The organism is Sulfurimonas marina (assembly GCF_014905095.1).
In the GTDB taxonomy this organism is placed as follows: domain Bacteria; phylum Campylobacterota; class Campylobacteria; order Campylobacterales; family Sulfurimonadaceae; genus Sulfurimonas; species Sulfurimonas marina.
In genome coordinates this window covers 115,344-230,686 of record NZ_CP041165.1, presented here as the reverse complement: position 1 = coordinate 230,686, position 115,343 = coordinate 115,344, and the positions used below count along the sequence as shown (strand labels likewise).

Sequence of the window (115,343 nt, the reverse complement as noted above, 5' to 3'; positions counted from 1 at the left end):
TAGATTATGTAATGCTCAGACCAAAGAAAGGATTTGTCATTGCATAATTTAACTAAGAAATCGATCTATCTCTTATTTATGTCTGTTTATATACTTAGTAAGTATTGGTGACAATTCACTGTGTAAACTCTCATCAAAACTTTGCATCTCTAGAGTTAATTCATCAGCTAAACTGTTAGCCTCTTTCATCGCCTCATCTAGTCCTAAAATAGTTACGAAACTATTTTTATTTTCATCGTTATTTGTAAGTTTTCCAGCCTCTTCAGAACTTTGTGTCACATCTAAAATATCATCTTGAATCTGAAACAGTAATCCAAGTTTGATACCAAACTCATAAAGTTTTTCAGATAGCTCTTCATCTCCACAAATAATTGCACCCATCTTCATTGAAGCTGCAATCAGTTTTGCCGTTTTATTTGTATGAAGTGTTTTTATATCCTCAATCTGTAACGGTTTGTTTTCAAAATAGCAATCGATCGCTTGTCCAAGTACCATTCCGTTTAAACCACCGTTGCTTGAAAGCTCACGAATTAGTTTTACTTTCATTGCATCGCTAAAAGGGGCATCACTAAGTACTTCAAATGAGTAAGTATTAAGTGCATCACCCACCAAAATAGCAGTTACTTCATCATAGACCATATGCAGTGTCGGCTTACCGCGACGAAGCGGAGAGTCATCCATAGCCGGAAGATCATCATGAATCAATGAGTAAGTATGCAATAGTTCAATCGCATAAGCAGCATGTCTTGCACTCTCCAGCATCAACGGATTTAAAGCTTTTACAACACCAAGAAGAAGCGCCGGACGAAAACGCTTTCCACCAGCTTTTAACATCTCTTGTAAAGCATCTTCATATACGGGATGGATCGATGCTGATATCGGTAAGTTGTCTAGTAAGAAAGCTTCAAATTTTTGCATATGAAATTATATAATTTACCTACTTAATATTTACAAAAAATTGGAAATTATTTCTCTCAAAAAGTAAAGAGGAGAAATCTTTAAAATTTTCTATATACTCTCTAAGTTCATCTTGGTTTTTTACTCTTACACCGTTTACCTGAACAAGACGATCACCAAGCTTCATGCCGTAATCTTTAAAGTACTGGTTAAGACCTACTATATGGAGTTTTTTATTAAAAAATATCCCTCGAAACTCCAGGAAGGTATCGCTAATCTCTCCCCCACCGGTTCTTTTGTTTGCTACAACATTAAAAGTATGAACTTTCCCATCTCTTTTAATCTTGATAGTATGCTTTGAACCCACTTTGCTAAAGAGTATCTTTCTCATCAAGCCTGCCGATGAATAAACTTTTTTTCCGTCAAACGCCAAGATACAGTCCCCACGTTTAAGTGGATTGTTTTTCAGATAAGGGTTACTCGCAATAACTTTTATGCACTTTCCTGCATCTTGAACACGTATCCCGATATCTCCATAGTCGGCTGATTTAGCATTAATAAATCTATTTAGATAATATTTGTCTATAAAACCATCAGGTGTGAGTATCCCCTCTAATGCACAACATGAACTTGTGATAAGTGCAGGGGTTTTTATCTTTGCACTGTAAGTTCCTAAGGTGTTGAGTCCAACCTGTTCTTTAAGAACTTTCCCCTCTTTAAAAGTTTTGTTTGTAACTGCTGCACTGCCAAGCTGCAAGCGCATATTGATATCAAAAGGGTACTTAAAGTGTTTTTTGTCTTTAATAATATAGAGGTTTAAAAAAGGATCGTGTTTTAAAATTTTAGCATTAGGAATTTTTTTGGAATATACAAGTCGTTTATCACCCTTGATCGGGATAGAAAGAGAATCATTTTGGATTGTTTTTGAATCTTTGGTTTTTGCTACACACGAGAAGTAACCATCTTTACAAGCGTAAAGGTTTAATAATAGAAGGCTTAGTAAAATAAATAGGCGAAAAAGCACCTATTTACTCCCACCAAACGGATTCATACCACCCAACATGCCCATAGCACTTTGTTGTTGGTTTTGTTGAACCATTTTATTGGCATCATTGATTGCACCAATAAGAAGAATCTGTAAAGAGTCTTTATCACTTAAAAGTTCATCATCGATGTTTAAGTCTATAACCTCTCCGTTACCGTTAAGAGTAAGTTCTACCATACCCCCGCCCGATTTTACAGAGAAAGTTTTTTTTGCCAGTTCATCTTTAAGACTTTGCGCTTGTTGCTCAAAACCTTTTAGCATTTCACTTAAATCACCCATATTGCCGAACATTATATACTCTCTACAACTTCGTCGATATTATTTTCATCATTGAGTAAAACTACTCTTGGCTTATAAGTTTCAAGCTCTTTTTCATCATAAGTAGCATAAGCAACGATGATCACTTTATCACCTTTATGCACTTTTCTTGCAGCTGCACCATTTAAACAGATGTCACGTTTTCCACGCTCACCTAAAATGATGTAAGTTGAAAATCTTTCACCGTTGTTGATGTTTAAGATCTCAACTTTTTGTCCAACTCTCATCTTTGAAGCTTCTAAAAGCTCTTCATCGATCGTAATTGAACCCACATAGTTTAAGTTCGCATCTGTAACAGTAGCACGATGAATTTTGCTGTAAAGCATTTCAATTTGCATCTATTTACATTCCCATTTGTTTTTTCATATCGGCAGGAGAGATTGGCTCATCCCACATCTCTTTATCGATTACATACTCTTCAACAACGTTTCCGCCTAAGATATGTTCTTCAATAATTCTATCGATTTTTTCTTTAGTTAATCCTGCATACATTGTATGACCCGGTTCTACTAACATAACAGGACCCATTTGACATCTGTTCATACAAGATGTTCTGATTGGTTGAACTGTACCCATTACACCTTGTTTCATTAAACTTTGTGCTAGATACTGGAAAAGGTCTTGAGTTTGAGGTGTTACACATGATGGCTTTGGCATACCTGGAGGAGCTGACTGCTCACATTTGAAGATATAAAAAGCTGGTTGAGGGATACCCATAAAGTCATTCCTTAATTTTTTTTTGAAATTATAGCAAAATTCTTGGAACTTTATTCTAAGAGGCATAAATAAATTTGGTTTTTTAAGCTTGTTTGTAAGTTTTTAGATATAATTCAACACAATTAACTACGCAGGAAAGATTAAAATTGAAAAAACTTTTACTATTTTTTACACTACTTTCTACACTCTACGGTGAGGCAAAAATTTATGTAGGTGCAAATGCCGCTTACCAATATGAAATTTTTACTACAACTAAGAAAAAAGCTTTTAACACGACTGAGAATATCAACTTAAAAATCGGATATGGTGATATCAATGCCTATGCAGTAGAGTTCTCAATCGATTATGCTAAAAACGATTCAAATATTCTCTCTCCTAATGACGGTGATAAATACGGCTTTAACGTTGAGCTGCTAAAAGCATTTGATTTTGATCTATTCTTTAACCCTTTTGTTAAAGTGGGTATAGGTGCAGGTTCAATGGATGTTGAGAGAACTTTGCAAACAAGCGTTACATATGGTTCTTTTAACTTCGGCGGAGGGGTGTTTATCCCAATGAGTGAACATGTTGATTTTGAGATAGGTTACCTCTATAAATCAATTACATATGAAAAATTCAATCTTTTAGATGAATTGCAAGAGATAAGTTCAGACCAACAAAACAGCTATATCGGCGTTAACTTTAGATTTTAGGAAATACAGTCATGAAAAAAACTTTATATAGCTCTTTACTTCTTTCTCTTCTTTTTTTAGGCTGTAAAGAGACAACAACAGCACCTGTAATTACAGATATTGATTCGATCAGTATCGATGCCGGTGTTTCACAAATATATTCTGCCAACAATGCTGTAACACTTTCAGCTACGGTACTTCACACGGATGGCTCAAACGGTGATGCAACAGATACGGTTACTTGGATCAGTTCTGATTCTTCAATCGTTGTTGCAAATGGAAGTTCTATCAGCGGTGGATACAAAAACGGCGGTGATGTAAATATTACTATCTCATACAGAGACTTTGAAGACACGCTCACTGTAAACTCTGTAAAACTTGTTGATTTTAATATTTCAGAAAAAAATGGTGCAGATGTTAATGCTACTGGTGATTATGAGTTTCAGGCAAATGCTACTTATGAAGACAACACTACTGGAATCATTTACAACAATATAGTTTGGGATATGAATAACAGTGCTACCTATACAACTGTTGATGGAGTTACTACAATAACTTTAATAGCAGGAACGACGGAAATTAACGCTACGGTATTTCCTGATGACAACGAAACAAATATTACAAGAAGCGTAAGTTATACTATAAACTAAGAGAGTCTTTAGATATTTAAAAGCTCTCTCACCACTTCTCTATCATCAAACGGAAGTTTTTGATCATAGATGATTTGGTAACTCTCATCCCCTTTTCCAAGGATTACGACCACTTCATCTTCCTCTTGCATATCTAAAGCCATCTCAATAGCTTTTTTACGATTTAACTCAACCGTTACATTTGATTTGTCTTCTATCCCGGAAAGGATATCTTCTACAATAGATTCAGGCTCTTCAAAACGTGGATTATCAGTTGTTACAATAATCTTTTTAGCCAAGTTAGATGCAACACGACCCATCATCGGTCTTTTACTTCTGTCACGATCTCCACCTGCACCAAACACTACAATAAGTTCTTTTTCTTTAAGAGCATTAAGCACTTGTGCCATACCGTCTGGAGTATGAGCAAAATCTACAATGACATTAGGGAGTTCACAAACTTGTTCCATTCTCCCGCTCACACCTGCAAAATTATCAACTACATCTGCTATCTCTTCAAGTTTTTTACCCGTTAGCAAGTGTGCTGCCGAGATAGCTGCCATAAGATTATAAAGGTTAAAAAAGCCGTGTAGTGAAGCTGTAAAAGGAACTATCTCTTGAAAGTGCTGAATAATTCCGCTGCTTCCTTCATTTAAAGAGTATGCCATAAGCTTATAAGTTGCAGGGTTCTCTATACCGTATGTATAGGTATTTTTAAAGTTGAACTTTGCTCTCTCTTCATCTTTGTTGATAAGTTTTTTCCCTTCATCTTGGAAAAAGCTATTCTTTACGTGTATATACTCTTCAAGCGTTTTATGATAGTCAAGATGATCTTGCGTAATGTTTGTAAGAATTTTTAACTCAAAATTCAAACCCTCTATACGTTTTTGCACAATTGCATGAGAGCTCACTTCCATAATAAAAAAATCACATCCCATGTCACGTGCTTGATAGATATGTTTGTAAGTATTTAACACGGAAGGTGTAGTAAGTGTTTTACCTTCTATAACTTCATCGTTAATAAAAAGCCCGCGTGTACCTTGCATACCAACTTTGTATCCGAGATCAAGTAAAAAAGAGTACAGGGCACTTGCCGTTGTAGTTTTTCCATTTGTCCCCGTAATACCAATGATTTTAATATCATTTACACCAAAAGCATCTGCTATATCTTCAACTTTTATGATTGAATGCGCACCGTTATCTTTTGCATTTTGAAGATATTTTTCATTTTGTGTCGTTAAAACGAAAGCTGTCTCAGAATCACACTCTTGAGAATTTTCAGTTACATATTTATAGTCGTGGTCTGGTAAAGCTATTTTCAAGAATTTTTTCCCTTACCTTTAGCTAGCTTTTTAAGTAGTTTTCTAAGAAGCTTGTCACTTGGATAAACACTCAAAGCATTTTCTAAATAGCTTAATGCCATATCTGCAAAATCGTGTTCAATCAGTTTTTCTAAAAAGTCTATAAAATCATCTCTGTCACTAATTATCACTCGTGTTGAAAACATAATGTTTTCGAAGATCTCTTTAAAATCACCACCTTCATCTAAAAGTTTTTGAAAGTCACTGTAAAGGATCCCGTCTTCATATTCTAAACGTTCACGTAAAGGCTGAGCAAACACTTGTCCAAGCTGTTCGATTGTACCATCCATGTTTTTCAGGATTTCACTCATAATCGCATCAGCTTCCTCTTTGTCTTCCTCTTTTAGTATCTCATAATAATCAAATAAAGCCTCAGCTCCACCCTCCCCGCTCATAGCCATTTCAGACAAAATAACGCCATTATAAGCCTCTTTAGAGTTTGGAAAGTTTTGTAGAACTTCAGCGAATTTTTCTAATGCTACTTTATAGTCCTCTTTAGAAAAACTCTCTTTAGCCTGATCTAATATTTTATGTTTACTAATATTGCCCATTCTTGTTTAAATCCTTATAGATTGTCGATATCATTCTCCATTCCAAAAGGTACGTTTACTACACATAACTCTGGATGGATATCCATTCTTAATTGACGTTCAACTCCATACTTTAAAGTTGTTCCGCTTGAAGAACAACCTACACAAGCACCTTTTAATTGAACATATACATTCCCATTTTTTACTGTAATAAAATCGATATCACCGCCATCTAACGCTAAAGAAGGTCTTACCTTGTCTATAACGGCTTTTACCGGCTCCATCAGTTCTTCATCTGTAAATGGAATCATTTTCATCCTTCTATTATTTTATAATCATAAAATATGATAAAATCACTTAACAAGTGCTAAAAATATCTGTTTAGCTACTCTTTTAAAGCAAGAACTTCCGCGACGTAACTCGGTTTTCTCATCCCTACAAGAATATAATCTATAGAGTCCTGATTCTGCAAAAATTCGAATGCACACTCTTGCAGTTTTTTATCACAATCTTCAAGTAGATTTTTCAACTGAATCCTTGTAGCTTTTGAGCATTCATAAGCTACCATATCTCTATATGATACTAAAAACCTGTCAATATAAGCAAGAAGTGTTTCTATTACCTCTTTATCAAGCTTTTCAATAGTTTTTTTAATATGGGGAATTATTTGAGAGTTTACGAACATATCGTAATCACCTATCCAACCATATTTATGTTTATTCTCATCCATCTGCTCAATCAAGTTAAAAAGTGGTTTTAATGCCTCTGTATCACATACTTCAAGCAGTTCATTCAGGTTATGATAATAATCTAACGGTTCATCATAATCAGCCAGTCTAAACATTAACGAGTCTTTAAAAGCATTTAGTGGACGGTTAACAAGCACTCTTAGACCGTTTTCTTTTGCCCAAGTTGCACATTTCAAGCCCTCTTGCTCTAACAGATTGATAGGAAGCTGTAGCGTTGTAAAACTATGTTGTTCACTACCCGCTTCAATGGCAGCATTTTTTGCCAATGTTAGTAAATCTGTATATGGTAAAAAATCATCTGCATTTTCAGGTTTTGAAAAAGAGTTTGAACTGATCCCGTATGAGCCAATAGTGCCGTTTTGAACTTCTTTCTCTAATGCTACAAACACTTTATAGATACGTTGATACATCTGATCAAGTATCTCTTCTTTCTGAAGACCTTTTTTCAAACCGTCATATAAAAAATACTCCGGATTATGAAGCAGATAGCAATCTATTTTATTTAGCTGCAGTCTCTCTAATGAACGTTTTAGTTGATCTTGCATAAATGACGGGGAGATCGAATGATAGCACTCAGGGCTATACTCTACAACCTCTTCAAAAGGATTCTCCTTATGAAGCATCATATTCGTCCCCTGAATATATCCAAACTTACTTACAATCTCTACATCTCTATACTCTTGTTCTATGCTATTTAATGCTTTTGCGATCGCACGTTCCGCACCGCCGTCTGTATAGTTTGAGGATGTATCGATAAGTTTGATTCCCGAATACAATGCTTCTTTTAAAGCTTCAATATGTAAAGGGTTTAGATCGGTAACTCTATAAGTTCCAAATGCGAAACTACTCATTTATAAGTCCTTAGTATAAGTATTTTAGAATGTGGAAGTTTTTGTGTAATGAAAGATAAAATAAAAGTGTAAAAGTCCACGCTGAGAAAACTCAGCGTTAAACTTAGCTAATTAAACAAGCTCGATGAAAGCCATTGGTGTAGCATCACCACGACGAATACGAGTTCTAGTGATTCTTGTATAACCACCAGCACGCTCAACGTATTTAGGAGCTACTTCGTTTACTAATTTTTTTGTAGCTTCTTTGTTTTGTAAAGTAGCGAATACAGCTCTATGTGCATTGCTATCACCTTTACCAGCTACAGTGATTAGTTTTTCAACGTAAGAACGAAGTTCTTTTGCTTTAACAGCAGTAGTTTCAATCTTACCATGTTCAATTAATGAAATACTTAGATTTTGTAAAAGTGCTTTACGGTGAGCACTTGTACGTCCAAGTTTACGATATCCATGACGATGTCTCATATCTTCTTCCTCTTTTCTTTAAGCAGACTACTTAGCAGTTGCTTCTATTTTCTTTTTTAATGCAGTAACTACATCATCAGCTAAATCAGCACCAACTGTGAAACCAAACTCTTGAACTTTTTCTACGATCTCATCGTAAGATTTTTTACCAAGATTTTTAACATTTTTAAGGTCATTTGTACTCATAAGTACAATCTCACCTATTAATCTAATACTTGAGCGATCAAGGCAGTTAAAACTACGAGCACTTAAACCTAAACTATCGATGTTAGTCATTAGTTTTTTAAGGTCCGGTGACTCTTCAACTCTCTCAATTGTTGTTGGAGCTTTAATACTAATTTCTGAGTTAAATACAGCAAGTTGAGCATACATAACCTCTAAAGAGTTTCTAAATGCATCAACAGGAGAGATTTGACCATCAGTTTTGATGTTCATTACAACTCTCTCAAAATTAGGATTGTCTTCTACAAGTACATGCTGGATATCATATGTTGCACTTCTAACAGGAGTGAAATATGCATCTAAAGCGATATAACCTTCAGCTAAATCATCAGAAGTGTCTTCACTAGCAACATACCCGATACCTTGAGCAATTTTGATGTTGAAGTTAAGTGTAGAGTCTTCATTTAAAGTTGCTAAATGTGCCTCTGGCGTTACAACTTCAACTTCATCATTACTAAGATCAGCACCAGTAATAGTACATGGACCTGTGAAGCTGTAGTTAATCTCAGCTTCTGTTGCTTCATTGTTAAGTTTGAAACGAATCTCTTTAAGATTTAAAATAAAATCAGAGATATCTTCAAGCATACCACGAACTGAATCAAATTCGTGTTTAGCACCTTCAATTTTAATAGCAACAGGAGCATAACCAACTGAGCTGCTTAATAGAAAACGGCGAAGTGGATGAGCTAAAGAGATAGCATATCCAGTTTCAAAAGGATATGCTATGATATTTGCTTCATTCTCACTAATTTGTTCTACCTCAAACTCTTGAGGAGCAAGTGGAGTAGTTTTAATCTTTTTCATGTCTTTTACGCCTTTTTTATTAATTATTATTTCGAGTAAAGCTCAACGATTAAACGCTCTTCTACAGGAATAACAACTTCTTCACGCTCTGGTAAACGAGTAAAAATACCGAATACTTTATCAGCATCGATGTCTACCCATGGAGCAAGACCTGTTTGGTTTGTTAGTTCGATAGCTCTTTGAATCTGAGCATTTTGTTTGCTTGATTCACGAACTTCAATCTTTTGACCTGGTTTAACACGGTATGAAGGGATATCAAGTTTTTTACCGTCAACTAAAATGTGACCGTGAGTAACTAACTGACGTGCAAATCTACGAGTAGATGCAAATCCCATTCTGTATACTAGGTTATCAAGTCTTTGCTCGATTAAAGTAATAAGGTTTGTACCTGTATTACCCTCTCTTCTTTTAGCTTCTGCGAATAATGCACGGAATTGTTTTTCAGATACACCATACATGAATTTAGCTTTTTGTTTCTCGTTTAGTTGTAAACCATACTCAGAAACTTTTTTACGACGTTGACCGTGTTGACCTGGACCGTAAGGACGTTTATCTAAAGCAGATTTTCCTGCTAAACGACGCTCACCTTTAAGGTTTAGGCTAACACCAAATCTTCTTTCGATTTTTTCTACTGGACCTCTATATCTTGCCATTTGTTAACCTCCTTAAACTCTACGACGCTTAGGCGCACGACAACCGTTGTGTGGTAATGGAGTTACATCTTTCATGAATGTAACACGGATACCTTCGATTGCACCTACAGACTTAACTGCAGTTTCACGACCAGAACCTGGACCTTGTACTCTAATACCTAGTTCTTTAATACCATGCACTTGCGCTTTTTCAACAGCAGCTTCAACAGCAGCTTGAGCAGCAAATGGAGTAGATTTTTTAGAACCTTTGAAACCAAGGCTACCAGCAGAACTCCACGCAATCATATTTCCCATCTCATCAGTAATAGTTACTAATGTATTATTGAAAGATGCAGAAATGTGGATAATACCACGTGATACGTTTTTCTTTACAACTTTTTTTCTAACAGCTTTTCTTTTTGCCATACTTTAAATCCTTACGCTGCGCCAACAGTTTTCTTTTTACCCTTACGAGTACGAGCATTAGTCTTAGTTTTTTGACCACGACATGGAAGACCACGACGGTGACGAAGACCTCTATATGAACCTAAATCCATAAGTGCTTTAATATCCATAGCAACTTTTTTACGTAAATCACCTTCAACCATATGGTTTTCACGGATCTCTTTAGTAATTGCAGCTACTTCATCCTCATTAAGTTCGAAAACTCTTTTGTTATAATCAATACCTGTCGCATCTAAGATAAGGCGAGAAGTATGTAAACCGATACCGTAGATGTATGTTAGACCATACTCTACACGTTTTTTCTTAGGTAAATCAACACCAGAAATACGAGCCATGGTTATCCTTGTCTCTGTTTATGTTTAGGGTTTTTGCAGATTACTCTAACAATCCCTTTTCTCTTGATAACTTTACAGTCATCACACATTTTCTTTACTGAAGCACGTACTTTCATTGAAAGTCTCCTCAAATTTATATCTTTGACTGTTTTTAGGCGAAGCCTTTTTTTGCTTGCCAATACTTTTATATATACCATATATAGTGTAGATAAAAATACTCTAGCTTTTGTAAAACAGTAAAGTGGATGGGAATTATACAGAAGATAAGGTTAAAATTTTATTAAGGTTAGATTATACCTTTAGATCAACCTCACTTATTACACCGGCTGAACCATTTTCTCTCAAGAAAATTGAACTTTTTGCAAGGTTACCCTCATCAAATTCAAAAGGTGTTGTAATATTTTGAAGATATAATGCCCCGATCCCTACATCTTGTAAAGAGTAAAAGTTTTCATTTCCGTTTTCATCTTTTGTCCATATACTCAGTTTATCAAAAACGGCATCATTTTCATCTATCCAGTTATTGTTATCACTATCATATTGACGCAGGTCTGTAAATCCATCCCCTGAATTTGGACCAAATAGTTCACTTCCATCATTCACAATGCCATCACTGTTTTTATCAAGTGTTAAAAATCCGCTGCCGCTTCCGACAAACGAAAATTCTTCATCTTTTCCGTCACGATCAAGATCTAAACTTGTTTTCGTGTTTGAAAACTCTACAGCACCGTCTTGAAACTGAATTACTAATGGATCAATCAAAGCATCGCCTGCTTTAAAAGACACAGATTCATGTTTCACACTACTCTGCTGCATAGAAAAAGAGAGCTTAAAATCAATTTTTCTTCCATCTTCCAAGACAACATTTCCCTGTGAAGCGAACTGTAATTTCTGTGAACTCACCTCAGTTTTTTCATAACTGTAATCAATTCCCCAACCTGCCTTTTGACTGGCTTGTGGCTGTGAACTGTTTTGCTCCTCTGGACGAAAAAGAGCTATTTTAATCTTTTTACCCGTTAATATCTCTAACGCTAAAATAATTTTTTTCAACTGTGGGTCTAATGATTCTAAATCATCTTCTCTTTTATCGACAGAGAGCTCTTTATATTTTTTAGAAAGTTGGACTTTGTCATCTCTTCTCTCTTGTGGATCTCTAGAACCAATCCATTGTTCTAAACGTTCAGATTCATATGTAAGAGAATTTTTACTATAATTAGCTCCCATCCCGATATCACTCGATGCAATTTTCATGACAACTCCTTTTGTCAAATTTATCTCAAACTATATCGGCAAATTTCACTTTTTTTCAAATGGATCTATTCCCATAGTACACTCACACCATACTCTTGATCAAGTATTATTGTTTTTGTATAGTTTATTTTTTTCCCGTACTTTTTACTTACAAATTCCACTTCAAGCTCTTGTTCAGCAAGGAGTTCCCGTACCTCTTTATAACTAAGCCATTTTCCATACTTTGCCAAAGAGTTTTGCCATATACGAAAATTACAACTAGCATCTTCTCGTAGTTCAAACATCTCACCGTCTTCAGTTTTCCAATGAGCATTTGAGCAGGCATAGAGTTTTACTTTTTTCCCTCGTACCTCTTTATCTCTTACTTCTATTTCACCGTTATCACAATAAGGACACTTTCCTAAAACCATTTTACGATCCAAATAATTTTTCTATAATTATAAGTTAGCTCTTTACATATCGAATAAAATATTGCAAATTGTCAGCCTTTTGTTAACAAAATGTTATTCCCGGGTAATAAAGCTCAAGTAAGATTTTAAAAAATTCAAAAAGGTTCCATTATGAAATTTGTCTTCTTTGTTTTTCTTTCTTTATTTTTTCAAGTCTCTTTATTTGGTGTAGAAGAGTCACAACAAGCGATCCAAAAATACAGAGCTATATCAAGTATAGGTAACAGTATTACTAAGAGGGGACAGTATTTAGAGTATGATACTTTTAAAAGTTCTCTTACAAATTTACATGCCGATATAAACAATCTCGATATAGATAAAGACTCAAAAAACAAAATCAAAGAAAATATTAATAGCTACAGTACGATCATAGCAGCCCTCTATAAAAAAATGAACTCTAATCATCCGCAAATCAATCAACATTACCAAGAATCACTTGATGGCTTGATAGGCTTTAACAAACTAATTCATTCTACCGGTTATGCACCTTTGCTAGATGCATGGGATAAACTGACAAAAACAAAACACAAATATCTCAAAAAGCCAAGTAAAAAACTTGCTAAAAAATTTCAAACACATTTTCAAGAGGTGAAACTTGTTTTAGAAGATCTATGTCTGGATGAGGAGCTTGAAGATCCGATGATGGCATACCTTTTTATCTATCAACAATACTTTAATGAACTTGATGCTTCATACAAAAGTGTAGAGTATACAAATGTAAGAAAACTAAAACATCTCTCTTACCAGGTTAAATCACAACTCACATTAATTATTAACTAATAAAAGTTTGATCATTTTGAATATCTTTTGTTAGAATATCAGAATGCAAAAAGAATCACATGAGATAGAGCTACTCGATAACTTAAATAAAAGCTTTGAAGATGAATTTTACAAGTATGCATCCTCTTTAGAATTTAAAAAAGGGGAAAATGTTTTTCATCCAGATGATCTTTTAAAAGATTTTTACATAGTTGTCGATGGCAGAATTAAAACATATCAGATAAATTTTGAAAACTCGAAAGAGCAGACTATATTTATATATAGACGTGGAGATATGTTTGATGTGATTTCCTTACTTGATAATCAAGTCCATGACGTAATGTATGAGATTTTAGAAGATTGTAAAGTGTTAAAACTTCCAATTGAGCGGGTAAGATACTGGCTTGAAAACGATCCCACATTCGGTAAAAACTTCTTTCCTTATCTTGCTGCTCAGATGCGTCATACTGAAGAGCTGACTACCGATATTGCTCTTTATAGTACACAAGATCGTCTCATAAACCTTTTAGTAGACAATATCAACCCTGAAAAACATTTCAAATACCAACTTCTTCAAAATCTTTCAAATTCCGAGATCGCAAAACTTTTAGGGACTGTCAGACACGTGATTGAGCGCTCTTTAAAACAACTCAAAGCTGACAATATTATAGAAACAAGCAGAAAAAACATTAAGATCAAGAGTCTCCAAAAACTGCTTGAGAAAACTTCACAGCTGCTATTGAAATAATCAACTATTTACTTCAGGTTAAAAAATAGCTTATAAAATTATTCCTCTAAGGGGATATTCCCAAACAAACTTAAGGAGTAAAGTATGAAACGTATAATTGAGACATTGGCTTTTAGCTCAATCTTAGCAAGTGTTGCATTTGCAGGTACCGTATTTATCAATGACCCTTATGAAGATGAATTTGAAAAAATGGGTAAATATATGAATTCATTAGTAGAATCCCATATGAATGCCTCCGCCATAGGAAACTACAACTATCCAAGAACAAATGTTCAGGATAAGAAAGATGAGATAGTGATAGAGTTCGATCTAGCCGGAGTTGATAAAAAAGATATACAACTCTCACTTGATGAACAAAATATCCTTAAACTCTCAGGAAAAAAAGAACACAAGGTCGAAGAGAAAAAAGAGAATGGTAAATATATAAGACGTGAGATCTATTACGGCTCTTTCCAAAAAGCTATTCAACTTCCTGAGAATATTATTCAGAGCAGTTTAGAAACAAATTATGAAAACGGGATTCTGACAATCACAATTAAGAAAAAAGAGTTGAAAAAACCAAAAGTAAAAATAATCCCTATAAACTAGCTAAGTTTTTTAGGATAAAATTCGCTTTATGAATAGCTATGAAGAGAAATTTAATAAAGCGATACAAAATACATTTTTTTCCAAACTCAGTGACGGGGATCAACAGTTTATACAAAACAAAGCGTATGAGCTGAAATTCTCTCATCAAGAGCTTAAGCAGATCATAGATATTGCAAGAGATCTTGAGTTATGGAATGAGGGAAATATACAAGATATTTTCCCCGATCATGAACAAAAGAAAGTTGTTTTCTCCAGACTGAAAAGAGCATATGAAACACTCCGAGACAAACCGAATTCATATGAGAACTTTACACTCAAAAATATTCCGCAAGAACAGAAGTTCACCTTCACTTCAAAACCAAAAGAGGGGTTTGGACTAGGACTTTGTCCCGTTGCAAGTGAAAAAACAAGATGTTGTAACCTCTTAACACTTGATGCAGTCGAATCTTGCGGTTTTGATTGTTCTTACTGCTCAATACAGAGTTTTTACAACCAAAATAATGTAACGTTTGATTCCAACTTTCACGAAAAGCTTAAAAATCTAAACCTCGATCCAAATAAAACGTACCATATCGGAACAGGTCAAAGTTCCGATTCTTTAATGTGGGGGAACCGTGAAGGACTTTTAGACTCTCTTTTTGAGTTTGCTAGAAACAATCCAAACGTGATCTTAGAGTTTAAAACAAAGTCCGACAACATCTCTTACTTTTTAGAAAATGATGTACCGAAAAATATCTTATGTACATGGAGTTTAAATACCCAAACTATTATAGATAATGAAGAACACCTTACGGCTTCTCTTGAAAAAAGGATCAACGCCGCGAGAAAAGTAGCTGACAAAGGTGTAAAAGTCGGTTTTCACTTCCATCCGATTGTGGAATATGTAGGATATCTTGGTGAATATGAGGAGGTGTATAAAAAGCTTTTAGAAACATTCACTCCTAAAGAGGTCGCACTTGTCAGTTTTGGGACATTAACGTTTATCAAACCTGTAATCAAACAACTCCGTTCACGTGACTTTAGAACAAAGATAACTCAAATTCCTCACGAAGATGCAAGTGGGAAAACATCTTATCCATATGAAACAAAAGTAGAAATGTTTAAACATGCATATGAAAGTTTCGCACCTTGGCAAAGCGGAGAAGATAAAGTATTTTTCTATCTTTGTATGGAACCGCATGAACTATGGAAAGATACGTTTGGTTATCAATACTCTACAAATAATGATTTTGAGCACGCTATGTTAGGGGCCTATTGCAAAAAAGTTGGGCAAGACTACCTTATCTAAGATACTTTGAGGTAACCCAACTGCTTTTTATCAACCATAATATCTAGCACTTTGCAAAGTGCCTCTTTTTTTGACTCAGCATAGCACTTGATCGTATTGGTCGGATTGTTATTATTTATCCCTCCATACTCTCTTTGAATCAGATAGTCTCCAAAGAGCGTCTGATACACATTAATTTTATAATAGTATATCTTTTCATTTGAGTTTTTTAATAATAACATCGCCTTCACTTTTCTTTATATAGAATTCTAAAAACTTATATTAGCAATAAATATTCCCAGTATACATCAATATATCTTGATGTATTAAAACAAACTTGATATACTTTCCAAAAAAATTATAAGGCTCACAATGTTGCTCGCTGCATCTATCTTTTTAATAACACTCATCTTTATCATTTGGCAGCCAAAAGGTTTACAGATAGGTACTACTGCTATAATCGGTGCTATCGTAGCTTTACTACTAGGCGTAGTCTCTTTTGACGATGTAAAAGTTGTTTTTGATATTATCTGGGATGCTACTTTAGCATTCATAGGTATTATCATTCTTTCAATGGTACTTGATGAGATTGGATTTTTTGAGTGGGCTGCACTGAAGATGGCAAAACTCTCAAACGGTAGCGGGACAAAGATATTCTTTTACTCGATCATACTTGGAGCAATAGTCTCAGCTCTTTTTGCCAACGATGGAGCTGCACTAATCCTGACTCCTATTCTTTTAGCAAAAATGAGAATCCTGCAACTAAATGCTAAAACGATTTTAGCCTTCTTACTTGCAGGAGGATTTATTAGTGATAGTGCATCACTCCCTTTTGTGTTTTCAAATCTTACAAATATCGTAACAGCCAACTATTTTGACATAGGATTTAAAGAGTATATGCTTCATATGGCCGTGCCGTATCTTGTAAGTGTTGTTGTCTCTATGGCAGTTTTATATATTATTCTCAGAAAAGATATTCCAAAAACTGTGGACATCGATCTTTTGAAAAACCCTGATGATGTATTAAAGAGTAAAACTCTCTTTCAATTTAGCTGGTTCTTTTTAGCACTGTTACTTGCAGGATATTTTATTGGAGATAGTTACAACATTCCAGTATCTGTTTTTGCCCTTGGAGGAGGAGTAATTTTCTTAATTATTGCAAGTGCCATGAAAACTGTAGAACCAAAGCATATCATCAAAGAAGCACCGTGGCAGGTTGTTTGGTTTTCACTTGGACTTTATGTAGTAGTCTACGGTTTAAAAAATCAGGGACTTACAGCTGAAATAGCAGAAGTTCTTACTTACTTAAATACACAATCGCAATTTCTTGCGGTTGTAGGAACAGGTTTTTTATCTGCATTTTTATCTGCTATTATGAACAATATGCCGACAATTATGGTGATGGATATTGCCTTAGAGGGTATTAAAAACGATGCGATGATCTATGCAAATATTATCGGTTGTAATTTGGGGCCGAAAATGACACCTTTTGGTTCTTTAGCGACATTACTGTGGTTACACTCTCTAGAGAAAAAAGGAGTTCAAATAAGCTTCTGGTCTTATTCAAAATTCGGACTTATTGTCACTCCTCCGGTACTCTTCTTAGTCCTTGTTTCTATGCTTCCTCTACCATAGCTTCTGTGAGTCTAAAGAGTTTTTCACTTGCTTCTTCCATCTGTTGGAAATCGCTTAAGATCTTCTCTTTTTTCTCTATACATTCATCTAAATTATTATTTTTTAAACACTCTAGAGATTCTTTTATTTTGTTATGTATAATTTCATGAGGTTCGAGTGCAAGTTTATAACTTTGCGTATGACCGTAAAGTTTTTTCCCTTCCGTTTCATACCATTTTGTAAAACGGCAACTATGTTGATCAGTAGAGCCGGACACAACTTTCCCTGCCGAAAAAGAAGCATAAGCATTTGTTTTAAAAAGTACATGATCAATCATAACCAGGTTCATAAATATGCGCCCGTCAATCTGTTGGATCAGTTTTTCAGATTCTGTATTTGAATCACGCAGTTCAGTCATACTCTGACTAAATTTTACGATCATCTCATGGAACTCTTCCATCACGACTCTCATGCTTTCTGAACTTTCACTCATCTCACGGCTCTCTTGTTGCAGTACCTGAACCGTTGTTTTTATTTCAGCAGTTGCTTTTTGCGTTCGCTCAGCCAGTTTTCTTACTTCATCGGCTACAACTGCAAAACCACGGCCGTGTTCACCTGCACGGGCAGCTTCAATCGCAGCATTGAGTGCAAGCAGGTTAGTCTGATCCGAAATATCGCTAATAAGGTCAACCACTTCAGTAATCTCTTTTGCACGACTCTCCAACATCTCTGTTGATGTCACATTCACATCGATAAGCTGATTTAAACCATCTAATTTCGTTCCTACATTCTCTGCATCTTCGACGCGCTCAATACTCATCTGTGTTGAATTCATAATACTTTGAGAGATAACTTCTAAATATTTTGCATTTGCGCTGAAACTCTCTTGTAAAGACTCTAGCTGTACATTATTTTTGTTGATAAGGCTGAGTTGTGAGTTTAGTTCGGCTCGTTGCTGCATCTTATAGGTTTGTTCCATAACCTTTGCACTTTCATTAACGTGATTTCCACCAAATTCAAGAGCAGAACTAAGTCCTTGTGTATTGAACTTTCTAAAAAATTCATTTTCACTCGCATAATTTACAGAAGTTTTCATCTCTCTCATAAATGTTTCAAACTGATCAAGGATGTTATTAAGCTGTTTTGCGATTCTTCCTATTCTCCCTTTGGCAGTAATATTTGTAATACGTTGCTCAAAGTTTCCGTTAGCTGTTGAATCTAAAACTACAAAAATTTTATCCATCTCTTGTTGTAAGACTTTAATATTGAGGTGTATTAAAACAATTACAAAACATGCGAATAAAAACATAATAATGTTTAATATAGAAAAGTTATCCAGTATAAAGGTATCATATAAAAAGCTTAATCCATATGCACCCATTCCTAAATATATAAGTAAATTAATTCTAGAGAGATAAGATAAATCTGTCATACCTGCCTCCATTCTCCGCTATTACGGCATCTAAAATTTTCTGTGATGCACTTACACCTCCACTTTTCTCCGCTTGATATAAACGTTCATAAAGTGGGATAATTACATCCAGTGCTTTGTTAGTAGGCTTTCTTCTTACAGAATAAAATCCTACAATATTTTGATTTGCATCATAAGATGGGGTGACGTTGGCCAGTACCCAATAATGATCGCCGTTTTTAGCACGATTCATTACATATGCATTAATCTCTTTTCCTTGCTGAACTGTTTCCCATAATAATTTAAAAATTACTCTCGGCATTTTTGGATGTCTAATAATATTGTGAGGGGAGTTTAATAACTCTTGTTCAGTATAACCTGCCAGTTTCAGGAACAATTCATTTCCGTAAAGAATTTTTCCTTGTGTATCTGTTTTTGAAACTATCAATTCATCATCTTGAAACATTAACTCTGCCATGACGTTTCCTTTATACTTACTATATTTAAATATAGTAGTTGAATATTATCACATACTCTTATTTTTAAAGAGTTGGATATGATTAAATTTTAACCTATTAAATATATATGTAAATTCTGTTCCTTTTGAACTAAAACAGAATAAAAAAGATATAATTCTAAAAAAAGACGGAAAAACCATTATGAAACTAAACTCACACTTAGAACTCGGAAAACTCAACACACTTCGCGCAGACAGGCTTACACCGCATGGTATATTTTTAATGGCGGAAGATGGAAAAGATGTTTTGCTACCACAATCTTACGTTACAGATGAGATGAAAGAAGACTCTTTAATAGAAGTATTTCTCTATACAGACTCTGAAGACAGACTAATAGCTACAACTTTGCAACCAAAAGTGATGCTTGATCAATTTGCACTTTTAGAAGTTGTAGACAGAGCAAAATTCGGTGCATTTTTAGACTGGGGACTTCCAAAAGACCTATTATGTCCAAGCAAGCTGCAAAAAACACCTTTCATTGTAGGAGAAAAAAGATTTGTAAAAGTTGTTTATGACGAAAAAACACACAGACTTGTAGCTTCTGAAAAACTAGGTGACTTTTTTGATACAAGACCAAAAGGGCTCAAACCAAATCAGGAAGTGACTGTTATCCCTATACAAAAAACTCCTCTTGGTTATAAATGTATTGTAAATGATCGTTATGAGGGTTTAATCTATCACAATGAAATTTTTGAAAATATTGTAATAGGCGAGAATAAAACAGGGTATATAAAAACTGTTCGAAAAGATGGAAAGCTTGATCTTAAACTAAGAGCTAGCGGTTCTAAAGGTAACAATTCTACAGCTGATAAAGTATATGAACTTCTTAAAGAAAATGGTGGTATCATGCCTTATAACTATAAAAGCGATGCTGAACTAATCAAAGATGTATTTGCTATGAGTAAAAAAGAGTTTAAACGTACACTGACAAAACTTCAAGAAGATAACAAAATTGAAGTAAAAGATACAGGTATTTATCTAAAATCGTAAAGGTTTGTAAATGACACAAGAGATTGATCAAGCTACTCGTGGTGGTGACTTACTTATTTGGGGTGCTGTTTTTACTATACTCATTATAGTTGTAGGTTTTCTTGCATGGATTGATCGTAATAATGAAAGATAACAACTCCCAAAGGAGTTTTTGTAAAGAGTATATCTACCAAGTGAATCAATCTTAGAGGATATACATGGAGAATCGTAAGTAAGATTATATATCTAAATTGTTACAATTGTGTTAATGAATATCAAATATAGGATATGATGTATGAAAAAATGTAATTCACTACAAGAAGTTAGGGATGAGATCGATGTTCTCGATCAGCAATTAATAGAACTTATTTCACAGAGAAGTCATCTTATTCGTCAAGCCGCGGCATTTAAAGATACGATCGAAGATGTAAAAGCAGAAGATCGTATAGATGATGTAATGCAACGTGCACGAAACAAAGCAATCTCTTTAGGAATCAATCCTAATATGATTAGTGATCTGTTTAAAGTAATGATCGATGAAATGGTAGAAACTGAGATAGCTGAGTTTAGAAACTCTGGAAAGTTTTAAGATAAGTAGTAGCCTGAAGCTACTATCTTATTTGTATCTATAAGTGATACGGCCTTTATCAAGTGAGTAGGGAGTAAGTTCTAACTTCACTTTGTCACCTGGAAGTATTTTGATGTAGTGCATACGCATTTTACCGGCAATATGACATAAAATAATATGTCCATTTTCTAGTTCAACACGAAATGTTGCGTTTGGCAATGCTTCAACAATCTTGCCATCAACTTCAATAACATCTGCTTTAGCCATTTTTAGTCCTTTAAAGTTTTTAACTCTTACGCAAGAGATAATATTTCAGCTTTACCGCCAACAACTGCGACAGTATGCTCATAGTGTGAACCGCGTAAACCGTCGGCACTAACAACATCCCAACCATTATCTAAGATGATAGGCTTACCATCTTTTTGACAGATCATAGGCTCAATACAAAAAACCATTCCATTTTTTATCTTAGGACCCGCTTTTGGGTTACCACCTTCAAGATAATTTGGAATTTCAGGTTCTTCATGAGGTTTTTTCCCTATACCGTGACCACAAAAATTTCTAAGCGGTACAAAACCTCTTTCAATGATAAATTGCTCCATCATATAAGAAAGTTCTTTAAATCTCATACCCTCTTTGATATTTTCAATACCATAATATAGTGTATCTTTTGCACAAGCGATTAACTCTTCATCTTGTTTTGATATTTCACCAACACCAACACTGATAGCTGCATCACCAAACCAACCTTCAAGTTCTGTTCCTATATCGTAACCGATAACATCACCTTCTTGAAGTTTATAATCGTTTGGAATTCCGTGAATGATCACTTCATTTAAAGATGTACATACTGCATTTGGGAATCCGTATAGGCCTTTAAAAGATGGTTTAGCACCTTGACTTCTGATATAATCTTCAGCCATAGCATCTAACTCTTTTAGACTCATACCAACTTTTGTGTTTTCGCGAAGAAGGTCAAGAGTTGCGCCAACAATTTTGTTGGCAGCTCTTAATTTTTCAATCTCTTGTGGTTTTCTAAGTGCAATAGCCATTTTTATAGACCAGTTGCACTTAAAGTTTCATACTTGCTCATATAGATCTGAGCCTCAATTTTTCTCATTGTGTCAAGAGCAACTTGAACAACGATTAAAACAGCAGTACCACCAAAGAAGAATGGAACCCCCATACCTTTTATAATCATAAACGGAAGTGTAGCCACTAAACCAAGGTATAGAGAACCCGTTACAGTCAATCTACTTGCAGTTTCATTTAAAAACTCTTTTGTCGCTTCACCTGTACGAATACCTGGGATAAATCCACCTTGACGTTTTAGATTATCTGAAATGTCTTTTGCGTTAAATGTAATTGATGCATAAAAGAATGCAAAGAAAATTACAAATACAAAAGTTAAAAAGTTAAAGAAGTATCCATTTGGATTTAAAAAGTCCGCTATCGCTTGAACCGTAGGATTTGTACTGCTTGAAAGTACAGTCATAGGGAACATTAAAATTGCTGAAGCAAAGATAACAGGGATAACACCAGATAGGTTAACTTTAATAGGGATATAGTTCATAACACGTTTATTTTGGTTTTGCATCATAGTTTTTTTCGCATATGTGATTGGAACACGACGCTCACCAAGTTCAACGTAAATAATAATAGCAACAGTTGCAAAAATAAGAGCTAAGATAGCAATTACCGTTAAGAAACTCATAGCACCTGTATTTACCATAGTTACTGTTTGACCTATAGCACTTGGAATTGCTGAAACGATACCAGCAAAAATGATTAATGATATACCGTTACCGATACCACTTTGAGTTATTTGCTCACCAATCCACATAAGAAGCATAGTACCCGCTAACATAGAAACAGCAGATAAAATAACAAATGTAGTGTGATCAGCTAAGATAGCACTATTTCCATTTGGACCTGTTAAGCTTTGTAGTCCAACGCTTACACCAACAGCTTGAATAATTGTAATAACTATAGTTGCATAACGGATTATTTGCATATATTTAACCATTCCATCACGCTCTTTTTTCATTTGCCCGAGAGTTGGGAATGTAGCAGCAAGAAGCTCCATGATAATTGAAGCAGTGATATAAGGCATAATACCAAGTGAAATGATAGATAATCTTTCAACGGCATTACCGCTAAACATGTTAAATAAACCTAATGCGTCTGATTGATGTGAGTCGAAGAATGAAGCGATAACAGCAGTATCTACACCTGGAACTGGCACGTATGCCAGCAGGCGGTAGATAAACAAAAATCCAATAGTAATAAGTATCTTATTAACTAGATTTTTATTCACGACTAGTTACCTGTAGTTGTAACGTTTTCGTCTTTAATTTTCGATGCTAAATCTTTTGCAGATGCACCTACTAGTTTAACTTTGTTTACAGAGTTAGACATTTTGTGAACACCACGGATTGACTCCATTGTGATCTCAGCAAGCTCTGCAACAGCTTTGATTTTTTCAACGTTTATTACGTATGGTTTTTCTATTTTAGAAGTAAAACCGATTTTTGGTAAACGTTTTGCAAGTGGTTGTTGACCACCCTCAAAGTTTCTTTTTCTTTTGTAACCAGTACGAGATTTTTGACCTTTTTGACCACGAGTCGAAGTCTTACCCATACCTGAACCTTGACCACGTCCCACTCTCTTACGAGAATGAGTTGATCCCTCTGCAGGAGTTAAGTTTTCAATACCCATCTTCTTATCCTTTTAATCTACTAAGTGCTTCGATAGTAGCACGTACTAGTGTGTTTGGATTGTTTGAACCGATAGATTTTGTAAGGATATCTTGAATCCCTGCAAGCTCTAGAACTGGACGAGTTGCCCCACCAGCGATAACACCAGTACCTTCAGATGCTGGTTTTAGTAAAACGCGAGAAGCGTTGAACTTGTGTTCAATATCGTGAGCGATAGTAGTACCTTTGATACTAACAGTAGTTAAGTTTTTGAAAGCGTCATCAACAGCTTTTTTAATAGCGTCTGGAACCTCTTTAGCTTTTCCAACACCGAAACCTACAGTACCATTTTTATCACCAACAACGATTAAAGCAGTGAAACGGAAACGTCTACCACCTTTAACAACCTTAGTAACACGGCCAATATTTACAATTGATTCTTCAAAATCATCTCTATTGATTTCCATCATAGCCCCTAAAACTTAATTTCGTTAGCACGAAGTGCTTCACCAAACGCAGCAATTACGCCGTGATATTGGTAACCATTACGATCAAATACGATGCTAGTTAAACCAGCTTCTTTAAGCTTTCCAGCGAAAGCTTCAGCAGTAGCTGTTGCACCTTCTTTGTTAGCTTTTTGTGAAATCGCTTTTGAGTTTAATGCACATAGAGTAGTTCCAGTTGCATCATCAATTGCTTGTACACTTAGGTAACGATTTGATTTAAATACAGAAACACGAGGAAGTGTAGCACTACCAGATATTTTTGCACGGATACGACGTTTACGTTTTAAACGATTTGCCAATTTGCTTTTTAATACTTTAGCGTTCATCTATCTTCCTCCCTTATTTCTTAGCAGTTTTACCGGCTTTACGCACGATATGCTCATCCATGTATTTAACACCTTTACCTTTGTACGGTTCAGGTGGACGGAAACTTCTAATCTCAGCTGCAACTTGACCAAGTGTTTGCTTGTCGTGAGATTTTAAAATGATCACGTTTTTCTCAACAGCAGCTTCAATACCTTCCGGTAAGTCGTAGTTGATGTCGTGAGAGAAACCAAGTTGTAAGTTAAGAACTTTACCTTGAACAGCAGCTCTATAACCAACACCGTTGATCTCAAGTTTTTTCTCATAACCAGTAGTTAAACCAGTAACAATGTTTTGAGCTAATGCTCTAAAAGTTCCCCAGAAAGCTCTATGCTCACGAGATTCAGATAAGTTTTTGAAAGTTAAAGTGTTTCCTTCAATTTCAAAAGTAACGTAACCTTTAGTGTCTAAATCAACACTTTTGTTACCTTTAGCAAAAGTTATAACATTACCATTTGCGCTAACTTTAATATCAGCTGCAAACTCTACAGGATTTTTTCCAATTCTTGACATGCTATTCCTCCTACCAAACTGTACACATAACTTCGCCACCAATACCAAGCTCGTAAGCTTTATCGTTTGGTAGAACGCCACGTGAAGTACTAACTATAATAGTACCGTAACCATTTTTAAAACGTTTAATTTCATCTTTACCTTTGTAGATACGACGACCTGGTTTAGATACACGTTTTAATTCATTGATCACATTTTTTTCGTTATCATCATATTTTAATGCAACTTTGATAGTCTTTTTCACACCATCTTCGATTACATTAGCAGACTCTAGATAACCTTTTTCAACTAAGATATTTGCTACAGCTTCAACACTTTTAGAGTGAACTAAAGTAGTAGTAGCTAATCTTCTCATTCCAGCATTACGGATACGAGTTAACGCATCAGATACTAAATCATTAATTGCCATTTTTTTTCCTTGACTTTTGTGTAATTAGCAGTAAAAACTGCTAAAAACTAATAATTAGAAGTTTCCGGCTTACCAGCTAGACTTTCTAACACCTGGGATCATTCCCTCGTTTGCCATTTTTCTAAAACAGATACGGCAGATACCGAAATCACGAATTACAGAGTGTGGACGACCACAAATCTGACATCTTGTATATGCACGTACTGCATATTTTGGAGTACGTTTCGCTTTAGCGATCATAGACTTCTTTGCCATTAGTTGCTTCCTCCCTTAGTAAAAGGCATACCCATTTTTTCTAATAGAGTATATGCTGCCTTATCATCTTTCGCAGTTGTAACTACAGTGATGTTCATACCATGGATTTGCATGATAGAATCATAACTGATTTCTGGGAAGATAAGTTGCTCTTGAAGACCGAAGTTATAGTTACCACGACCGTCAAAACCATTTCTTGGAACACCACGGAAGTCTTTCACACGAGGAAGTGCGATAGATACAAGGCGATCGAAGAAGTTATACATATTTTCACCACGAAGTGTTACACGAACACCTACTGGCATACCTTCACGAACTTTGAAACCTGCAACAGATTTCTTAGCGATTACAGTAGAAGCTTTTTGACCAGCGATAGTTGTAATAGTATCTTCAATGTTTTGAATAAGTTTGTTATCTTTCATAGCAAAACCAGCACCAACAGAGATAACTACTTTCTCTAATGCAGGAATATCCATAACATTTTTAATATCTAACGCAGATTGTAACTCTGGTTTTAAAGCTAAATATTTTTCTTTTAAACGAGCCATCTAATTATGCCTCCACTTTACGTACATTTGAAACATCGATAGGCATCTCTTTATTGATATGACCACCTTTAGTGTTTTCTTCAGTTGGTTTAACAGCTTTTTTAGCTATTTTACAACCCTCTACGATTACTTTGTTTTTCTTTGGTAGAACAGCTAAAACTGTAGCTTTTTTACCTTTGTCATCACCAGCGATAATCTCTACAGTATCGCCTTTTTTGAAATTAAATTTTGCCATTAAACAACCTCCGGAGCAAGAGATACGATTTTCATAAATCCAGCATAACGTACTTCACGACCAATTGGTCCGAAGATACGAGTACCGATAGGCTCTCTCTTGTCATCAAGTATAACAGCTGCATTGTCATCAAAACGAATTAATGAACCGTTTTCTCTTTGAACTTCTTTATGAGTTCTAACGATAACAGCTTTTACAACTTTACCTTTTTTAACTTTAGCAGTTGGAATCGCTTTTTTAACAGAAGCAACGATAACGTCACCTACTGTTGCATAACGACGCTTAGAACCACCAAGAACCTTAATACACATAATCTCTTTTGCACCTGTGTTATCAGCTACGTTTAAACGAGTAAAACCTTGAATCATTACTACGCTCCTTTAACTACTGACTTAAGTCTAAAAGATTTTGTTTTAGAAAGTGGACGACATTCGATAGCTACTACCTCGTCTCCAACTTTTGCCTCATTACGCTCATCATGTACTAGGTACTTTTTGAAACGTTTTACAACTTTGTGGTAACGAGGATGCATTACACGGCGTTCAACTACGATTGTAATAGTTTTCTCACCAGCAATTTTTACAACATTACCTTGAATTTCACGTTTATGTGTCATCGCTCGTCCCCTACTTTGCTACTGCAGTTAATGCAGTGTTGATTCTTGCAATATCTTTTTTAGCAGTTTTTAATTCGCTGCTGTTTTGTAATTGCATCATTTTTTGTTTAATTTTTAGAGTAAACAGCTCAGTTTTCTTCTCTTTAAGCATTGCTTGAAGTTCAGCTGCACTTTTACCTGCTAAATCAGAATATTTCATTGCTCATCTCCGCAGTAACAATTTTTGTTTTGAATGGAAGTTTGTGCATTGCTAAAGTTAAAGCTTCACGAGCTAAATCGTGAGGTACACCACCCATTTCAAAGATTATACGACCTGGTTTAATGTTCATTACCCATTGGTCAACTGGACCTTTACCCTTACCCATACGAACTTCTAAAGGACGTTTTGTTAAAGGTTTAGCAGGGAATACACGAATCCAAATCTTACCATTTCTTTTAATGTGACGCGTAGCAGAGATACGAGCCGATTCAATTTGACGAGAATTGATACGACCAGCTTCTACAGCTTTAAAACCGATGTCACCAAAAGCTAATTTGTAACCTGAACGAGCGTAACCACGGTTACGACCTTTCATTACTTTACGATATTTTGTTCTTTTTGGCATTAACATGATCTATTCCGCCTTTTCACTATTTTCACGACGTGGTTTTCTTCCGCGACGCTCTTTTTTCTCTTCTTTAGCTTCTGCAGGGATACCTTTAGTTAGTACCTCACCTTTGAAGATCCATACTTTAATACCGATGATACCGTATGTAGTATGAGCTTCTGCGAAACCATAGTCGATTTTTGCACGAAGTGTATGAAGAGGAACACGACCCTCTAAGTACCACTCAGTTCTTGCCATCTCAGCACCACCAAGACGTCCAGAAACAGAAACTTTGATACCTTTAGCACCACTTCTTTGTGCACCTTGCATAACTTTTTTCATAGCTCTACGGAATGCAACACGACGCTCTAATTGAGTAGCTACGTTCTCTGCAACTAATTGTGCAGAAGCTTGAGCTTTTTTCTCTTCTTTGATGTTTACAGAAACAGCTTTACCGATAAGGTTTTGAAGAGAAGTTTTAAGTTTCTCAATATCAGCACCTTTTTTCCCGATAATAATACCAGGACGAGCAGCAATGATAGTTACACGTAATCTTTTTACAGTTCTTTCAATGATGATGTTAGAAACACCAGCATAGTAAAGTTCTTTCTTTAAATATGTTCTAATCTTGTGATCTTCACCTAAATTTGCTGCAGCAGATTCAAACTTAGGAAACCAACGGCTTTCCCAGTTACGGTTGATACCAAGACGTAAACCAATAGGATTAACTTTTTGACCCATACTATTTACCCTCTACTTCTACTAAGATATGTGCTGTTGGTTTTCTGATACCTGAAGCCATACCACGAGCACGTGGACGGAAACGTTTAAGTACTGGACCATTGTCAACACGACAAGATGTGATAACACAATCTTCTGCTTCGTTACCGCTGTTAGCTACTGCTGATGCAATAACTTTAGAGATAATTTTTGCAGCTTTGTTTGGAGTAAATTCTAAAGCAGCCATTGCTTCTTCAGCATTCATACCTTGAACCTCTCTAGCAATTAGACGAGATTTAATTGGTGATACACGGATAAATTTTAATAATGCTCTAGCCATGATTACCCCTTCTTCTGAACAGAGCCCTTGTGGCCCTTAAATGTACGAGTTGGTGCGAATTCACCAAGTTTATAACCAATGTGGTTCTCTGTTACATATACAGGAACAAATTGGCGACCATTATGAACATTTAATGTTAAACCGATCATATCAGGAAGAACTACTGATCTTCTTGACCAAGTTTTAATAGGTTTTTTGTCTCCGCTTGCTTTAGCAGCTTCAACTTTTTTCATTAAATGGTCATCTACGAATGGACCTTTTTTAACTGAACGAGCCATTAACCTACCCTTTTTGCATTTGGTTTACGACGAGTGATGATTAATTTATCACTTGCTTTTTTACGACGAGTTTTAGCACCCTTCGTTGGTTTACCCCAAGGAGTAACTGGATGACGACCTGAATTCGTTTTACCTTCACCACCACCATGCGGGTGATCAATTGGGTTCATTGCAGAACCACGAGTTTGAGGACGGATACCCATATGACGAGTACGACCAGCTTTAGCTAATACGATGTTTGAGTACTCTTCGTTACCAACTACACCAACAGTTGCCATACATTCACCAAGAACAAGTCTCATTTCAGATGAAGGCATACGTAAAGAAACATACTTACCGTCACGACCCATAATTTGAGCAGAAGTTCCAGCTGAACGTACCATTTGTCCACCTTTTCCAACTTTTAACTCAACGTTGTGTACAGTTGTACCAACAGGGATGTTTTTAAGTTTCATTGCATTACCAGGTTTAACGTCTAAACCAGATTCAGCTGCTGAAATTTTATCACCTACATTTAAACCTTTTGGTTGTAGGATGTATCTTTTTTCACCGTCTGCATAAGTTACAAGAGCGATACGACAGTTTCTGTACGGATCGTACTCGATAGCGCTTACTGTACCTTCGATGTTCATTTTATTTCTTTTGAAATCAATGATACGGTAAAGTTTTTTAGCACCCGCTTGTTTATGACGAGATGTAATACGTCCGTTATTGTTACGACCAGAGTGAGTAGGTAACTTAACTAATAATGAACGAACACTAGCTTTTGCTGTAATGTCTGAATTATCTACGTTCGTATAAAAACGACGAGATGGAGTTATCGGTCTATAAGTTTTAATTGCCATCTTATACCGCCAAACTTTCTATTTGTGCACCTTCTGGTAAAGTAACATAGAACTTTTTGAAGTCGTTTTGTTTACCTTGTACACCACGGAATCTTTTAACTTTTCCGCTTTGATTTAAAGAGTTAATTTTTGAAGGAATGATTCCGAAATACTCTCTAAACACCTCTTTAAGACCAGTTTTAGTCATACGTGGTGAAGTTTGAACAACAATTACACCATCTTCTTGTAGACCAAGAGTCTTCTCTGTATATAGTATAGATTTAATATCTGTAATATCTGCCATTACTTAGCCTCACTTACAAGATTTTCCCATACAGCTTTTTCTATCACGATTGAACGATAGTTTGCAGCTAAGTATGCGTTTAACTCATTAGACTCAATTACATAAGTAGATTGAATATTTTCAAATGCTAAGTATGTTTTTTCATCTAAAATTGATTTTACAAATAAAGTATCTCTTTGGTTAAGAGCTTTGAACATTGCGTTTGCATCTTTAGTTTTACCAGATGCTACTTCAATGTTATCTACTACAAAAAGAGTACCATTTTGAGCATGCTCATTTAAAGCAAAGTTTAAAGCAAGTTTCTTTTGCTTTTTGTTTACTTTTAAATCGTAGTTACGGTTGTTTTGAGGACCAAATGCCTTACCACCACCTACGAATACAGGAGAACGACGAGAACCAGCACGAGCACGTCCGCCACCCTTTTGAGCCCATGGCTTTTTACCACCACCACTTACATCACTTCTACCTTTTGCGATTGCAGTATTTGCACGCATAGCAGCTTGAGCTGATTTTACATAAAGGTATAGGTTATGAGGATTGATTCCAGAGAAAGACTCTGGTAATGCGATCTCAGATGCTTTTTCCATTTTTTCATTTAAAACGATTGCTGCACTCATTATTTAGCTACCTTTACACGACCTAAAGTACCGTTAGCTCCACTTACTGAACCTAAAACCGCAATGATTTTGTTTTCAGCATCGAAAGAAACGATCTCATTTTTTACACTATTTTGTGTATTTCCGTATTGTCCAGGCATTTTCTTACCTTTCATAACACGACCTGGCCATTCAGCATTACCGATAGAACCTGTTCTACGACCAAATCTATGACCGTGAGATGCAGGACCACCACCGAAATTCCAACGCTTCATACCACCTTGAAAACCGCGACCTTTAGTAGTAAAAGTTGATTTTACAGTTGTTGCTTCTGCTAATGGAGCTAGATCTAAATCACCAGCTTCAGTATTTGCAACTTCTAAAGTAACAAAACGGTTAAATTCAGATGAAAGGTTAAATTTCTTCTGTTGACCTTCAATTGCTTTATTCATTTTTTTGCCGCTAGCGTAAGCCACTAGTGCTTTACCATCGTTTACATCACATACTTTTGCATCTAGAACTCTTAAAAGAGTAACAGGTTTTGCAGGAACTGTGATAGTACGGCTCATACCGATTTTTTCAACAATATATTCCACTTGTTACTCCTTATTTGTCCATAGAGCGAACTTCAACGTCCACTTCCGGTGCTAAGTCTAGTTTCATTAATGAATCAACAGTCTCTGGCGTAGCAGATACGATATCGATCATTCTAGCATGCATACGAATTTCAAATTGCTCACGAGATTTTTTGTTAACGTGAACAGACTTTAAAACTGTATATTTACGAATTTTTGTTGGTAAAGGTATTGGACCACGGATTACCGCACCAGTACGCTTAACAGCCTCTACGATTGACGCTACAGATCTATCAAGTACACGATGATCGTAAGCTTTCAATTTCAAACGAATTTTTTCCATAATTTTCCTTCTAAAGAACTCGTTAGCTCGATGGCTAACCATTTAAGGGAGCAGAATTATACTCAAATTAGTTCTATAATTCAAGGATTTTGGGGCTAAAAAATGAAAAATAAAGAAATTTATTTCCTTTTAATAAGGAAGTGATAAAATTATGTTATCAAAATTTTGGATAAAAATATGGAAATTTTACTTGAAGAGTTTTATAAAATTGATTTGCACCTTGATAAATATCATGACAGGAAGGTACAGATCGATGAAAGATCGTATCAAATTAACGGGATTACAAAGAGTGGAAAAACACAACTTGTAAAGTCTTATCTACTCTCTCATAAAAAAAGCAGCTATCTTTATATAGACTGTGATGATATCAGAATAGATGTAGAGGTACTCAATAGTTCACTCAATAAATTTTGTCAGGATAACAGGATAGACATTCTTGTTTTTGATAACTATAAAGAGGAGTTCAATTTTCCAAATGTTTCCCAGCTTCTTATAACATCAGAAAAAAAACTTCCTATTCCCGAGTTAGATGCATTAAGTCTGTATCCTTTAGATTATGAAGAGTTTCTAGCATATGAACATAAATACGACTCATCAGCACTAAATCACTTCTTCCAACTCGGAGGACTTGCCGTGATGCATAAAATATACAGTGATGAGAGAAATATCTACCTGCAAAAAGTTTTTCAAAATGCTTTAGATGATATTGAGTTTGACATTCTCGTACTGTGTGCCAAGTTTAATTCACAAAAGCTCTCTGCTTTTACGATCTATGAAAGGTTAAAAGCAAAAAGAAAAATCTCAAAAGACAAACTTTATAAATCGTTTGAAAGTCTGGTAGAAAAACAATATATCCATCTTCTGGAGAAGTTTAACCATACGAGAGCGACAAAAAAAGTCTATCTCTGCGACACATCTTTAAAATCAGCCCTTAGCTTGGAGAAAAACTTCGGGCGTTTATTTGAGAACATGGTTTATCTTGAACTGCTCAAACAGGATAAAGAGCTCTTTTACGATGATGATCTGGAATTTTATCTTCCCCAAGACGATGAGATTATTTTGTGTAAACCCTTCGCGGACGAGAGAAAGGTATTTAAAAAGCTAGAGAGTTTAGAGGCGTTTATCTTTACCTATTCCATTAGAAAGATAACGGTAGTTACAATGAATAAAGAGGGCTCTCTCTCCCATCCCCTTTCTAAAGTAAACATTGTCCCTTTTGATGTATGGGCGATTGGCGACTAGGAGTTAAAAGCCTCACGAAACGCTTTTGCTCCATCTTTACTTGATTCTATCTCATCATTACAATGTTTGAACGAAAAACGTAATTTGCTTTGTTCTATCGTTGTGATGTTTTTAATCTCATCTACGTTTATCAGGTAAGAGCGGTGTATACGGAAAAAATTATACCCTGCAAGTTTTTTCTGAATATCTGAGATCTTTTCACCAAGATAAGAAAATCCGCTTGCCGATCGGATAGTCACCTCGGAAAGGTCCGCTTTAATATAGTAAATCTCTTCAGGCTTTAGCAAAAGATAGTTCTCCCCTGTTTTACTCATAAACACTGTACGCTCTGTTGTAGCTAAACTTTTTACGCGTTCTATATTTGACTTCAGCTGCTCAATACTAAAAGGTTTGACAAGGTAACCTACCGCTCCTATATCGTAAGCTTTTAACGCATGCTCATCATAGGCACTTTGATAAATGATAGCAATGTTTTGATTCATGTATTTGAGTTCATATCCAAGTTCCAAACCATTTGTTTTTGGCATATTTATATCTAAAAAAACTAAGTCAAAAGCCACTTCGCTACAAAGCTTGAGGGCATCTTCTGCATTATCTACATCACTTATATCTTCATACCCCAGAGTATTTAACATACGAAGTAAACGTTTACGTGCCAACTCTTCATCGTCAACTATTAATATTTTCATCACATTGTCCTATATATATTTCAAACTGGTTTTTTGCAGGGTCTGAGATAACAATATCCCCTTTGCATAACAGCTCCAATCTCTGTTTTAGATTATTAAGCCCCACTCCAAAACTACTTTGAGATATTTTAATCCCATCATTTGAGACCACTATCTTTTTTCTTTGAATATTAAAAGAGATAAAGATATGTAAATCTTGTCTATCGTATCCATGTTTGATCGCATTCTCTACAAGCAGTTGCAGAGAAAACTTTGGAACACTCCACGAAGGGATTTCGTTTTCTATATTTAAAAACAGCTGGTTTGAAAAACGTATATTTTCAAGTTCAAGATAACTCTTCACATTTTTGAGTTCATCTTCTAACGAGATAAGCGCTTTTTCATCCATACTGTTTCTCAAAAATGAGGAGATCTTTAAGATTGCTTCCTCTGCTTTATCTTTATCCTGATGGATAAGCTCTGCTATAGAGTTTAAAGCATTAAACATAAAATGGGGATTGAGTTGTCTCTCAAGCGATCTAAGGCGGCTTTGCATATACTCATAATCTCTTTGTTCTTTTTGATTTCTGATGTTAACAAAACTGTAGATTATCACTCCCATTATATATGTTAATATTCCAACGATCACTGATACTGAAAAAAACTTCTGCATAACTATTGCCAAAAGTTCTACTCCTAAAACCTTAGCAAGAAACACTCCGCTTAAAAAACCAAAAAAACCGCTCAAAAAAGAGAAGATTGCCGCTACTATATTCCAATAACTGCTTTTCAAAGAAGGTAATACTTTCGTGTTCATAAAAGTTATCAGCACCAATGAATATAAAGTTATACAAAACCCGAGTATCCCTCCAAATAAAATACCGCCGATGTAACTTTGATCAAGCAGGGTATATCCAAGCATTGAAAGCAGTGATGAAAACACTACACCCATCACAAGGATCAAAAGCCAGTCTTTAGGCTTTATTTTAAGTTTATACATCTAAAAGCCTTGCCAGATTTTTAACCCCCATCATAACACCGGGCCACCCTTGTGCTGCAAATGTAGTATCACCCACCTGATATAATCCCTCTATATGTGTGTCATTCGCCGGAAGTTTTACTAAAAAGTTTTTCATAGTTATAGGATTACCCCCAACCTGTTCTCTGTTTATATATCGTTTAAAAGTAAGCGGTGTAGCACTAAAGAGATCAACCACCTCATCTTTACTGAGTTTAAAAGTCTGTATAATCTCTTGTGCTATCTCCCCTTGCAACTTCTCTTTTTTACTTTGATACTGATCATACCATATACGATAATTTGTATGTGTAGATGCTGTTATGCTAACATATCCATCTTTAAAGTCATCACTAAATGAGATAAATACAGAGTTTGAAATAGCATGGGTAAAACATTTCTCTTTTATTATCTGATAATGGTAGTCAAACTTTTTATCTGTTTTGAGTGTGATATAAACAACAAATGTCCCTTGATGATTGTCTAGTTTTTTATAGCGTTCAAACTCCTCTTTATATCTTTTCTTGCTAAAGAGTTGATCGCTTTGATACACTGTTGAGTTTAGGATCACTTTTTTAGCATAAAATTTTTCTTGAGCAGTTTCAAGCTCAAAATAGTTTCCAATTTTATCTATATTGAGCACTTGAGTATTTTTAAAAACAGACTCTACATTTTTAGTTAAATCTTCAAAAAGCTTTTTAAACCCTCCTGCTACATGATGGTTCTTGTTAAACGTATATGCCAAAGCAACTGCAGCGGTAAAAAAACTGATCTCTTTCAACTTCGCCTGCGCAACAATAAGTACCTGTGCTTCTAAAAATTCTTTATACTCCTGCTCAACTTCTCCATAACACCGTTTTATAAAATCCTCCCCGCTGATAAAGAGATATTTTCTAAACTTTATAACAAATGGAAGAAACGAGAACAAAGAGAACAGTTTTGCAATAATGTTTTTGTTGGAGTAGTAGTACCCTTTGAGTTGATAGAACTCTTGATTGATCCTATACACTAGATTCCAAAACTGCTCATGCTTTTGGGACGGATAGTTTTTTTGAAGCTCTCTTACAAACTTTGAAAGCTCCCTGTAGCGCTTTGTAATTTTCCCTTTGTGGATCACCTCCATCGAAAGTTCAGACTCTTTGAGATTTGGATCTAAACCTATCTCGTCAAACACCTCTTTTACAACATGCCCATCCTCATACCCTGCCAAGGTTGTCGCTCCCGTGTTATACCAATACCCCTTGTGTTTAAAAGAGGAACTGCACCCTCCAAGGTTAGTATCTTTTTCAAAAAGAGCAACTCTGTACCCTTTCTTACTTAAAAGTGAAGCTATGGAACTTCCACCTGCACCCGATCCCACTACGGCAAAATCAAACATCACTTCTCTTTTAAATTCTCGTAAATATTGGTAATACACTTCACAAACTCAGGATGATTATTTGGTGCTTTAGCAACTCTATACTCATCAAATCCAAGTTCATCTGCAATCTCTTTATACTCAACATCAAGTTCAAACTCTGTTTCGGAGTTGTCAATTGTAAATGCAATAGGATAGATAATCACCTTTTTCTTTTGCAATGTTTTTAACTTCTCATCAAGATAAGGTTTAATCCATTCCATAGGTCCCAGCCTTGATTGATACGCCAAGTGTGTTTTATAAAAATGTATATCATTAGCCACTAAAGCTTTTCTTGCATGATACACATTGCGTTTTATATGCTCTTGGTAACTATCCCCTTTTTCAATAATTTTCTTAGGAAGTCCATGAGCCGAGAATACCAATTCATATTCTGTAGGGTCCTCCCCGTTTAGTGATTCTTGAATCCTCTCAACAATAGCATTGTTATAGTATGGATCGTTATAATAAGCATCTACTTTTTTAAGATTGACCTTTATCTTGTTTCTTTTAAGTTCTGCCTCTAAATCATCGTAACTCGATAAGGTCGTAGTGGATGAAAAGTGTGGGTACAATGGAATTGCATAGATATTCTCTACACCTTTTAACTCTTGTAAAACATCTTTTGCAAAGGGTGGAGTATAACGCATCACCATATGGATCGAAGCATCCTTTATACTGTTATGCAAGTCAGAGATAAGTTTATGTGTATATTTAACAATAGGTGACTTTCCACCTAAAGCTTTGTAGTTCTCTCTTGCTTCACCCTTTCTTTTAAAAGTGATAAGCTTTGCAATAAGATAACGGATAGGTTTAGGAGCGGAAATAATCCTTTTGTCATTAAACATATTATTTAAAAAAACTTCAACCTCATCAAGGTTATTTGGACCACCCATATTTAAAAGTAAGATTGCATTTTTCATAAAATCCCCGTTTTTGTTTTAATTTTATGATCTAATGCAATCTGTTTGTATGGCTTTTTTGTCGGTTTATCCTAAATGATGCTGCAGGCTCGACTCTATAGTCGGGTATTTAAACTCATATCCATTTTCCAATAAAGCTTTAGGGTATATCTCTTTAGAGCCGGTAAAGACAGTTGCAGCCTCGCCATAAAGTATTTTCAGTACAAACTCAGGCAGAGGAATGAGCGTAGGTCTGTGTAATACGGCACCAAGTGCTTTTGTATACTCATAATTTGAAACTGGATGGGGAGCGGTAAGATTGAAAGTACCTGTAAGTTTTTTCTCGCAAAGATACTCATATACACCTACCAGATCGTCTATGTCAATCCAGCTCATCACCGTCGTACCGTCACCTACCACTCCAGCAATGCCGAGTTTAAAAGGAGTCAGCATCTGCTTTAACGCTCCCCCGTCTTCTCCGATTACGATTCCAAAACGCACTATAGCTGTTGGTTTGTTACACGCCAAAGCGCTCTGCTCCCATAACTTTGTTAGAGCGCCTAAAAAGTCATCTGCATATTCTTTATAACTTTCATCATATACACCCCCGTCCGGATATGCACCGATCGCCGATGTAGATATAAAGTAACGCACATCACTCTCGTTGATCGCACTTACCAAAGTTTTAGTGGTCTCCACCCTGCTGTTTATAAGCACTTTTTTATACTCAGAATTCCACCTTTTAATGATGGGGGCACCTGCGAGATTTATAACAACATCTACCCCTTGAAGCTTCTCTAAGATCTGCTCTTTAGTGTCATCTCTATGAATATGTACATTCTCTTTAAAAGTTTTTTGCAAATGTGAACCTATAAATCCACTTGCTCCGGTGATTGCTACTTTCATAACGCACCTCCTATGTTTTCATATACTATTATACTATCAAGTTACTTTGTACCCTTTTTTTGTCAGTTAATTTTTAAATGACTCTACCGCCTTTTTAACAGCCTCTTTGTGAACTACCATCGGTTTAGGATAGTTTGGGATATCTTTACTTAAAAGATACGCTTCATCGTGAAGATATTTTGAGGGCAGCTCTTTTAACTCCGGCATATATTTTTTTATGTATAGCCCCTCTTTATCAAACTTTTTACTTTGAAGGTAAGGATTGAAAACTCTAAAATAGGGTTGCGGGTCAACACCCGTCCCTGCACTCCACTGCCACGACAACACATTACTTGCCTTATCATAATCAAGAAGGTGCTTTGCAAAAAAAGCCTCCCCAAACTGCCAAGGCAAAAGCAGATCTTTTGTAAAAAACGAAGCTACAATCATCCGTACTCGATTGTGCATATATCCGGTTTCCAAAAGTTCCCTAAGCCCTGCATCTACAATCGGTACACCCGTTTTTGCCTTGATAAACTTTTCATATTTTTCTTGATCATACACACCGTTAAAAGTATACTTGAAATTGTGTGTTTCGAGTGATGGAAAATGAAATAACAGATATCCGTAAAACTCTCTAAAAACAAGTTCCCTAATAAACTCTAAACTCTCTTTCATATTGCATAACTCTCTAAATATCTCCCGTACCCCGACAGTTCCGAAACGGAGATCGACGCTCAAGTGTGAAGTGGCATCACGCATCATAAAATCACGTTCTGTTTTATATAAAGGCAGCTTCTGTTTCAGTTTTTCCAGTTTTTCATAGGGGGAGAGGATTGCAACATCCTTTTTTACAAACCCCATCTCTTCTAGCGATACCTGCTTATCATATTCTGCATCAAGCAGTTTCATATCTCCAATCTTTGTACAGGAGAGTTCTTTCAAAGGGAGCTGTTTTAGCACCTCTTTAAAAAACGGTGTAAAAACCAAGTATGGAGTGCCGTCTTTTTTAAGCACCTCGTTTGGTTTGAACAGATAGGTCTCGTTTAGATAACGAAAATGGAGCTTATGGGATATCTCTCTATCTCTTTGTTTTGCATAGGTATCATAATCACCAGAAGCGATAACTTCGTCAAAATCGTACTCTTGCAACAACCTCTCAAAAACATTTTGAGGTGTATCGTAAAAAATTTTTAGATCCAGTCCTAGCTTTTGCAGATCGCGTTTTAACTTCATTACATAAAAATAGATAAATGAAACTCTCTTATCCTCTTTATCTAAATGCTGAAGAATGTTTTTATCAAAGATAAATATAGGAAGCACTTCCCCGTCAAATGACAATATTTTATTGTCCTTTACGCGGAGATCCCTTCTAAACCAAAGTATACGCTTCATCATTTCCCGCTTTTTATGTCACTTCTCAGTGCCAACTCTTTTGGATATGGTTCTAAAAACTTTTGCTCTAACAAATAGTTTACCCCATATTTTGTTGCATAGAGCTTGAGCGTTAAAATCGGAGTGATCACTGGAATAATCTTATTTGCATAATCACTGATCTGCTCATGCAAAAGGGTTTTCTCCTCTCGAGTGAGAAACTTTTTAACAAAACCCGCCATATGTTCAAGTACATTTCTTGTTTTTTTAATACTACTTTTTAAAGAGATCGTTTTTTTAAAGTTTATCTCATACTCCGACAACACCTCTTCAAAACTTTTTTTCTCTTCATTGGCAACAATACGTCCCAGTTTTCTATACAAAACATCATCTTTAGATGAAAGCAAAAATTTAAACTCTTGATGAAACTTTACAAGAGCCTTCATATCTGCATCTTGTTTAAAATCTTTAAAGGCACGATAAGCATAGACCTGCATTATAAAGTTTTCTCTTAACCAGGGATCGTTGAGTCTTCCCTCCTCTTCAATCGGAAAATATTGAAACTCCTCTTTACACATCTTTGCAAAAACACCATCATCTTTACCGTTTGCAAAACCGTTTTGAAGATACACTTTCGAGCTTCCAAGCCCGCACGTCGGAGATTTTGATTTTAGTATGATCGCATCTACCTTATGGTTTTTAATCTTATCAAGCTCTTTTTGAGAATGCTCTTTCAAGGTTTTTGTCAAATTAATACCTGTTTTATTTGATATAGTATGGAGTTGTTTGTCTATCTCCACCATACGAATCGATTCTCTTGGACTGCTAAAAGCAATATGTTCAGGACAAAAAGAAACAAAAGAGGCAAATCTGCTTAATTCATCTACTATAAAGTCAAACTTTTTGTGTCCACCGTCAAAACGGACTTTGTCACCGAGTAGACACCCAGAAACTGCTATCTTCATGATATTTTCCTTTATAACTTTAGAGATAATTAGTCTGGATCAGTACTTGCATACTTTTTCCTACTATTTTTATAACTCTATCAAGTAATAAAGTTATTTTGTAGTCTTTATTTGTCAGCTTATTTATAACGCATTTAAAAGTAATCTATGTTAGAATTACTAAAATTTACACTAGGGTATTGAAATAATGTTTTTTTCTAATAACAATCATGATACAAAAAGAGTTCAGAAGCTCGAAGAGAGAATAGCTGCACTTGAGAGTGAACTCAGTTTTTACAAAGAGATCGCAAACTTTTCACAGGATGAAATTGTTGTTGCACTCAATAACAATGAAGAGTATATATTTGAAAACAGTAATGCCTCTAGTAATATTCAAGAGCATGCTGAGTTAGCACAAGAACTCCGTAAAAACACTGATATTATAGAGCTTAACGATTGTACAGGAAAAGTAGTATCTAAAGAGATGCAAAGTACAAATGCTACTCTTTATGTGATCAAAAAAACAGATATGCGAGATACTCGTGACAGTAACATTCTCTCTTTACACCAAAATGCAATTACTACTGCCTTGCTAGATACCCAAAAGACATTTTCACTGATGCTTGAAGAGTTAAAAGTTATGAAAAGTGAATCTGTAGAGATTGCAGATGAATCAAAAGAGGGCTTGTCGTTAATCATACAGTCCTCTTCCGATATGGATCTTTTAACACAGCATATGGAGGACAACCTTAGCGGGATGAACTCACTCAATGAAAGGAGTAAAGAGATCTCTAGTGTTATTACACTTATTCAAGATATTGCCGATCAGACGAACCTTCTTGCTCTTAATGCTGCGATTGAAGCAGCTCGTGCCGGTGAGCACGGTCGTGGTTTTGCCGTAGTTGCAGATGAAGTAAGAAAACTAGCTGAAAAGACAGCTACTGCAACTAAAGATATCTCACTAGTTGTAAAAGCGATGCAACAAGAGACTCATCAGGCTGAAACAAGTACAAATGAAGTAAATACTATTGTAGTTAATACAAAAGATAACATTGCGAACTTAAATAAAAAGATAAAATCTTTCCAAGAGAATGCTTCTCGCAACCAGTTTGAAGTGGAACACTTAAGTGATAAAATCTTTACATCTCTGGCAAAAATCGATCACGTGATCTATAAACACAATGTATATGCCCTTATTTTTGGAGAGGAAAATACATTCAAATCGGTAACTCATAAAGAGTGTCGTCTTGGAAAATGGTATTCAGAGGGGATAGGAAAAGAGAACTTCTCAAAAATGCCTTCATATGTTAAACTTGACCAGCCTCATGCTATTGTCCATCAAGAGGCAAATTTACTTGCAGATGAGTGTGGCGGCGATAAGGTTGTATGTTCTAAAGAGATCATTGAACAGCGTATTAATGCCATTGAAGATGCTAGTAAAGATGTATTTAAATATTTAGATGAACTAGTTGAGCAGCGTGCAAAAGAGATGATGCACTTAGCAACAAAAGAATTATTTAATTAAGGAAAACATGATGGAAGAATCAAAAAAAAATGTTGTAATCATTGATGATGAAAATGAGATATTATCGATGTTGGAGAGATTCTTAACACGCAGCGGAAACTATAAAGTAAGAACTTTCAATAATCCTCTTACTGCTATTTCTTCTCTTCCTAAAGATACGGATATCATACTACTTGATATTATGATGCCACAGATGAGCGGTATAGATGCTCTTCCTAAACTTTTGGAAAAAACTCCGGATGCAAAAGTGCTGATGATGACTGCTTACTCTACACTGGATAAAGTACTCAATTCACACAGACATGGTGCAACTGACTATATCATGAAACCTTTTCCGTCATTAGAAGCTTTAGGGAAAAAGATTGAAGAGGTTTTAAAAAAATAACCTATGAACTTAGAAGAGGTATCGATACTCCTGGTTGAAGATGAAGACAGCTCAAGAGAGATGCTTAAACACTTTCTTGAACAACTTGATTTTGCCGAAGTATATACAGCTAAAGACGGTAAAGAAGGGTATGAATGTTTTTTAAACTATCAACCTGATCTGATTTTAACAGACTTAAGCATGCCTTTTATGGATGGTCTTGCTATGTCTGAGAAGATAAAATCTATCACTTCACATGTCCCTATTCTCCTAATCACTACCCGCTTTGAAAAAGAGATTACTGAAAGAGCTGTTGATATCGGAATAGAGGGTTATCTCTTTAAACCTATCAGCTTCGATCGTCTTGAAAAACTTCTGTACAAATATGCACATAGAGTTTTACTCGAACGTAGCCTTACAAATAAAATGAAGCTCTTAAATGAGTACAAACGTGCCATAGATGTAAGTTCTGCTGTTACAAAAACAGATACCAACGGTGTCATCACCTATGTCAATGATGCCTTTTGCAAGATGTTAGGTTATACAAGAGAAGAGCTTGTAGGGCATAAACACAATCTGGTAAAACACCCCGATACTCCAGCAGGTACATATAAAGAGTTATGGGAAACAATCACACAGAAAAAAGTTTGGAAAGGGAGAATAAAAAACCGTAAGAAAAACGGTAAAACCTCCTATGAATATTCAATCATCGTACCTATTCTCAATGAGGATAATGAGATCGTAGAGTTTATAGCACTCCGTCAAGATATTACAGATCTCTTCTATCAAGAGGAGTACCTAAAACGCCGTATCCAAGAAGAGGTAAATAAAAATCTTTTGGAAACAAAATTCTCCACTATCGGTAGAATGGCAGCGGGGATCACTCACGAGATCAACACACCCTTAACATATATTCGGGGAAACCTAGAGATGATGATCCAAGATATTCAAAGTATCGATAATGAAGTGAAACAAAAAGAGTATCTTCTTGAAGACAGTAAAACACTTCTTGAAGGGGTTCACCGTATTGCCAGTATAGTAGAATCTATGAGGGAGATGGCTTCACAAAAACAAGAAGTACCCCAGCCTACAAATGTATATTCCTCTTTAATTACTGCACTAACACTCGCTTACAATAAAGCAAAGCAGATCTCTGAGATACATATACAAAATGAGATCTTTAAAATCGGTATGGATAAAGAGAAATTCAAATATATCGCAAATGTTCAAAAACAGAGAATTGAACAGGTTTTAGTGATTATTATCAACAATGCCCTTGACTCACTTAAAAAGGTTGACGACTTTAGCAAAAGACTATTAGAGATAACGATAGAGAGAGAAAACGAGTTTATCGTTGTTCGAATTCAGGACAATGGAGGGGGTATCGATGAAAAAATATTACCTAAAATCTTCGATCCTTTTGAAAGTAATAAGGAGGAAGGCGGCATGGGAATCGGTCTTAATGTAGCAAAACGGATCATAGACGATCATAACGGAAAAATAATCCCTACAAATCATGAAAACGGGGCACTTTTTGAAGTTTATTTACCTAATGAAGGGACACCATTAGTATGCTCTGTGGAATAGATGAAGCAGGTCGCGGCTGTATTGCCGGAGATCTTGTTGTTGCAGCTTGTATTTTTAAAAATGATATAGTCATACCCGAGGGTTTGAACGATTCAAAAAAGATCAGTGAAAAAAGAAGATATGAACTTTTTGAAGTTGTTAAAGATGCAACTAAACACCATATCGTGATCAAGTCTTCTGAAGAGATCGATGAAAAAGGGATCTCTTCATGTATGCAAGAAGCACTACAAGAGATAAAAGCAACTCTAAAAGCAACAGAATATCTGTTTGACGGAAATACTACTTTTGGTATTAAAGATCTAAAAACAATGGTAAAAGCGGATGGGAAAATTCCTGAAGTAAGTGCCGCATCTATCCTTGCAAAAGTAACCCACGATCGCAATATCATCTCTGATGCAAAAAAGTACCCTCTTTACCAGTTTGAAAAACATAAAGGGTACGGAACTGCATCACATGTAGCACTTATTAAAGAGCATGGTTATTCCCCAATACATAGAAGAAGTTTTAAGATAAAAGCACTTGAGCCTACATTGTTTGATATTGTTTAAGATATAACTTTTTTTTATAAATTAACACCGAAAAGACACTTTTAAGCTTTTCTTTATATTTATAGATATAGAATCATTTCTAGTCAAAAAAAATACAAAATAACTGCAGGGAGTTATTATGGATGAATATATATTGAGAAGCGATGATTTTTTAGTCTCCCAAACAAATGAGAAAGGGATTATTCTTTTTGCTAACGATGACTTTTGTAAAGTTGCCGGATATTCATTAGATGAGCTTGTTGGACAGCCTCACAGTATAGTGAGACATGATGATATGCCAAGATCTGCATTTGAAGATCTCTGGAATACCGTTAAAGCAAATCAAGTATGGCATGGGTATGTAAAAAACCGTACCAAAAGCGGTGGGTTTTATTGGGTCTATGCAACTGTTTATCCACTTTATGACGAGATTCAAAAAATAAGAACATATCTCTCTTGCAGACGTAAACCCTCTCCTGAAGAGATTACACAAGCTGAGCAGCTTTATCGTACATTTGTGTAATGAGGTTTTATATGACAAACGTGCAGAAAAACATTCTTATCTCTTTTTTCTTTCTCCTTATATTTTTTTCGTTTTACTTAAGCGATTCAATCCTTATCTATAGTGTTATAACTTTAATTACTTATCTTCTAGTGCTCTTTTTGTTTAAAAACACCTCCTCTGCGGCAAATGCGGAGATACAAAAAAAACATTTAGAGCTTATTGAGATGATGAATTTTAAAAGAAATCAGCTTAACCACAATGAAAATGCAGCAAACGAAGTGGAAGAGAGTTTTAACCAGATCATTCACAGTTGTCAACAAGCTACACTAGAAGATACAAAAGTTGCAGGCGAGATGGTACTCATTGCCGATAAAGTTGCAAAAGGACATTTTTCTTGCCGTATCTCTGCCGATACAAAAACACCCCATGTACATGTACTAAGAAACAGTTTGAATAAAATGCTGGATAACTCAGAAGAGAACCTTGATAATGCGATCAACACGCTCAAAGAGTTTTCTAACGGTCAGTTTAATGCCAGAAGTAAAGTGCAAGTGGAAGCAAAAATGGCAGAACTGCTAAACAACATCAACTCTCTTGGTGAAGCACTAAGTAGTATGCAACAACAAAATGAAGATTCCAATAAACAGATTAGAGAATCTTCGCAGGCATTAAACTCTACGATCGAAGAGATAACAAATACAACAATCGTAGATTTCAAAAAGATGATCACAGATATTGTTGAGCAGATTCATAATATTTCAGACAAAGAAAACGATATGGTACATAAACTCCAAACACTTGTTGAAAATGCAAATGAAACAAAAATTATTTTAGAGACCATAGGGGATATTGCCGATCAAACAAATTTACTGGCGTTAAATGCTGCCATAGAAGCTGCTCGTGCGGGTGATCACGGTCGTGGCTTTGCCGTCGTAGCTGATGAAGTACGAAAACTTGCAGAGCGCACACAGGCAAGTCTGGCTGAGACATCAACCACTACAAACCTCCTTATTCAATCGATTGCCGAAAGTTCCGAATCATTAAATAAAAATGCTAAACATGTTAATAAAATTTCCGATGATGTTAAAGATGTTAGCAGTAAAATGGATGAGATCATTGAAACACTGAATAGTTTAACAAATTAAGCATATTTATTATAAATTTATAAATTGCTATATTATTGCTTCGTTTATATTCTACAATAATATAAAATACTTATTGTAAAAGGATACACAATGTTACTAATAGAGATATTTACAGATTATATCCGTAATAAAAAAGATTTACGAGAGTATGTAGAGCGTAGAAAAGATATCAATGAACGCGGTGAATTCAATGATACTAAACTTATCCAAATTCAGGAAAATCTTGAACGGTTAAAAAGTGAAAACCCTGAAATTTACAATAAAATGTATGAAGTGTTAGAAGAGATTATTCAACAGGACAAAGGACAATTTGTCGATTACTCTTTAGACTTTGCGAGAGAGATACTAAAAATGTTTAAAAACCAATCGTTAGAAAGTATCTATGAAGAGTACAAAGATACTTTAAAACATAAGTATCAAACACTTAATTAGTCAAAAAGCAGAGTAAACTCAGTACTTAATTATAGAATCATTTACATCTGCCACTGTAGGTGTTACTTTACTACCATATTCCCAGTACCAAAATCTTGGTGCAGTTGACTTATCTCCATCTCTACATATGATTTCATACTTGTTATCTGTAGTTCTTGCTGCATTCGATGGAAATTGAGTACTTGAAGTTGCATTTGCATCAACACATTTAGTCAAATCAACTATAAAAGTACTGAAACTTGAAGGAAAAATTATATCTGCACTTGTAATATTGTAAGTTCCATCTTTAACACTCCCCTCTTTTCCATCTTCAACAGATACATTCCATTTCACTGGACCAACTGTTCGATTAAGTGTTCCAACAAACCCATTAATTACAGTTTCCTTAGCTTGTTTACTGACACTTAAGAATGTTGGTAAAGCAACTGCTGAAAGAATACCAACAATAATAATCACAAAAATTAACTCTAATATATTAAAAGCAGCTCTTTTCATATAAACTCCTGTGATAAGCTTTTATCCTGTATATCTAAATTATTTCTAAAACTAACTTTACTTTTTATTAACACAAAATGTTATAGAACATATTTTTACTACATAAATATAAATTTATACTATAGATAATCTAAAAGACTGCAACAGATCTGCAACACTAAGTCGACATACTTCTACCTATAATTTTTTTTAATAGCAAGGAAAGTAACGTGGCAGGGAAAGAACTGACATTTAGTGAAGATGAGTTCATTGTTTCAAAAACAGATACCAAAGGACGCATAACCTATGGAAATGATCTCTTTGTAAAAATGAGCGGTTATTCAGAAGAAGAGCTTTTAGGTAAACCGCATAATATCCTAAGACATCCACAGATGCCCGCAGTAATATTTGAATATTTATGGAAAAACATTCAACAAAAAAAAGAGGTTTTTGCTTATGTCATTAACCAAACAAAAGAGAAAGATTTTTATTGGGTTTTTGCACATGTTACGGCTAGTATAGATGAACACGATACTATCATAGGCTACCACTCAGCGCGCAGAAGCCCAAAAAAAGCTTCTTTGGAATTTATAAAGCCTCTTTATAAAAAACTCCTAATAGCCGAAAAGTCCGGGGGTTTAGAGAGTTCAAGAAAAGTATTGCAAACATTGTTAAAAGAGAAAGGAGTTTCGTATGAAGAATTTATCTTCTCTTTCTAAAATTCAATATTTAAATATTGTCTCAATTGCTATTTTTTCACTGACACTTTTATATGCAATTATTTCTAACGGCTTTCATTGGATAGAGCTTTTTAATATTTTGAACTTTCTCATTGCATGGGTTATTTTTACCAATATTAGAAAAACAAAAAAAGTGGTTGAAAACGTATCTGCAATGATGCAAGAGGTGGAACTTGGAAAGCTAGAATCGCGTCTTACCTCTATTGATGCAAAAGGAGAACTTAAAGCCTTATGTACAAGTTCAAATAATATGCTTGATCAGCTTGAGGTATATATGCGTGATACTTTTGCGGTAATTGATGCCCTCTCAGAAGATAAATACTACCGTTTAGTCCAAACTTACGGACTCAAAGGATTATATAAAAAATCGGCTGAGAAGATTAATGCAAGTACAGCAAAAATGAAAGAGAATCATGATGCTCTGGAATATTCACAAATAGATGCGAATCTATCCGAAATCGGTCGTTCAACTGGCGGTTTGGATGTGATTCAAAAAAGTCTATCAAACTCATTAGAAGAACTCTCATACATCACCGATATATCTAAAGAAACGGCATATAAATCGAGTCAAACAGTTGAAGGTCTTAACAAAGTCACTCAAAACTTAAGTGAACTAACAGAACTTGTAAATACATCTAACGATGCCATCAATGCACTCGGTGTTCGTGCCAACGATATCAATTCTGTTGTTAATCTTATTAAAGATATTGCTGAACAAACGAACCTTTTAGCCCTAAATGCTGCTATAGAAGCAGCACGGGCAGGAGAACATGGGAGAGGTTTTGCAGTCGTAGCCGATAATGTAAGAAAACTTGCAGAAAAAACACAGGCAGCTACTACAGAGATCTCTGTCGCTATTGGTGTACTGCAACAAGAAACAGCATCTATTTGCGATTATTCAGAATCTATGAGCGAACTCTCAATAGGGTCAAATACAATGATCCAAGATTTTACAAAGTCTATCTATAGTTTTAACGATGATGCAAACCGAACAGCGGAACTTGTTTTAAGTATTGAAAAATCCTCTTTTGTAACTCTTGCAAAGATTGATCATATTCTGTTCAAAGATAAAGCATACAACTCTATTTATCAGAGAAAGATACTTGATGAGTTTACGGACCACCATAATTGTCGTCTAGGAGTTTGGTATGAACGTGGAAAAGGAAAAGAACAGCTGGGAATGACTCAGGCTTACAAGCATCTGCCTCAACCGCATCAAAAAGTACATGATTCAGCAACATATGCAATGAAACTTTTTGATAATAAAGAGGAAAATCTTCTTAAACATGAGGAAGTACTGCTCCAAACTTTTGAGGAGATGGAGGATGCTTCAAATCAGCTCTTTCACATGATGGATGATATGCTTCATGAAGCGATTTCAAAAACATATAAGAAATACTAACTAAGTAACAAAAATAATTGCAACAAACTTGCCACACTACTATGCGATAATTTTCTGCTGAGAAGGGAGGTTGATTTATGAAAGAGTTATCATTACATCTATGTAGAAGTGTCGTTGCATCTGCATATACAGGTCAAACTTTTGTTATAATCGATTCTACTCCTACATTCTATACTTATGATAAAAATGCACTTTTTGAATCTCATTCAAAACTGCAGGGGTTTGCAACCTATATCAATAGGTACAGCCACAATATCACTCTGTCACATGATGGTGCTTATGCACTTTTGTGTGATACAAAAAAGAATAGAATACTTCTCATTGATATGCAAAATAAAAAACTCAAAGCAAATATTCCCTATTCAAAAGCACCAAATTTTGCACTCTTTAATCAAACATCGGAGTATTTTATCATCTCTAACAGTGTTGGCAATATCACTATTTACAATACAGATACATTAGCTGTTATGGCACAACTAAATATTCCTGATGAATTACGCACTGTTACGTTTTCTGATGATGATTCAAAAATTGCCATAGCTGCACACAATAAAAAAGTGTATATTTTCTCTGTAGAGACCCAAAAACTTTTAGAAACAATTACATTTGATGAGATAGTAGAGGTCTTGAGTTTTTCGAAAGAAAATACAACCTTACTTACATTTTCACGTAAAGGGAATGTTACACTCTACTCTCTCGTACACAAAAAAATGTATAGTGCAGCTCCCCGCTCACAGTGGCCTAGTACTTTGGCCCACACACAGAACAAGGAGGTTGTACTTGTCGGGACAAGAGGTTCCCAGATAGATATATATACAACTTCACGAGGGAATAAACTCGGTACACTTCATTTTGACTACTGGGGCGTTACTTCTATATATGCAACTAACGAGTGTGTATTAGTAGGTTTTTCAGACGGCAACTGCATAATACTCAATATACAAGAGGAGATTCAAAAGGCTCAACAAGCTCTTGACGAAAATCGGATTGGGATACTGGCTGAACTTTGTTATATGTACCCTCTTCTTTTTATCAATCCAGAAGTTTGTGCCTTAATTAATGAGAAATATAAAGAGATATTCTCTTTTAAAGCTCAGAGTGATGAGCAGGCACTGGGGTATGATGCCCTTATCTCTTTTATTATTGAAAACGATACGAAAAAACAGGAACTTCTAACATTTATATATCAATCAAATGAGATTGTCTCCTTTATGCAAGAGGTTGAATGCGGTAATTTTGACGGAGCATGTGAAAATACCTATAAGTTTCCGGTACTCAGACAACTGCGAGAATTTAGCGAGTTTCGTACGATTTGCCATCGTAACGTTAGTGAAGAGATAGAACTTTTAGAAAAAGATCCAAATAAGTTTACTACTTACAGAGAAGAAAAAACACATAATTGTACAGCTTGTATTTATAAAATATTGACCAATGAAGAGACTTTAAAACGAGTATATGTTGATTTTAAAAAAGCAGTACAGGCAAAAAATTATACCACTATGTTAGATTTGGCAACTAAGTTTCCGTCCTTTAAACAAACACGTCTTTACCGACGTGTAATGAGTTACGGAGAGGCCCTTATTGACAAGATCTTACTGATGATGCAAAGTGATCATATTGAAGAGGCTACAAAATATGCGGTGATGCTTTCAAAAATTAAACCGTTTGAAAAGACAGGCTTAGATTTTAAAGAGCAGATTACCCATTTTATGACTCTTGAACAAGCATCAAAGAAAGATGATGTTTTAAAAGTATTTGATCTTGCCGAAAAAAATCCTGCATTTCGAACAACAAAAGCGTTCCAGCAACAACTGCAAAACTACCAGAATAAATATAGCTTGGCAAAAGTTCAAGCGCTTAAAGGTGATGTTGCTGCATGCAAAATAATTTTAGGGGACTATTTTAAAGTAGAACATTTTAAAGAAAAAAATCTGGATATTTTAAAGATTGCTCTTCTTCATGAAATCAAACATTTCTCACCGAAAGAATCTGAAAAAAAGTTTTTAGACAAATACCATGAATATTTTGGTTGGGATGAAATGTATGATCAAGTTTGCACTTTTTTACAACATACCGCAAACACAATAAAGAAACTGACTCCTGTAGAAACTGAGTATAAAGAACTACAAACACTCATTGAGGGAGAAAAAGTTAAAAACAAAGTAATTAAAAAAAAGGAAAACAAAAGTGAAATGTGACCAACAGGTACATATAAGAACAAAAAACTTAAAAGAGAAAGGCAAAGAGATAGATATTTTAGTTGTAGAGGATGACGAAGTTTTATTGTCACAACTTGTAAACCTGTTAAAAAAGTTTTTTAACAGAGTAGATATTGCCTCTAACGGGATAGAAGCACTTAACCGTATTTCGGAAAGAGATTATGATTTGATTATAACTGATTTGGTTATGCCGCTTTTAGATGGTTTTTCACTAATAGAAAACATAAGAAAAGAGGATTCTGAGCAGCTTATTTTAGTTCTTTCCGGATATTCAGACAATGAAAATCTTTTACAGCTTATTAATATGGGAATTGACGGCTTCTTACCCAAACCTGTTAACATAGATGTTGTGATGGAAAAACTCCATAAAACGACTGAAATAATCTACAATCGTAAAGCATTAAAACACTATATGAAGATGCTTGAAGAGAGTCATGCAGAACTACTTCAAAGAGATTCTGAGCTTGAGGAGACACTCAATGAGATGAATCAGCTTAAACTGGAAGTGAAAGAGCAAAACTGCACTGAAGATATAGCGAAGGAGCTTATGAGTGCAGAAGATTTTGCAAAGCTTTATATTCATGAGATCTCCTATTTGAATGAAGAATTTGAAATACTTGAAGAGCATTTTAATACATTTTTACTCCAAGAGCATAAAAGTATTAATAGTGAAAGTATAGGTACTATTGTTCATCTGCTGCAACAATACTGCAAACACCTTGAACCGTATGGAGAATTTGCTTATCTGCAGGCTGAACTTTGCTCTTTAGCAGGAGAACTGGCAGAGCTGAGTGCATCTTTAAACATTGAGTTTTCTATCTCCTCTTTTGTCCTGCTTTTTGATCATTTAGAGCAATTAAGAAAGGGTGTTTTTGTATCTCAAAGTTTCCATGATATTCATAAATTGGACAAAGCATTTATCAAAGTTCTTGAAGATATATCCAATGAGATTAGTTCTTCATTGGAACTTGTAGATAGTTTGGTTTCGTAAAGTAAGAGGACAAAATGAAGTACCCTAAATTTTATGAGAACTTTGATCTTTTTTATGAAGAGAATAAAGATAATGATGCTCAGATAGTTCTTTTTCTCGCCGAGGGAAGCTCCCATGAAATTAAGAAGCTTCAAGTTACAAAGCTTTCGATATACGGAGCAGTTTTTCCTGAAATCATTTTTGAGAATATACATTACAAAACAGGGATACTTGCTATTAGTTTAAAAGATAAAACACAAATAACAATAGTTGCTGCCATGCAAAGAGCATCGTATAATGTTTTAAAAAGCTCTAATAACTCTTATCCCTTGTTTATGGATGGTTTTTCAAAGTATATCAACTCTTTTTTAGAAAAGTTTTTTGTTGCAATGGATCATAATGTCACTATTTTTGGAGGGGGTAAAGGACGCCTTACCTTAAATCAAAAACAAACTATTTTTGACATAGTAAAAAAATACCCACTCGGTATTGAAACTTATCACAATGAAAATGATCTTCTATTAGTAGGATGTATTGAAGAAAATACTATTGTTTATCTTTTAAAAGATGAAGAAACACCTCTTATTGAAACACCACAAGATACTCTTGATAAGCCAAGAGAATTTTTTATTATTGATTATATTTCAAGAGTGTTATTTTTAGAAGATCATTTTACTAAGAGACTACATTCTATCAAGAAGATGAGTGATGCTCATACCCTTTGTCGTCTTTTGAGTTTAGGTGAACTTACAAACAATTCAAACCGCTATATTGAACTATGCAATCAAACTAATATGATGGAGAACAATATATAATGAAAGAACTCTCCATTGCATATGAATGTATTAACTCTATAGGGAACTCTCTTAATCTTGAGGAGATGCTTGAAGATATTATAGGAACTTTTGTTAACCAAACCAGTGCTATAGGCGGCAAATATATCAATCTAAATCCTGCATACTCTAAAAATATCATTCACATTGGCAGTGACTTTCCTGTACCTCTAAAACTTTTAAGCAAAAAAGATAGTTTTATGATTCATACACTTGATAACTCAAGTAAACTACTTGATCTATTTATTCACGACGGCCATTTTCTGTTCGCTTTTAATCAAAACAATGACATTGAGGCTCTTGGAGAGATGTTTGTGAACTTTAGTACAAAGATTACCAATGCAATTGAAGCGTGTTACAATGTAGAAAAGGTCCAAAAGCTCAATCAAAATCTTAAAGCACAAATCTCTGAAGAAAAAAACAAAAATGCTTTTAACGAAAAATTAATCATCTCTCAGTCCCGTATGGCAATTATGGGTGAGATGATCGGAATGATCGCACACCAATGGAGACAACCTATCACTATCATAGGGATGGTGACCAATAATATGGTTATAGATTTGCATCTTGATAATTTTGATAAAGAAAGAGCTATTAAAGAGCTTGAAGCTGTCGATAAACAAGTACACTACCTCTCACGCACTATTGATGACTTCAGAAACTTTTTTAAACCAAATAAACTTGCCCAGACAATTAGTTTTGAAACAATTTGCAATGAACTAAAAACGATGTTAGGGAAAAGTTTCGAAACACACAATATTGAGCTTATTTTCGAAGGGGAAAAAAATATTCAAGTCACCACTTTTAAAAATGAGCTTATTCAAGTTCTTTTAAATGTTCTTACTAATGCTAAAGATGCATTTTCCGGAAACATAACAGATAATGCCTTTATAAAGGTAACTGTAAAACAGTTAGCAAGAGGTGATGTGAGTATTTTCGTTCACGATAATGCCGGTGGGATTTCTCCCGATATTATCAATAAAATTTTCGATCCGTATTTTAGTACAAAACATGAAAAAAACGGGACAGGATTAGGTTTATATATGTCAGCGATGATATTAGAGAAACATCTTGGAGGGAGCATACTTGTATCTAGTGATATGCAAGAAAGCATATTTCATATCCGTTTTAGATCTATAGAGGAGAAAAAAAGTGTCTATTAATACAGTACCTTTAGCAGAAGCAGTTATACGTCTTCAAAAAGAAGCGAAGGGTTTAAGTGTCTTATATGTGGAAGATGATCTTAATATCCAAAAAGCATATATAAACTTTTTAGAACGCTTTTTTGAAAATATAGAATATTGTAATAATGGACTAGAAGGTGTAGAGGCTGCAACGAAAAAAAAGTTTGATCTTATTATTAGCGATATAGAGATGCCCTACCTCAACGGTATTGAAATGGTACAGAAAATTAAACAAGTTTTTCCTACACAAAAGGTGATACTCGTTTCGGCACATAAAGATTCTGAAGTTTTACATCAGTCAATATCACTACAGGTAGACGGTTATCTTTTTAAACCCCTCGATCGTGCTGTTGCTATAGATCTGCTTTATAAAATTGTTTCAATAATAAATACAGAGAATGAAAACAGAAAATATAAAGAGTGCTTAGAGAAGATTGTAGAGGAGAAAACACAAGAGCTCATCTCCTCTTTTACCATTGATAAAGTAACACAGTTTTACTCTTTAGCGAAACTGCAACAGGAAGATTTTGATACTATGAACAGAGCACTTGCTATTGTAAAGGTAAGAAAATTTAAAAGTATTAATGATTTTTACGGCTATGCTTCAGGCGATTTTATACTGCAGCAGATAGCTCAGTTTTTACGTACAGAACTTCAAGAAAAATATAGAGAGTATGAGATAGAGTTCTACCGTGTTTCAGGCTCCCATTTTGTTATTTCAAGCAGCTCAAATGTACAAAAACTCTATGAACTTATAGATGAAATACAACATCTTTTTGAGAGTACAAAAATGGATATCACAGAGGAGCATGTTCTGCTTGAAATGGATGCAGCCGTATTAAGTAAAAATACAAAACCCTCATTATCAAACCTTGATAAAGCACTACGTAGAGCAGAAGAACTCAATAGAATTATTTTATATGAAAATGATGAGAAAGAGGAACTCAACTACAAAAAAAGGATCCAGTGTAAAAACAAACTTATCAAGGCGTATGAAGAGAACCGAATTATCAACTACTATCAACCTATCATAGATAATAATAACGGTACTATTTATAAATATGAGGCTCTTGTAAGAATGGTTTCAGAAGATGGAGAGGTGATCTCTCCCGGTATTTTCCTCCCTGTTGCAAAAGAAACGAAAATGTATGCACTCATTACAAAAAGTGTTTTCCTATCTGCTTTAAGGGACTTTCGTGACTCTGAGTGTATGGTAAGTATCAATCTTTCACTCGAAGATATTAAAAATAAAGAGCTACGTTATTTAATTCGTGAAAGTTTAATTCAGTTTCCCCAACCTTCTCGTATTGTGTTTGAAATTTTAGAGAGTGATGAGATAGATTCCTATGCTGTATTGGTCGAGTTTATTCAAGAGATGCACACTCTGGGTGCAAAAGTTGCTATTGATGATTTTGGAAGCGGTTATTCCAACTTTGAACATCTAGCACATTTATATGTTGATTATATTAAAATAGATGGTTCTTTAATCAAGGATATTCACACAAACCATTATTCACAGGCAGTTGTACAGATGCTTTACGATTTTGCTTCAAAAATGAATATAAAAACGATTGCTGAGTTTGTTTCCAAGGCTGAAATAAGTAGTTATATTAATGCTATCGGTATCGATGAATCACAAGGGTATTTTTTTAGTGAACCGCTCCCTTTTCAAGACTCGATGAAACGAATTTACAAGATCACTGAAGATAAGATATAATAAAAAAAAGAATCTAAAGCAGCAGCATATGAAACATACCGTAGAGCTTTTACGAAGACTTGCTTATAACAAAAGTATTTTGATTGTAGAAGACGACTCTCTCATTATAGAAAGCCTCGAACGTTTGTTAAGTCACTTTTTTGAGAGTGTACTGAGTGCACAAAAAGTTGAAGAAGCACTTGCTATTTTCAATGAAAACAAAGAAAACAATCTTCTAATTATTACAGATATCAACCTCGGCGGAGAGAGCGGTGTAGAGTTTGCATGTAAAGTCAAGAAACAAAACCCTCAACAAAAAATTCTTGCAATCTCCGGAACTGAAAAACGAGAAGTATTTGTGGACTCTATTCGTTGTGGAATAGATAGGTTTGTACTAAAACCATTGGAAGATAATGAACTTTTTGAAGCTCTTATAGCGTTGTTGCAAAAAATTGATTACGATAATGAGCTTAAGCATCAGAGCCAACTCTTAGAAAAGTCTCGAAAGTATGCATTACAACTTTTAGAAGAGCAGGACCAGTTTGTAAAAAATGCTATACACGAAATACATACCCCTTTAGCAGTTATTATTACAAATATCGATCTTTTACGTATGCAAAATATTGAAAATGAATCTATTGATGCAATAGAAGCAGGAAGCCGCATTATTCAAAACAGTTATGAAGATATGACCTACTTGATGAAAAAAGATCGTATGAAAGAGATGAAATCAGATATTGATCTTATCTCTTTCATTACAGAGCGCAAGAACTATTTTCAGTGTATTGCAGCAGTGAACAATTTGCAAATATCTATGTTTTTAGGACAGAGAACTCTACCTACTCTTTTCTTTTCAGAGCCTAAACTTGCACGTCTGATTGACAATACTCTTTCAAATGCAATTAAGTACTCCTACAGACCCGGTGAAGTGACTATAACTGTTGGCTTAACCAATTCAAAAATATTTTTTGAAGTACATAATGAAGGCCCTGTCATTCAAGATAAAGAGAAGATTTTTGAACGTTTTCATCGAGAGAGCAAATATAATGGAGGCTATGGGCTTGGACTTCATATTGTTGCACAAATTTGCCAAGAGGAAAATGTGGAAGTTCAAATAAGTTCAACAAAACAAAGAGGGACCTCTTTTCGATATATATTTCACGATGCGACACAATTGCAACAGAACTCTCCTAAAATACAAAAGATAAAGATGGAGAAATAATGAAAATATTATTACTTGAAGATGAGTATATGCTCTCTCGATCAATTCGTACCTATCTTTTGAATAAAGGGTACTTTGTAGACCATTTTGATAACGGTATAGATGTGATGGAGGCTGTAAAATCGCAAGAATACGATTTTTACGTATTAGATATTAATACACCTCTGATGAGTGGATTGGAGTGTCTTAAAGAGATTTCACAGCTTCATCCAAACACACCAAAGATTATTATAAGTGCGTATCACGATATAGACTCTATTACAGAAGCATTTGACTTGGGATGTAGTGATTATTTGAAAAAACCTTTTAATCTCAAAGAGCTAGAGTTACGTATAGACCGCCTTACATCTCAGGTATTGGCAAAAAAAGAGGTGGAACAATCGGCTGTTGTAAAGCTCTCCAAAGATTACACTTTCGACACACAGACAAATCTTTTATACTATAAAAGTGAAGTACAAAAATTTACAAAAAGGGAATATGCACTTTTAGTACTTTTTATTAGCAATAGAGGGCAGATTATCCCTGATGAGAGTATTCGCTCTTTTATATGGGACGGAGAGAATGTAGAAAATTCTACTATTCGTTCTCTGGTGAATCGTTTACGTTCAAAACTACATGTAGATATCATTGAAAATGTAAGAGGGTTTGGATATATAATGAAAAAGGGTGATGATGTCTAACTTGATTCAAAAACTCAAAGAGGGAAGTGAACAAAGATCTGTACTTATAGTGGATGATGATCATGAACTTGCCAACTCTTTAGGTCGTATACTGAAGATGTTTTTTGAACATTGTGTCATTACACATGACGGCGAAGAAGCGTTAAAGCTCTATAAAGAGTCACTTGAAAAATCAGAACCTTTTACTCTCGTTGTAACTGACCTTGAACTTCCAAAAAAAGGTGGTTTGACACTTATTAAAGAGATTAGAGAGCTTGCAAAAGAACAGGCTATTTTAATCATCTCTGCACACGATGCATCTGAATTTATAACTGAAGCGATCTCTCTAGATGTAAAAGGCTATATTTTAAAACCTGTGGCTATGCCCAAACTGTTTGAACATCTTGAAAAAATTTTATTTGAACAAAACACCTCTTTAGAAAAAAGAGAGACGGTTGATAGCGTAACACATTGGGGCACTAAAGAAAAGCTTGAAGAGTTGTTAACACATAAGTTAAATACACATACCCTTTTGTTACGTATTAAAGTTAATTACCTTTCAAACATCTATCATTTAATTGGTAATGAGTATGCAGATCAATATCTTAAAGAGCTTGCTCTTTTATTAGAGAATATACAACTTGACAGCGATGCACTGTTTTATCGTTTAAGTCTAGATGAACTCGTGATTGTTTTGAAAAACAACAGTTTAAATTATGCAAAAAAACTTGCACAAGAGATGGTCTCTATTGCACGCTATTTCCATATATCTGAAAACGGAATAATTATTAACTCCACTTTAAGTATAGGAATAGCGCAAGGGGAGAAAAACCTTTTGCAGAATGCCAAGCAAGCTCTTGAAAAATCAAGTGAAAGCGGTAACGGTTTTGTAGCTTCATATACACAAGAGGAGTACGATAAAGATCTAAGCATTACTCATGGTCGTGATATTATGAAAATGATCTATAAAGCGATTGAAGATGATGCAGTTATACCTTATATTCAACCTGTTGTAGATATAAAAACACAGGAAGTAGAACTATTTAGTAGCTATGTACGTATTATGCAGGAGGAGAAGGTTTACTCACCTGAAACCTTTTTAAACATTGCTCAAAATGCACATCAGATGTCAATGATTACACGTTCTATGATCAAAAGTACTTTCGCTTTGAGCACAAAGAGTGAACATAATGAAGCACTATTTACTATCTACCTAGCCAATGAAGATTTTTATGATGAGTCTCTTTTACCCTACATCCTTTTTTGGTCTTCAAAATATGGTGTAGAACCATCGCGTATTGCCTTTGAAATTTCTCAAACAGACTTTACAGACAATGAAACAAGTAAAGGTTTTTCACTATTACATGAGCTTAAAAGGAACGGTTTCCAATTTGTTTTAAATAACTTTGGTTTAAATAGCTACAATCTTATGGCAATTTTAGAATTTCAGCCACAATACATTAAACTAGATCCTAAGTTACTAAAAAAAGGTATGCTACGTAATCGTCATCAAAATATAGAGAAGATTATTGAGGTTATACATCTCATAGGTGCTAAAGCAATTGCAACACACATATCAGATAAAGAACTTTTAGATTTTATGGAAACAACATCTATTGATTATATTCAAGGGTATCAAGTTTGTGCTCCATACAAGGTAGAAACATATGAATGATAAAAGATCACAAACAATAGAAACTTTAAAAGTTATTGCTCATCAGTGGAGACAACCTTTAAATCTTATTAGTATGGAAGCGATCAACCTAAATGTGCAGGCAAGTTTAGAGGAACAGGTTGACTCTAAAAAGGTTCTTGAGAGCACAAAACGTATAGAGGAACAAGTACAAAGAATGTCCATTATACTCAAAAGTATTTTGCACTTAGGAAGCTCAGAATCTCACAAACGTCTTTTCTCTTTAAATAAACTTTTTGATTCTATATATGATGATTTTACAAAGGCTAGCAAAAATAAAACCATAGAGCTGCAGATAAGTTGTATGGAAGAAGATATACAGGTTTATGGATTTTCGAGTGATCTGCATGAAGTATTACTAAATCTTTTAAACAATGCTGCAGATGCTTATAAAGAGCAAAGCAAAGATAATAAAACTATTTTTTTAGAGAGTAGTTGTAATGATAAAAACTGTACTATAAAAGTAAGGGATAATGCAGGCGGTATACCGGAAGCTATTGCAGATATGGTGTTTGAGCAAAACTTCTCTACAAAAATTACGGGAGAGGGATTTGGTATAGGTCTGTACATAGCTAAACTTCTTATAGAAACAGAGTTTGAAGGCTCCATAAACTTCAATACTACCCCAGAAGGTACAGAATTTATTATTACTTTACCACGCAAAGATATCTGTACACTCAAGTTTGTCCACTAAGTGCTTAATCAAACTACTTAATTACAATCTGATTTTTACCAGAAGTTTTTGCATCATACAATGCGATATCAGCTAACTTGAAAGTTTGTTCCCATGTATTACAAGAATCATGAAAAGTTGCTCCGAAACTACATGTAACTTTATTTACAACAGAGAATTTATGAAGTTCTATTGATCTGCGTAGATGCTCCAGTACCTTTTGAAGTATTACTTTGTCTTCAATTTTTAATAAGAGTAAAAACTCTTCCCCACCCCATCGTACTAAAACATCCTCTTTTCGAGAAAAATCGTTGATGACACCTACCAATTCTTTTAAGACTTTGTCTCCAACATCATGCCCGTAAGTATCATTGATCTTTTTAAAGTCATCAATATCTATGATCGTAAATGCCAGTTGAATACTTGGAGAGATAAGATTTTGTATATTCTGTTCAAGATACTCTCTGTTGTATGCTTGCGTTAATGTATCATGTATCGCTTTATCTTCTAAAAAATGTTGTTGTAACATTCTTTCACTAATATCTGTAAAGTTAATAATATATTTATCGTTAAATTCCCCTATTGAGATCTGAAAAGATCGACACTTATGATCTTGAAGTGATTCTATCATAACGATTTGCTCGCGTTTAGGAAGCTCAAGTAACGTATCTATCCAGTTTTTACTCTCTTTAATTTTTCCGGTATGAAAATAGTGCTCGTTTGGTACAAAAGTATTACAAACACAGCTATATCGTTGTCTAAACAGCTCCAGCGTGTCACATTGAAAGTATGCTAGCATCACCTTATTCATAAAGAGTGCTTTTGATGTATCTAAAAGAAGAACCATATTGGGTTGTTGGTCTAAAAGCTCTTCTATTAAATTTTTTTGTGTTTCAATATATACCTGCGTCTTTTTTAATTCGTCAATATTTTTAATAATACCAATGTAGTATTTTATATCTTTGTCATCTCCACGTATCGCAGTCACTATCAAATCGATCCAAATTAATCTGCCGGTTCTATTGATATATCTATTTTCAATTGTAAATGAATCTCTGATACCATTTTGTATCTCTTGTATATGTTTTAGATTATTCTCTAAGTCATCGGGAAATGTAATCTCTTGAAATGTTTTGTTTTGTAACTCTTCTTTAGTGTATTCTAAAAGATCGCACAGTTTCTTATTTACTTTTATAAACTGACCTGATGTATCAGCAATCGCCATCCCTACATCTACATTTTCAAAAATACTCTTATAGATTACACTATTAAACATGTTTCTTCTTTATATATATTTTTATGATCTAAAACTCACTCTCATATTGTTTTCTTATTTCTAAAAACTGCTCAAGATGCTCAAAGAAAAGATCAACTAACTTTGGATCAAAATGTTTCCCTCTCTCATTTTTAAAAAGTTCAAGTATCCTCTCTAACTCCCAAGCTTTTTTATATACACGATCATGCCCTAGTGCATCAAATACATCTGCGACTGCAGTAATTCGTCCATATATATGGATATCTTCCCCTTTTAAAGCATTTGGATACCCTGTACCGTCATATTTTTCATGATGTGTATAAGCTACAATAGATGAAGTATTTAAAATTCTTTTGTTCGAATGCTTTAACATCTCATAACCAAGAGAAGTATGCGTTTTCATCACTTCAAACTCCTCTTCGGTAAATCTTCCCGGTTTATTGAGTATACTGTCTGGAATACCTACTTTTCCAATATCATGCATAGGAGATGCCTGTTTTAAAAGCATCGCTTCATCCTCGTCCAATCCAGCAAGTTTTGCTAAAAGGTATGAATATTCTGCCACTCTTTTTACATGCAATCCGGTCTCTTTTGAACGAGTCTCACCTATGGCACCCATAGTCATAACTACTTCTTTTTGTGTATTGGTAATCTCTTCATTGAGTTTTATGATCTCGGTAATGTCATGCATCACTTGAAGATGCTCAACTACATTTCCTTTAGCATCTAAAATAGGATACATCGTAGTTTCCACCGTAAACTCTGTCCCGTCTTTTGCAATATTGGTCAAAGTCTCTTTAAGTACCTCTTTATTTTCAAGGCGTTGTTTAATTTTCGCACACAGCTGTTCTTCCAAATGTCTTTTATGGCGTATTTCTGAGCAGTCTCTACCTAAAAGCTCAGACAAATTACACTTCATAAATCTACAAAATGTATGGTTCGCATAAGTAATCTTATTGTTGGCATCTGTTTTCAGTATAGATATGGTTGAGTTTACTGCTTCTTCATACTGTTTTATATAATAAACTTGGTCATCAAGAGATTTTTTAGTCGTACTAAGCTCTGTTTTTAATATCTCTTTATACTCTTCAAGCTCCGTAATATCGTTTCTCACTCCAATATACTCTTTAAAACTGCCGTCTTTATGGTAAATTGGGCTAATCTCTGTTAAAACATAGTAAGGTCTTCCATCTTTACGTCTGTTTTTAACCATACCTTTCCAGATTTTCCCGGATTGTATAGTTTTCCACATATCTTCAAATGCTTCATGCGGCATATCCGGATGACGTACAATGTTATGCGGTTTACCAATAAGCTCTTCTCTTTTGTAACCTGAAATGGTTTCAAAGTTTTTATTAACATCTTGAATTATCCCCTGCTTATTTGTCACAGAGAAGATTGAAACCTCATCGACAGCTTCTTTAAATTGTTCTAGATAGAAAAGGTTTTCATCTAGTTCATTACTTGTTTTAGATATAAATGTTGTAAGAGCTTTTAACGTTATCTCTTGCTCATCTTTTACACTAGATGTACTCTCTTGTACTATCAGTTCATTTGGTTTTTTTTCACTGAGCATAACAAATGTAGTCGTGATGTTAAGTAGAAAATTGCTTTTTGACTCTATATCATGAAAAAACTCTCCGTATGTTATAAAACCGCTAGAAGGTGCTATTTTTTCAATAGCTGAAATTTCATTGTTTAGATATCCGTTAAGCATACTTCTACGTGCAGAACAACTGTAAATATAGACAGCTTCCATTTTATATGGATATTTTTCTAAGAGTTCATGGTTGTTATAGTCCTCTATATCATGAACATTTGCAAAGCCAAACTTTACCTTCATCCCCTCTTTGAGTCTACCTGCCAGCGTTAAAGAACCGTCTTTATGTACACTAATAGGAGCACGCGCTACATCAATGCCGTTCTTGTTACAAATTAAAGGAAATTTTGTACCTAACTTTAATATATGTTCTACCACTTCTTTTCCGAAATAATGTTCATATACTTCTAAAATAGGTTTGTTGTCAATTTCATAAAGACGTGTGTTCTCAACTTTTGTAACTGTAAACTCTTTTCCAATACTTTGCCAATTTAGTAAAGATGCTGTTTGCACTTCCAAAACATCAGAATCAATCGCCGCAAAAGCAGCATCACAATACTCACAAGTATCAGAGAAAAGTCTGGCTCCTTCAAACTTAAAATCATCAGCTCCATTGCCGCCTGCAATGATTAAAGAGGGATATTCTTGTGTAACAAATTTTAAAAACATTTCAGAATCTAGTGTAAAAGTGTTTGCAAAAAAGATCAAAAGTTTTGTTTTAGGAGTTATAAGTTCCTCTGAAACAACCTCTAATAATTTTTCAGCTGTTAAATGTGAAGAACTCTTTGTTTTGACAGTAGAGTTTTCAAATATGGAAAAAGAGATACTAATAACATCATCTACAATTTTTCCATTTTCTACAATTCCTGCAGTAGATGACCCAACTATTGCACATTGCGGTAAAAACTCTTTTAACTCTCTTCTTACTCTAAAGAACTCTTCATCTGTAGCATTAGAACTAAAAACTTGAATAAGTACAGAATCGTTATTAAGTATATGTTCATTCTCGATAAAACTACGCAAAGATAGTTTATCTTGGTATAAATGGTTTAATACTCTCATTCATGCACCCCTGCAAGTTTATTATTTTGTTAACGTTTCAAGAGTTTGAATAATCTCATCCATCTGATTACTAACTGCACTTACTTCTTCAGAAATTTCATTTACTTGAGTTGCATTTTTATTGAGCGAATCTGAACTCTCAGAGATAGACTGAATCAAGACGTTTGTAGTAGCAGTAGTCTCTGCTAAACTTTTTTGTGTTCGCTCAGCCAGTTTTCGAACCTCATCTGCAACAACTGCAAAACCACGGCCGTGTTCACCTGCACGTGCAGCTTCTATAGCGGCATTTAATGCCAGTAAATTTGTTTGATCGGCTATATCACCTATTGTCTCTAAGATTATTTTAGTTTCATTGGCATTTTCAACCAAAGACTGAAGACCGCCAACCATTTCATTTTCTTTTTCAGATACATTATGAATGCGATCGACGATATCATGTATCATATTTTTAAAATCTACAATTGTGGTGTTTGTAATATTTTCAATTGTGTGGTTTAAGTTATTTGCAGACTCTACAATCTGCTGGTTAGACTCTTCATTTTGCTGACGCATAGTTCCAAGAGCTTCTCCCAATAGATTTACATTTTCTAAAAGCTCTGCCATTTTTGCCTCTACATTAACAGGACTTCTAGCATCAAAATTTCCGTTTGCAAACTGCTTTAAAGTGTTGATTGCATTATCAAGATTATCTTCTGAAGCATCAAGCATATTATTCATACTGTTTCTTAAAACATGTACATACGGTGTATGTGTATCAGCATCAATTCGGCATGAATAATGCCCTTTTGCAACCTTGTCTGCAAGTAAAACCATCTCCCCCGCAACTCGAGTATCTTCCAAAACTGCAGCTTGATAACTTGTTACAATCTTATTGAAATTTTGTTCTGCCTCATTTGTAGTGTTTTCGTTAATATCTAATTTGTTTCTTTTAAATTCCATCATCTCTATCAGAGCTAATCTTTTCTCGTCTAACACATGAGAATTTTTACCATTAAACAGTGTATAAACTGCTATTGTAATTGCTAATACTATAAGAGCTAAAACTGTTTGGATCAATGCAGAAGAGGTTATATAAAGAGATGCTATAAAAAAAGCAAAAATAATAGTAACGATCAAATTTTTTTGTAAGTTGTTCATATATAATCCTTATTGTAATGTCTTGTAAAGCTCTTCAGCTTGTAGTATCTCTTCTTTAGAAGGTTTTCTTCTGCAAGAGAGATAACGTGTCTCTTTCGTTACAGGATCTTTCATTGGATAGACAGTTGCAAATACCCAGTAGAACCCTCCGTCTTTTGTTGCATTTTTAACGTAACCTGTCCATATCTTATTTTGCTTTACAGTAGACCAGAGATCTTTAAAAGCTGCTTTTGGCATATCCGGATGACGAACAATATTATGCTGTTTCCCCACGAGTTCCTCAATGGTATACCCTGCTATCTTACAAAAATCATCATTGGCGAATAAGATTTTCCCTTTCTCATCTGTTTGTGAAACTAAAAAATCGTCGCTCTTTAAAATATATTCCCGCATACATATTCCTTTTTTAAAATTAAACATTAATAGCTTTTTATGTAAAAGTCTTTGACTTATGTCAAGAATAAATTCTTTTTAACAAACTATATAGATGAATGGGAATAATACAGACAAAATATGTTAGAATTATTTCTTTAAACTTATAAACATCTTAATACATAAGAGGCTATCTTCTAATGAAACATAGGTCTAGAATACTTGTCATAGATGATGAGGCAACTTGTAATTTTAAATTGTGTACCTATTTGAAGGGAAAGTTTAAGGAAGTATATAGTGCTTCAAGTGGTGAAGAAGGGTGGCAAATGTATCTAAATTACCTGCCTGATGTGATTATTTCAGATATTAATATGCCAAATATTAACGGAACAGAACTGGTCTCAAAAATACGGAAAATAGACAAAGAGTGTTTTATTATTCTTATGACCGCTTATTCTGACGAGCAAAGTATAGAAACTATTGCGAACTTGCAGATCAACAGCTATTTTATAAAACCTATGACCTCGGAAAAACTCTCTAAATTAGTCAATAATATATATACAAATGAGAGAAAACTTTCTATGAGTTGTGTCGCTATAAATGATACCTACTGGTATGATGCATTATCAAAAACAGTGAAGTCTGAAAATATGGAGATCAAGTTAAACAACAGAGAGATTACCGTGTTAGAAATACTTCTTGAAAATCAAAATAGAGTAGTGACCTATGAAATGTTTAACTTTCTCATATCAGATAATGTTACTACAGATAACGCAATTAGAATTTTAATAGGACGCCTCAGAAAAAAAATCCCTTCTATAAACATCGAATCTGTTTATAAAGTTGGTTATATTTTAAAAAATGAGTCTCCTAAAACTTAAAAACCAGCATTGCCAATACTAATTGGCAATGTAATTTTCAATCTCTTCCATTAAGTGTTTAAATTCTAAACATAAAATTTTTAACATTTTGGTAATTTGAGTAGTATCATTTAAAGATTCTATTTCAATGATTAAAGAATACACTTTATTCGCACCAATACTTCCTGCTGCACCTTTTAAAGAGTGTAATGTAGTTTTAAAAGGTGCGCTTCCTATCTCCATTTTTCGTATCTTTTTACAGAAGTCATGATGTGATTTCATAAAAATATTTAGAAACTCTTTCACTTTATTGTCGTTTTTAAACAGTTTTTCTAATTCTAAAAAATCTATATTTCCTGAAGATGGAATATCTACAGGAGAGACAGTTAAAAGATAACGGTGTAGTATTTTTTCAAGTACATTCCTGTTGATAGGTTTTGCAATGTGTTCGTTCATTCCCACTGCCTCTGCCATCTGTTTATCACCATTCATAACTGCAGCACTTAATGCAATAATAGGAATCGTTTGGTTAAAAGTTCTAATCTCTTTACTCGCTTCATACCCATCCATGGTTGGCATATGCAGATCCATAAAAATTATGTCGAAATCATTTTTCTTTACTTTATCTATCGCCTTTTTTCCATGTTTGGCTGTTTTTACACTTAAACCATACTCTTGAAGTATCTTTTTTGCCAATATTCGGTTTGTTGCATTGTCATCAACAAGTAATGCGCGAGCATTAAAATAAACTCTTTCACCATTTTCTACTACTTCTGATTCCTCAATATCTTTGCTCTGATCATCTGTTGAGAGTTGTAACTCTAAAGTAAAGTAAAACGTAGAACCTTCTCCAAGCACACTCTCCGCCCAAATTTCACCTTTCATCAACTCTATAAGTTGTTTCGTAATTGCAAGTCCTAATCCAGTCCCTCCATATTTTCTTGTAGTAGAGGAATCGGACTGTGTAAAAGAATCGAAAAGTTTTGAAAGCGTCTTTGGAGGTATCCCTAAACCGGTATCACTTACTGAACACAATATTTTTATTTTTTTTGATGTTTGTTTGAGGAGTGTAATATCAATTGATACTCTACCCTTCTCCGTAAACTTTATTGCATTGCTAATTAAATTGTTAAAAACCTGTGTCAAACGAAGTGAGTCTCCAACAACAATTTCTGGAATTTCAGAAGAGATATTTACATTTAGTTTCAAAGATTTAGATGCAATTGAATATGCAAACATTGCTCGGATATCATCAATTAATTTACTCAATACAAATCTATGCTCTTCTATCTCAAGTTTTCCTGCTTCCATTTTGGACAAATCAAGTATATCGTTGATAACGTTTAAAAGAGCATTAGATGACTTACGAGCTTTTTGTAGATAATCTATCACCTTTTTACTCTTCGCTTTTTTCATTGCAAGTTCGATAAAGCCTATCACTCCATTTAACGGTGTCCTTATCTCATGACTCATATTAGCTAAAAATTCCGATTTTATTTTAGTAGAGTATTCGGCGTCCTCTTTTGCTTTTACAAGCTCTTTTTTCAGCTTTATCTCTTCGGTAATATCTCTGACAGATGCATAAATAAGTGCTTTTTGACCGACAAATACTTTAGAAGCTGTAATAGAAGCATCATAAGAAGTACCATTTTTTCGTTTATGTTTACGCTCTAAAACAATCGGTCCAGAAGTTAAATTTGCTATTGTCTCTCTATAATCTTCAAGTGATGAAAAACCTTTATCCCAGTCAAGTACATTTAAATGCTGCATCTCCTCATCTGAATACCCTAATAACTCTTTTGCTTTTTGACTATATTCAAGTAGATCACCTGAAGCATAATCCATAATGAAAATCCCATCAGATGCATTCTGTAAAAGATTTTGGTATCGAATTTTTTTCGTTGCGGTTTTGATATTTAACTCTTGAATCTCCTGTTCACTTTTTCTGATTTTCGTAATATCTTGTCCCGAAGCCATAATACCTACAGCTTCTCCGTTTTGATCTTTTATAATTTCATTATGCCATGCTATGAGACGTTCTTCTCCGCTCTTAGTAAGTACTGGATTTTCAAAATATTTTACTAATTCTAAATTCCCGTTAAATATCTCATCTATTAAATTTTCAACACCCTCTTGGGTATGTACAGGCAAAACTGTTTTGATCCAGTTTTTACCGAGTAACTCCTCTTTTGAATACCCAAGAATCTCACAACCTTTAGGGTTTATCAACTGAATAGTCCCCTTTTTATCTACTGCAACCAACATAACTGCTGCAACATCTAGATAAAGTTGTGCTTTTTGTTCCTGCATTTGCAGGGCTAACTGGGTTTGTTTTAGTTCATCAATATTTCTAAGAACAGCAATATAATAATCAAGAACATTATTCTCTTTTCTGATTGCAGTTACTGTGATATCTGCCCAGATCAACTGTCCCTGCTTAGTTACATAGCGCTTTTCCATATGGAATGTATCGCTAATACCTTCATTGATCTTTTGTAAATTTTTAACACTCTCTTCTAAGTCTGCTTCATAAGTAATCTCACGAAAAGTTTTGTTTTGAAGTTCTTCTTTTGTATAGCCTAAGAAGTCACATAGACTTTTATTTACATTTATAAGTTTTCCAGACTGATCTACAATAGCCATTCCAATATTTGTTTTATTAAAGACTGTTTGGTAAATACCTAAATCACTCATATAGAATGTCCTTCGAAAGTGTATATATGTAATTATGAATTATAAAGTATACCTTTATTTCATATATCTTCTTATGTGAATAAATAATTGATTATAAATTTTTATAGATTTTATTTTTATTTGATTTAATTTGAAAAGTTTTTGGAAGTATTGTTTTATGTAAGTGGTGCGGACGAAAGGACTTGAACCTTCACACCTTGCGGCACCAGATCCTAAGTCTGGCGTGTCTACCAATTTCACCACGTCCGCGTGGAATAAGTTTTTAACGTCTCTTCAGACAACAAATAATAAGTGGTACGCCCTACACGATTCGAACGTGTGACCGATGCCTTAGAAGGGCATTGCTCTATCCAGCTGAGCTAAGGACGCATAATATCAGACAAAATGGTACGCCCGATAGGATTCGAACCTATAACCCTCGGAGCCGAAATCCGAAACTCTATCCAGTTGAGCCACGGACGCTACTTTTTGTTATATCGTCTTAGTTCTAATAATTAATAATATGGGGTGGAATATGGGATTCGAACCCACGGCCCCCAGTGCCACAAACTAGTGCTCTAACCAACTGAGCTAATCCCACCATGTTTAATCATTATTAATTTAATTATTATAAAAAAAATGGTCGGGGTGAAAGGACTCGAACCTTCGGCCCCTTGGTCCCAAACCAAGTACTCTAACCATACTGAGCTACACCCCGACCTAAACATTAAAAAGCTTGGTTGCTGATTAATGAGGCTGAAATTATAGTGGATTTTTTTTCTTATGTCAATAGTTTTAGGAAGAAATTTTATAATTTTTCTATTTTTTAACAAAAAGTGAGTTAAGTTTCATTTGTTACAATTATACAAACAGAGTAAGAGGATGTGTTGTGGGGGAACTTTTTAGTAGCATAAACGGAATATTGGAGACGATACTTTTTTTTGATATTTTTTTCGGAAAGGTTGAAGGTATATCTATACCTTTTTTAGTTGCATGGCTTATTGCAGGTGGTGTTTATCTGACATTCAAGATGAACTTTGTAGGATTTAAGTATTTTACTCATGCATTTAAGATCATACGTGGAAAATATGAGACAAAAGATGACAAAGGGTTAATCCCTCCATTTGGTTCATTAACAACTGCTCTTTCTGCTACGGTTGGTCTTGGAAATATTGCAGGTGTAGCTTTGGCTGTTTCTATCGGTGGTCCCGGAGCTACATTTTGGATGATCCTTGCAGGGTTTTTAGGGATGAGTTTAAAGTTTACGGAAGTAACACTCTCACTACAACATAGAGAATTTTTAAAAGACGGCAGTGTTATGGGTGGTGCAATGGAGTACCTTTCTAAAGGTTTGGCACAAAAAGGGTATGCAAAAATTGGAAAAGTTTTAGCAGTTCTATTTGCTGTATTTATGATTGGCGGTGCTATTGGCGGTGGAAACACTTTCCAAGTTTCACAAGCTGTCAGTGCTCTGGGTCAAGAGATAGACTTTTTCAATACTTATCCGGTAGTATTTGGTATTATCATTGCAGCTCTTGTCGGTTTTGTTATTATAGGCGGTGTACAAAGGATAGCTAATTTTACAGAGCGTCTTGTTCCGGTAATGGCAATTATCTATATAAGTGCTTCAATCTGGATCTTAGGTTTCTATTTTGAACAAATCCCTCACGCTTTTTCTCTCATATTTACAGAAGCCTTTTCTAACAATGCCCTTTACGGCGGTATGATTGGAGCAATGGTTCAAGGGTTCCAACGTGCAGTTTTTTCTAGTGAGGCAGGGATTGGTTCCTCTCCGGTAGCCCATGCACCGGCACTGACAAAATATCCGGTTCGCCAAGGTATGGTTGCACTTTATGAGCCTTTTATCGATACTATAGTTATATGTACAATGACGGCACTAGTAATTATCATCACAGGTGTATATGCACCAGATGGTGCACATGCGGCACTTATTGAAGCAAGAGAAGGTGCAGCACTAACATCGGCTGCTTACGGTACTGTCATTTCATGGTTTCCTGCTGTCCTTTCTATATCTATCGCTCTTTTTGCTTTTTCAACAATGATCTCTTGGTCATACTACGGTGAACGTGCATGGGTATATCTTTTTGGTTCGAAGTACTCAATTCTTTATAAAATCCTTTTCTTATCGTTAACAGTTATAGGTACGATTGTCAGTACAAGTATACTGGTAGACTTTAGTTTTATGCTTCTCCTTGCTATGGCTCTTCCAAACATTTTCGGTCTTTTCGTCTTAAGCGGTGATGTAAAAAGAGACTTAGTCGAATACAGTCAAAAACTTAAAAGCGGTGAGCTAGATGCGGAGGTGATAAGATGAGTCCGGCACAAGAGTGTAAAGAGATTTTAAAACAAGAGGGGATCAATCTTCTCTCATCAGTAGACTTTGATGTAAACGGAGAAGAGACCTCTTTAACTTTAGAGTATATTATAGATACATATATGTTAGCATCAGAAGAGTCACAACTTGTATTTTTAACTGCTATGAAAAAATCTCTAGAGGCAAATACTATAGGTATAGAGAAATTCTTTGAAGGGATGGGACAACTACTTCTAATGTCCCATTTATCGGATAAATTTGAAGGATAAATTATGGGTTGGACATGTCAACACGATCATAAAGGCTTTTGTAAACTTTTAAATGTAACTTGTACACCTGGGATTAAAGGGTGTATTCTAAATAAAGGGCAACACGAATATTTTTTCTCCAGTGGAGATTTTGAAAAAGACAAAGAGAGAGAAGAGTCCAAAAAAGAGGACTCTATTGATTTTGCAGCTCTAGCAAGGTCGCATTAAATCTGCCTCGATACGAGGCAAGCTTTAGTGCCTCAGCGGCTAGCGCAGTAAAATTAGCTTTGCTGATTTTACGAAACTAATTAAAACTGAATAAGTCCGTCAACCGGGCTTGATGCAGTCGCATAAGGTTTTTTCGGAATACGTCCCGCTAAATAACTCATACGTCCACCGATAACCGCATGTTTCATAGCCTGAGCCATAGCAATTGGGTCGTTAGCTTGTGCAATCGCAGTATTTGTAAGAACACCTTCAGCACCTAACTCCATTGCATATGCAGCATCACTTGCACACCCTATTCCCGCATCAACGATTACAGGTACACTTACCGCTTCACGAACGAAAACAACATTGTAAGGGTTTTGTACACCAAGTCCACTTCCAATAGGAGCAGCTAATGGCATAACAGCATCAGCACCCGCATCTTCGAGACGTTTAGCCATGATTGGATCATCTGAAGTATATGCCATAATAGTAAAGCCCTCTTTATGTAACACTTCACACGCTTTAATTGTCTCAATTACATCCGGGTATAAAGTTTTTTGTGTATCACCGATAACTTCCAGCTTGATTAGATCGATTCCTGTCGCTTCACGAGTTAATCTAAAAGTAGTAATCGCCTCTTCAGCAGTAACACATCCCGCAGAGTTTGGTAAAAACTTTACATTTGTTCCTGCAAAAGTATCGCGAAGATTCTCTTTATCAGGGTCTGTGATGTTTAAACGACGAACTGCAACAGTGATAAGCTCACTACCAGATGCTAAAGTCGCCTCTTTTGTCATATCAAAAGAGTCATATTTCCCACTTCCAACTATAAGACGAGATCCTAGTTCATATTTTCCGATTTTTAGTTTATTATCCATTCTTCTTCCTAATCTAATTTATTTTCGTTTTCGTTATTTGTTCAAGATTGTTTGGTTTGTTTTTAGAGGCTCAGACCAAAGGGAGGATTTGTCCTCTAAAAATAAATCAAATAATCGTTTATACTTTTTTATTGTTGAGTTTATAACAAAACAATTCTTACAGTTTACATATACCATCGATCAAATCGATCGGCGTAAGTGAAAAATCAGCACCCTTGTAACTTTTTGCCAACAGCGTATGGGCAAGTGAGCCGCTGATTGCAGCATCAAGCGGAGCATACCCTTGCGCTAAAAGCCCCGCTATTAGCCCTGCTAAGACATCACCACTGCCCCCTTTTGCCAAAACATTGCTGCCATAAGGATTAATGAACATCTGCTCACCTTGAGAGATGATCACATTTGCACCTTTAAGTACAAGTGTAACATCTGGGAAATGTTTACTAAAAAGCTGTGCATACTCAAATCTGCTTTGTTGTAACTCCTCTACAGATATTTCTGCGATCTTACACTCTCTTAAAACCTCACAAAACTCTTTTGGATGAGGCGTTATCACAACCTTCTTTTTCCCTAGTAATGTAGAAAGTAAAGGGTGATAAAAAATATCTGCATCTAAAAGCAGAGGATGACCGTTACTTACGAAGCGCTCCAGTTCACTTTGAGAAAACTCAACACCAAGCCCCATTCCCAGTGCTATTGCTGATGCACTTTGAGGTAGCTGGTGTGACTGCATAATCTCATACGGGGCATGAATATTTTCATTGCTCAGCAGTGTAACCAAAGCGGTTCCAAAACGAAAAGCAGCCTGTGCACTCATAACACTCGCCCCTGTTTTCTCTCCGCTTACCACTGCAAGATGCCCGTAAGAACCCTTATGAGTGTTTTGCTTCTTTCTGTTTGGAAGTTGCAGATCACTCTCATCAAGCAGTTTTATTTTCGAGTCCGTCTCATAAATTTCACGTGCAACACCGAGGTCCAGAACTGTTATCTCCCCGACGATATCTTTTACTTTATCTTCAAAGAGAGATTTTTTCAAACCACCCATTGTCAGAGTATAATCGGCATTAAATTTATAGCCGCTTGGAATATCACACGCTATTTTCACAGCTTTGTAGTTATTTAGGGTCTCTAACATTTGCAGTAACTCTGAAGAAAGCTCACCGTTAAAGCCCGTCCCTAAAACAGCATCAACGATTATCTCGGCATTAAAAAGTTGATCGACAAAAGATACATCCACTTTTTGCGCTCGTAAAAGCTGTAGCTTTGCCATCTCGCTTTTTGCCTCTTTTGCCATAAAGAGTTTCACATCATAATCTTTATGAAGTATACGAGCAAGTGCTAAACCGTCTGCACCGTTGTTTCCACCTCCGCAGACAACTAAAACAGTTGCCCCAAGAGCGTAGTTACTTTTGATAAAGTCAGCCATACCGTCAGCTGCATGTTCCATTAAAAGGTCTTCGCTTAGAGCGAACTCCTCATAACATTTGCGATCGAGTGAACCAACTTCATCAAAAATATTTTGCATCTAGACTTCTCTTATTCTTCCGGGATATACTCGTCAATTTGAACAACAGAGTTTTTAATCTCATTGAATAAAAGTGTCGGATATGCCGTTCTGAATTGATAGAAAAATTTATTCTTTTTCAAATTTTTCAGATTTGAAGTATTGAAATAATCTACATTTGCACATCTACCAACATACAAGAAAGTAAAAAGTAGTTTTAAATGCGGGTTTTCAAACGTTGAGTGTGGTTGTGCCAAGAAAGTAAAACCAAACTTTTGTAAATTTGTAAAACTTAACATATAAAGTAAAAAGTCCTCAAATTTTGTATAGAAACCGTTTAGATTTTCAATATCATGGAAAAAATAGTAGTAATGCTCTAACAGATCTTTATTTGAGATTGTTTGTGTTAGTTTTGACTTCACATCTCTTTTATTTGAAAAAAAGTTAGGATTTACTGCCATATAGATATGTTTTCTTTGAGATACAAGCTCTTCAAACGCTTTATCGAACTCTTCTGTTTCATCAAATCTAATGTAGTTAAAGTGTTCATCTTTGTAACGAAGCTCAATCTGATCTTCATGAGAATCGTCAAAATCTAAATATATTGTCGGTACATCTTTATCGATAATAAAATTTCTAATTTTACAAGCTAAATTTGTTTTTCCAGAACCTTGTTCACCTAAAATCAAAGTGTTGTAAGAAAGGATTCTGTCTTCTAATTTTAAAGTGTCTATACTATCTAAGTATTTCCCAATTACAGCTCTCATAAAAGCCCCTTTTTTATCTTCATAATATGTATTATATCTTATGAAGATAAAAAGAGATATAATAAGGGTATGAATTATAAAACTATTGCACAAGAAACATTAAATATTGAAGCACAAACATTACTGGATGCTGCACAAAACATAAATGATGAATTTGATAAAGCTGTTGAGATGATCCTTGGATGTAAAGGGAAGCTGATCGTAAGCGGAGTTGGAAAAAGCGGGCTTATCGGTGCAAAGATGGCTGCAACTTTTGCCTCTACAGGTACTCCGAGTTTTTTTCTCCATCCGACAGAAGCACTGCACGGAGATCTTGGGATGATTGGAGCTGGAGACGTAGTTTTAGCTATTAGTTACAGCGGAGAGAGTGAAGAGCTAAGCTCTATTCTTCCACACATTAAAAGGTTTGATGTCCCTCTAATCGGTATGACGAGAAACGAAAAATCAACACTTGGCTCATACAGCGATCTTGTAATTAAAATAGAAGTTGAAAAAGAGGCATGTCCGCTTAACACGGCTCCTACGAGTTCAACTACACTTACACTGGCACTCGGAGATGCTTTGGCTGTGTGTTTGATGAAAGCAAGAAATTTTCAAACAACTGACTTTGCCTCGTTTCATCCGGGTGGTGCACTTGGGAAAAAACTGTTTGTAAAAGTAAAAAATCTTATGCAGACACAAAATATTCCTGTTTTAGGTGAAGATGCACAAGTAAAAGATGCAATACTGAGCATTAGCCAAGGGCGCTTGGGAACGGTACTTATAGCAGATAAAGAGGATCGTCTTGTAGCCCTTGTAAGTGACGGGGATGTTCGTCGAGCACTGCTTAGTGAGAACTTTTCACTCGAAGACAATATTATGCAGTATGCGACACTAAACCCTATGAGTATAGATGATGAAGAGCTCTTAGCAAGTGATGCTTTAGTGCTTATAGAAGAGAAAAAAATTCAACTGTTGGTTGTCACAGATAAAGACAAAAAAATCAAAGGTGTATTACACATACACTCACTCATAGAAAAAGGGATCTCTTAATGGCAATGAGACTAAATAAATATATAGCACACTATTCAACTTACTCACGCAGAGAAGCTGATCGTGCAATTCAAGACGGTTATGTCCGTATCAACGGCGAAATCGAAATGAATCCTGCAACGCAGGTTGAAGAGGGGCGTGATATCGTTTATGTAAGCGGTAAACAGGTAAGCCCTAAAAACAAATACACAGTGATTGTGTATAACAAACCAAAAGGGGAACTTGTAACAAAGTCTGACCCAAAAGGGCGTCGTACAATATATGACAGCTTAAGCAAAGAGTTCAAACATTTTATCCCTGTGGGACGTCTAGACTTTGCTAGTGAAGGGCTACTACTTCTTACCGATGCTTCACACGTCGCAACAGCTTTAATGGAATCAGACTTAGAGCGTATCTATAAGATCAAGATCAAGGGTGAAGTAACGCCAGAGATGGAAGATGCGATGATGAACGGTCTTTATCTTGAAGATGCAAGTGCGGGTGCACACTCTCACTCTAAAATAAAAGAGATGGAATTTAAACCGTTTTTAGGGTACAAAATCCAAAAAAACCAGCCAAACTACTCAATCTTAAAAGTTGCAATCGCTGAGGGAAAAAACCGTGAACTTCGTAGATTTTTTGCACACTTCGGTGCAGATGTAGTTGATCTAAAACGTCTTAGTTTTGCAGAGATCGAACTCAACAATCTCCCAACGGGAAAAACAAGATATTTAACAAGAAGTGAATACTCTGCACTTTACAAGTTTTTAAAAGAGGAATCTAAAAAACAAAAAGAGAGAGCCTAGAGTTGGACTTTGCATCACTTTTACGCCCTAAAACCTTTGATGAGATTGTAGGTCAAGAGCATTTAAGCTCTCTTGGCACCCCTTTAAGAACGCTTTGTGAAAAAGGGGCTTTAGGGCATAGTTTTTTTTACGGACCTGCAGGATGTGGGAAAACCTCTATTTCAAGAGTAATCGCAAATGTGATGGATCTCCCTTTTTATGAACTCAATGCAACTTCACTAAAACTTGAAGAGTTGCGAAAAATATTTGCTCAATATAAAAATGCTTTACAAAAGCCCCTAATTTTCATAGATGAAGTGCATCGTCTTTCCAAAAATCAACAAGAGGTACTTTTACCTATTATGGAAAGAAACGAAGCGCTGATCATAGGAGCTTCAACTGAAAACCCGTTTTACTCTTTAACTTCTGCTATCCGTTCACGTTCAATGCTCTTTGAAATTAAAGCAATTAACAATGAAGCACTCACTAAACTTCTTCAAAGAGCCATAGAAAAGTATGACTTGGAACTTGTAGATGATGCAAAAGAGTATCTAATTGCAAGTTCAGGCGGTGATGCAAGAGCGATGTTAAAGCTTTTAGAGTTTGCAACAAATATCTCTAACGTTATTACACTCGATACACTCCGCTCACTTCGTCCAAATGCGCTTCAAGCTGGGAGCTCTGAGGCAGGTGTACACTATGATCTTGCCTCAGCCCTCATTAAATCGATCCGTGGAAGTGATGCCGATGCTGCTATCTATTATCTTGCACGTCTTATTGACGGAGGTGAGAGTGCAGACTTTATAGCTCGACGACTAGTGATACTTGCCAGTGAGGATGTGGGCAATGCAAATCCTCAGGCACTAACACTCACAACATCGTGTTTGACCTCTGTTAGTAAAATAGGTTATCCCGAAGCACGTATAATTTTAGCTCAAGCGGTTATCTACCTCTGTGCTTCACCAAAATCAAACTCTGCATATAAAGCGATCAATGAAGCACTTAACAGTGTACAAAACGGCAATATTATGAATATTCCCAAAAACATTCAGCAAAACAATGCCAACTATCTCTATCCACACGATTTTGGAGGCTATGTCCCTCAACAATACTTAGAGTATCCGCAACAATTTGTAGAGTTCAAAGAGATAGGATATGAGAAAAAAATGAAAGAGTGGCTCGAAGCGATTACAAAAAGTGTATAATTAAAAAAACACACTTTTCAAGGATCTCGCATGAGTAAAAAAAAGATAGACAAAGAAGCTCTTGATTATCACCAGTTTCCACAACCTGGTAAAATCTCCGTAGAGGTAACCAAAGCAGTTGAGACACAAAAAGATCTCTCCCTTGCCTACACTCCCGGTGTAGCAGTTCCCTGTTTAGAGATAGAAAAAGATCCTGCAAATGCATACAAATACACAGCTAAAAGTAATTTAGTCGCAGTTATCTCAAACGGTACTGCAGTTCTAGGTCTTGGAGATATCGGAGCACTTGCTTCTAAGCCTGTTATGGAAGGAAAAGGTGTACTTTTTAAAAAGTTCTCCGGACTTGATGCATATGATATTGAAGTAGATACTAAAAGCATCGATAGATTTTGTTCTGTAGTCTCTGCTATTGCACCTACATTTGGCGGCATCAATTTAGAGGATATCAAAGCACCCGAGTGTTTCGAAATAGAGCGTCGTTTAGTTGATGAGCTTGACATTCCCGTAATGCATGACGACCAACACGGAACGGCCGTAATCTCAACAGCAGCTATTTTAAATGCTTGTGAGATTGCAAATAAAGATATTGAAAAACTAAAGATCGTAGTTGTCGGTGCCGGAGCAGCAGCAATCTCTTGTGCAAGACTTTACCGTGAAGTGGGTGTACAAAACATACTTATGCTTGATTCAAAAGGGTTAATCCATCAAGGAAGAAGCGATCTTAATGACTTTAAACGTGAATTTGCCACACACGATTACATGACACATGATGAGATCTTTACAAACGCTGATGTAATTGTCGGACTTTCACGTCCAGGTACATTTCACATAGAAGATGTAAAAAAGATGTGCAACAATCCTATTATCTTCACTTTGGCAAACCCTACTCCAGAGATCTTCCCTGAAGAGACACGTGCTGCGCGTCCAGATGCGATCGTAGCTACGGGAAGAAGTGATTACCCTAACCAGGTAAACAATGTTCTAGGGTTCCCGTTTATCTTTAGAGGGGCTATGGATGTACGTGCAAAAGAGATCAATACGCAAATGAAACTTGCAGCTTCTAAAGCGTTAGCAGAATTGGCTAAAAAAGAGGTTCCCGAGTATCTCCACAATATTCACGGCAGAGAACTTCAATACGGAAAAGAGTATATTATCCCCTCCCCTTTTGATAAGAGACTTGTAGTGGAAATTTCAGCCGCCGTAGCCCTAGCAGCCATAGAAAGCGGTGCTTCAGATATGAAAAATTTCGATCTCGATGAATATAAAAAAGAGTTAGCATCAAGAGTTAAATAACTTTTGCTGCCTCTTTATAAAACTTTTGCAGTCCTCTTTGTGCTCTTCGATCAAGATTGTAAGAGATAAGTTTTAAGTACTCTAACACTTCTGATTTTTCTATACCAACATCTTTTGCCGCTTTTTCTAAGAGATATTGTGGAATTCTTACTCTGTATTTCCCGAAATTTTTTTCAATCTTTTTATAAATCTTTTCATCTTTGTGAAATGCAAGCACGGCAAACACGAAAGGGAGTTTATAACGTTGGTTCCAAAGTTGTGCAAGGTCGATATAGTCATCGTTTTTAAGAGCATAACGAAGTGCTTTATCACCAATAAGTACCTCACCTTCTAGTCCCAAAACATTTACCAATACATTTGAAGTTGCAGATTCTGCATCTTTTTTTGCACCTCTGCTTGGAATAACCAATACACTTTTCACATCTTTTCTTGCGATAATTCCGAGTTTTACGTTTTTATACTTTTTTGCCTCTATACTTGAGATAAAAGCTGCATCAACGCGTCTTTTTTTAAAGGCATAATTGATCTTGGCAGGGACATTCTTTTTATGCTCCATACCCATCTTGATTTGTGAAGAAGATATAAAGCGTTTTATAAAGATATGAAACGGTAAAAGGTTGAGATATTCTATCTTTCCAAAAAGCACAAAGACTCCAAAACTAATTTTTGAAATTATACATCACTTAACTTATCTTAGATATAATTTTGCCAATAAAATATTTTGCAAGTTCCTCTTAGAGGACGAATCCTCCCTAACGGTCTGAGCCTCACGAGTAACTTTCAAAATATGTACCAATGAAATAAAAGGTATAGAATGGTTAAAGTAGAATTTTTAGGACCAATACAAAAAGATGCTATGGAATTAGAGATCGCAAATCTTAGTGAACTCGCACCGATTTTACAAAAAGATGAAGAGTTAAAAGAGTGGTTAACTAACTCGGCAGTTGCCGTGAACGATGCTCTTGTATCATCTTTAGAACATCCTCTCAAAGATGGAGATAAAGTATCTCTTTTACCTCCTGTGTGTGGAGGCTGATTTGTTAGAACTACATAACGGTGCGCTAAATGTTCCAGAGATACTAAAAAGATGGTATGAAGATGAATCTACAAGTAATTACGGAGCATATATCCCTTTTGTGGGAACTGTACGTGATGAAAGCGGGATTGAAGGTCTGAGTTTTGATGTGTATGAGCCAATACTCGAATCTTGGTACAAAGCTTGGGAAGAAAAAGCGGCAGCTAAAGGTGCGATCATAAAAATGGCACACTCTCGTGGTGACGTGATGCTTCATGAATCTTCTTACATAGCAGCAGTATTTTCTCCAAAACGTCGTGTAGCTTTAGAGTTTATAGACGAGTTTGTAGAGGATTTTAAAGCTTCTGCTCCTATCTGGAAATATGACCTAATAAATGGGAAAAGAGTATATGCCGAAGATAGATCGACTGCAATCAGCGGTAGCGGTCTTTTAGCGTAAAAGGAAATAATATTGAACTTATTATCGTATGAAACAAGTCAAAACATGCTTGAGTTACTTCAAGTAAATACTTCAAAGTTCGAACGAGTCCCTTTAAGTGATGCACTGGATCGTGTATTAGCTGAAGATATCGTGGCTAAATATAACGATCCCCAATTCCCTACCGCTTCTATGGATGGATACGCAGTAAAGCATGCTGATTTAGAAAAAGGTGAGCTACTTGTTTTAGGTGACAACCCTGCAGGAAATGATGAGCAGCGTGAGATCAAAGAGGGTGAATCTATTAAAACTTTTACAGGTTCAAAAATGCCTGCAGGTGCAGATACGCTTATCCAGATTGAAAATGTAACTTACGAAGATGGAAAAATTGTCATTAATGAGCCGGTAAACATTGGTTCATCTGTTCGTCCTATCGGTGAAAGTTATCAAGCCGGAGATATTCTAATCAAAAAAGGAACAAAAATCGGATATGCTGAGATCGGCGTATTAGCTGGATTGAACCAAGTGATGGTAAAAGTTGCCCTTCGTCCTAAAGTAGCAGTAGTTGCAACTGGAAGCGAAATAGTAGATCTTGGTGAACACAGCGACAACCCTGCACAGATCAGAAGTTCAAATAACTATACACTCGAAGCACTTTTTAAACAAGCTGGAGCAGAGGTAATCCAAATAGGAACTGCCCCTGATGATAAAGAGCAGTTGATGCAAACATTTGAATCTGCAATCAATTCGGCAGATATTGTCGTAAGTACGGGCGGTGTAAGTGTCGGAGATTATGACTTTGTAAAAGATATAGTTCCTCGCCTTGGTGCTTCTGTTGTATTTAAAGGGGTAGCTATCAAACCGGGTCGCCACGTAATGGTAGCACAGCGTGAAGAGAAGTTTGTACTTGCTCTTCCAGGCTTTCCTTTTTCATCAACCGTAACGGCTATTCTTTATGCACTTCCTTTAATAGCAAAAATGCTGGGACAAGCAAAACCCTATGAAGTTGTCGCTGCAAAACTGCAAGAAGATTTTAATAAGCGCAGCTCGTTTACTGAATTCACTACCTGTAATGTTGTAATTGAAGAGGGAGAGTTTTTTGTGAATTTCCAAGATAAAAAAATAGGAAGTTCTGCAATTCTTACAAATATGCTTAACAATAGTGGACTTATGATCACTGGTGAAGAGGACAAAAAACTCGAAGCCGGAACTTCGGTGAATGTAATTCTACTCTAACTTCTTCCAACAACCCTGCCCATCTTTTATATTGTTTTGGGCAGGGAGCTTTTTACTCCAACAAATAAATAAACAACACTTTTTCAACACTTTCTTTTTTTATAATTTCAGTTCTTCAATTTTTTTTGTAATATTATATTTTATTACAATATATTTTTGGTATAATGACTAATTGCTCAATCACCTTTTGGAGGTTTTAAATGAAATTTTTCCTTCTTTTATCGTTATTAACAAGTTTATTATTTGCAGTAGTAGACATCAATACTGCAACTGTCGAAGAATTAGCCTCACTCAAAGATATAGGAGTAAAAAAAGCCAAAAGAATTATTAAATACAGAGAAGAACACGGTTGTTTCAAAGATCTAAAAGAGTTTAAAAAAGTAAAAGGGATCAAGAAAAAAACAATAAAGAAAAATAAAGGGAACATAGTTGTTAGTGAATGTAAAAAACCGTAAGTTTTTCTTAGGAAAACTTCTTTTCATTACTATTGTTTCAATTTTTCTTTCTGCTTGTAAAAGTAATAATAATGTACATAAAACACCATCTTTTACAGGGGATATTTCAGATAATGAAAGCTGGTATGCTCTCCCATTAGATTCACGTATGTCTGTCACACAAAGCAGTGCTCCCGTTTCAGGTATCAACTCTTCATTAGTTGATATGGATATATATATTCCTATTCCAAATAGTAGCCTGTGTGTACCTTGGGATGATTTAACCGCTCCGGCAAGACCATGTACTCTTGACGATGTTGATCATGATATTGAAGGAGATGATGACTACGAACCTGTATTAAACGCAACTTTATCAACAGGTAGTTTTAGTGGTGTAGGTGAATTTAAAATTCGCGGGAATTACTCAAGAACACTTGCTCAAAAATCTTATTCAATGCGATTAGATTCTGATATCAACCTGCTCGATTATCAAAGAAAATTTCAATTAAACAAACACCTTTCTGACTCTTCAAGAATTCGTAACAAACTTGCATACGATCTTATTCGCGCTATTCCCAATTTAACAAGTTTAAAAACACAGTTTGTCCATCTGTCTGTTACAGATGATGTTAACGGTACTATAGATTATGGTCTTTATACACATGTAGAAGCTTTAAGAGAGGAATTTTTAATTAACCGCGGATGGAATAAAGATGATAATCTTTACAATGCAAACAATTTTTTATTTGATGAATGGGCTTTAGAAAATCTCCAGACAGATGAAGATGGCGACCCTCTAAATGAAGCAAACTTCAATACATTTTTAGAGATAAAAGCGGGTAAAGACCACCGTATGATTTCAGAGATGCTAAGAGCTGTTAACAGTGACCAAGATATTGATAGTGTTGTCGCTACCTATTTTAGTCGTGATAACTATATAACTTGGATAGCACTCAACCTTGTTCTTGGGAATCAGGATGTGAGTTATCATAACTATTTTCTTTACAACCCTATTTACGGTAAAAAGTTCTATTTTGTCCCTTGGGATTATGACGGTGCCTGGTCATCAACACAGTATTTAGGAAAAGCGGAATATGGTATAGCTGTTTTAATGGAAGTACCTCTGCATAGAAAGTTTTTACGTATTCAAAAGAACAGAGATGATGTTTATGCTATGGCTGAAAAACTAAGAACAGACTATATAACAAACATTAGAATGCAAGAGCTGATTGATTCTTATGAAAGTTCTGTTTTACAAGCTGAACCAACTATCTCTTCATGGAGAACAAAAGCTGAAGAGTTGATCCCGCAAGTTGATACAAACATCGCACTCTATAAAAGTGTTATAGGGCATCCTATGCCATTTTATGAGAGAGCTTCATATAGTAATGGAACTTTTAGTGCAGACTGGGACGTATCAGAAGACTTTGAAGGGGATGCAATAGTATATGATCTCAATGTATCGAGTGATTACGACTTCAACACAACTGTTCTTTCAGAACAGAATCTTACCGGGTTAAATTACACAAATAATACACTTAACCTTGCTCCAGGGACATACTATATGAAAGTTACTTCTAGAGAGCTAGACGATCCTACACACTATCAAGAAGCGTTTAACAGATTACGCGATCCTGCTGATACCAAAACAATATACGGAACGGTGGCTTTCGATGTACAATAACGAACCGACACAAGAAGCCGTTAGTACTAATGTAAAAGCTAAAAAGAAAAAAGCACCTAATCTAGTATCTACTTTTTTTAGAAATGCGTTGCGTTCAAATTTAGATCTTACATCTTTAGCAGACACAAAAGCGGGTATCTTAATCTCGCTTAACGGTTTTATCTTAACGGTTAGTGTGACGGCTTCAAGTTTTACGGTACATTCAAAGCTTATGACTTATGCGTTTATTTCGATCATCTTAACCTCTCTTGGCTCGATCATCTTAGCTGTATTGTCTGTTAAGCCTAGAACAAAAAACAAACTAGTAAATAAAGAGTTTCTAGAGGATTATCACAGCCTTCTTTATTATCAGGATATGGCAGATATGTCTCCTATAGAGTACCACAGCTCAATGAATAAAGCTTTAAAAAGTTCTAAGAGATCTAAAACAGAGATGATCAGTCATCTCCATATCTTGGGTGCAGAGATCAAGAAGAAATATTTTTGGCTAAAGTACGCTTATACATTTTTTTCTACAGGACTTATACTCACAGCTTCCCTTATCGTATATGCACTTATGAATGAGAGTCAAAAAGTTTCCACTTCACAAAAAGAAAAAGAGTATTTTGTAGGAAAGTTTTACAATATTTTCGAGCCTTCGGGTGCAACTACGGTTGAGAAGAACAAAGTACTCATAGTAGAAGATGAAAGCAGCAGCAGACCACTAAAACTGATCACATTTGATGAAGAAAATCAAGTAGTAGAGATAGGGGATCTTCATATCCCTAAAAAAATCAAAAAAAGCTTCAAAAAAGAGATAGAAGATCTTGAAGCGATCACATCAAATGGCAATATTGTTTATGCAATTACATCCCATTCACTCAACCGTTCAAATGAACAAAAAAAAGCACGTGAAAAACTTCTTATGTTTCATTATGAGGATGAATCTATTATCGATATGGAAGTTTACAATCATCTAAAAGATGAGCTTATTGCTCTTGAAGCAAATCTTTTTGGAGATAAACTACTTGGATACAATGCAATCAACATCGAGGGGTTAACAGTTGATACAACTGACAACTCCCTCGTACTTGGTTTTAGAGCCCCTTTACATAATGCCAAAGCAATTATTTTAGCTATCAAAAATCCTAAAGAGCTTTTTACAAAGAATCCTCCAAAACCTCTTTTTAAAGAGCCTCTTTATATTGATCTAAACGGCCTTGGGATACGTGGCATCAAATATGATGAACAAAAAAACGGCTATTGGATCATAGCAGGTGATGCAGGACAAAGAACATCTAAGTTTCAACTCTACTTTTTAGATAAAAATACGCAAAAGGCCTCTTTAGTAAAAAAAGATTTAGATGTAGGGCATTCTGAAGGGATAACGATTGTAGAAAACGGAGCAGAGAGATTTTTATTTTGTGTTGAAGATAACGGAGAAGAACCGAACAAAGCTGCAAATTATATTAAAATAGGGATGGATTCACTATGAGATACCTAATACTCTTACTTATCAGTTTCTCCCTTTTTGCAAACAATGATACAAATACAACTCTCGATCTTGATACAACAACTAAAAAAGAGAAAAAGAAGAAAAAAGTAAAATATGTAAAGAAACGCTCACAAGAGTATAAATATCAACAGTATATTGCAAATCTTTCTAACAACAAAAAACCTATAGGGCCTTATGACTATAGATATAGTTTCGGAGCACAGATAAGTTATGACATCGGTTACATCGACCAGGCTGAAGCGATCTCATATGATGAACCGAAACCGTTTTTTGATCACGACTTCAGAAGAGCAAGAATAAGTCACTCAGGAAGTTTTTTCGATAAAAAACTTTTCTATGAGTTGGAGTATAGCCTTATCGAAGATGAAGATCATTACAAAGATTTTTATATTGGATATAAAAATAAACTTCGAGCAATAAACGGTGCTTACAGAATCAAAGCCGGAAACCTGAAAGTTCCTTTCTCTCTATACAGATATTCAACTTCTAAAAACCTCTCTTTTATGGAGAGACCACTGGGAGATGATGCTTTTTCAATCCCTAGAAAGCTAGGTGTAGAGTTACTTATAAACAGTAAACTTGATCGACATCTGTTTAGTTTATTTGTTTGTGGGTTTACAAACTCTATAGATGAAAGAAAAGAGAATGAGATAAACAAACCGGGAGCTTCACTAAGGGCTACATATACTTATAAAGCCTCCAAAAGAGAGCTACTCCATCTTGGTTTTGGAGCCCTGCAGCAAGATTATAAAAATGAAGACTTGCGCTATAGACAAAACTCAGAATCAAGTATATTAGATGATAAATATGTCTCTGTACGAATTAGAGATGTCAACGATCTCTTAAACAAAAACTTCGATCTATTATTTATTAATCATAAATACTCTTTACAAGCAGGATATACAACATCTGATATCTCTGCAGATAAAGATGATTATAGTTTTTACAGTTACTTTATGGAGGGGAGTTATTTTTTACTAGGCAAAGGGAAACGGTTTGATTTTAAAGAATCAAAATTCTCAAAAATCAAACCAAGACAGGATGGTGCTGTAGAGTTAGCACTCAGATATTCTTATATTAATCTCAATGACAAGGATGAACATGGTGGGGAACAAACAAACTACGGTTTTGGAGTTAACTGGTACATCAATGATGAAACTAAGGTGATGACTGAATATATTATGGCATTACCAAAAGATACTGATGATTATGACGGGTTGATAAATATCTACCAAATGAGAATACAATTTGCTTTTTAAAATTTAAAGAGCTTTATCTAACTAAGAAAGGAATTTAGGATGTTAAGAAATGTATTATTAGCAGCATTTGCAATGTTGTTTATAGGTTGTACAAGTAATGTGATCGTCACGACACCAAAAAAACTGCCGGCGGTATATGAAGATGTAAATGAAACTCATCAACAAAAAAACAGTGTAACTGTGGCTATATTCCGTTTAGAAAACTATACGGATACTCCAAGAGCAGGTATGAGAGCTTCTAATATTTTAGAAGGGATCTTAAAAGCAAAGGGATACAAAATTGTTTCATATGTAAATGATAAAACATACTCATTAAAAAAAGCTGCTAAAAAAGCGAAAGATGATGATGCTAAATACTTTATTTACGGTGGTGTTAGTGAGTGGAGATATAAAACAGGTATTGATGGGGAACCGGCTGTAAGTATTCAAGTAAGTTTATATAAAACAAAAAATAAAAAACTTGTTTGGAGTGCTACTGGTTCAGACAGTGACTGGGGTAATGGTTCTATAGGAACAACTGCTCAAGACTTACTAATGGAGATGGTTGAAAGATAATGGCAAAACATACACAAAGAGTACAGGAAAAATCAACACAAGATCTTTTAAGAGAGTATATACACAAATACGCTTATATTGAGACACTTATACTTGTTACTCTTTATGTAGCTATTGGTTATTTAATCAACTCTGGAGATCCATGTTTACTAAGTTATAAGGTACCATACCTTGTAATATTATTAGCTATTATTACCCTTTTTCATGGTTTTGAAAATGGTGTTTTTGCTGTGAGTATTATCTCACTTGCTATCTGGGTATTTTACCCCTCTTTTCAATATGTGGACTTCTTGATAGCATTACTGATGACTTTAATCTTTAGTCAATTTCACTATTTTTGGAACTCACGGATTAAAGAAGCAGAAGTTGAATCAAGCTATAAGTCAGATAAACTTTCTGAACTTTCCCGTGCTTTTTACACGCTAAAAATTTCGCACGATCAGTTAGAGAAAAACTATGTAATTAAGCCTATGAGTATCCGTAATTCAATTAATCACATTGTCCATACAAACGAGATGATATTACTTGATGATACTATTGAAAACAAAGCTTATGAATATAACAACAACTTTTTAAAACTGATTGAAAAGTCGTTTAGTATGCAAAGCGGTTTGATTCTCTATCTAAAAAACAATGCAACTGATATGAGCTTCAATAAAGATACGGTAGAGCTTATTACTATCAATATCAAAGAGACTTTAGAAGTTGAAAAACTGTTACAAAACTATCTTGTTGATAAAGCAATTGCGAGAAAATCACCTGTCTATGTAAGTGATGAATCGGGTGAACCAAGTATATTTAATGAAGAGCTTGAAAATAAATATATAGGTGCTATTCCGGCGGTTATAAACGGAAAAGTAGTTTCTGTCCTTGTAATAGAAAAAATGCCTTTTATGTTTTTTAATAGAGAGAACCTTACATCAATCACGATTTTACATGAATATTTTTCTATTGAAAACAGAAAAGCTGCTCTTTCAAAATCTCTTGAGGGATTTGAACTTTTAGAGGATAAAGATTTTAAATTTGAGATAGCAAGACTCAAAGATCTCAACAATAACTTTAAAGTGAACTCTGTCATCTTGGTTTTACGAATAGATAATGAGCTGCAAACTGCAAGAGTGTACCAAAAAGTTGAACGTATGCTCCGTGCTCTTGATATGATTACACTAGTGCATAATGAAGATTATTATTACATCACTCTCCTTCTACCTCTACATGATAAAGCAGCGGCACAAGGTTTGTTAAAAAGACTGCAATCTACTTTAGAGGATGAAAAAGATAAAGATTTTGAGTATATGAGTTTTGATATGACTCAACTACCACTTCTTTCAAAATATTATCGAGAAGACTATGGAAAATAAATTATTCACCCAATTTGATTTATACTTTTTTTTAATATTAGCTGTACACACACTTATTAGTTTAGTATTGGCTTTTATTCTTGCAAAATATGTACAAAAAAGGTTTATTTCAAGTTCTTATAAAGTGAATAAACAAGATCTCCATAGACTGCAAGCTATTGTGGATGAGAGTAACTTTTATAAAAGATTATTTCGATTCTCGTTGCATAAAAACAACTTCAGATCAAGTTTGCTCTATTTCTTTATATTTATCTTTTCTATGCCTCTTCTTGGCTATGTTACTTCAATAATTTTAGCGAGATTGATGGTACAGATGGAATATGCTGAAAAGATTTCAAATACAAATATATTGAACCTTGATGAGTTTGGTATATCGTTTTTAGAGGTTGAAAGAGTTTTTGGAGAAGGTTCTCTCAACGATCTAATTCATAGTAAATATGCACCAAAATCAAAAAAATTAAGAGCACTGAACGTTCTTTCTACAAATATCTCTCCGGCAAACTTAAGGATTATCAAGCAAACACTCTCAAGTACTGATGATGAGATCAGAATGTTTGGATATGCCATTATCGATAAAGCTGAAAAACGTCTGGCAAAAAATATAAATAAAGAGCTTGAAAAACTCAAAGCTGCCGATAGTTCCCATAATCTTCAAGATGCAGCAGAAGCAGCAAAAGAGCTGGCTTTTTTATATTGGGAACTTCTTTATACGGAGCTTTCACATGAAAGCCTTAATGAAGAGTTTTTAGATCAAGTAGAGATTTATGCCTTGATATCTAGACGTCACTACCTTATCTTACTGGATGAGTCAGTAGAGGAGAACTCGCAAGAACAACTAGAAATTATCAATACATTATCAAAACTACACCTCCTACTTGGTCGTGTATATATGAAAAACGGAGCATATGAACAAGCCCTTACCGAATTTACGGTTGCACAAGAGCTTCTAGAGAATGATGCAAGTTTTGTATTGCCATATATGGCAGAGATCTATTTCTTAATGGGTAAATACAATATAGTTGCTTCAATTTTATCAAAATTAGAAAGTTTGAGTATTAACTCTACAATTCACCCAATTTTAGAACAATGGAAGAGAGCGTAAAATGCCACATAATATTCAATTTCCAAAAAGTGACAATGTTGATATCATGCTTTTTTCCGAGGGAACTTACCCTTACATAAAAGGTGGAGTTTCAAGCTGGTTATTACAGCTTATGAAAGGGTTGCCGCAATTTACATTTGGTGTTTGCTTTATAGGTGCTCAAGATACTATCGACGGGAAAAAGATGAAAATCAGTTATGAATTCCCTCCTAACTTAAAACATCTCGAAGTACATTACCTTTTTGATAATGAAGATACACCCCCTGCAAAAAAAATAGAGGGCGATGAAAAAGGGTTTGAAGCGATTCGAGAACTCTATAAAGGACTCAAAGGGGATAAATTTGAGATTCCGAAAATGTTGCAAGATGTCTCTTTCTATACACAAGATGTCACATTTGAAGACTTTTTGTTCTCAAAAAAAGCTTGGCAGTTTATAGATGAAGTATATACAAAAAACTGCCCGGATGTTCCGTTTATTGACTATTTCTGGACATTAAGAAATATCCATAAGCCTATATGGATACTTGCTAATATTGTCGATAAACTGCCTAAAGCAAAAATATTTCATTCACCTTCAACTGGATATGCAGGATTTTTAGGAGCCCTCTCCTCTTACCATACAAACAGACCCTTTCTTTTAACTGAACACGGGATCTATACAAGAGAAAGAAAAATTGATATGTTCTCGGCTGACTGGATTGAATTTAAAAAACCTAGTTTATTACAACAACCTGAAGAGTATAACTATATTAAGCGTATGTGGGTAAACTTCTTCGATAAAATTGGAATGTTTTGTTACGATCGTTCCAACTATACCCTCTCACTTTTTTCGGGTGCACAGAAGATTCAAGTAAGTTACGGTGCAAATGAAAATAAAACACTGGTTATCCCCAACGGTGTTGATGTTGAAGGTCTAGCAGAGACAATGAAAGAGCGTCTTGAAACTCCAAGACCTATTATTACACTTATCGGTAGGGTTGTACCTATTAAAGATATTAAAACTTTTATTCGTGCTATCAAGATAGCCTCTATGACTATTCCAAATATTGAAGGATGGATCGTAGGACCGGTTGAAGAGGATGCAGAGTATTTTGATGAGTGTCAACAGATGGCCATATCTCTTGGTTTAAAACACAAAAAACAAATGTTTCAAAATAATAAAAGTGAAATGTCTTTAGATGAAATAGTTTCACATAGAGATAAGATCAAATTTTTTGGACACAGTAATGTTAAAGAGATTTTACCGAAATCGGCACTACAAACACTCTCTTCAATCAGTGAGGGGATGCCGTTGGTTATCTTAGAAGGTTTTGCTGCAGGTGTACCTTGTGTTGCAACCGATGTTGGAAGTTGTCGTGATTTAATAGAAGGCGGTATAGATGACGAGGATAAAGCCTTAGGATTTGCTGGTGCAATTACCGGTATTGCAAATCCTGATGAGCTTGCATCTCAATATATCAAGTTTTTGAATTTCGAAAACGGCTTATGGAAAAGAGCTCAAGAGACTGGTTTAAAACGTGTAAAAAAATACTACTCTCAAGCATCTTTTTTACAACAGTATGCAGCTCTATACAACGAAGCAAAAGATCTTACCTGGGATGAATTGGCAGAGATAGTTTTCCCTTACTATATGCCAAAATCGGCTCCATATCCTAAAGTGATGTTAAAAAGATTCTCAATCAATAAATTCTTGACAAATCTACCTAAAAGGGGTCTATAATGGCGGGCATTGGATTTGAACTTAGAAAAATACTGCGTGAAGATAGACTTCTTTCACTCGGTAAAGTATATGGGTACTCAGCGATACTCAGTTCTGGACCGTGGGTTATATCGATCATAGCAATTATCCTAGTAGGTTTTATCAACCTTTCACACTTTGGTGAAGTGAAAGATGCCTTTAGATTCCAGGTCGTTATCACCTATGCAATCGCTTTGGCATCAAGTTTGATTATTACGGGGATTTTACAGCTTCCTTTTACAAGGTACATTGCCGATCTAATTTTTAGAAATAAAGAGGATGAGATCCTCCCCTCATACTTTGGTGCTATCTTTTTAGCTTGGGGACTCGGTCTTATCTTTATAGTCCCTCTGTATATGTGGGTATTTAGCGATATGCCACCTTCATTTATTGTCGGCACCGTACTTACTTTCTTAGTACTTTGTGGGGTATGGATCTCTAGTATATTAGCAGCTAGTTTAAAATACTATTCACAAGTTGTTTGGGCATACCTTCTTTCATACACTTTTATTGTTGCGGTTTCATATGCATACGGAAGCTCTATAGAGATGCTTGTATATATCTTTTTTACCGGGAATGCTATCCTTTTTACAATACTGATGAGCCTTATTATTAAGAGTTATCCCTCTACAATATTTATGAAGCTAAACTTCTTTTTAGATCATAACTTTTACTGGTCACTAGGTATTGCAGGTCTTAGTTATAACCTTGGTGCGTGGATAGACAAATTTATCTTTTGGTACCACCCTGCAACCGGACATGCTATTATCGGTAAGCTACATGCCTCAGTTGTATATGATATGCCTATCTTCTTGGCATACTTATCTATTTTGCCCGGTATGGCTATCTTTTTCTTTAGACTTGAAGCCGATTTTGCTGAAAAGTACGATCTCTACTATGATGCCGTTAGAAGCGGCGGGACTTTAGGACTTATCAAAAAATATAAAAACGATATGACTTCAATCGTAAGACATGCAATCCATGAGATTATCATGGTTCAAGGTATTGTTGATATTATTCTCTTCTTAACAGCAGATAAACTCTTTGCAGCATTAAATATCTCTACCCTTTACCTTGGACTCTTTTATATTTTAACAATTGGAGCTATGTTACAGTTGGCATTTATGTCTATTTTGGCAATATTGTATTATCTTGATCGTAAAAAAGCTGCAATGTGGCTCTCTATCTCGTTCTTTGTTCTAAACGGGCTTTTGACATACTTATCGATCAATATGGGAACGACTATGTTTGGATACGGATATACGATATCTCTGTTAATTGTCTTTACTCTCGGTGTACTTGTTATACGTGAAGAGATGAATAGGTTGAATTATGAAACATTTATGTTACAGTAAAATTATCCTTACGTTTTTCCTTTTTATAGCTACTGCCTATGGTTCGATAAATGACAAAAGTGCCATAGTGTATCTTGGGAAAGAGATCTCCTATCCTATGGTAGGAATCCATGATTATATCATCGTAGATCCTGCAAAAACCAATGTATATACGCATGGTTTTGAGGTGTATAACAATAAAATCTATGCAAAAGTGAATATTGACAGTAGTACCACTCCCCAAAAGTTGCTAGCTGGTCTGATGAAACTCTCAAAAAGTGGATATAAAAACTTCTTTTTTGACGTTCAAAAACCTATAAGCAAGAAAAATTTAACACTGTTTTTAAATAAATTCAGATCTACAAAAACATTTCAAGATGCACATGTAGTAATCCATTTAGATGATCTAGAGCTCCTTGCATCTGTTTCTCGATATATCGATACACTACTTGTATATAACGCATCTGAAGATCCAAAACTTCAAAGTTCTATCAAGTTCTATAAAAACCTCAGTGATGATATTATCGATGTTGAGACTCTTGAGTCCAACAATATAGAAAAGCTCAAAAACTTAGGATTTATCCCATATATTACAACGCCAAGTATGGAGAGTTACGGAAAATCATCGAAAAATGCGATAAAAAGAGAAATTTTGACACTTGTAGATGAGAGTATTGAAGATCGCAAAGAGCTCTCTGCAAGCCGTTATGGAGCTTTACCTTTAGAGTATAACGGATATATTCAGAAACTCTACGATATCCACAATTCACTTCCAGATCCTGAACATATGAATCAATATGCAGGTGTAGTTATTTGGTTGAGTATAGCCTACAAAGACTCTGCAAAATTGGTAACTTGGATAAAAGAGATTCAGTCACAAAATATCCCTGTCGTATTTGCATACGATTTTGGTTTTGACTCATCAAATACATTTTTACAACAGCTAGGTATTAGTGCAATAGATGGAAAAGCCGATGCTACTAAAACTATAGTCCACAGAGATAAGATGATGGATTATGAGATAAAAGTACCAATCAATAAAAATAGATTTTATATCAATCCTCCAGCAGCTTCTAAAGCACTTTTAACATATAAGGACAATTACGGATTAACCTCAACACCTGCAGCGATTACTCCATGGGGCGGTTATGCACTCGGTGATTCATTTTTTATAGAACTTGACGGGGAAAACCTCTGGAGTATTAACCCGTTTATATTTTTTAAAGAGGCGCTACGCTTAAAAGATTTACCTGTTCCAGATACTACAACAGAGAATGGAAGCAGACTCTTTTTTACACATATGGACGGTGACGGTATTTTAAACGGTGTTGAGTTCGATCCTGAGTTTATATCCGGTGATATTATCTATAAAGAGATACTGACAAAATATAAATTTCCACATTCTGTATCTCTTATCGGTGCAGAGATTATGCCCGATGGTATCTATCCAAAAGAATCAAAAAGGCTGTTACAAATAAGTAGAAAGATCTATGCTCTAGATAATGTCGAACCCGCAACACACACTTTTACTCACCCGTTTTTCTGGGGAAAAATAAAAGATGATCAACTCGATGAAAAATATAGACTTCAACCACCGGGATATACCTTTTCTACAGCGTATGAAACATTGGGAATGCTTGATTTTATTCAGGATAAACTTCTTGGTAAAAATTCAGATAAAAAAGCAAAATTAGTATTTTGGAGTGGAGATTGTAATCCTAGGACTGATGCTCTGACATATCTTGCAAAACACCATATTTTAAACATTAACGGTGGAGATACCACTATTAACAATGCAAATCCATGGTTGACTAGAGTAGCCCCTCTTGGTCTTGAGAGAGATGGCTACTATCAAATCTATACAGGTGCAGAAAATGAAAATGTTTTTACAAAAGACTGGATGGGACCGTACTGGGGATTTAAAAAAGTTGTACAAACATTTGAGTTAACAAACTCTCCAAAAAGATTAAAACCTATCAATGTCTATTATCACTTCTATTCAGCTTCAAAAAAAGCGTCGTTAAATGCTGTCCGTTATGTTTTTGACTGGGTATTAAAACAAAAAGATATCATGCCTATATATACCTCTGAATATATTCCAAAAGCTATGGATTTTTGGACAGTTTCTGTTGCTTATGAGGATGGTGTTTGGCTCTATGATGGGATGAGGGATCTTAAAACACTCAGAGTAGAGAAGAAAGATGCCAGTGTAGCACTTCATGACTCAGAGACAATCCTAGGTGTAAACCGTTTTGAGGGGCATACCTATATCGCATTAGACCCTCATACAAAACATAGTTTTAAACTCAATGGTCAAACAATGGATAATTCTGCGTATCTTATTAATTCCAACGGGGAAGTTACAGAGTATATTAACAATCAAAACTCGAAACGATACAAATTCAGTGCAAATGTACCCCTTGAGGTCAAACTGCATATTCCTGAGAACTGTCTAGTAAACGCTATTCCAAAGAGTTCAATTCAAAAACTGAATAGCAAAGAGATGACTCTTAAATACAAATCTAACAAAAAGGCAACTATAGATGTACGATGTCAATAATGAAGAAGCTGTTTATGTTGTCACATACAAAGAACTTCTGTTCACTGTTATAGTCTTTCTTATTATCCTTTTTGCACTCTATCCAAAAGGGATCTTAAAAGATCAAATATCTGCTGATCAGTCTAATTACGATCTCAGTATGATCTATCTAAAAGACCTTTTAGAACACAATCCTAACGATGATTCGTTAAAATTAATTTTATTAGAAAAATATGTACAAGCAGGAGAGATTGAGCACTCTCTCGAGCTTTCTAAAAGCTTACTTCAAAGTAAAAACATATATATTCGAAATAAAGCGATTGTATTAGCTTACCAAACAAAAAAAATAAAATATTTTTCTATTAATGATGAAAAACAACAAAAAGCTCTGCATAATGATCTCAAAAAACTTTTTACAACAATATATACAGAGAAACTTTATAATGACAATGCAGAAAGATGGCATAATGAAGCTGTATTTGTACATAATCCTCAAGCTGCATATTATTTCTTACAGATAATGTTAAAAGATGATCCGACAAACGTAGACCTATTAAGAGAGGGGTATTACCTTTCTTTAAATCTTTACAAAAGAGCTGATTCAATGGAGTTTATCAACTCTTTAGAGAAATATGACACAAGTAATTCTACAAAATGGGCAATGGATAAGTATGATATTTTTATACGCTATAAAGACTATAAAAGTGCCGAAACTATTTTACAGAGATATGCTAAAGACTCAATTGAGATACAGGAGAAACTGGCACAATTTTACCTTATGATTAAAAAATATGAGGCGGCATCAGATACGTATCTAAAGCTCTATTATGTTTCAAAAAATGAAGATCTGCAGGAGCAGTATCTAGTGAAATCTATTAAAGCGCTACAATCGGGCAATCTTTTAAAAGAGGCAGCCAACCTTGTACATCAATATGAATCGAAATACATAGGCAATGTGAAAATGAGAAAGTTTTTCTTACGTATCTATCTAGCTGCAGGGGAACTTGAATATGCATCACAATTATCGAAAAAAATCCTAAGATACGAGAATAAGTTATGATAAAAATAGTTCTAGTATTACTTTTTACTTTTATATCCGTAGTTGCGCAAGCAAACCTTCCAGTTACCCAGCAAACACCGCTTGCAAAGAAAAAGCAGTTACAAACACCCGCTTCCGAAGAGGAAGAGCTTCGTCTAATGGTGCAAGTGTTTTTATATAAAGGTGATGTAGAGAGTGCATTTCAAGTTGCACAAATCGGTTATAATCAACATCCAAATTCTTATTATTGGAATGAAAAAATGGCTACTATATCACAATGGACAGGCCGTTCTGCACGTTCTATGAAACATCTAAAAAAGATGTATCAGCTCAAATACGATCCTAAAATTGAGAAACAACTCATCGAGTATGGAAAATCAACTTACCAATATGAGAGTATAGAACCGCTGGTAAGAAACAGAGTAAGAAAGAACCCTAGTGAAAAGAATGTTGATCTGCTGATCACTATCTATAAAAAAACCGGTTTTCCGGAAAAAGTTATAACTATTTTAGATAAAGAGTATAAAAAAACGAAAAAAACTTTATTGTTGACAAAGGCACTTGAACTCTCTTTAGAATTAGGTGATCTAGAGCTGGCAAAAAAATATGTAGATATTCTCAGTAAAGAAAAACCTTACTCTAAACAAAACAGTGCCCTTATAGCAAAATACTACTATATTTTAAGAGATATCAACACTGCCTATGACTCTCTTACATATGTGAATAACCCTAATATTATTCAAGATAATAATGATACTCATGAAGTACAATATTTTGAACTAAAGAGCGATCTTGGATGGTACCTGCAAAAAAACCTTCCTGCCGCACAAGCATCTAAGATGTTGATTGATATAGATAAAGGGAGATTGTCTGACTATGAAAGAGTTGCTGTAGTTTATCAGGATATCGATCCCCAAATTGCTGCACAAGCAGTAAAAGAAGGCTATATGAAATATAAACTCCCATATATGTTTTTCGGTTATGCAAACGATGCTATCAACAAAAACAAATTTGATGATCTAAACAAACTCTTAACAACAATAGATGAAGAAAATTCACCTCTTACACAAGAGGCTATGTACTGGATCATAAAGTCAAAAGTTTATAACCACTATGAGAAGTATGATCTCGAAGAGATGGCTTTACAAAGAGCACTTTTATTATCTCCGTATGATATAGAAATTAAAACGGCTCTTTTATGGCATTTTATGGATCTGCATGATGTTAAAAATACAAAACTAATCCTTCTGGAGATTGAAGAGAAAAACAATATTTCTCCATCACTTTACTTCACTTTAGCTTCAGCATATTTCTATATCAATAATATTGACAGAGCCTCTTATTATATGAGTCTCCTTGATTTTGAAGAAAACATGATTACACAAAGCGTTGATTATAAGTTTTTACAAGCATATATCTATCAGATACAAAATAGAGATGAGGCTTTCAAGTTGAGAATGAGGGAGATCTTGAAGCTCTTAAGAGAACAAAGAGAAAAAACTCCTAGTCTCAAAAAAGACAATGATCATCTTACAAACTATCTTAGTGCGGCAATGTATGTTATGCGTGCTGATAAATTTGAGAAAAACTTCAAAAAAGCAAAGCCTTATCTCAAACAAAAAAACTATAATGAGTTAGCGTACTCTTGGGCATTGCAAAAAGAGGCACTTGAAAAAAGCCATGAGATTTATACGCAAACACCGACTCCGGAACTATGGATGCAGTTCTCAAACGCAATTGTTTTACAACACCATACAAATATAGAAAATCTGCTTGATCAATATCTCTACGAACTTTCTGCTTCAGATGCTTCTTTCCAGGCAAAAGAGGATGGGCAAATTGCATTGGCACAAACAGTAAACTATAACTTTTTTAATCAGAATCACTATAATAAAAACAACTATATAGAACAGATAGAGCTTAGTAAACTTAGAAGCGATACACTTGATTTAAGACTCTCGAGATATATTAGAGATCCACTTGAACAGCACTATGTGACACTTAAAAACAGCTCTTATATTGGTGATAGCTGGTATATATTGACCGGTTTTGGATACTACAATAACAAATCATCTGATAGTGATATTTTAGTAGATGTTCCAAAAAATACTTATGATGCTACACTCGGCATTAAAAAGGTAACTGAGAGAGCTTCTGTTGAGCTGGATCTTCTCTATAACCATAATATGAGAAACTATCTCTCAGTTCTTTTAAATGCAACATACCAGTTAAGTACTGATTTTACTGCTGGTTTGGAACTAGCAAAAAACAAAAAGGCTGAGGAGAGTACACAGCTCTATCTCGGCGGCAAAAAAGATCTTGTTGCTCCGTCAATAATATATCAAGTTCTCAATTCAACCTCTGTTGAACTTAGATATGAACTTAGTGACTTTTACTCCCAAGACAATGTACATCTTGGAAACGGCAGATATTTTAGTGCAAATATTTCACAACAGTTAAGAAACGGTTATCCTGATCTGCGCTTTGGCGTGTTTTACGATAACGGGATGTATAGTGAACGCTCTGGTTCTAAAGGGATTATCGATCAACTCCAACTAGATCAGTATCAAGTTTTACCAAGCCAGTTTTACAATATAGGGATTAATATCTCGTACGGTTATGCTAATAAAAACCTCTATACTAGAGTTTGGAGACCTTACATTGAATTTTCCCCTTATTATAGCTCTGATATCGGTGATTATACATTTGGTGTCAATGGCGGTATCGGCGGAAAAGTATTTGAACAAGATCATATGAGTATCGGTGCTTCTTATACCGATTCAGTTAACGGTATTGGTGGGAAAGTACTTCAATTCTATATAGACTATCAATTTATGTACACACTCTCAAAGGAGTTCTAGGTTGAAAAAATACCTACTTCTTGTGTGGATTTTTAGTACACTTTTATTTGGTTCTTTACAAGATAAAAGTGCGATAGTTTACTACGGTGATGAGCTCTCTTATCCGATGATTGGTGTTCATGACTATATCATCGTTCAACCCCAACATACAAACACTGTTACACATGGCTTTTCTCTTTATAAAAAGAGTATTTATGCCTATATTAGTATCGGCGAAGTAGATCTTAACAGTAGTGTACACAATGATATCAATAGCTCATGGATTGTGGCCAAAAATGAGGCTTGGAATAGTGATGTCTTAGATATAAACAATAAAGAGTATCAAGAGTTTATATTTACACACCAAATTGATCCTCTTTTAAAACAGGGGTTTAAAAACTTCTTTTTTGATACTTTAGACTCGTACTATTTTTATTCTAAAACACCAGAAAAGATTCAAGAGAGTCAACACTCTCTCGCTAGTTTTATTCAGGAGTTTCACAAAAGATATCCGGATGTAAAACTGATAATTAACCGTGGTTTTGGGATTATTGACGATGTTCACGATGCAGTTGATGCAGTTTTATTTGAATCTTACTATCAAGGTTTAAAAGGAAAAAACCTAGCCTATAAAGAGGTGGATGAAGCAGATCGCATATGGCTCGATAAAAATCTTGAAAAGGTGAAAAAATATAACCTCGATATTATTGCCGTTGATTACCTCTCAGATATGAAATATGCTGATAAGCTTGTAAAAAAGCTTCAAGCAAAAGGGTTTATCCCTTATGTAGCAAACAAAGAACTGGATATCTATGGGAAAAGTTCTAAAAATGCTGTTAAAAGAGAGATTCTGACACTTATAGATGAAAGCAGACTCGATCGCATGCTTCAAGGTGCACACTTTGAGGGTGGTCTTATCTTTGAGTATCTTGGCTATATTCAAAAACTTTACGATATCAATAAAGGTCTGCCTGATCCAAATAAACTAGAGCATTATGCGGGTATAGTTATTTGGCTTGAGAAGTACTATAACGATCGAGATAAACTCTTAAAGTGGCTAAACGAAGTAAAGAAACGAAATATCCCTATAGTTTTTGTGAATACTTTTGCAATTGATGCCAAAGAGGATGAACTTGCATCACTCGGTATTACTATTGAACAGACTAATCTGCCTAAAAAATCTATCCTTCTCCAAAATAAAATGGTTGGCTTTGAGATAGAACCACCTATGTCTAGAAACCCTATGCTTATTCATGTAAAAGATGCAAAAGAGTTACTTACCTATCAATATACAGATGGAAAAACTTCAACTCCTGCAGCGATCACTTCATGGGGTGGATACCTTCAAAATGAAGCTTTTATTACAGCTATTAACAGTGAAGATATGTGGGTAACAAATCCTTTTAAGTTTTTTGAGCAGGCACTAAGACTTCCAAAACTTCCTGTACCCGATCCAACCACTGAAAATGGGAAACGCCTTCTTTTTACACATATTGACGGTGATGGAATTATGAATAAAGTAGAGGGAGATTTCGGGGAGTATTCAGGAGATGTAATCCTCAATAAAATTCTTAAAAAATATAAGATTCCACATTCAGTTTCTGTTATCGGAGCAGAGATAGATCCAAACGGTCTTTATCCAAAGCTCTCAGAAAAAATGATTAAAATAACTAAAGAGATGTTTGCACTTGAAAATGTTGAAGCGGCAAGCCATACGTTTACACACCCGTTTTTCTGGGAAAAAATCATTGATAACAATCTAAGTGAAGAGTACAGGCTAAAAGTAACTGAGTATCAGTTTTCACTTGAAAAAGAGCTCAAAACCTTTCTTGATACTATCAATGAAAAATACTCACCGAAAAACAAATCTAAAAAAGCAAACATTATCTTTTGGAGTGGTGACTGTGCTCCAAGAAAAAATGCTTTAGAGTATATCTATAAAAATAATATTTTGGCAATCAATGGTGGCGATACGACTATTGTCAAAACCAATCCTTGGCTGACTCGCATCTCCCCTTTTGGACTAAAACGTTCAGATTACTACCAGGTCTATACGGGGGCACAAAATGAAAATGTCTATACAAACAACTGGCTTGGACCGTTTTGGGGGTTTAAGCGCGTCACACAAACTTTTGAACTCACAAATTCACCAAGACGTTTAAAACCGATAGATATCTATTATCATCTCTATTCAGGTTCTAAACGTGCATCTTTAGAGGCTTTAAAATATGTGTTTAACTGGGCACTCAAACAAGATGCAATGCCTATCTTTACCTCTGAATATATTCCGAAAGTTATGGATATGTATGAGGTCTCTATGGCAAAAGATGGAAATAGTTGGCTTATTTACGGGATGAATGATTTAAAAACCATACGGTTTGAAGATTTTGATGCAAATGTAGATCTTAATAATTCAGAAGGTGTTATAGGAGTTACACAGTTTGAGAACCATACTTACTTAAGTCTTGATCAAAGAGAAAAACATCTTATAGAGCTCTCTAATGAGGAGAATAATAAAATCTATATGGTTTCGAGTAATGGAAAGCTTACAGATTATAATGAGACAAGCAGTACAAAAAGTTATAGTTTCAGCTCATACGTAGATCTTGATCTGAGTATGTATATAAGTAGCGGATGTAAAATAAGTGCGGTACCAAAAGCCCAAAAACTCTTAAAAGAAGGGGATATAACTACTCTTAAATATAAAAATATAAAAGAGGCAACAATAACACTAGAGTGTGAATAACTCTAGTTATTTTTATATCCGTTAGGATTATTAGACTGCCATCTCCAACTGTCTTCACACATTTCGTCAATTGAACGCTTTGCTTTCCATCCTAGAACAGACTTCGCATAACTCGGATCGGCAAAACATTTTGCTATATCACCCTTGCGTCTTGATGTAATTTTATATGGAATCTCTTTACCAGAAGCCTTCTCAAATGCCTTAACCATATCTAAAACTGAGTACCCTTTTCCTGTTCCCAAATTAACCGTCAAAACATTATCTAATGTATCAATTTTTTCAATCGCTTTTACGTGTCCGTCTGCCAAGTCAACAACATGGATATAATCTCTCACACCCGTACCATCATGTGTATCATAATCATCTCCAAATACACTTAACTGCTTTAATTTGCCCACGGCAGTTTGTGAAATGTAAGGCATAAGATTGTTTGGTATTCCGTTTGGATCTTCACCGATTAAACCTGATTTATGTGCACCTATAGGATTAAAATAACGAAGCAGTACTATTTTCCACGCGTGGTCTGAACCAAATAGATCTCTAAGTATCTCTTCAATAAAAAGTTTTGTTTTGCCATACGGGTTTGTGGCTGAAAGGGGAAAATCTTCTGTAATCGGTGTAGTAAGAGGATCTCCATACACTGTTGCTGAAGAGCTAAAAACTATCTTTTTACAATTGTTTTGCTCCATCACTTCACAAAGTCTTATAGTCCCTATTATATTATTGTCATAATACTCTAACGGTTTTTCGACAGACTCTCCAACAGCTTTAAGTCCTGCAAAATGAATCACGGAATCGATATTATAGAGATCAAATACTTTTTGTAAAGCCTCTTTATCTCTAATGTCACCCTCTATAAAATTCACATCTTTACCGATTATTTGTGATACTCTCGTTAAACTCTCTTTTGAAGAGTTGCAAAGATTATCAAATACTACAAAATCAAGTCCTGCATTACTTAATTCTACGCAGGTATGTGAACCTATATATCCAGCTCCGCCGGTGACTAATATCATCTATAAAACCTTCTTTTTAATATAGTATTTATTATACACTTTATATACTTATATATGATAAATATAACAAAAAAAATTTTTTATGAACCGTTACTGCATTTTTTACTTTTAGGTGCTATCGCTTATTTTTACTTTGATTACTCCCAAGATGTTCAAACGACTATCTCAAAACCTACTCTTACGCTTCAGCACTATGAGCTGGAAAACCTACAAAACACAACACAACTAGAAACCAAAAAACTAGTTTTCGAGTATCTTACATACCAAAAGATACTTTTAGCAGAAGCCTATTCTTTAGGACTTTATAAAGAGAACCCAGAGATAGACAATCTTCTTCTTGAAAAAATGGAGTATCTCTTTAAAAATGATACACAGTTTCAAGAACCTTCCGAAGAGCAACTCAAGAAATTTTATCAAGAGCATCTTAACGACTATAGTAAAGTGAACTCCCTAGATCTTTATATCTTTACATTTAATGAGAATATAGAAAAAAATGTGATAAAAATTCTTCCTACAATTACCGATCTTCGCCCTTATGCCAAAAAATATAAACAACTGACCCCAAATTCGATTAAAGAAAAATTCGGCAGTTATATTGCGCTAAAACTTTCCACTTTACCGGAAGGTTTTTGGAGTGAAGCAATTGAAAACAAACTCTTTTTTATAACAAACAAACAGGTCTCAACACCTTACCCTTTTGAAGAAGTTGAAGGGATAGTTTATGAAAACTATAAAAAAAGCTTTCAAGTAAAAAATGAGAAAGAAGAATACGCTAAACTCTTTAACAAATACATAATTAAAGAACAGAAATAGATGTCTTTTTTTCGTATTGTTTTTCTGCTGACTTTTCTCTCTGTTTTTTTACAAGCCCACCAAACAGGACTCTCATTTCTAAATCTCAAAAAAAACAGTGATGCCACTATAGATGTAGTCTATAAAAAGCCCCTTTCAGATACAAGAGATAAAGATATTTCTATCAATTACCCTTCACGCTGTCTCCAAAATACACCAACACTCAAAAGCATTGAAAACGGCTTTATTATCAGAAAATATCAACTTCACTGTGGGGAAAACGGTTTAAAAGGTACTAGAATTTGGGTAGAGGGACTTGTTTCAAGCGATCGGGGTGTAGTTGTGCGTTATCAGAGTGATGACACTCTTTATAAATCTCTATTAAGAGCTACTACACCTTTTATAGAGTTCAATAAACAAAACACTAAATTACAACTTTTTATAGAGTACCTACAGTTGGGGATCTTACATATCTTGACCGGTTTTGATCACCTCTCATTTGTGATGGGACTACTCATATTGTCTGTAAGTCTGCGTAAACTGCTTTATACCATTTCCGCTTTTACCCTTTCACACTCCATTACTCTAGTATTTGGAATATTGGGTACGTCCACAATTAACATCGCTTATGTGGAAGCAATGATAGCATTAAGTATCCTCTTCTTGGCAAAAGAGATAATGTTAAAACGTCGAACATTTACAAAAAAGCACTTAGGAGTCGTAGCGTTTCTATTTGGCCTGATTCATGGTTTTGGATTCTCTTCAAACCTTTCTCAGATAGGCTTGCCGCACGATGAGATACCCCTTTCACTCTTTTCATTTAATCTTGGGATAGAGCTCGGACAAATAATTTTTATCTTAATTTCCGCATTGGTTTTAAAAGGGATACACAAATTTATTAGTGAAAAAAAGGTAGATACAGCCGTAGCTTATGTAATAGGCTCTGTATCTTCATTTTGGCTTTTGGAGAGGGTCCCTTTTTAATCTCTCCCTATCCTATGCCCTTTAAGTGCATAAAAAAGGATAAAAAGATAACTTACAATCCCTAAAAGGTAACTCAACTGCATATCATTCGTATAAAGAGAGATACGCCCAAAAAGAAGCGGTAAGAGTGCTCCCCCTGCAATAGACATAATTAAAAGTGCACTCGCTTTGGGAGTATGTCGCCCTAAGCCCTCTAACACCAAAGGCCAGATAGTCGGCCATACCAAAGCATTTGAAAGCCCAAGAAGTGCTACAAACAGCACTGTATCAGGGATTGTTTCCATAAATATATGGCTCTCTTTTGGAGTAAAAACAATTAAAAAAATAAATACAATTCCTAAGAGTGATGAGAATGCAAGTGCACTTTTTTGAGAGAGGAATTTTGGAATTGCTATAACACCGACTAGGTATGCAGAGACCATACATGCCATTGTATAAGATGTGAGTATAGTGACATCTTCAAGCCCCAAACTTTGTGCATAAAGCCCGATAGTATCCCCTGCAATCACTTCGATACCTACGTAAAAAAACAGTGCAATTGCACCTAAAACTACATGAGGAAATCTAAAAATACTTACATGATCATAAACATCATCCTCCTCATATTCCACCTCTTTTAAAGGGGAAAAATGGACAAATAAGATCAGTGCCAATAAAATAGAGGCCATAACAAGATAGGGTGTAACCAGCTTCTGCGATAATAGATCTAAATTACTCTCTTGCAACTCTTGAAGTACGGGGATATCTGATAAAATTAATGCAGTAAATACAATAGGTGCGAGAACTCCCGCAGATTTATTTATAAGCCCCATGATACTGATACGACGTGCTGCACTCTCAATAGGTCCGAGTAAAACGATATAAGGGTTTGAAGCACTCTGTAAGATAGTCAGTCCCGTACCTAATACAAAAAGAGCGAGCAAAAAGATTCCAAACTCTCTCATAAAAGCAGCAGGGATAAAAAGTAAACTTCCAACCGCCATCACCAATAAACCTAAACTCATCCCCTTCTTATAACCTGTAAGTTCCAAAAGATATGACATAGGATATGCCATCACCGTATAAGAGATATAAAATGCAAAAGTAACAAACAGTGCTTCAAATTCATTGAGATCGCATAACACTTTTAAAAACGGGATCAGCGAACCGTTTAACCACGTCACGAATCCAAATATAAAAAATAAAACCGCTATGATACTCATAGAGAGAATTGTTGCACTTCTATCCATCTCTTAACCCCTCAAGATATTTTGCAACACCGTCTTCATCGTTACTATGTTGTAAAACGATATCTGCCATTTTTTTCACATCGTCATGGGCATTTGCAACTGCTACGGAAGTGTTAGCTAGATTAAACATTCCTATATCGTTAAGGTTATCCCCAAAAACACTCAAATTATTCAGATCAAATCCTGCTGATTCACTCACACTTGTAATACCGTGAGCCTTATCTGCATCTTTATGTAAAATAGTTAAAAAGTAGCATCCCATATACGCTTCCGGTGCCAGGATATATTTGAGTTCATCACCAAATATCTTCTTAATTCTTTCTTCCAGTTCAATAAGTATCGCTTCATCAGCCATATAAACGATCTTAAAATTATCATCCATTGCACGAAGGTTTTTAAAACCTTGTGTGTGGTCGTCGTTAGCATAACGTTTTAAAATCTCTGTTTGATAGTTATTGAGCGTCGTTGAGTAAGTAAACGCTTCATTGAGCTCTTGATCCACTAAAGAGAGGACAAAGGGATAGATTCCAAGTTTTCCACCCTCTTCGATGATCTCATCGGCCATCTCTTTTGAGACGAACTTAGTATCTACAATCTTTTTATCAGTTGTTGCGATCAATGCCCCATCAAGTAATATCATCGGTGCATTGATACTTACACCCTTTAAAAACTGCATCGTCTTTTTATAAGTTCTCGCTGTAGCTATCGAAATAACGGAATCTTTTTCATAAGAGTTCCATATTTTTTTAGTATAATCACTTACAGATAAATCTGTGCGCAAAAATGTATGATCAAGGTCAGTTATATATATTTTTTTCATAGGTATAGTATAGGGAGTTTTCATGAAAAACGCAATAGTTACAGGTGCAAGCAGCGGGATAGGTTATGCACTAACAAAACGGTTGTTAGCACTAGGTTATAGTGTTATCGGTGTTAGCCGCAGTGTTGATGAGACTCTTTTTGAAGAGCCAAATTTTAAAGCTATGCAGTGTGACTTGAGCGATGAAAAACAAACACTCCAACTGATCGAAAAGTTAAAAAAAGAGGAGATCTTTATATTGATTAATTGTGCAGGATTTGGAGAATTTGCCCCTCATGAAGAGTTAAGTTCCAAAACAATAACGCAAATGACTTTTTTAAATCTCACAGCTCCGATGCTTCTTACAAACGCAACTTTGCGATCACTGAAACAAAACAAAGGCTACCTCCTCAATATCAACTCTATTGAAGCGCTTCGATCGAGTAAATTTGCCGGAGTATACAGCGCTACAAAATCAGGACTCAAAGCGTTTAGTGATGCACTCTTTGAAGAAACAAGAAAGTCTGAGCTCAGCATCACAAATATTAACCCGGACATGACCCAAAGCTCTTTTTACGATGATCTGCATTTTGATGTCAGTGATAATGAGAACTCGAAACTTTTAGCCGAGGATATTGCCGATGCCCTGGAACATATCCTGAGAATGAGAAAAGGGGCAGTTATTAGTGACTATACTATTAGAAGTTTACACTTTGGGATAAATAAAAAGCCTAAGAGGTAATATCTAGGCTATTAATTGAATCTCTTTTAGTAGAGTTTAGAAAATCTATATTCTTTTTTATCTGTTTCATAGAAGTTGCTGTTTCAGATTTGAGTGTCTCTAAAAGCTCTATAGCAGCCTTAAAAAGGTAAATAGCACTTTCTATATCCTCTTTTTTTTCGAGTTGAGGAGTCTCGTCTAAAAGCTTTTCAAGTTGCGCAACATCCTTTTGGATGATAGCAACTTTAAGCTCATTAAGCCACATGTGTAGCATCTCTCCATGCTTCAAGCAACTCTTTAAATACGTTTGTACACTCTTCAAGTTTTTTTGCATCATCGTGCATATTCACATCTAAAAGTAGCGTAATTTGGTAATTGTATAAACCTTTTAAATAGTGTGCAACAGCCCCACCTTCAAAGTTTAAGATAGCTACTAACTCATCAATTACGGCTATAGAACGATTTATCCAGTACACTTTTTTCTCTATATTACCAGCATCCATCGCTTTTTTTGCCAACGTATTAAATCTTAAAACACCTTCATACATAAGTTCTACTAATTTTTCCGATGATTCAATTGCTACATTGTTTTCTGAATAAATATTATGTGCCGCATTTCCATACATTTCAAATCCTTTTGTTAATTATTTATATATCGTCAATCTCAGGAAAAACTTTAGCTACTACTTGCAGCACTTTGTGCATTTACCATCATAATAAATGCATTCGCTGAACTCGTAAATCTTGCTATAAGAGAATCGTAAGCACCCCATTGCTGAGCCATTGTGTCATACTTATTATTCAATCTTTCAATTGCAGTAGCTTTTCTCTCTTCTAAAGATGAGATAGAGTCACTGATACTCGATTGTAGATTATCTAAACTTTTTCCAAGACCTGTATAAGTTTCCACAACATTATATAGCTCAGTAAATGCTCCATCAATCGCCGTTGTTGTACCATCACCGTTATCATAGTCACCGCCTGAGAAGAAAACTTCTACATTCCCGGCATTCGTATCAAGTTTGTCATTCAACACAGTTTTATCAATTGTTAATTTTCCATCTTTATCGATATCAAAACCATATTCATAAAGGTTACTAACACCACCTCCAATAGTATCCATTGCATTTCTAATTGCATTCTGCATATTTCTAATAGTACTATCAGAAGAGAAAAGACCACGTTCATCTGATTCTATACTATTTTTTGTCACCTTGTTTAAATAAGTCATCGCAGAATTATACTTTTCTACAAAACTATCGATTCTCATCATAATCTCATCACGATTTTGCGTAACGTCTACAGTTGAACTGCCAACCTCTTTTAAAGTGATATCGTAACCTGTTATAAGGTCAGTTACATTATTTGAAGTTCTTGTTACCAATTGTCCGTTAAACTCAAACTGCGCATCACTCCCTGTTTGTACAGCTGTCATACCTGTAGTTAACTGTGTCCCTGCAAGATTTCCCGTTGTATCTGTTATAGTAATATCTTGAGTAGTTCCCGTATTTACAGAGTTTAAGAATAAACGGAAATCACCACTTGCAACCTGTACAACTGTCGCGTTTACATCTGCTCCTGCAACGTTATTGATTTCTGCTTTTATATCATCTAAAGTCATTGTTTCATCATAGTTGATTGTATAATCAGTCCCGTTTACATTTAAATTCATAGTCCCTGCAGCAGTTGCTACAAGACCTGCAGTTGTTGCACTTGTAAATGAACCAGACTGCTCAATCTGAGTTGTAGCTAATGAGAGAACATTTAACGTAAAACTTTGAATATCACTGTTTGCAGAAGCCGTTACCTCTACTGATGTACCACTAACACTTGTAGAACGTTCGTCATACAGAGTTGGTGATTTTAGTTCCCAAATACTATCGAATAAGTTTGTCATCGTCGCATCTAGAACATTGAATTCAGCTTGTTTATCTTGTATAGTTAATAATTGTCTTTCTAGCGGATTAATCCTTGCAGCTTCATCTGCAGCTTTTAGTTGGTCTAGTACATCCATCGTTAAAACACCCGATCCTAAACCTAATGAACTAATTGCCATGATAGATCCTTTTTCTTATATATATTATTCTTTAGGGATCATATCGACACTTTTATTAAATTCTTTAACAAAATATTGTGGTATCTTTTTTGCTATAATCTTTGCATGAATGCATTACGATTAATCGGTAAAAATAAAGAACTTTTTCAACACAAAATAAAATACTCAATATATACAATGAGATATTTTAATGCTTAATGGGAAAACTTTTCTAGCGGTAATTCCTGCACGAGGCGGTAGTAAACGCTTGCCCCGAAAAAATGTTTTAGATTTGGCAGGCAAACCGCTGATAGGATGGAGCATTGAAGCAGCGCAAAAAAGTAAGTATCTAGATGCTCTTTTAGTCTCCAGTGATGATAGCGAGATCTTAGAGCTATCAAAAAACTACGGAGCGGCAACACTTCTTCGCCCGCAAGAGTTGGCAAGTGATACGGCAACTACATTTGATACGCTAAAACATGCGATAGAGAACTCAAAAGAATATGACTACATTGTTTTACTCCAACCTACAAGTCCTTTAAGAACGGCTCAGGATATAGATGAGGCGATAAAACTCCTCATAAACAAAGATGCTGATGGCATAATTTCTGTTTGTGAGATGGAGCATAGTCCTCTTTGGAGCAATACACTATCGGAAGATAAGTCAATGAAACATTTTTTAAACGAGGAAGTGCTCAACAAACGGAGTCAGGATTTAGAGACATATTACAGGCTCAACGGTGCAATATATATTGCCAAAATAGATAAATTTTTAGAAAACGGCAGCTTTTTTCTAAAAAATAATATTTTCGCTTACGAGATGGAGCAACAACACTCAATCGATATAGATACAAAGATCGACTTTTTATTTGCAGAACTTCTACTAAAGGAACAGAATGGATAATCAACTCATAGAACAAGAAGCACAAGAGAAATTTCAAAAAAATTTACTATATTTTCAAAAAGAAGTACCCGTTCTATATGAGAAATTAATGGCTTTTGAAAATGCAATCGCCAATGGTTACTACACACAAAAGTATAATTTAGAATATACAAAAGAGGGATATTTTGATGTCCAAGAGATAGAGAGTGGAAAATGGCTTTACGGTGTTAATAGTGACAAACATGCCGAAATAATTGCTAAAAATATAGATTATTCAAAACAAGACAACCTCTTTGAAACTTTTAGAGACTTAACATTTTCAGAGGAGAGTTTAAAGCAGTATGAAGAGATGGATATCGTAGATTCTTCACTCTCAACTATTGCTCCGATCGTACATTATACGAACCAGTATGCTTCAAAAGAAACAACAACTATGAAAAAGATTTACAAGTTTATCTTTATGGGTGTTGGACTGGGACTACACCTTATAAAAGTGCATGAAAAAATCCATGCTACTACATATTTTATAGTAGAAGATGACCTTGAACTGTTTTATCTATCACTCTATGTTACAGACTATCAACTACTTAAAGATGATGGCGTAACAATCATCTTTTCTATCTTTGACGATGAAGAAGCATTCAGATATAAAGTTTACTCTTTCTTACGTACAATGCCTGTATATAACCACTATCTAAAATATTTCCCTCTTTTGAGCCATTCAACAGAAAAACTAAAGATTATGCATAGTGCTATCATCTCTCAAGATTACCTGAAGTTCCCTCATTCGGCAGTAATGCAGGTATATCTAAGACCATTGGAATATCTCAAAGAACAATATAAGTTTGTCAGTATTAATGGATTAAAAAAAGCTTCCATTTTCCATACAAATCCTATCTTAGTTCTTGGGGCAGGTCCCTCTTTACAAAAAGATATAGAATGGGTTAAAAAGAATAAGGGACAGTTTATTATTATTGCCGTAAGTGCTGCTTTAGGCTTATTGGAGAAAAATAATATAAAGCCAGACATTATCATCCATGTTGATGGATTTGAAGCAAGTATGAAACACCTTGAAAAGGTCTCTTCTATCGAGTTCTTTGACGAAAGTATTACTCTTTTTGCCTCTTTCACATACCCTGAATTTGCACAAGCTTTCAAAAAAGAGAATATGTACATCTTCCAAGCGGCAGCTTCAATCAAAAAAAATTATGGACATATTACAGCTTCAAATGTTGGTATTATGAGTTATGTGTTATCTATATATTTTGGAGCAAAACAGATCTATACGCTTGGTCTTGATATGGCGCTGGATGCTGAAACAGGGCAAACACACCTTGAAGGACATCTCCATAGTAAAGCACTTGATATTAAGCATGAACTCGATTTAGAAGAGGATATTAACTATCATGAAACGGTTCTTTCAACTAAAGGAAACTTTTTAGACGAAATTCCTACTACTCCACACTTTATCGCTTCACTTATGGAGATTAAAGGAATAGTACGAAACCTCCAAAAAGATGATCAACACTCTTTTAACCTTTCAGACGGGGCATACATCTCAAATACTACGCCACTAAAAAGTGAAGATTTCGATCCTCAGTCACTTCCGGTTCTTGATAAACAAAAACTCTTTAAAGATTTAAAAGCAACTTTTGAAGATGCCTCTGATATTGGACTTACTCAAGAGGAATATCAAGATATAGAACAACGTGTTATACATGCAAAAAACATCTTAAAACGTATAGAGGAATTTAAAACACTTAAGTTTAGTTCTATAGACCAATATCACTACGATCTTTTAGGATTGTTTATAGATATACTGACAGAACATGATGTTGAAGAAGCAAAAGATACGAATAATATTATTACACTTTATATTCAAATGATAAGCGGATATCTGTTTGACTTTATAAATACGAAAGAGATTGATAATCCAAAAAGACATATCAAAAAATTAAATAAACTGCTTGTTACACAATTAACACGTGTTGTAACATACTATGAAGAGTTTTTGGAGAACTTTTTAAAGTCTGTAGAGCATCACTAGGAGAAGATCTCCCAGTGAAAAGTAGGTTAATACTGTAGATTAAAACTACTGTAATAATCTTAGTACATTTTGTTGAACAGCATTAGACTGACTCATAGCATATGAACCAGATTGTGCTAAGATGTTTCTTTTGTTGAAGTTTGCAGACTCAGCAGCAAAGTCAACATCACGAATTTGAGATTCAGCAGCTGTTACGTTTACTTGTGCAGTTGTAACGTTTCTGATAACTGATTCAAGTTGGTTTTGTGCAGCACCAAGACTTGCTCTTAATGTATCGATTGTTCCAAGTGCAGAATCCATCGCTGAGATTGTAGCTTCAGCAGCAGACTGAGTAGAAACACCTGCAGTACCAATTACATTTGATGCAGTCATAGAATCAATTGTTGTTTTAGTTGTTTCACCAGAGTACGCACCAACATGGAATGTAAAACTACTATTAGTAAATAATGTTTTACCATTGAATTTAGTTTGTGTATTAATGAAACTTGCAGAACTGATAAGACGGTTAACCTCAGTCTGAATATAACTTCTTGAAGCAGAGTCTTGAGTATCATTGGCAGATTGAACCGCTAGTGTACGAATACGTTGAACGATATTTGTATACTCTTGTAATGCACCGTCAGCAGTTTGGATAAGACCGATCGCATCATTTGCATTGTTTGTTGCTTGACCAAGACCATTTGCTTGTGCTTTTAGTTTATCAGCAATAGCAAGACCAGCTGAATCATCAGCAGCTTTGTTAATTCTTAAACCAGAAGAAAGTTTTGTTAAACTGTTATCTAATTGAACATTGTTTAACGTAGCATTTCTGTGTGCAGTCATTGCACCAACGTTAGTATTAATTCTAAAACCCATAATAAATCCTTTTCTATGGAAGAGCCTTTCGCTCTTGTAATTTAAAGTTTATCTTCAGGCTTCCTTGCCCTAGATGTTAACTAAATCGACACCTAAAAAAATAACTTTAGAAAATTTTATCTTTTTTTTCACTTTTTTTATATTTAAACTTTTTGTGCTAAACTTTCGCACTTGAAAACACTATACTATATTATATAGGATTATATTTGAACTTAATTATCGTCGAATCACCAGCAAAAGCTAGAACTATCAAAAACTTTTTAGGGAAAGATTATGATGTTATTGCATCAAAAGGTCACATTAGAGATCTTCCTAAATCACGTTTTGGTATTGAGATAGATGAAGAGACTCATACTATCGTTCCAAAATATTCTGTGGCAAAAGAGAATGCTCCAACTGTAAAAGAGATAAAAGAGAAAGCCAAAAAAGCAGATACTATCTATATCGCGACCGATGAGGACCGCGAAGGGGAAGCTATCGGGTGGCACATTGCCCACGCTATCAAAAAAGATCCGCAGGAATTGCCGCGTATCGTATTTCACGAGATCACGAAAAATGCTATCAAACATGCACTTGAGTCTGCTCGTAAAATAGATATGGATATGGTAAATGCGCAACAAGCACGCCGTTTACTAGACCGTATTGTTGGTTACAAGCTCTCTCCGTTATTAAGTTCAAAGATCCAAAAAGGTTTAAGCGGCGGTCGTGTACAGAGTTCAACTTTAAAACTTGTAGTTGATCGTGAAAAAGAGATCAGAGCATTTGTTCCTGAAGAATACTGGAGCATAGATACAACTTTTAAAACAAACATTGAAGCAAATCTCATCAAACATAAAAATGAGAAAATAGAAAAACTTACAATTAAAAATAAAGATCAGGCATCTGCAATAGTTGAAAGTGTAAAAAACGACAGCTTTACAATTGCAAAGATTGAAACAAAACAGAGAAAAAGTTCAACTCCACCACCGTTTATGACTTCAACTCTGCAACAAACAGCTTCTTCAAAACTCGGTTTTTCTCCGAAAAAGACAATGATGCTGGCACAAGCACTTTATGAGGGTGTAAAGACACCAGACGGGACAAGTGGGGTTATCACTTATATGAGAACAGACTCACTCAACCTTGCAAAAGAAGCAGTTGATGCTGTTCGCGGAATTATAGAAAGCCGCTACGGAGCAAAATATCTTCCGAAAAGTGCCAAAGTTTACACGAAAAAAGCAAAAGGGGCACAAGAAGCTCACGAAGCTATCCGTCCTACAATGCTGCAGTTTACTCCTGAAGTAGCAAGCAAATACCTTAAAGCTGATGAGTTAAAACTTTACCGTCTGATCTATGATCGTTTTATGGCATGTCAGATGGAAGATGCAGTGTTTGAGCAACAATCGATCATCTTTAAAGGAGATGAAAACGAGTACCGTGCAAGCGGTAGAAAACTGATCTTTGAAGGTTTCTATAAAGTAACAGGGACTGAAGATAAAGACAAACTGCTTCCAACTTTAAAAGAGGGTGATACTGCAGAGATTGAGAAGATCAAGCCGGAACAGCACTTTACAGAGCCACCTTCACGTTACTCTGAAGCAAGCCTGATTAAAAAACTTGAGGCTGAGGGTGTCGGGCGTCCATCTACATATGCACCTACAATTGCAACACTGACAAACAGAACATATGTAAGCATTGAGAAAAAGCAGATCGTTCCAACTGAAATCGCTTTTACAGTAACAGAGATCCTGGAAAAACACTTCTCAAACATTGTAGATATCAACTTCACTGCAAATATGGAAGAACAACTCGATGAGATTGCAGAGGGTGATATAGACTGGGAAAAACTGCTTATCGATTTTTACGATAAGTTTATGCAGCAGATCGCAGACGGTAAAGAGCAAATCGTTTCACTGAAAATGGCAAAACCACTTGGACGTAACTGCCCTAAATGTGGAAGCGAGCTTCTTCTTCGTTCAGGACGTTTCGGTCAGTTTGTTGCGTGTAGCGGCTTTCCTAAATGTAAATACACTGAACAAGTGGATGAAGAGGGCAACAAAGTAGAGAAGAAAGAGGAAGTTGCAGAAGACAAATGTGAAAAATGTGGTGGCGACATGGTTATTAAAAACGGTCGTAACGGTCAATTTTTAGCATGTGCGAACTACCCTGATTGTAAAAATA

The 115,343-nt window shown here is 35.1% G+C and carries 126 protein-coding genes, 5 tRNA genes and 2 pseudogenes (1 of these 133 only partly in view); 60 read left to right on the top strand and 73 right to left on the bottom strand.

The features are described 5' to 3' along the window. Positions 1-72 precede the first annotated feature (72 nt). From FJR03_RS01265 to FJR03_RS01245, 5 genes are read right to left on the bottom strand one after another with little or no spacing between them, the layout of a single operon-like run. Positions 73-918, bottom strand: coding sequence for a polyprenyl synthetase family protein (locus FJR03_RS01265; RefSeq protein ID WP_193113868.1), 846 nt, complete (start codon positions 916-918; stop codon positions 73-75). 19 nt (positions 919-937) lie between these two features. Continuing rightward, complete coding sequence (locus FJR03_RS01260; RefSeq protein ID WP_193113867.1) at positions 938-1,921, bottom strand: DUF7488 domain-containing protein; 984 nt, start codon at positions 1,919-1,921, stop codon at positions 938-940. After that, complete coding sequence (locus tag FJR03_RS01255) at positions 1,922-2,233, bottom strand: YbaB/EbfC family nucleoid-associated protein (protein WP_193113866.1); 312 nt, start codon at positions 2,231-2,233, stop codon at positions 1,922-1,924. It abuts the gene before it with no gap. Continuing rightward, positions 2,233-2,598, bottom strand: a complete 366-nt coding sequence (panD, locus tag FJR03_RS01250) for an aspartate 1-decarboxylase (RefSeq protein ID WP_193113865.1) — start codon at positions 2,596-2,598, stop codon at positions 2,233-2,235. The genes FJR03_RS01255 and panD overlap by 1 nt, the downstream gene beginning before the upstream one ends. A 4-nt stretch (positions 2,599-2,602) precedes the next feature. Continuing rightward, positions 2,603-2,977 (bottom strand): (2Fe-2S) ferredoxin domain-containing protein, encoded by a 375-nt coding sequence (locus FJR03_RS01245; RefSeq protein WP_193113864.1) that lies wholly within the window; start codon positions 2,975-2,977, stop codon positions 2,603-2,605. Positions 2,978-3,123: 146 nt separating this feature from the next. Here FJR03_RS01245 and FJR03_RS01240 point away from each other — a divergent pair, with 146 nt between their 5' ends. Together FJR03_RS01240 and FJR03_RS01235 are read left to right on the top strand one after the other, a co-directional pair. After that, on the top strand, positions 3,124-3,669 hold the full coding sequence (locus tag FJR03_RS01240; RefSeq protein WP_193113863.1) for an outer membrane protein: 546 nt from the start codon (positions 3,124-3,126) through the stop codon (positions 3,667-3,669). Positions 3,670-3,680: 11 nt separating this feature from the next. Beyond that, on the top strand, positions 3,681-4,298 hold the full coding sequence (locus FJR03_RS01235; protein ID WP_193113862.1) for a hypothetical protein: 618 nt from the start codon (positions 3,681-3,683) through the stop codon (positions 4,296-4,298). Positions 4,299-4,306: 8 nt separating this feature from the next. On the opposite strand, the gene FJR03_RS01230 is transcribed toward FJR03_RS01235, so the two are convergent. The 12 genes from FJR03_RS01230 to FJR03_RS01175 all read right to left on the bottom strand — a co-directional run bounded on the left by FJR03_RS01230 (position 4,307) and on the right by FJR03_RS01175 (position 12,361). Then, complete coding sequence (locus tag FJR03_RS01230) at positions 4,307-5,599, bottom strand: UDP-N-acetylmuramoyl-L-alanyl-D-glutamate--2,6-diaminopimelate ligase (RefSeq protein WP_193113861.1); 1,293 nt, start codon at positions 5,597-5,599, stop codon at positions 4,307-4,309. Further along, a complete protein-coding gene (locus FJR03_RS01225; protein ID WP_193113860.1) occupies positions 5,596-6,189 on the bottom strand; it encodes a hypothetical protein in 594 nt (197 codons plus the stop codon). Before FJR03_RS01225 ends, FJR03_RS01230 begins: the two co-directional genes overlap by 4 nt. Positions 6,190-6,203: 14 nt before the next feature. Beyond that, entirely contained in the window at positions 6,204-6,479 is a 276-nt protein-coding gene (locus tag FJR03_RS01220; protein ID WP_193113859.1) for a NifU family protein, read from the bottom strand. Positions 6,480-6,553: 74 nt separating this feature from the next. Then, positions 6,554-7,768, bottom strand: a complete 1,215-nt coding sequence (locus FJR03_RS01215; RefSeq protein ID WP_193113858.1) for an aldo/keto reductase — start codon at positions 7,766-7,768, stop codon at positions 6,554-6,556. A gap of 111 nt (positions 7,769-7,879) precedes the next feature. Continuing rightward, positions 7,880-8,230, bottom strand: coding sequence for a 50S ribosomal protein L17 (rplQ, locus tag FJR03_RS01210; RefSeq protein WP_193113857.1), 351 nt, complete (start codon positions 8,228-8,230; stop codon positions 7,880-7,882). 27 nt (positions 8,231-8,257) lie between these two features. Continuing rightward, the gene (locus FJR03_RS01205) at positions 8,258-9,256 is read right to left on the bottom strand and encodes a DNA-directed RNA polymerase subunit alpha (RefSeq protein WP_193113856.1); all 999 of its coding nucleotides are present in this window, start codon (positions 9,254-9,256) and stop codon (positions 8,258-8,260) included. Between the two features lie 26 nt (positions 9,257-9,282). Next, positions 9,283-9,909 carry a 30S ribosomal protein S4 gene (rpsD, locus tag FJR03_RS01200; protein ID WP_193113855.1) on the bottom strand — a complete coding sequence of 209 codons (627 nt, stop codon included), beginning with the start codon at positions 9,907-9,909 and terminating at the stop codon, positions 9,283-9,285. Between the two features lie 12 nt (positions 9,910-9,921). Beyond that, the gene (gene rpsK, locus FJR03_RS01195; protein WP_193113854.1) at positions 9,922-10,314 is read right to left on the bottom strand and encodes a 30S ribosomal protein S11; all 393 of its coding nucleotides are present in this window, start codon (positions 10,312-10,314) and stop codon (positions 9,922-9,924) included. A gap of 11 nt (positions 10,315-10,325) precedes the next feature. After that, positions 10,326-10,688, bottom strand: a complete 363-nt coding sequence (rpsM, locus tag FJR03_RS01190; protein WP_193113853.1) for a 30S ribosomal protein S13 — start codon at positions 10,686-10,688, stop codon at positions 10,326-10,328. Positions 10,689-10,690: 2 nt separating this feature from the next. Next, the gene (gene rpmJ, locus FJR03_RS01185) at positions 10,691-10,804 is read right to left on the bottom strand and encodes a 50S ribosomal protein L36 (protein WP_152306398.1); all 114 of its coding nucleotides are present in this window, start codon (positions 10,802-10,804) and stop codon (positions 10,691-10,693) included. Positions 10,805-10,979: 175 nt separating this feature from the next. Beyond that, on the bottom strand, positions 10,980-11,939 hold the full coding sequence (locus FJR03_RS01180) for a hypothetical protein (RefSeq protein WP_193113852.1): 960 nt from the start codon (positions 11,937-11,939) through the stop codon (positions 10,980-10,982). Between the two features lie 65 nt (positions 11,940-12,004). Next, complete coding sequence (locus FJR03_RS01175) at positions 12,005-12,361, bottom strand: hypothetical protein (protein ID WP_226962144.1); 357 nt, start codon at positions 12,359-12,361, stop codon at positions 12,005-12,007. A gap of 138 nt (positions 12,362-12,499) precedes the next feature. Here FJR03_RS01175 and FJR03_RS01170 point away from each other — a divergent pair, with 138 nt between their 5' ends. The 4 genes from FJR03_RS01170 (at position 12,500) to FJR03_RS01155 (ending at position 15,771) form a co-directional block, all read left to right on the top strand. Further along, a complete protein-coding gene (locus tag FJR03_RS01170) occupies positions 12,500-13,168 on the top strand; it encodes a hypothetical protein (protein ID WP_193113851.1) in 669 nt (222 codons plus the stop codon). Positions 13,169-13,211: 43 nt separating this feature from the next. Then, positions 13,212-13,895, top strand: a complete 684-nt coding sequence (locus FJR03_RS01165; RefSeq protein WP_193113850.1) for a Crp/Fnr family transcriptional regulator — start codon at positions 13,212-13,214, stop codon at positions 13,893-13,895. An 84-nt stretch (positions 13,896-13,979) separates the two neighbouring features. Further along, positions 13,980-14,483 (top strand): Hsp20/alpha crystallin family protein, encoded by a 504-nt coding sequence (locus tag FJR03_RS01160; protein WP_193113849.1) that lies wholly within the window; start codon positions 13,980-13,982, stop codon positions 14,481-14,483. 28 nt (positions 14,484-14,511) lie between these two features. Then, positions 14,512-15,771 carry an SPL family radical SAM protein gene (locus FJR03_RS01155; protein ID WP_193113848.1) on the top strand — a complete coding sequence of 420 codons (1,260 nt, stop codon included), beginning with the start codon at positions 14,512-14,514 and terminating at the stop codon, positions 15,769-15,771. On the opposite strand, the gene FJR03_RS01150 is transcribed toward FJR03_RS01155, so the two are convergent. After that, complete coding sequence (locus tag FJR03_RS01150; protein WP_193113847.1) at positions 15,768-15,992, bottom strand: WGR domain-containing protein; 225 nt, start codon at positions 15,990-15,992, stop codon at positions 15,768-15,770. The genes FJR03_RS01155 and FJR03_RS01150 overlap by 4 nt on opposite strands. 130 nt (positions 15,993-16,122) lie before the next feature. On the opposite strand from FJR03_RS01150, the gene FJR03_RS01145 reads away from it, so the two are divergent. Further along, positions 16,123-17,385, top strand: coding sequence for an arsenic transporter (locus FJR03_RS01145; protein WP_193113846.1), 1,263 nt, complete (start codon positions 16,123-16,125; stop codon positions 17,383-17,385). On the opposite strand, the gene FJR03_RS11870 is transcribed toward FJR03_RS01145, so the two are convergent. The 3 genes and pseudogenes from FJR03_RS11870 to FJR03_RS01135 all read right to left on the bottom strand — a co-directional run bounded on the left by FJR03_RS11870 (position 17,366) and on the right by FJR03_RS01135 (position 19,253). Continuing rightward, complete coding sequence (locus tag FJR03_RS11870) at positions 17,366-17,701, bottom strand: CZB domain-containing protein (RefSeq protein ID WP_430739139.1); 336 nt, start codon at positions 17,699-17,701, stop codon at positions 17,366-17,368. The genes FJR03_RS01145 and FJR03_RS11870 overlap by 20 nt on opposite strands. Before the next feature lie 87 nt (positions 17,702-17,788). Then, positions 17,789-18,067 (bottom strand): annotated as a pseudogene (locus FJR03_RS11865) (methyl-accepting chemotaxis protein); the annotation flags it as partial. 703 nt (positions 18,068-18,770) lie between these two features. After that, the gene (locus tag FJR03_RS01135) at positions 18,771-19,253 is read right to left on the bottom strand and encodes a PAS domain-containing protein (RefSeq protein ID WP_193113844.1); all 483 of its coding nucleotides are present in this window, start codon (positions 19,251-19,253) and stop codon (positions 18,771-18,773) included. 181 nt (positions 19,254-19,434) lie between these two features. Between FJR03_RS01135 and FJR03_RS01130 the strand changes: the two genes are divergently transcribed. The 3 genes from FJR03_RS01130 to FJR03_RS01125 all read left to right on the top strand — a co-directional run bounded on the left by FJR03_RS01130 (position 19,435) and on the right by FJR03_RS01125 (position 20,851). Continuing rightward, on the top strand, positions 19,435-20,283 hold the full coding sequence (locus FJR03_RS01130) for a CvfB family protein (RefSeq protein WP_193113843.1): 849 nt from the start codon (positions 19,435-19,437) through the stop codon (positions 20,281-20,283). Between the two features lie 10 nt (positions 20,284-20,293). Beyond that, positions 20,294-20,416: a hypothetical protein gene (locus FJR03_RS11710; RefSeq protein WP_255524252.1), complete on the top strand. Its 123-nt coding sequence runs from the start codon at positions 20,294-20,296 to the stop codon at positions 20,414-20,416. A gap of 141 nt (positions 20,417-20,557) precedes the next feature. Then, entirely contained in the window at positions 20,558-20,851 is a 294-nt protein-coding gene (locus FJR03_RS01125) for a chorismate mutase (RefSeq protein ID WP_193113842.1), read from the top strand. Between the two features lie 27 nt (positions 20,852-20,878). Here FJR03_RS01125 and infA read toward each other — a convergent pair whose 3' ends face one another. From infA to rpsJ, 23 genes are all read right to left on the bottom strand, one after another. Continuing rightward, positions 20,879-21,097, bottom strand: coding sequence for a translation initiation factor IF-1 (gene infA / locus FJR03_RS01120; RefSeq protein ID WP_193113841.1), 219 nt, complete (start codon positions 21,095-21,097; stop codon positions 20,879-20,881). A gap of 26 nt (positions 21,098-21,123) precedes the next feature. After that, entirely contained in the window at positions 21,124-21,882 is a 759-nt protein-coding gene (gene map / locus FJR03_RS01115; RefSeq protein WP_193113840.1) for a type I methionyl aminopeptidase, read from the bottom strand. A 2-nt stretch (positions 21,883-21,884) separates the two neighbouring features. After that, complete coding sequence (secY, locus tag FJR03_RS01110) at positions 21,885-23,147, bottom strand: preprotein translocase subunit SecY (protein ID WP_193113839.1); 1,263 nt, start codon at positions 23,145-23,147, stop codon at positions 21,885-21,887. A gap of 2 nt (positions 23,148-23,149) precedes the next feature. Next, positions 23,150-23,548 (bottom strand): 50S ribosomal protein L15, encoded by a 399-nt coding sequence (gene rplO / locus FJR03_RS01105; protein WP_193113838.1) that lies wholly within the window; start codon positions 23,546-23,548, stop codon positions 23,150-23,152. 4 nt (positions 23,549-23,552) lie between these two features. Then, complete coding sequence (gene rpsE, locus FJR03_RS01100) at positions 23,553-23,993, bottom strand: 30S ribosomal protein S5 (RefSeq protein WP_193113837.1); 441 nt, start codon at positions 23,991-23,993, stop codon at positions 23,553-23,555. Positions 23,994-24,001: 8 nt separating this feature from the next. Then, positions 24,002-24,358, bottom strand: coding sequence for a 50S ribosomal protein L18 (gene rplR / locus FJR03_RS01095; RefSeq protein WP_193113836.1), 357 nt, complete (start codon positions 24,356-24,358; stop codon positions 24,002-24,004). Positions 24,359-24,371: 13 nt separating this feature from the next. Further along, the gene (rplF, locus tag FJR03_RS01090; RefSeq protein WP_193113835.1) at positions 24,372-24,908 is read right to left on the bottom strand and encodes a 50S ribosomal protein L6; all 537 of its coding nucleotides are present in this window, start codon (positions 24,906-24,908) and stop codon (positions 24,372-24,374) included. Positions 24,909-24,918: 10 nt separating this feature from the next. Then, complete coding sequence (rpsH, locus tag FJR03_RS01085) at positions 24,919-25,317, bottom strand: 30S ribosomal protein S8 (RefSeq protein WP_193113834.1); 399 nt, start codon at positions 25,315-25,317, stop codon at positions 24,919-24,921. Positions 25,318-25,386: 69 nt separating this feature from the next. After that, positions 25,387-25,572 carry a type Z 30S ribosomal protein S14 gene (locus FJR03_RS01080; protein ID WP_193113833.1) on the bottom strand — a complete coding sequence of 62 codons (186 nt, stop codon included), beginning with the start codon at positions 25,570-25,572 and terminating at the stop codon, positions 25,387-25,389. Then, entirely contained in the window at positions 25,572-26,120 is a 549-nt protein-coding gene (gene rplE, locus FJR03_RS01075) for a 50S ribosomal protein L5 (RefSeq protein WP_193113832.1), read from the bottom strand. Before rplE ends, FJR03_RS01080 begins: the two co-directional genes overlap by 1 nt. A 4-nt stretch (positions 26,121-26,124) precedes the next feature. Beyond that, a complete protein-coding gene (rplX, locus tag FJR03_RS01070; RefSeq protein WP_193113831.1) occupies positions 26,125-26,355 on the bottom strand; it encodes a 50S ribosomal protein L24 in 231 nt (76 codons plus the stop codon). Then, the gene (gene rplN, locus FJR03_RS01065) at positions 26,355-26,723 is read right to left on the bottom strand and encodes a 50S ribosomal protein L14 (protein ID WP_193113830.1); all 369 of its coding nucleotides are present in this window, start codon (positions 26,721-26,723) and stop codon (positions 26,355-26,357) included. Before rplN ends, rplX begins: the two co-directional genes overlap by 1 nt. 2 nt (positions 26,724-26,725) lie before the next feature. After that, a complete protein-coding gene (gene rpsQ / locus FJR03_RS01060; RefSeq protein WP_193113829.1) occupies positions 26,726-26,971 on the bottom strand; it encodes a 30S ribosomal protein S17 in 246 nt (81 codons plus the stop codon). Between the two features lie 10 nt (positions 26,972-26,981). Beyond that, positions 26,982-27,170: a 50S ribosomal protein L29 gene (gene rpmC, locus FJR03_RS01055; protein ID WP_193113828.1), complete on the bottom strand. Its 189-nt coding sequence runs from the start codon at positions 27,168-27,170 to the stop codon at positions 26,982-26,984. Further along, positions 27,157-27,582, bottom strand: a complete 426-nt coding sequence (rplP, locus tag FJR03_RS01050; RefSeq protein ID WP_193113827.1) for a 50S ribosomal protein L16 — start codon at positions 27,580-27,582, stop codon at positions 27,157-27,159. The genes rpmC and rplP overlap by 14 nt, the downstream gene beginning before the upstream one ends. 3 nt (positions 27,583-27,585) lie before the next feature. After that, positions 27,586-28,299: a 30S ribosomal protein S3 gene (rpsC, locus tag FJR03_RS01045; protein ID WP_193113826.1), complete on the bottom strand. Its 714-nt coding sequence runs from the start codon at positions 28,297-28,299 to the stop codon at positions 27,586-27,588. 1 nt (position 28,300) lies between these two features. Continuing rightward, the gene (rplV, locus tag FJR03_RS01040) at positions 28,301-28,618 is read right to left on the bottom strand and encodes a 50S ribosomal protein L22 (protein WP_152183758.1); all 318 of its coding nucleotides are present in this window, start codon (positions 28,616-28,618) and stop codon (positions 28,301-28,303) included. A gap of 2 nt (positions 28,619-28,620) precedes the next feature. Next, positions 28,621-28,896 carry a 30S ribosomal protein S19 gene (gene rpsS / locus FJR03_RS01035; RefSeq protein WP_193113825.1) on the bottom strand — a complete coding sequence of 92 codons (276 nt, stop codon included), beginning with the start codon at positions 28,894-28,896 and terminating at the stop codon, positions 28,621-28,623. Next, positions 28,896-29,741, bottom strand: a complete 846-nt coding sequence (rplB, locus tag FJR03_RS01030) for a 50S ribosomal protein L2 (protein ID WP_193113824.1) — start codon at positions 29,739-29,741, stop codon at positions 28,896-28,898. Before rplB ends, rpsS begins: the two co-directional genes overlap by 1 nt. Before the next feature lies 1 nt (position 29,742). Then, positions 29,743-30,024, bottom strand: coding sequence for a 50S ribosomal protein L23 (locus FJR03_RS01025; RefSeq protein WP_193111167.1), 282 nt, complete (start codon positions 30,022-30,024; stop codon positions 29,743-29,745). Further along, a complete protein-coding gene (rplD, locus tag FJR03_RS01020) occupies positions 30,024-30,641 on the bottom strand; it encodes a 50S ribosomal protein L4 (RefSeq protein WP_193113823.1) in 618 nt (205 codons plus the stop codon). The genes FJR03_RS01025 and rplD overlap by 1 nt, the downstream gene beginning before the upstream one ends. Continuing rightward, positions 30,641-31,216, bottom strand: coding sequence for a 50S ribosomal protein L3 (gene rplC, locus FJR03_RS01015; RefSeq protein ID WP_193113822.1), 576 nt, complete (start codon positions 31,214-31,216; stop codon positions 30,641-30,643). The genes rplD and rplC overlap by 1 nt, the downstream gene beginning before the upstream one ends. Before the next feature lie 10 nt (positions 31,217-31,226). Continuing rightward, positions 31,227-31,538: a 30S ribosomal protein S10 gene (gene rpsJ / locus FJR03_RS01010; RefSeq protein ID WP_152183763.1), complete on the bottom strand. Its 312-nt coding sequence runs from the start codon at positions 31,536-31,538 to the stop codon at positions 31,227-31,229. A 177-nt stretch (positions 31,539-31,715) separates the two neighbouring features. On the opposite strand from rpsJ, the gene FJR03_RS01005 reads away from it, so the two are divergent. After that, positions 31,716-32,780, top strand: coding sequence for an ATP-binding protein (locus FJR03_RS01005; protein ID WP_193113821.1), 1,065 nt, complete (start codon positions 31,716-31,718; stop codon positions 32,778-32,780). Here the strand turns inward: FJR03_RS01005 and FJR03_RS01000 are convergent. The 7 genes from FJR03_RS01000 to FJR03_RS00970 all read right to left on the bottom strand — a co-directional run bounded on the left by FJR03_RS01000 (position 32,777) and on the right by FJR03_RS00970 (position 39,985). Next, positions 32,777-33,469, bottom strand: a complete 693-nt coding sequence (locus FJR03_RS01000; RefSeq protein ID WP_193113820.1) for a LytR/AlgR family response regulator transcription factor — start codon at positions 33,467-33,469, stop codon at positions 32,777-32,779. The genes FJR03_RS01005 and FJR03_RS01000 overlap by 4 nt on opposite strands. Beyond that, the gene (locus tag FJR03_RS00995; protein ID WP_193113819.1) at positions 33,450-34,448 is read right to left on the bottom strand and encodes a sensor histidine kinase; all 999 of its coding nucleotides are present in this window, start codon (positions 34,446-34,448) and stop codon (positions 33,450-33,452) included. Before FJR03_RS00995 ends, FJR03_RS01000 begins: the two co-directional genes overlap by 20 nt. Then, positions 34,441-35,841, bottom strand: a complete 1,401-nt coding sequence (locus tag FJR03_RS00990; protein WP_193113818.1) for a phytoene desaturase family protein — start codon at positions 35,839-35,841, stop codon at positions 34,441-34,443. The genes FJR03_RS00995 and FJR03_RS00990 overlap by 8 nt, the downstream gene beginning before the upstream one ends. Then, a complete protein-coding gene (gene hemH / locus FJR03_RS00985; protein WP_193113817.1) occupies positions 35,841-36,782 on the bottom strand; it encodes a ferrochelatase in 942 nt (313 codons plus the stop codon). Before hemH ends, FJR03_RS00990 begins: the two co-directional genes overlap by 1 nt. 66 nt (positions 36,783-36,848) lie before the next feature. Then, positions 36,849-37,667: a TIGR01777 family oxidoreductase gene (locus tag FJR03_RS00980; RefSeq protein WP_193113816.1), complete on the bottom strand. Its 819-nt coding sequence runs from the start codon at positions 37,665-37,667 to the stop codon at positions 36,849-36,851. Positions 37,668-37,733: 66 nt separating this feature from the next. Further along, a complete protein-coding gene (locus FJR03_RS00975; RefSeq protein WP_226962143.1) occupies positions 37,734-39,044 on the bottom strand; it encodes a cryptochrome/photolyase family protein in 1,311 nt (436 codons plus the stop codon). Continuing rightward, positions 39,041-39,985 carry a YbgA family protein gene (locus FJR03_RS00970; RefSeq protein ID WP_193113815.1) on the bottom strand — a complete coding sequence of 315 codons (945 nt, stop codon included), beginning with the start codon at positions 39,983-39,985 and terminating at the stop codon, positions 39,041-39,043. The genes FJR03_RS00975 and FJR03_RS00970 overlap by 4 nt, the downstream gene beginning before the upstream one ends. 187 nt (positions 39,986-40,172) lie before the next feature. Between FJR03_RS00970 and FJR03_RS11795 the strand changes: the two are divergent. The 8 genes and pseudogenes from FJR03_RS11795 to FJR03_RS00935 form a co-directional block, all read left to right on the top strand. Then, positions 40,173-41,081, top strand: a pseudogene (locus FJR03_RS11795) (methyl-accepting chemotaxis protein); the annotation flags it as partial. Next, positions 41,079-41,489 carry a CZB domain-containing protein gene (locus tag FJR03_RS11860; RefSeq protein WP_226962215.1) on the top strand — a complete coding sequence of 137 codons (411 nt, stop codon included), beginning with the start codon at positions 41,079-41,081 and terminating at the stop codon, positions 41,487-41,489. The pseudogene FJR03_RS11795 and the gene FJR03_RS11860, both read left to right, overlap by 3 nt. A gap of 10 nt (positions 41,490-41,499) precedes the next feature. Beyond that, positions 41,500-41,874 carry a response regulator gene (locus FJR03_RS00960; RefSeq protein ID WP_193113813.1) on the top strand — a complete coding sequence of 125 codons (375 nt, stop codon included), beginning with the start codon at positions 41,500-41,502 and terminating at the stop codon, positions 41,872-41,874. Positions 41,875-41,877: 3 nt separating this feature from the next. Then, positions 41,878-43,440, top strand: a complete 1,563-nt coding sequence (locus FJR03_RS00955) for a hybrid sensor histidine kinase/response regulator (RefSeq protein ID WP_193113812.1) — start codon at positions 41,878-41,880, stop codon at positions 43,438-43,440. After that, a complete protein-coding gene (gene rnhB, locus FJR03_RS00950; protein ID WP_193113811.1) occupies positions 43,425-43,988 on the top strand; it encodes a ribonuclease HII in 564 nt (187 codons plus the stop codon). The genes FJR03_RS00955 and rnhB overlap by 16 nt, the downstream gene beginning before the upstream one ends. Before the next feature lie 118 nt (positions 43,989-44,106). Beyond that, complete coding sequence (locus FJR03_RS00945; protein ID WP_193113810.1) at positions 44,107-44,490, top strand: PAS domain-containing protein; 384 nt, start codon at positions 44,107-44,109, stop codon at positions 44,488-44,490. A 131-nt stretch (positions 44,491-44,621) separates the two neighbouring features. Continuing rightward, entirely contained in the window at positions 44,622-45,617 is a 996-nt protein-coding gene (locus FJR03_RS00940) for a methyl-accepting chemotaxis protein (RefSeq protein ID WP_226962214.1), read from the top strand. Between the two features lie 90 nt (positions 45,618-45,707). Beyond that, positions 45,708-46,049 (top strand): hypothetical protein, encoded by a 342-nt coding sequence (locus FJR03_RS00935; RefSeq protein ID WP_193113808.1) that lies wholly within the window; start codon positions 45,708-45,710, stop codon positions 46,047-46,049. Between the two features lie 18 nt (positions 46,050-46,067). On the opposite strand, the gene FJR03_RS00930 is transcribed toward FJR03_RS00935, so the two are convergent. After that, positions 46,068-46,505: a type II secretion system protein gene (locus FJR03_RS00930; RefSeq protein ID WP_193113807.1), complete on the bottom strand. Its 438-nt coding sequence runs from the start codon at positions 46,503-46,505 to the stop codon at positions 46,068-46,070. 248 nt (positions 46,506-46,753) lie between these two features. Between FJR03_RS00930 and FJR03_RS00925 the strand changes: the two genes are divergently transcribed. The 11 genes from FJR03_RS00925 to FJR03_RS00875 all read left to right on the top strand — a co-directional run bounded on the left by FJR03_RS00925 (position 46,754) and on the right by FJR03_RS00875 (position 59,835). Continuing rightward, positions 46,754-47,242: a PAS domain-containing protein gene (locus FJR03_RS00925; protein ID WP_193113806.1), complete on the top strand. Its 489-nt coding sequence runs from the start codon at positions 46,754-46,756 to the stop codon at positions 47,240-47,242. Further along, entirely contained in the window at positions 47,217-48,665 is a 1,449-nt protein-coding gene (locus FJR03_RS11790) for a methyl-accepting chemotaxis protein (RefSeq protein WP_193113805.1), read from the top strand. The genes FJR03_RS00925 and FJR03_RS11790 overlap by 26 nt, the downstream gene beginning before the upstream one ends. A gap of 77 nt (positions 48,666-48,742) precedes the next feature. Then, the gene (locus FJR03_RS00915; protein ID WP_193113804.1) at positions 48,743-50,863 is read left to right on the top strand and encodes a YncE family protein; all 2,121 of its coding nucleotides are present in this window, start codon (positions 48,743-48,745) and stop codon (positions 50,861-50,863) included. Further along, positions 50,853-51,875 (top strand): response regulator, encoded by a 1,023-nt coding sequence (locus FJR03_RS00910; protein ID WP_193113803.1) that lies wholly within the window; start codon positions 50,853-50,855, stop codon positions 51,873-51,875. The genes FJR03_RS00915 and FJR03_RS00910 overlap by 11 nt, the downstream gene beginning before the upstream one ends. 14 nt (positions 51,876-51,889) lie before the next feature. Next, a complete protein-coding gene (locus FJR03_RS00905) occupies positions 51,890-52,669 on the top strand; it encodes a hypothetical protein (protein ID WP_193113802.1) in 780 nt (259 codons plus the stop codon). Then, a complete protein-coding gene (locus FJR03_RS00900) occupies positions 52,669-53,850 on the top strand; it encodes a sensor histidine kinase (RefSeq protein WP_193113801.1) in 1,182 nt (393 codons plus the stop codon). The genes FJR03_RS00905 and FJR03_RS00900 overlap by 1 nt, the downstream gene beginning before the upstream one ends. After that, positions 53,840-55,588, top strand: coding sequence for an EAL domain-containing response regulator (locus FJR03_RS00895; protein ID WP_193113800.1), 1,749 nt, complete (start codon positions 53,840-53,842; stop codon positions 55,586-55,588). The genes FJR03_RS00900 and FJR03_RS00895 overlap by 11 nt, the downstream gene beginning before the upstream one ends. Before the next feature lie 28 nt (positions 55,589-55,616). Next, positions 55,617-56,789, top strand: a complete 1,173-nt coding sequence (locus FJR03_RS00890; RefSeq protein WP_193113799.1) for an ATP-binding response regulator — start codon at positions 55,617-55,619, stop codon at positions 56,787-56,789. Beyond that, a complete protein-coding gene (locus FJR03_RS00885; protein WP_193113798.1) occupies positions 56,789-57,469 on the top strand; it encodes a response regulator transcription factor in 681 nt (226 codons plus the stop codon). Before FJR03_RS00890 ends, FJR03_RS00885 begins: the two co-directional genes overlap by 1 nt. After that, entirely contained in the window at positions 57,462-59,123 is a 1,662-nt protein-coding gene (locus FJR03_RS00880) for an EAL domain-containing response regulator (RefSeq protein ID WP_193113797.1), read from the top strand. The genes FJR03_RS00885 and FJR03_RS00880 overlap by 8 nt, the downstream gene beginning before the upstream one ends. Next, a complete protein-coding gene (locus FJR03_RS00875) occupies positions 59,116-59,835 on the top strand; it encodes a sensor histidine kinase (RefSeq protein ID WP_193113796.1) in 720 nt (239 codons plus the stop codon). The genes FJR03_RS00880 and FJR03_RS00875 overlap by 8 nt, the downstream gene beginning before the upstream one ends. Before the next feature lie 13 nt (positions 59,836-59,848). On the opposite strand, the gene FJR03_RS00870 is transcribed toward FJR03_RS00875, so the two are convergent. The 4 genes from FJR03_RS00870 to FJR03_RS00855 all read right to left on the bottom strand — a co-directional run bounded on the left by FJR03_RS00870 (position 59,849) and on the right by FJR03_RS00855 (position 65,261). Continuing rightward, the gene (locus tag FJR03_RS00870; RefSeq protein ID WP_193113795.1) at positions 59,849-61,090 is read right to left on the bottom strand and encodes a GGDEF domain-containing protein; all 1,242 of its coding nucleotides are present in this window, start codon (positions 61,088-61,090) and stop codon (positions 59,849-59,851) included. A 28-nt stretch (positions 61,091-61,118) separates the two neighbouring features. Then, complete coding sequence (locus FJR03_RS11785; RefSeq protein WP_193113794.1) at positions 61,119-63,731, bottom strand: PAS domain S-box protein; 2,613 nt, start codon at positions 63,729-63,731, stop codon at positions 61,119-61,121. 21 nt (positions 63,732-63,752) lie between these two features. Then, a complete protein-coding gene (locus FJR03_RS11855) occupies positions 63,753-64,175 on the bottom strand; it encodes a methyl-accepting chemotaxis protein (RefSeq protein ID WP_430739138.1) in 423 nt (140 codons plus the stop codon). A gap of 702 nt (positions 64,176-64,877) precedes the next feature. Continuing rightward, positions 64,878-65,261 carry a PAS domain-containing protein gene (locus tag FJR03_RS00855; RefSeq protein ID WP_193113792.1) on the bottom strand — a complete coding sequence of 128 codons (384 nt, stop codon included), beginning with the start codon at positions 65,259-65,261 and terminating at the stop codon, positions 64,878-64,880. Positions 65,262-65,440: 179 nt separating this feature from the next. On the opposite strand from FJR03_RS00855, the gene FJR03_RS00850 reads away from it, so the two are divergent. Next, complete coding sequence (locus tag FJR03_RS00850; RefSeq protein ID WP_193113791.1) at positions 65,441-66,121, top strand: response regulator transcription factor; 681 nt, start codon at positions 65,441-65,443, stop codon at positions 66,119-66,121. Between the two features lie 18 nt (positions 66,122-66,139). Here the strand turns inward: FJR03_RS00850 and FJR03_RS00845 are convergent, their stop codons facing one another. From FJR03_RS00845 to FJR03_RS00820, 6 genes are all read right to left on the bottom strand, one after another. Next, positions 66,140-68,794 (bottom strand): PAS domain S-box protein, encoded by a 2,655-nt coding sequence (locus FJR03_RS00845; protein WP_193113790.1) that lies wholly within the window; start codon positions 68,792-68,794, stop codon positions 66,140-66,142. Positions 68,795-68,958: 164 nt separating this feature from the next. Beyond that, positions 68,959-69,043, bottom strand: a tRNA-Leu gene (locus tag FJR03_RS00840). A 43-nt stretch (positions 69,044-69,086) separates the two neighbouring features. Then, positions 69,087-69,163 (bottom strand) — tRNA-Arg (locus FJR03_RS00835). A 16-nt stretch (positions 69,164-69,179) separates the two neighbouring features. Continuing rightward, positions 69,180-69,256 (bottom strand) — tRNA-Arg (locus tag FJR03_RS00830). A gap of 41 nt (positions 69,257-69,297) precedes the next feature. Next, a tRNA-His gene (locus FJR03_RS00825) sits at positions 69,298-69,374 on the bottom strand. Between the two features lie 39 nt (positions 69,375-69,413). Beyond that, a tRNA-Pro gene (locus tag FJR03_RS00820) sits at positions 69,414-69,491 on the bottom strand. Positions 69,492-69,662: 171 nt separating this feature from the next. Here FJR03_RS00820 and FJR03_RS00815 point away from each other — a divergent pair. The 3 genes from FJR03_RS00815 to FJR03_RS00805 are packed head-to-tail and all read left to right on the top strand — an operon-like array spanning position 69,663 to position 71,584. After that, positions 69,663-71,108: an alanine/glycine:cation symporter family protein gene (locus tag FJR03_RS00815; RefSeq protein WP_193113789.1), complete on the top strand. Its 1,446-nt coding sequence runs from the start codon at positions 69,663-69,665 to the stop codon at positions 71,106-71,108. Next, on the top strand, positions 71,105-71,377 hold the full coding sequence (locus FJR03_RS00810; protein WP_193113788.1) for a hypothetical protein: 273 nt from the start codon (positions 71,105-71,107) through the stop codon (positions 71,375-71,377). Before FJR03_RS00815 ends, FJR03_RS00810 begins: the two co-directional genes overlap by 4 nt. Positions 71,378-71,380: 3 nt before the next feature. Continuing rightward, the gene (locus tag FJR03_RS00805) at positions 71,381-71,584 is read left to right on the top strand and encodes a hypothetical protein (protein WP_193113787.1); all 204 of its coding nucleotides are present in this window, start codon (positions 71,381-71,383) and stop codon (positions 71,582-71,584) included. Positions 71,585-71,664: 80 nt separating this feature from the next. Here the strand turns inward: FJR03_RS00805 and FJR03_RS00800 are convergent, their stop codons facing one another. From FJR03_RS00800 to FJR03_RS00790, 3 genes are all read right to left on the bottom strand, one after another. Next, entirely contained in the window at positions 71,665-72,444 is a 780-nt protein-coding gene (locus tag FJR03_RS00800; protein ID WP_193113786.1) for a thiazole synthase, read from the bottom strand. Positions 72,445-72,601: 157 nt separating this feature from the next. Next, positions 72,602-73,966: an NAD(P)H-hydrate dehydratase gene (locus tag FJR03_RS00795; protein ID WP_193113785.1), complete on the bottom strand. Its 1,365-nt coding sequence runs from the start codon at positions 73,964-73,966 to the stop codon at positions 72,602-72,604. Between the two features lie 11 nt (positions 73,967-73,977). Beyond that, a complete protein-coding gene (locus tag FJR03_RS00790) occupies positions 73,978-74,712 on the bottom strand; it encodes a P-loop NTPase family protein (protein ID WP_193113784.1) in 735 nt (244 codons plus the stop codon). 69 nt (positions 74,713-74,781) lie between these two features. Here FJR03_RS00790 and FJR03_RS00785 point away from each other — a divergent pair, with 69 nt between their 5' ends. From FJR03_RS00785 to FJR03_RS00770, 4 genes are read left to right on the top strand one after another with little or no spacing between them, the layout of a single operon-like run. After that, a complete protein-coding gene (locus tag FJR03_RS00785; RefSeq protein ID WP_193113783.1) occupies positions 74,782-75,744 on the top strand; it encodes a KpsF/GutQ family sugar-phosphate isomerase in 963 nt (320 codons plus the stop codon). Next, a complete protein-coding gene (locus FJR03_RS00780; protein WP_226962142.1) occupies positions 75,744-76,529 on the top strand; it encodes a pseudouridine synthase in 786 nt (261 codons plus the stop codon). Before FJR03_RS00785 ends, FJR03_RS00780 begins: the two co-directional genes overlap by 1 nt. 2 nt (positions 76,530-76,531) lie before the next feature. Further along, a complete protein-coding gene (locus FJR03_RS00775; protein ID WP_193113782.1) occupies positions 76,532-77,713 on the top strand; it encodes a replication-associated recombination protein A in 1,182 nt (393 codons plus the stop codon). A 30-nt stretch (positions 77,714-77,743) separates the two neighbouring features. Next, positions 77,744-79,006 (top strand): malic enzyme-like NAD(P)-binding protein, encoded by a 1,263-nt coding sequence (locus FJR03_RS00770; protein ID WP_193113781.1) that lies wholly within the window; start codon positions 77,744-77,746, stop codon positions 79,004-79,006. Here the strand turns inward: FJR03_RS00770 and FJR03_RS00765 are convergent. Further along, positions 78,999-79,652, bottom strand: a complete 654-nt coding sequence (locus FJR03_RS00765) for an MqnA/MqnD/SBP family protein (protein WP_193113780.1) — start codon at positions 79,650-79,652, stop codon at positions 78,999-79,001. The two genes, FJR03_RS00770 and FJR03_RS00765, sit on opposite strands and share 8 nt — an antisense overlap. A gap of 168 nt (positions 79,653-79,820) precedes the next feature. On the opposite strand from FJR03_RS00765, the gene FJR03_RS00760 reads away from it, so the two are divergent. The 16 genes from FJR03_RS00760 to FJR03_RS00685 all read left to right on the top strand — a co-directional run bounded on the left by FJR03_RS00760 (position 79,821) and on the right by FJR03_RS00685 (position 101,822). Beyond that, complete coding sequence (locus FJR03_RS00760; protein ID WP_193113779.1) at positions 79,821-80,042, top strand: MoaD/ThiS family protein; 222 nt, start codon at positions 79,821-79,823, stop codon at positions 80,040-80,042. 1 nt (position 80,043) lies between these two features. After that, complete coding sequence (locus FJR03_RS00755; RefSeq protein WP_193113778.1) at positions 80,044-80,481, top strand: molybdopterin synthase catalytic subunit; 438 nt, start codon at positions 80,044-80,046, stop codon at positions 80,479-80,481. Between the two features lie 12 nt (positions 80,482-80,493). Beyond that, positions 80,494-81,696, top strand: coding sequence for a molybdopterin molybdotransferase MoeA (locus FJR03_RS00750; RefSeq protein WP_193113777.1), 1,203 nt, complete (start codon positions 80,494-80,496; stop codon positions 81,694-81,696). 200 nt (positions 81,697-81,896) lie between these two features. Next, entirely contained in the window at positions 81,897-82,151 is a 255-nt protein-coding gene (locus FJR03_RS00745) for a ComEA family DNA-binding protein (RefSeq protein ID WP_193113776.1), read from the top strand. Next, positions 82,132-83,814: a CotH kinase family protein gene (locus FJR03_RS00740; protein ID WP_226962211.1), complete on the top strand. Its 1,683-nt coding sequence runs from the start codon at positions 82,132-82,134 to the stop codon at positions 83,812-83,814. Before FJR03_RS00745 ends, FJR03_RS00740 begins: the two co-directional genes overlap by 20 nt. Further along, positions 83,804-85,288 carry a DUF3616 domain-containing protein gene (locus tag FJR03_RS00735; protein WP_193113774.1) on the top strand — a complete coding sequence of 495 codons (1,485 nt, stop codon included), beginning with the start codon at positions 83,804-83,806 and terminating at the stop codon, positions 85,286-85,288. The genes FJR03_RS00740 and FJR03_RS00735 overlap by 11 nt, the downstream gene beginning before the upstream one ends. Beyond that, positions 85,285-86,568, top strand: coding sequence for an OprO/OprP family phosphate-selective porin (locus FJR03_RS00730; RefSeq protein WP_193113773.1), 1,284 nt, complete (start codon positions 85,285-85,287; stop codon positions 86,566-86,568). The genes FJR03_RS00735 and FJR03_RS00730 overlap by 4 nt, the downstream gene beginning before the upstream one ends. Positions 86,569-86,607: 39 nt before the next feature. Next, positions 86,608-87,123, top strand: coding sequence for a hypothetical protein (locus FJR03_RS00725; RefSeq protein ID WP_193113772.1), 516 nt, complete (start codon positions 86,608-86,610; stop codon positions 87,121-87,123). Beyond that, positions 87,123-88,484: a PelD GGDEF domain-containing protein gene (locus tag FJR03_RS00720; RefSeq protein WP_193113771.1), complete on the top strand. Its 1,362-nt coding sequence runs from the start codon at positions 87,123-87,125 to the stop codon at positions 88,482-88,484. The genes FJR03_RS00725 and FJR03_RS00720 overlap by 1 nt, the downstream gene beginning before the upstream one ends. Positions 88,485-88,551: 67 nt before the next feature. Further along, a complete protein-coding gene (locus tag FJR03_RS00715) occupies positions 88,552-89,586 on the top strand; it encodes a hypothetical protein (protein ID WP_193113770.1) in 1,035 nt (344 codons plus the stop codon). 1 nt (position 89,587) lies between these two features. After that, positions 89,588-91,306 (top strand): GT4 family glycosyltransferase PelF, encoded by a 1,719-nt coding sequence (pelF, locus tag FJR03_RS00710; RefSeq protein ID WP_193113769.1) that lies wholly within the window; start codon positions 89,588-89,590, stop codon positions 91,304-91,306. Beyond that, positions 91,306-92,679 (top strand): exopolysaccharide Pel transporter PelG, encoded by a 1,374-nt coding sequence (pelG, locus tag FJR03_RS00705; protein WP_193113768.1) that lies wholly within the window; start codon positions 91,306-91,308, stop codon positions 92,677-92,679. Before pelF ends, pelG begins: the two co-directional genes overlap by 1 nt. Then, positions 92,657-95,218, top strand: a complete 2,562-nt coding sequence (locus FJR03_RS00700) for a polysaccharide deacetylase family protein (RefSeq protein ID WP_193113767.1) — start codon at positions 92,657-92,659, stop codon at positions 95,216-95,218. The genes pelG and FJR03_RS00700 overlap by 23 nt, the downstream gene beginning before the upstream one ends. Then, complete coding sequence (locus FJR03_RS00695) at positions 95,202-96,257, top strand: hypothetical protein (RefSeq protein ID WP_193113766.1); 1,056 nt, start codon at positions 95,202-95,204, stop codon at positions 96,255-96,257. Before FJR03_RS00700 ends, FJR03_RS00695 begins: the two co-directional genes overlap by 17 nt. Next, positions 96,254-99,097 (top strand): tetratricopeptide repeat protein, encoded by a 2,844-nt coding sequence (locus FJR03_RS00690; protein WP_193113765.1) that lies wholly within the window; start codon positions 96,254-96,256, stop codon positions 99,095-99,097. The genes FJR03_RS00695 and FJR03_RS00690 overlap by 4 nt, the downstream gene beginning before the upstream one ends. A 1-nt stretch (position 99,098) precedes the next feature. Then, positions 99,099-101,822: a bifunctional glycoside hydrolase/polysaccharide deacetylase family protein gene (locus FJR03_RS00685; protein WP_193113764.1), complete on the top strand. Its 2,724-nt coding sequence runs from the start codon at positions 99,099-99,101 to the stop codon at positions 101,820-101,822. A gap of 2 nt (positions 101,823-101,824) precedes the next feature. On the opposite strand, the gene galE is transcribed toward FJR03_RS00685, so the two are convergent. Further along, the gene (galE, locus tag FJR03_RS00680) at positions 101,825-102,838 is read right to left on the bottom strand and encodes a UDP-glucose 4-epimerase GalE (RefSeq protein WP_193113763.1); all 1,014 of its coding nucleotides are present in this window, start codon (positions 102,836-102,838) and stop codon (positions 101,825-101,827) included. Between the two features lie 54 nt (positions 102,839-102,892). Here galE and FJR03_RS00675 point away from each other — a divergent pair, with 54 nt between their 5' ends. Beyond that, complete coding sequence (locus tag FJR03_RS00675) at positions 102,893-103,651, top strand: peptidylprolyl isomerase (RefSeq protein WP_193113762.1); 759 nt, start codon at positions 102,893-102,895, stop codon at positions 103,649-103,651. Beyond that, the gene (locus FJR03_RS00670; protein ID WP_193113761.1) at positions 103,652-104,614 is read left to right on the top strand and encodes a HupE/UreJ family protein; all 963 of its coding nucleotides are present in this window, start codon (positions 103,652-103,654) and stop codon (positions 104,612-104,614) included. It begins immediately after the preceding gene. Here the strand turns inward: FJR03_RS00670 and FJR03_RS00665 are convergent. Further along, complete coding sequence (locus tag FJR03_RS00665; RefSeq protein WP_226962141.1) at positions 104,611-105,843, bottom strand: sugar MFS transporter; 1,233 nt, start codon at positions 105,841-105,843, stop codon at positions 104,611-104,613. The two genes, FJR03_RS00670 and FJR03_RS00665, sit on opposite strands and share 4 nt — an antisense overlap. Beyond that, complete coding sequence (locus FJR03_RS00660; protein WP_193113760.1) at positions 105,836-106,663, bottom strand: HAD-IIB family hydrolase; 828 nt, start codon at positions 106,661-106,663, stop codon at positions 105,836-105,838. Before FJR03_RS00660 ends, FJR03_RS00665 begins: the two co-directional genes overlap by 8 nt. 22 nt (positions 106,664-106,685) lie before the next feature. Here FJR03_RS00660 and FJR03_RS00655 point away from each other — a divergent pair, with 22 nt between their 5' ends. Further along, complete coding sequence (locus FJR03_RS00655; RefSeq protein WP_193113759.1) at positions 106,686-107,384, top strand: SDR family NAD(P)-dependent oxidoreductase; 699 nt, start codon at positions 106,686-106,688, stop codon at positions 107,382-107,384. Here the strand turns inward: FJR03_RS00655 and FJR03_RS00650 are convergent. From FJR03_RS00650 to fliD, 3 genes are read right to left on the bottom strand one after another with little or no spacing between them, the layout of a single operon-like run. Continuing rightward, positions 107,374-107,628 carry a hypothetical protein gene (locus tag FJR03_RS00650; protein ID WP_193113758.1) on the bottom strand — a complete coding sequence of 85 codons (255 nt, stop codon included), beginning with the start codon at positions 107,626-107,628 and terminating at the stop codon, positions 107,374-107,376. The two genes, FJR03_RS00655 and FJR03_RS00650, sit on opposite strands and share 11 nt — an antisense overlap. Next, the gene (fliS, locus tag FJR03_RS00645; RefSeq protein ID WP_193113757.1) at positions 107,618-107,989 is read right to left on the bottom strand and encodes a flagellar export chaperone FliS; all 372 of its coding nucleotides are present in this window, start codon (positions 107,987-107,989) and stop codon (positions 107,618-107,620) included. The genes FJR03_RS00650 and fliS overlap by 11 nt, the downstream gene beginning before the upstream one ends. 50 nt (positions 107,990-108,039) lie before the next feature. Next, positions 108,040-109,419, bottom strand: coding sequence for a flagellar filament capping protein FliD (gene fliD, locus FJR03_RS00640; protein ID WP_193113756.1), 1,380 nt, complete (start codon positions 109,417-109,419; stop codon positions 108,040-108,042). 190 nt (positions 109,420-109,609) lie between these two features. Between fliD and FJR03_RS00635 the strand changes: the two genes are divergently transcribed. Both FJR03_RS00635 and FJR03_RS00630 read left to right on the top strand, forming a co-directional pair. After that, positions 109,610-110,302, top strand: coding sequence for an acylneuraminate cytidylyltransferase family protein (locus FJR03_RS00635; RefSeq protein WP_193113755.1), 693 nt, complete (start codon positions 109,610-109,612; stop codon positions 110,300-110,302). After that, positions 110,295-112,328, top strand: a complete 2,034-nt coding sequence (locus tag FJR03_RS00630) for a motility associated factor glycosyltransferase family protein (protein WP_193113754.1) — start codon at positions 110,295-110,297, stop codon at positions 112,326-112,328. Before FJR03_RS00635 ends, FJR03_RS00630 begins: the two co-directional genes overlap by 8 nt. A gap of 45 nt (positions 112,329-112,373) precedes the next feature. On the opposite strand, the gene FJR03_RS00625 is transcribed toward FJR03_RS00630, so the two are convergent. Further along, positions 112,374-113,183 carry a flagellin N-terminal helical domain-containing protein gene (locus FJR03_RS00625; protein ID WP_193113753.1) on the bottom strand — a complete coding sequence of 270 codons (810 nt, stop codon included), beginning with the start codon at positions 113,181-113,183 and terminating at the stop codon, positions 112,374-112,376. 206 nt (positions 113,184-113,389) lie between these two features. Between FJR03_RS00625 and topA the strand changes: the two genes are divergently transcribed. Then, positions 113,390-115,343, top strand: partial view of a type I DNA topoisomerase gene (topA, locus tag FJR03_RS00620; RefSeq protein WP_193113752.1) — the 5' portion only. 275 nt of this gene lie beyond the right edge of the window; the window shows 1,954 of its 2,229 coding nt (coding positions 1-1,954); its start codon is at positions 113,390-113,392; its stop codon lies off the right edge, out of view.

Coding starts and splice junctions, on each gene's coding strand:
- FJR03_RS01265 (WP_193113868.1), bottom strand. CDS start 918: ATGCAAAAATTTGAAGCTTTCTTACTAGACAACTTACCGATATCAGCA.
- FJR03_RS01255 (WP_193113866.1), bottom strand. CDS start 2,233: ATGTTCGGCAATATGGGTGATTTAAGTGAAATGCTAAAAGGTTTTGAG.
- panD (WP_193113865.1), bottom strand. CDS start 2,598: ATGCAAATTGAAATGCTTTACAGCAAAATTCATCGTGCTACTGTTACA.
- FJR03_RS01245 (WP_193113864.1), bottom strand. CDS start 2,977: ATGGGTATCCCTCAACCAGCTTTTTATATCTTCAAATGTGAGCAGTCA.
- FJR03_RS01235 (WP_193113862.1), top strand. CDS start 3,681: ATGAAAAAAACTTTATATAGCTCTTTACTTCTTTCTCTTCTTTTTTTA.
- FJR03_RS01225 (WP_193113860.1), bottom strand. CDS start 6,189: ATGGGCAATATTAGTAAACATAAAATATTAGATCAGGCTAAAGAGAGT.
- FJR03_RS01220 (WP_193113859.1), bottom strand. CDS start 6,479: ATGATTCCATTTACAGATGAAGAACTGATGGAGCCGGTAAAAGCCGTT.
- FJR03_RS01215 (WP_193113858.1), bottom strand. CDS start 7,768: ATGAGTAGTTTCGCATTTGGAACTTATAGAGTTACCGATCTAAACCCT.
- rplQ (WP_193113857.1), bottom strand. CDS start 8,230: ATGAGACATCGTCATGGATATCGTAAACTTGGACGTACAAGTGCTCAC.
- FJR03_RS01205 (WP_193113856.1), bottom strand. CDS start 9,256: ATGAAAAAGATTAAAACTACTCCACTTGCTCCTCAAGAGTTTGAGGTA.
- rpsD (WP_193113855.1), bottom strand. CDS start 9,909: ATGGCAAGATATAGAGGTCCAGTAGAAAAAATCGAAAGAAGATTTGGT.
- rpsK (WP_193113854.1), bottom strand. CDS start 10,314: ATGGCAAAAAGAAAAGCTGTTAGAAAAAAAGTTGTAAAGAAAAACGTA.
- rpsM (WP_193113853.1), bottom strand. CDS start 10,688: ATGGCTCGTATTTCTGGTGTTGATTTACCTAAGAAAAAACGTGTAGAG.
- rpmJ (WP_152306398.1), bottom strand. CDS start 10,804: ATGAAAGTACGTGCTTCAGTAAAGAAAATGTGTGATGACTGTAAAGTT.
- FJR03_RS01180 (WP_193113852.1), bottom strand. CDS start 11,939: ATGAAAATTGCATCGAGTGATATCGGGATGGGAGCTAATTATAGTAAA.
- FJR03_RS01170 (WP_193113851.1), top strand. CDS start 12,500: ATGAAATTTGTCTTCTTTGTTTTTCTTTCTTTATTTTTTCAAGTCTCT.
- FJR03_RS01165 (WP_193113850.1), top strand. CDS start 13,212: ATGCAAAAAGAATCACATGAGATAGAGCTACTCGATAACTTAAATAAA.
- FJR03_RS01160 (WP_193113849.1), top strand. CDS start 13,980: ATGAAACGTATAATTGAGACATTGGCTTTTAGCTCAATCTTAGCAAGT.
- FJR03_RS01155 (WP_193113848.1), top strand. CDS start 14,512: ATGAATAGCTATGAAGAGAAATTTAATAAAGCGATACAAAATACATTT.
- FJR03_RS01150 (WP_193113847.1), bottom strand. CDS start 15,992: ATGTTATTATTAAAAAACTCAAATGAAAAGATATACTATTATAAAATT.
- FJR03_RS01145 (WP_193113846.1), top strand. CDS start 16,123: ATGTTGCTCGCTGCATCTATCTTTTTAATAACACTCATCTTTATCATT.
- FJR03_RS11870 (WP_430739139.1), bottom strand. CDS start 17,701: ATGATTGATCATGTACTTTTTAAAACAAATGCTTATGCTTCTTTTTCG.
- FJR03_RS01135 (WP_193113844.1), bottom strand. CDS start 19,253: ATGGCAGAGTTAATGTTTCAAGATGATGAATTGATAGTTTCAAAAACA.
- FJR03_RS01130 (WP_193113843.1), top strand. CDS start 19,435: ATGAAACTAAACTCACACTTAGAACTCGGAAAACTCAACACACTTCGC.
- FJR03_RS11710 (WP_255524252.1), top strand. CDS start 20,294: ATGACACAAGAGATTGATCAAGCTACTCGTGGTGGTGACTTACTTATT.
- FJR03_RS01125 (WP_193113842.1), top strand. CDS start 20,558: ATGAAAAAATGTAATTCACTACAAGAAGTTAGGGATGAGATCGATGTT.
- infA (WP_193113841.1), bottom strand. CDS start 21,097: ATGGCTAAAGCAGATGTTATTGAAGTTGATGGCAAGATTGTTGAAGCA.
- map (WP_193113840.1), bottom strand. CDS start 21,882: ATGGCTATTGCACTTAGAAAACCACAAGAGATTGAAAAATTAAGAGCT.
- rplO (WP_193113838.1), bottom strand. CDS start 23,548: ATGGGTATTGAAAACTTAACTCCTGCAGAGGGATCAACTCATTCTCGT.
- rpsE (WP_193113837.1), bottom strand. CDS start 23,993: ATGGAAATCAATAGAGATGATTTTGAAGAATCAATTGTAAATATTGGC.
- rplR (WP_193113836.1), bottom strand. CDS start 24,358: ATGAACGCTAAAGTATTAAAAAGCAAATTGGCAAATCGTTTAAAACGT.
- rplF (WP_193113835.1), bottom strand. CDS start 24,908: ATGTCAAGAATTGGAAAAAATCCTGTAGAGTTTGCAGCTGATATTAAA.
- rpsH (WP_193113834.1), bottom strand. CDS start 25,317: ATGGCAATTAATGATTTAGTATCTGATGCGTTAACTCGTATCCGTAAT.
- FJR03_RS01080 (WP_193113833.1), bottom strand. CDS start 25,572: ATGGCAAAGAAGTCTATGATCGCTAAAGCGAAACGTACTCCAAAATAT.
- rplE (WP_193113832.1), bottom strand. CDS start 26,120: ATGGCTCGTTTAAAAGAAAAATATTTAGCTTTAAAACCAGAGTTACAA.
- rplX (WP_193113831.1), bottom strand. CDS start 26,355: ATGGCAAAATTTAATTTCAAAAAAGGCGATACTGTAGAGATTATCGCT.
- rplN (WP_193113830.1), bottom strand. CDS start 26,723: ATGATTCAAGGTTTTACTCGTTTAAACGTAGCTGATAACACAGGTGCA.
- rpsQ (WP_193113829.1), bottom strand. CDS start 26,971: ATGACACATAAACGTGAAATTCAAGGTAATGTTGTAAAAATTGCTGGT.
- rpmC (WP_193113828.1), bottom strand. CDS start 27,170: ATGAAATATTCTGATTTAGCAGGTAAAAGTGCAGCTGAACTTCAAGCA.
- rplP (WP_193113827.1), bottom strand. CDS start 27,582: ATGTTAATGCCAAAAAGAACAAAATATCGTAAAGTAATGAAAGGTCGT.
- rpsC (WP_193113826.1), bottom strand. CDS start 28,299: ATGGGTCAAAAAGTTAATCCTATTGGTTTACGTCTTGGTATCAACCGT.
- rplV (WP_152183758.1), bottom strand. CDS start 28,618: ATGGCTAGAGCATTATTAAAATTTATCCGTGTATCACCAATTAAATCT.
- rpsS (WP_193113825.1), bottom strand. CDS start 28,896: ATGGCTCGTTCAGTTAAAAAAGGTCCATTCGTAGATGACCATTTAATG.
- rplB (WP_193113824.1), bottom strand. CDS start 29,741: ATGGCAATTAAAACTTATAGACCGATAACTCCATCTCGTCGTTTTTAT.
- FJR03_RS01025 (WP_193111167.1), bottom strand. CDS start 30,024: ATGGCAGATATTACAGATATTAAATCTATACTATATACAGAGAAGACT.
- rplD (WP_193113823.1), bottom strand. CDS start 30,641: ATGAGTGCAGCAATCGTTTTAAATGAAAAAATGGAAAAAGCATCTGAG.
- rpsJ (WP_152183763.1), bottom strand. CDS start 31,538: ATGGAAAAAATTCGTTTGAAATTGAAAGCTTACGATCATCGTGTACTT.
- FJR03_RS01005 (WP_193113821.1), top strand. CDS start 31,716: ATGGAAATTTTACTTGAAGAGTTTTATAAAATTGATTTGCACCTTGAT.
- FJR03_RS01000 (WP_193113820.1), bottom strand. CDS start 33,469: ATGAAAATATTAATAGTTGACGATGAAGAGTTGGCACGTAAACGTTTA.
- FJR03_RS00995 (WP_193113819.1), bottom strand. CDS start 34,448: ATGTATAAACTTAAAATAAAGCCTAAAGACTGGCTTTTGATCCTTGTG.
- FJR03_RS00990 (WP_193113818.1), bottom strand. CDS start 35,841: ATGTTTGATTTTGCCGTAGTGGGATCGGGTGCAGGTGGAAGTTCCATA.
- hemH (WP_193113817.1), bottom strand. CDS start 36,782: ATGAAAAATGCAATCTTACTTTTAAATATGGGTGGTCCAAATAACCTT.
- FJR03_RS00980 (WP_193113816.1), bottom strand. CDS start 37,667: ATGAAAGTAGCAATCACCGGAGCAAGTGGATTTATAGGTTCACATTTG.
- FJR03_RS00975 (WP_226962143.1), bottom strand. CDS start 39,044: ATGATGAAGCGTATACTTTGGTTTAGAAGGGATCTCCGCGTAAAGGAC.
- FJR03_RS00970 (WP_193113815.1), bottom strand. CDS start 39,985: ATGAAGATAGCAGTTTCTGGGTGTCTACTCGGTGACAAAGTCCGTTTT.
- FJR03_RS00960 (WP_193113813.1), top strand. CDS start 41,500: ATGGAAGAATCAAAAAAAAATGTTGTAATCATTGATGATGAAAATGAG.
- FJR03_RS00955 (WP_193113812.1), top strand. CDS start 41,878: ATGAACTTAGAAGAGGTATCGATACTCCTGGTTGAAGATGAAGACAGC.
- rnhB (WP_193113811.1), top strand. CDS start 43,425: ATGCTCTGTGGAATAGATGAAGCAGGTCGCGGCTGTATTGCCGGAGAT.
- FJR03_RS00945 (WP_193113810.1), top strand. CDS start 44,107: ATGGATGAATATATATTGAGAAGCGATGATTTTTTAGTCTCCCAAACA.
- FJR03_RS00935 (WP_193113808.1), top strand. CDS start 45,708: ATGTTACTAATAGAGATATTTACAGATTATATCCGTAATAAAAAAGAT.
- FJR03_RS11790 (WP_193113805.1), top strand. CDS start 47,217: ATGAAGAATTTATCTTCTCTTTCTAAAATTCAATATTTAAATATTGTC.
- FJR03_RS00915 (WP_193113804.1), top strand. CDS start 48,743: ATGAAAGAGTTATCATTACATCTATGTAGAAGTGTCGTTGCATCTGCA.
- FJR03_RS00905 (WP_193113802.1), top strand. CDS start 51,890: ATGAAGTACCCTAAATTTTATGAGAACTTTGATCTTTTTTATGAAGAG.
- FJR03_RS00900 (WP_193113801.1), top strand. CDS start 52,669: ATGAAAGAACTCTCCATTGCATATGAATGTATTAACTCTATAGGGAAC.
- FJR03_RS00890 (WP_193113799.1), top strand. CDS start 55,617: ATGAAACATACCGTAGAGCTTTTACGAAGACTTGCTTATAACAAAAGT.
- FJR03_RS00885 (WP_193113798.1), top strand. CDS start 56,789: ATGAAAATATTATTACTTGAAGATGAGTATATGCTCTCTCGATCAATT.
- FJR03_RS00880 (WP_193113797.1), top strand. CDS start 57,462: ATGTCTAACTTGATTCAAAAACTCAAAGAGGGAAGTGAACAAAGATCT.
- FJR03_RS00875 (WP_193113796.1), top strand. CDS start 59,116: ATGAATGATAAAAGATCACAAACAATAGAAACTTTAAAAGTTATTGCT.
- FJR03_RS00870 (WP_193113795.1), bottom strand. CDS start 61,090: ATGTTTAATAGTGTAATCTATAAGAGTATTTTTGAAAATGTAGATGTA.
- FJR03_RS11785 (WP_193113794.1), bottom strand. CDS start 63,731: ATGAGAGTATTAAACCATTTATACCAAGATAAACTATCTTTGCGTAGT.
- FJR03_RS11855 (WP_430739138.1), bottom strand. CDS start 64,175: ATGATACATGATATCGTCGATCGCATTCATAATGTATCTGAAAAAGAA.
- FJR03_RS00855 (WP_193113792.1), bottom strand. CDS start 65,261: ATGCGGGAATATATTTTAAAGAGCGACGATTTTTTAGTTTCACAAACA.
- FJR03_RS00850 (WP_193113791.1), top strand. CDS start 65,441: ATGAAACATAGGTCTAGAATACTTGTCATAGATGATGAGGCAACTTGT.
- FJR03_RS00845 (WP_193113790.1), bottom strand. CDS start 68,794: ATGAGTGATTTAGGTATTTACCAAACAGTCTTTAATAAAACAAATATT.
- FJR03_RS00810 (WP_193113788.1), top strand. CDS start 71,105: ATGAGTCCGGCACAAGAGTGTAAAGAGATTTTAAAACAAGAGGGGATC.
- FJR03_RS00805 (WP_193113787.1), top strand. CDS start 71,381: ATGGGTTGGACATGTCAACACGATCATAAAGGCTTTTGTAAACTTTTA.
- FJR03_RS00800 (WP_193113786.1), bottom strand. CDS start 72,444: ATGGATAATAAACTAAAAATCGGAAAATATGAACTAGGATCTCGTCTT.
- FJR03_RS00795 (WP_193113785.1), bottom strand. CDS start 73,966: ATGCAAAATATTTTTGATGAAGTTGGTTCACTCGATCGCAAATGTTAT.
- FJR03_RS00790 (WP_193113784.1), bottom strand. CDS start 74,712: ATGAGAGCTGTAATTGGGAAATACTTAGATAGTATAGACACTTTAAAA.
- FJR03_RS00785 (WP_193113783.1), top strand. CDS start 74,782: ATGAATTATAAAACTATTGCACAAGAAACATTAAATATTGAAGCACAA.
- FJR03_RS00780 (WP_226962142.1), top strand. CDS start 75,744: ATGGCAATGAGACTAAATAAATATATAGCACACTATTCAACTTACTCA.
- FJR03_RS00770 (WP_193113781.1), top strand. CDS start 77,744: ATGAGTAAAAAAAAGATAGACAAAGAAGCTCTTGATTATCACCAGTTT.
- FJR03_RS00760 (WP_193113779.1), top strand. CDS start 79,821: ATGGTTAAAGTAGAATTTTTAGGACCAATACAAAAAGATGCTATGGAA.
- FJR03_RS00745 (WP_193113776.1), top strand. CDS start 81,897: ATGAAATTTTTCCTTCTTTTATCGTTATTAACAAGTTTATTATTTGCA.
- FJR03_RS00735 (WP_193113774.1), top strand. CDS start 83,804: ATGTACAATAACGAACCGACACAAGAAGCCGTTAGTACTAATGTAAAA.
- FJR03_RS00730 (WP_193113773.1), top strand. CDS start 85,285: ATGAGATACCTAATACTCTTACTTATCAGTTTCTCCCTTTTTGCAAAC.
- FJR03_RS00725 (WP_193113772.1), top strand. CDS start 86,608: ATGTTAAGAAATGTATTATTAGCAGCATTTGCAATGTTGTTTATAGGT.
- FJR03_RS00720 (WP_193113771.1), top strand. CDS start 87,123: ATGGCAAAACATACACAAAGAGTACAGGAAAAATCAACACAAGATCTT.
- pelF (WP_193113769.1), top strand. CDS start 89,588: ATGCCACATAATATTCAATTTCCAAAAAGTGACAATGTTGATATCATG.
- pelG (WP_193113768.1), top strand. CDS start 91,306: ATGGCGGGCATTGGATTTGAACTTAGAAAAATACTGCGTGAAGATAGA.
- FJR03_RS00700 (WP_193113767.1), top strand. CDS start 92,657: ATGAAACATTTATGTTACAGTAAAATTATCCTTACGTTTTTCCTTTTT.
- FJR03_RS00695 (WP_193113766.1), top strand. CDS start 95,202: ATGTACGATGTCAATAATGAAGAAGCTGTTTATGTTGTCACATACAAA.
- FJR03_RS00690 (WP_193113765.1), top strand. CDS start 96,254: ATGATAAAAATAGTTCTAGTATTACTTTTTACTTTTATATCCGTAGTT.
- galE (WP_193113763.1), bottom strand. CDS start 102,838: ATGATATTAGTCACCGGCGGAGCTGGATATATAGGTTCACATACCTGC.
- FJR03_RS00675 (WP_193113762.1), top strand. CDS start 102,893: ATGATAAATATAACAAAAAAAATTTTTTATGAACCGTTACTGCATTTT.
- FJR03_RS00670 (WP_193113761.1), top strand. CDS start 103,652: ATGTCTTTTTTTCGTATTGTTTTTCTGCTGACTTTTCTCTCTGTTTTT.
- FJR03_RS00665 (WP_226962141.1), bottom strand. CDS start 105,843: ATGGATAGAAGTGCAACAATTCTCTCTATGAGTATCATAGCGGTTTTA.
- FJR03_RS00660 (WP_193113760.1), bottom strand. CDS start 106,663: ATGAAAAAAATATATATAACTGACCTTGATCATACATTTTTGCGCACA.
- FJR03_RS00655 (WP_193113759.1), top strand. CDS start 106,686: ATGAAAAACGCAATAGTTACAGGTGCAAGCAGCGGGATAGGTTATGCA.
- FJR03_RS00650 (WP_193113758.1), bottom strand. CDS start 107,628: ATGTGGCTTAATGAGCTTAAAGTTGCTATCATCCAAAAGGATGTTGCG.
- fliS (WP_193113757.1), bottom strand. CDS start 107,989: ATGTATGGAAATGCGGCACATAATATTTATTCAGAAAACAATGTAGCA.
- fliD (WP_193113756.1), bottom strand. CDS start 109,419: ATGGCAATTAGTTCATTAGGTTTAGGATCGGGTGTTTTAACGATGGAT.
- FJR03_RS00635 (WP_193113755.1), top strand. CDS start 109,610: ATGCTTAATGGGAAAACTTTTCTAGCGGTAATTCCTGCACGAGGCGGT.
- FJR03_RS00630 (WP_193113754.1), top strand. CDS start 110,295: ATGGATAATCAACTCATAGAACAAGAAGCACAAGAGAAATTTCAAAAA.
- FJR03_RS00625 (WP_193113753.1), bottom strand. CDS start 113,183: ATGGGTTTTAGAATTAATACTAACGTTGGTGCAATGACTGCACACAGA.